This is a genomic window from Pseudomonas syringae KCTC 12500 (genome assembly GCF_000507185.2).
GTDB lineage: Bacteria > Pseudomonadota > Gammaproteobacteria > Pseudomonadales > Pseudomonadaceae > Aquipseudomonas > Aquipseudomonas syringae.
Genome location: NZ_AYTM02000002.1, coordinates 3,622,844 through 3,738,186, shown reverse-complemented (window position 1 = coordinate 3,738,186; position 115,343 = coordinate 3,622,844). Strand labels below are relative to the sequence as shown.

Genomic DNA, 115,343 nt, shown 5'->3' with positions numbered 1-115,343 from the left:
ATGGCCATAAGGTGGGCGAAACAGCGGCACGAAGTTGTCCGGCAACACCTGCTGAACCAGTGCCGCGCTGCGTCGCACCGAGTCCTGCCAGTCCAGCCACTGGCTGTGCGAGCGGTACTCCCAGCCCTGAATGCCCACACACTGCTGGCGATACAGCGCCTGCACACCTGCAACCGACGTGCTGTCGAGACGCTCCTGAAGACTCTTGCCCAGCACGAAGAAGGTGGCAGTCATTTTTTGCTGGCGCATGAAGTCGGCCAGCCAGTCGGTGCCACCGTCGGCAGGGCTCGGGCCACTTTCGAAGTTGAGCATGAACGTGCGATCCGGCATCTCGTCGCCGCTCATCTCATCGGAGTTGTAGCGCTCGATCTCGCTGCTGGTCTGCGGAAACAGGGCCGCCATGAACAGCAGCTCGTTCAAATAACGCTGGTGGAATGCGGCGCCGGGTCTGGCCCAGTTGGCATAGAACGAATCGTTCGATACCTGATATTCCTCGGCGCGCTGTCGCAACTGGTCCATGTCCTCGACCAGCACACAGAAATTGGCGTCCTGCTCGCAGCTCTTTTGCGCGTTCTGGTAGTTCTCCAGCAAGCGCAGCCACAGCCGATGACGAACCACATTCAACGACGGCACATTGACGAAGCGCAGGCCGAGGCGCTGCTTGAGGCCCTCTTCGTCGAGCTTTTCGCTCAGGTACAGCTCGTGGGCAAAGGCGAGGATCTCCGCACGCGACGCGACGTCGAACAACCCCGGCGTCTCGAGACGCTCAGGCCAGACGCTGCGGTCAATGGTGGCAATGACCGGCGCTGCCGCCTGCGCCTGAAGCCAGAACAGACCTGCACACACTGCTAAAACGATACGCAAACCCGATGCCCTCTCGATCAACCATTAACGTCATGACCAGCGCGCCACTATAGCTGATATGCGCCAGGCTTCTTATGTTGGCGCGCATACAAAGCCGCAGGCGCTACGACCATTACCAGCGAAGTGACCTCTATCGCCACCATAGCTGGAGTCGCAGGCTATCAGCCCCTAGAATCCCCGGACGATAAAAGGAGACGACTTCATGCTGATGGTGATTTCCCCGGCAAAAACCCTCGATTTCGAGACACCGCCTACGACCGGCCGCTTCACTCAGCCGCAGTACCTGGAGCATTCCCAGGAGCTGATCGACCAGTTGCGTGAACTGACGTCGGCGCAGATCAGCGAACTGATGCACCTGTCCGACAAGCTGGCCGGATTGAACGCGGCACGTTTTGGCAGTTGGAACCCGGACTTCACCCTCGACAACGCCAAGCAGGCACTGCTGGCCTTCAAGGGTGATGTTTACACGGGCCTGGAAGCGGAAACGCTGAGCGAAGCGCAGCTTGACTACGCACAGGGCCACTTGCGCATGCTGTCAGGTCTTTACGGCCTGCTGCGCCCACTGGACCTGATGCAACCCTACCGCCTGGAAATGGGCACCCGGCTGGCCAACGCTCGCGGCAAGGACCTCTACGCCTTCTGGGGCACGCGGATCAGCGAATGGCTCAATGAAGCGTTGGCAGATCAGGGCGACGACCTGCTGCTCAACCTTGCCTCGACCGAATACTTCTCTGCCGTCAAACGTTCGTCGCTCAAGGCGCGGATCATCGACACCGAGTTCAAGGACTTCAAGAACGGCCAGTACAAGATCATCAGCTTCTATGCAAAAAAGGCCCGCGGCATGATGAGCCGCTTCGTTATAGAAGAGCGCATCAACGATCCCCAGGCATTACAAGCGTTCGATGTACAGGGCTACCGTTACAACCGCGAACAGTCGACCCCCGACAAGTTAGTGTTTTTGCGCAACGTCGCCGAAGACTAGCTGCTGTAACCGTCGTGTAACGGCGCGCTGTTACACGACCTGTCCTACGATCCAACAACGAATGACAACTTCATGACGCCAGCCAAACGTCAACTTTCAGACGGTTGACTCACGTGCGTTTTTTTCTAAAAAAAAAATCCACTTTTTTAAGTAGTGGCGTTTCAGCTTTTTGCAGTAGTGGCACTTTAATTACAACCCCGCCAAACCCCTTATAATTCGAGGCTTTTAAGAAAAAAGCCATCACCTCGATATTGTCCCCGTGACAAACCGGATACATCAAAATCTGCAAATCAGGACGAGTGGCCAGGAACTAAATGGGAATTGGTGCGCTCCTACATCCCGTAACAATTCTGGGCTGGCCTGTAAGAGATCACTTACAGGTCGCCTTGAAGAACGGGAAGTTACCGACAAGGAAGCCAGGCCCACATGACCCTGGCGTCAGGTACCAGAAATAAACTCACATCACTAGTTGATGTTGTAGACAGGCGAAGCGCCAGCCCGGTGCGACGCGCAGGATTCGAACAGGACGGCCCTGGCTAGCGCCAGCGGCAGGCTTACCGAGGTCCGCCGTCAATCGTCGAACAAGGAGTGGTTTACTGCATCCAAGGAGAGCAGGGCCCTGACCTAAAGGACAGGTTACTTGCCGCTTGCACATAGTGTCATTTGAGTTCGCCTTACTTGTTTTGGGCACTCACTCATTAAATATGCCTGCGTTAGTTCTACGGCGTTGTTAGCCGTAAGGGATAGCGCGTGACATCTGCTGGCCAAAATTAATATCCAGCCAATCTATGGCGTGAAAAATCGAGGAGAATACGATGCGTATCAGCATATTTGGTTTGGGTTATGTCGGTGCAGTCTGTGCCGGTTGCCTGTCTGCCCGCGGTCACGAAGTAGTGGGTGTGGATATTTCCAGCACCAAGATCGACCTGATCAACAACGGCAAATCACCTATCGTTGAACCGGGTCTGGAAGAGCTGTTGCAGAAAGGTATCAGTACCGGAAAACTGCGCGGCACTACCGACTTCGCCGAAGCCATTCGCGCCACCGATCTGTCGATGATCTGCGTCGGTACGCCGAGCAAGAAGAACGGCGATCTGGAACTGGATTACATTGAATCGGTGTGCCGCGAAATTGGTTATGTCCTGCGTGACAAAGCCACCCGCCACACTATCGTGGTTCGCAGTACCGTCCTGCCGGGCACTGTTGCCAACGTCGTTATCCCGATTCTGGAAGACTGCTCCGGCAAGAAAGCCGGTGTTGACTTCGGTGTCGCCGTCAACCCTGAGTTCCTGCGCGAAAGTACTGCGATCAAGGACTACGACCTGCCGCCAATGACCGTCATCGGCGAGTTCGACACAGCGTCGGGCGACGTTCTGCAATCGCTGTACGAAGAACTCGATGCACCGATCATCCGCAAGGACATCGCCGTCGCCGAGATGATCAAGTACACCTGCAACGTGTGGCACGCCACCAAGGTTACTTTTGCCAACGAAATCGGCAACATTGCCAAGGCCGTCGGCGTCGATGGCCGTGAAGTGATGGACGTGGTCTGCCAAGACAAGGCGCTGAACCTGTCCCAGTACTACATGCGCCCTGGCTTCGCATTCGGCGGCTCCTGCCTGCCGAAAGACGTTCGCGCCCTGACTTACCGCGCCAGCAGCCTGGACGTTGAAGCGCCCCTGCTCAACTCGCTGATGCGCAGTAACACCTCGCAAGTGCAGAACGCTTTCGACATGGTTGCCAGCTACGACACCCGCAAGGTTGCACTGCTGGGTCTGAGCTTCAAGGCCGGTACTGACGATCTGCGTGAAAGCCCGCTGGTAGAGCTGGCCGAAATGCTGATCGGCAAGGGTTTCGACCTGAGCATCTTCGACAGCAACGTTGAATACGCACGCGTTCACGGTGCCAACAAGGACTACATCGAATCCAAGATTCCGCACGTTTCCTCGCTGCTGAACTCGGACTTCGACCAGGTCATCAATGACTCCGACGTCATCATCCTCGGCAACCGCGACGAGCGTTTCCGCGCCCTCGCCAACAAGACCCCTGAAGGCAAGCGCGTCATCGATCTGGTGGGCTTCATGGCCAACGCCACCAGCGAAGACGGTCGTGCCGAAGGTATCTGCTGGTAAATCAGCCGCAAGCCACAAGCGCCAGGCTCCAGGCCACAGGCTCAAGCAATGTGCTTGCAGCCTGGGGCTTGAGGCTCGCAACTGACTTAGGGATACGATTATGCAGAGGCTCAAGCACGGCCTGTTACAGGCCGCAGGTTGGCTGTTCTATTTAAGTTTACTCATGGGCCTTGCCGCGGCATTGCCTACCAGTATCTTCGACTCACAGTCGAAGAACTTTATATTCCTGATTGGCGCCGTTGGTATCTGGCGCTACTCGATGGGGATCACGCACTTCGTGCGCGGGATGATTTTCCTGTACATCGTCTACCCGCACTTGCGCCGCAAGGTTCGCAAGCTGGGCAGTGCAGCAGACCCGTCCCATGTGTTTCTGATGGTCACCAGCTTCCGTATCGACGCGCTGACCACCGCACAGGTCTACAACTCGGTTATCCGCGAAGCCATCGACTGCGGCCTGCCGACGACGATCGTCTGCTCGCTGGTGGAAATGTCCGATGAGCTGCTGGTCAAGAGCATGTGGGCCAAGTTCAATCCGCCAGAGCGCGTCAAGCTGGACTTCGTACGCATTCCGGGCACCGGCAAGCGCGATGGTCTGGCCTATGGCTTCCGCGCCATCTCGCGTCACTTGCCCGACAGCCGCGCCGTGGTTGCGGTGATCGACGGCGACACGGTGCTCAACGAAGGTGTGGTCGCCAAGACCGTGCCGTGGTTCCAGCTGTTCGACAACGTCGGCGGCCTGACCACCAACGAGTTCTGTGAAGTGCGTGGCGGCTACATCATGAGCGAGTGGCACAAGCTGCGTTTCGCTCAGCGTCACATCAACATGTGCTCGATGGCCCTGTCCAAACGCGTGTTGACCATGACCGGTCGCATGTCGGTGTTCCGCGCAACCGTGGTAACCGACCCCGAGTTCATTGCCGACGTGGAAAGCGACTCGCTCAATCACTGGCGTCTGGGCACCTTCCGCTTCCTGACCGGCGACGACAAGTCCAGCTGGTTCAGCCTGATGCGCCTGGGTTACGACACGTTCTACGTGCCGGACGCAGCGATCAATACCGTGGAACACCCGCCCGAGAAGAGCTTCCTGAAAGCCAGCCGCAAGCTGATGTATCGCTGGTACGGCAACAACCTGCGTCAGAACTCGCGTGCACTGGGTCTGGGCGTACGTCGCCTGGGGATCTTCACCAGCATCGTGCTGTTCGACCAGCGTGTGTCGATGTGGACCTCCATTCTCGGTCTGACCGTCGCACTGATCGCCAGCTTCAAGTATGGCGGCGCGTTCCTGTTGATGTATCTGCTGTGGATCGGCATGACCCGTCTGATCCTCACCCTGCTGCTGTCCCTGTCGGGACACAGGATCGGGCCTGCCTACCCGATCATTCTCTATTACAACCAGATCGTCGGCGCGCTGATGAAGATCTATGTCTTCTTCCGCCTGGACCGCCAGTCCTGGACTCGCCAGGACACCAAACTAAGCCGCGACATGGCCAGCTTTCAGGGCTGGTTCAACACGTGGTCGTCCCGAACCATGACTTTCTCGGCTGGCACCATCTTCGTCGCTGTGCTGTTGACGATGGTTTGACCGGGCCAACGGATTAATTGCTTAAGTAGGAAAAATAGCCATGAATACAGCCGTGAATGCGAACGTCGTACATGAATCCGAAGCCCAGCGCCAACACGCCCGGATCAAGATCCCTGCCAAGCTGCGCCTGCTGAATGATCAGCCTAACGCGCCACTGGTACGTGTCGAAGACCTGTCGGCCGGCGGCCTGAGCTTCGTTGCTCCGTCCGGGCAGAAATTCAGCGAAGGTCAGATCGTCAAGGGACGCCTGCAATTCATCATCGACAACCTTGGCCTGGCCATGGACGTCGACCTGCAAGTGCGCTCCATCGACAACGCCAGCAACCGCATCGGTTGCCAGTTCCAGAACCTGGAACCTCAGGACATTGCGACCCTGCGCCACCTGATCACCTCGCACCTGTCCGGCGAAGTCGTGACCCTGGGCGAAGTGCTGGCCACGCTGCAGCGCGACAACTTCACCAAGGCACGCAAGGTCAAGGGCAAGGACAGCGGCATGAGCGCGATGGGTCGCCTGCGCGCTGTGACCTTCAGCCTGGGCGTGTTCATTGTCGGTCTGGCCGCCTTCGGCTTTATCTTCAAGACGATCTACGGCCTGTACTTCGTCAGCCATGCATCGGCTGGTCTGGTCACCATTCCAAGCATGGACGTGACCATGCCACGTGAGGGTACCGTGCAAAGCCTGGTCGCCCAGAACGGCGAAGCCGCCAAAGGCGCACCACTGGCGTCCTTCAACACCAGCATGCTGGAAATGCTCAAGGGCAGCCTGACCGGTGAAGACCTGCAGCCAGACAAGATCGAAGAGCTGTACGGCAAGCAGATGAGCGGCACCATGACCAGCCCGTGCGATTGCGTCGTGGCCCGCCAGCTGGTTGCCGACGGTCAGTTCGCATCCAAGGGTCAGGTGATCTTCCAACTGGTGCCACGCAACGCGCCGGCTACCGTTGAAGCACGCTTCACTTATCGCCAGTTCAACGACGTCAAGCCAGGCACACGTGTCAGCTTCCAGATCGCTGGCGAAGACAAACTGCGTACCGGTCAGATCGTCAGCAGCACCAATCTGAGCGACGCCGACCTGTCCACCGACATCCGCGTGCAGATCAAGCCTGACGAAAGCCTGAGCAGCTCGCTTGCCGGTCGCCCTGTCGAAGTGGTCAGCGATCGCGGCCCGTCCGTGAACTGGCTGATCGATAAAGCCATGGCTGCGGGTCTGTAACCATGAACAGCCCACTACGACGCCTGTCGACCCCCACGCTATTGAGCCTCGCCGTCGCGCTCGGCCTGAGCGGCTGTGCCGGCCTGCCTGATCAACGCCTTGCCAATGAAGCCCTGAAAAACGGCGACACGGCATTGGCGGAGCAGAACTATCGGCAGCTGGCGGACCTGGGCTATAGCGACGCACAAGTCGGCCTGGCTGATATTCAGGTCGCGACTCGCGACCCGGCTCAGCTCAAGCAGGCCGAAGCGACCTACCGCGCTGCCGCGCAGACCTCCCCCCGGGCGCAGTCGCGTCTGGGCCGTCTGCTGGCTGCCAAGCCCGACGCTACCGAAGCCGAACACCGCGAAGCCGAAGGCCTGCTGAAAAAGGCCTTCGCCAATGGCGAATCCGGCACGCTGATCCCGCTGGCGATGCTTTATCTGCAATACCCGCACACCTTCCCTGAAGTGAATGCGCAGCAGAAGATCAGTGAGTGGCGCGCCGCCGGTTATCCGGAAGCAGGTCTGGCTCAAGTGCTGCTGTATCGCACCCAAGGCACTTATGCTCAACACCTCGATGAAGTCGAGAGCATCTGCAAACAGGCGCTGTCGGCCACCGATATCTGCTACGTCGAACTGGCCACTGTCTACCAGACACGCGGCCAGGCCGAGCAACGCACGGCCTTGATCGAAAAGCTCAAGAGCGAATACGCCGCTGGCCGCGTCAATGCACAACGAGTGGACAGCGTCGCGCGCGTACTGGGTGACTCCACCATCGGTACGCCGGACGAAAAGACCGCTCAGCAATTGCTGGAAAGCGTTGCGCCGGGCTACCCGGTCTCGTGGGTCACGCTGGCCAAACTGCTTTACGACTTCCCCGAACTGGGCGACGTCAACAAGATGATGGAATACCTGAACAACGGCCGCGCGGCGGACCAGCCTCGCGCCGAACTGCTGCTTGGCCGCCTGTACTACGAAGGCAAATGGGTCACGCCCGATGCCGTCAAGGCCGAGGAGCACCTGAAGAAAGCCACCGCAACGGAAATCTCTGCCCATTACTACCTGGGTCAGATCTACCGCCGCGGCTACCTGGGCCAGGTCTACTCGCAAAAAGCCGTGGACGAGCTGCTGACTGCAGCCCGTGGTGGCCAGAACAGCGCCGACTTCGCCCTTGCGCAACTGTTCTCGCAGGGCAAGGGCACTATGCCCGACCCGGTCAACGCCTGGGTGTTCGCGCAACTGGCGCTGGCCAGTCAGACCCCGCAAGCGACCGAGCTTGCCGAGGCCCTCAACACACAACTGCCGCCTGAAAAGCTCGCCACCGCCAAAGACCTGTTGGCACGCGAGCAAAAAGTCCGGGGCGCTAACGCCACTCAGAACGCGATGGCATTGCAGGCCCTGCAAGAAGAAAAAGACGGTGAGGAAGCATTATGAAGTTGAATCCCCTGATGGCCGCCGGCATGGGCCTTGGCTTCACCCTGTTGTGGGCCTGCCCGACGCTGGCAGCGCTGACCGAACAACCGCAAAATTTCGGTATCGAAATCAAAGCCACGGCGCAGGCCGAGGATGATCGCGATCTGGGCACCCGTTCGGGCGGCGACGTCAACGGTGTGGGCCTGGACCTGCGTCCCTGGGTCTATGGCGAACGCGGCGACTGGAGCGGTTACGCGATGGGCCAGGTGGTCACCGCCACCGACATCATTCAGACCGACCCGCTGGAGCAGAGCAACAGCGACGGCAGCGGCACGCAGACCTCGCGCGGCACCGCCAGCGAGCGCGAAACCGACAAGACCTACGCGGCACTGCGTGAATTCTGGATCGGCTACAGCGGTTTCACGCCCTACCCTGGCGAGATCCTGAAAATCGGTCGTCAGCGTCTGCGCAACGACGACGGTCAATGGCATGACACCAACATCGAGGCCATCAACTGGTCATTCGATACCACACTGTTGCGCGCTGAGCTGGGTGCTGCCCAGCGTTTCAGCGAGTACCGCACCGACCTGACCGAACTGGCACCTGACGACGAAGATCGCAAGCACCTGTTCGGCTCGGTCAGCTATCAGTGGACACCGGGCAACTGGGCCGGCATCCGCGCTCACCACAGTGCTGACGACGGTAAGCTCAAGTCGCAGGGCCAGGTGCTGGATGATCTGGACAAGACTTCCAATGGCGATCTGACTTGGGTCGGCCTGCAGGCTGACAGCGATGCCTACAACTATCGCAGCAACACCAATCAGCTCAACTACTGGGGCAGCCTGACCTGGCTGAACGGAACGCGCGACGAAATCGGCGTGACCTCCGCCGCCAACGACCAGTTCATCGCCGGCGAAAAAAACAGCCGTGACATGAACGGCTGGGCCACCGACCTGGGCCTGCGTCTGCGTCTGGACCCGCAATGGCAAGTCGGCGCCGCCTACTCGCGCGCCAGCAAAGACTACGTCCAGAACGGTCTGGAAAGTAACCGCTCCAACTGGACCGGCACGCGTTCGCGCATCCATCGCTTCGGTGAAGCCTTCCAGGGCGAAATGGCCAACGTGGAAACCGGCTCGCTGTTCGCCTCCTGGCAGATGAACGAGGAATACGACGCGTCGCTGATCTACCACAAGTTCCGTCGCGTGGACGGCAACACTGGTATCGGCGGCTCGGGCATCAATGCGGTGAACGACAATCAGGACGGTACCTTCAGCTCGCTGCCACTGGAAGACGGCAGCAAGGACCTGGGTCAGGAAATGGACCTGGTCGTGACCAAGTACTTCAAGCAAGGCCTGCTGCCCGCCTCGCTGAGCCAGTCGTTCGATGAACCTTCGGCACTGGTGCGTCTGCGCGCAGGTGTCTTCAAGCCAGGCGACGCGTATCAGAGCAACGTGGACAGCTACATGCACCGCGCTGTTGTCGACGTCATCTGGCGCTTCTGATGCGAACCGCCAAAGGAGTGCCAGAGATGAACAGTCATACAAGCAACGGGCGTAGCCGGCACTGGCCGCACGCCCTGCTCGAAAGCGCACTGCTGACCAGCGCCCTGCTGATGGCCAGCGGTGTGGCGCTGGCCAACGCACCTGTCGTACCCGACGCACAGAAGGCGCTGGTCAAGGAATTGCATCAGGCCAAGACCTACACCATCACCAGCCCGCCGACCGCGCCGCTGGAAATGGCCAAACCGGTGTTGCCCGACCTCAAGGGCTACACCGCCGAAGCCGCACTGAAAAAGATCGTGCGCAACAAGCCGGGCAAGGTCACTGTTTCACGGATGATGGAAGAAACCGGCCTGAAGGAATTCATCGGCGGTGACAACAAGATGGCCGAATGGGTGAACCGCCAGCGCGGTATCCCGCAGGCGATCATGATTTCCGACGGCTACGTGAACCTGCAGGACCTGGCCAAGAAGGTGCCCAAGCAGTTCCTCAACGAGGTCTCGCCAGGTGTCTACGTGGCGCGCTTGCCGATCCTGATCAAGGAAACCGGGACCTTCGAGATCGACAGCAAGACCAAGGAATTGCGTCTGTCTCAGGAAAAGGGCTCGTTCATCGTCAGTGAAGGCAAGATGCTGATCACTCACACTCAGGTCAATGGCTGGAGTGAAACCCGCAACAGCCTGGCGACCTATCGCAAGCCTGACGAGTTTCGCCCTTTCCTGCTGACTTGGGGTGGCTCGGAAACCTGGATCGCCAATACCAAAATGGCGAGCCTGGGTTACGACCAGAGCAAGTCCTACGGCATCAGTATTTCCCAGTACACGCCCAACACCGCGAAGGTGCTCAAGCGTCCCGAACCGACGGGCTGGATCATCGATTCAGAGTTCTCGGACATGTGGTACGGCTTCTACTGCTATGAAACCCGCGACTTCGTGGTCAAGGGCAACACCTACCGCGACAACATCATTTACGGCATTGACCCGCACGACCGCTCGCACGGTCTGATCATCGCCGAAAACGACGTTTACGGGACCAAAAAGAAGCACGGGATCATCATTTCCCGGGAAGTGGACAACAGCTTCATCTTCCGCAACAAGAGCCACAACAACAAATTGTCCGGCGTGGTTCTGGACCGTAACAGCGTCGGCAACATCGTCGCCTACAACGAGATTTACCAGAACCACACCGACGGCATCACCCTGTACGAAAGCGGCAACAACCTGCTGTGGGGCAATCGCGTGATCGCCAACCGCCGCCACGGTATCCGCGTACGTAACAGTGTGAACATCAAGCTGTACGAGAACGTCGCCATGGGCAACGGCCTGATGGGCGTCTACGGCCACATCAAGGACCTGAGCGACACCGACCGCGACATCGAGCTCGATCCGTTCGACGCTCAGGTCTCGCTGATCATGGTCGGCGGCGAACTGTCCAGCAATGGCTCCGGCCCGCTGTCCATCGACTCGCCACTGAGTGTCGAGCTGTATCGCGTCTCGATGCTGATGCCTACCAAAGAAGTCGGTATCAGCCTCAACGGCGTCCTCGGTGAGCGCCAGGACGAAATCCTCGACCTGCTGGTACGCCAGAAGAAAGCCGTATTGATCGACCCCGTCGAAAGCCAGACCGAGCTGCGGGAATGAGGAAGGGTATTGTTATGCACGCACATCTGATCAAGCTGTTGAGCCTGTCCAGCCTCACCGCCGCCTTGATGGCCGCCGCGGGTGTCGCTCGGGCAGACGACTCGCAAGCACCGACGTTCAAGGCCGAGCCCTGCTGCTCGCTGTGCCCGGCCGCGCATGACGCGAAAAACTACACCACGCGCTATCAGCAGAACTTCACCACGCTGGTCCAGGCCCAGGGCGACTGGCTGTTCCGGACTCAGGAAGACCTGCGCACCGAGTTCGACACCACGCCTGCCGGCTATCGCCGCATGAAAGAACTGCACGATGCGTTCAAGAGCAAAGGCGTCGAGCTGGTCGTGGTGTATCAGCCGACCCGTGGTCTGGTGGATCGCAACAAGCTGTTCCCCGCCGAACGTGACAAGTTCGACTACGACAAGGCGCTGAAAAACTATCAGGCCATGCTCGGCCGCTTCAGCAAGATGGGCTACTGGGTCCCTGACCTGTCGCCGTTGACCAACGAGCAGCAGGCGCACGACTTCTACTTCCGCGGTGACCAGCACTGGACGCCGTATGGCGCGCAGCGTACGGCGAAAATCGTTGCCGAAACCGTGAAGAAAGTTCCGGGCTACAGCGATATCCCCAAGCGTGAGTTCGAAAGCCATATTTCCGGACGCATGGGCAAGACGGGCACTTTGCACAATATGGCGGGTCAATTGTGCGGCACCAGCTACGCGATCCAGTACATGGACCAGTTCACCACCGAGCCCAAGGGTGAGGCGGGCGACGGCGACCTGTTCGGCGATTCCGGTAACCCGGAAATCACCCTGGTCGGTACCAGCCACAGCGGCAAGAACTACAACTTCGCTGGCTTCCTGCAGGAGTACATGGGCGCTGACGTGTTGAACGTAGCGTTCCCTGGTGGTGGCCTGGAAGGTTCGATGCTGCAGTACCTGGGCAGCGAAGACTTCCAGAAGCGTCCGCCGAAAATTCTCATCTGGGAATTCTCGCCGCTGTATCGCCTGGATCAGGAGACCATCTATCGCCAGATGATGTCGCTGCTGGACAACGGCTGTGAAGGCAAGCCTGCCGTCATGAGCGCCAGCACCACCCTCAAGCCGGGCACCAACGAAGTGTTGGTCAACGGCAAGAATGGCATCAAGGACATCCGCAACGGCAGCAATCAGATCGACATCAAGTTTGACGACACCTCGGTGAAAGTCCTTCAGGCCAGACTCTGGTACATGAACGGTCGCCACGAGGATCTGAAAATCGAGAAACCTGAAACGTCAGACACCGATGGACGCTTCGCCTTCGAATTGCGCGAGGATGAGGATTGGGCCAACCAGCAACTGCTGGCACTGGAAATCCAGGGACCGGAAGCAGGCACGGCACCACAAAAAGTCGAAGCCAAAGTATGCAAACGCAACGTGTTCCCGAGCGCTGCGACACACACCGCTCAAGCCGGACTATGAGGTGACTTATGCAGACTCCTAAACTGATACGCCCTACCCTGCTGTCGATGGCAATCCTGTCATCGATGGCCTGGGCCACGGGTGCGTCCGCCGCACTGGTTCCACCCAAGGGCTATGACGCCCCGATCGAAAAAATGAAGACTGGCGATCACAACTTCAGCTGTGAAGCCATTCCAAAGCCCTACACCGACAAGCTGGTGTTCCGCAGCAAGTACGAGGGTTCGGACAAGGCGCGCGCAACGCTCAACGCGGTATCCGAAGAAGCGTTCCGCGATGCGACCAAGGACATCACCACCCTTGAGCGTGGCGTCAGCAAAGTCGTGATGCAGTACATGCGCGACGGTCGTCCGGAACAGCTCGATTGCGCGCTGAACATGATGACCACCTGGGCCAAGGCCGATGCGCTGGAGTCGCGCGAGTTCAACCACACCGGCAAATCCATGCGCAAATGGGCACTGGGCAGCATGTCCTCCGCCTACCTGCGCCTGAAGTTCTCCGAGTCGCATCCGCTGGCCAACCGTCAGCAGGACGCAAAGATCATCGAGACCTGGTTCAGCAAGCTGGCCGATCAGGTGGTCAGCGACTGGAGCAATCTGCCGCTGGAAAAAATCAACAACCACTCGTACTGGGCTGCCTGGTCAGTGATGGCAACCGCTGTCGCCACCAATCGTCAGGACCTGTTCGACTGGGCCGTGAAGGAATACAAGGTCGCTGCCAATCAAGTGGACAAGGACGGTTTCCTGCCCAACGAGATGAAGCGTCGTCAGCGGGCACTGTCGTATCACAACTACGCATTGCCACCGCTCGCGATGATTGCCAGCTTCGCCCAGGCCAACGGCGTGGACCTGCGTCCGGAAAATAATGGTGCCCTGAAGCGTCTGGGTGACCGGGTTCTGGCCGGCGTCAAAGACCCTTCGATATTCGCTGACCACAACGGCGAGAAACAGGACATGACGGACCTGAAGAAAGATCCGAAATTCGCCTGGCTCGAACCGTACTGCTCGCTCTACACCTGCAGCCCGGATGTGCTGGAAGAGAAACACGAAAAGCAGCCGTTCAAGACGTTCCGCCTGGGCGGTGACCTGACCAAGGTCTTCGACCCGTCGCACGAAAAAGGCGACAAGGGCGACAACGTCAGCGAGTGATACGCCTTTGGTTGTAGGAGCGGACTTGTCCGCGAAGACCTATGTCCAGGCGATGCATCCATAAAACCGGATCTCGCCTGGCCAGCTTCGCGAACAAGCTGTGAAGTGATTTGCCCCTCCCTTTTTGCGGGGGGGTTTGGGGGGGCTGTGAGCCCTTGAATGTTGGACAAACGGAGAGATAAGGATGGTTTTCTCATCCAACGTGTTCCTGTTCCTGTTCATGCCGATCTTCCTCGGCTTGTACTATCTGAGCGGGCAACGCTATCGCAATCTGCTGCTGCTGATTGCCAGCTATGTCTTCTACGCCTGGTGGCGAGTGGACTTCCTGGCGCTGTTCGTCGGCGTGACCGTCTGGAACTACTGGATCGGTCTCAAGGTAGGCGCAGCAGGTGTGCGGACCAAGCCGGCACAGAAGTGGTTGCTGCTTGGCGTGATCGTGGACCTGTGTATTCTGGGCTACTTCAAATACGCCAACTTCGGCGTGGACAGCATCAACGCAGCCATGACCTCGATGGGTCTGGAACCGTTCATCCTGACTCACGTGCTCTTGCCGATCGGTATCTCGTTCTATGTCTTCGAGTCCATCAGCTACATCATCGACGTTTACCGCGGCGATACCCCGGCCACGCGCAACCTGATCGACTTCGCTGCATTCGTCGCGATCTTCCCGCACTTGATCGCCGGCCCCGTGCTGCGTTTCCGTGATCTGGCCGACCAGTTCAATAACCGTACACACACGCTGGACAAGTTCTCCGAAGGTGCCACGCGCTTCATGCAGGGCTTCATCAAGAAAGTGTTCATCGCCGACACCCTGGCCGTGGTCGCCGACCACTGCTTCGCTCTGCAGAACCCGACCACCGGCGATGCCTGGCTGGGTGCGCTGGCCTACACCGCGCAGCTGTACTTCGACTTCTCCGGTTACAGCGACATGGCCATAGGTCTGGGTCTGATGATGGGTTTCCGCTTCATGGAAAACTTCAAACAGCCCTATATCAGCCAGTCGATCACCGAGTTCTGGCGTCGCTGGCACATCAGCCTGTCCACCTGGCTGCGTGACTACCTGTACATCACGTTGGGCGGCAACCGAGGCGGCAAAGTCGCGACCTACCGCAACCTGTTCCTGACCATGCTGCTTGGCGGTCTGTGGCACGGAGCCAACGTCACCTACATCATCTGGGGTGCCTGGCACGGCATGTGGCTGGCGATCGAAAAAGCGGTCGGTATCAATACCAAACCCTACAGTTTCAACCCGATCCGCTGGGCACTGACCTTCCTGCTGGTGATCATCGGCTGGGTCATCTTCCGCGCTGAAAACCTGCATGTCGCCGGTCGTATGTACGGCGCCATGTTCAGCTTCGGCGAGTGGCAGCTTTCGGAACTCAACCGCGCCAGCCTGACCGGTCTGCAAGTGGCAACGCTGGTGGTGGCTTATCTGACGCTGGCGTTCTTCGGTCTGCGCGACTTCTACCAGAATCGCGAAAAAGACACCGGCAAGAGCACCAAGGCTGACGGTCCTGCAACCGCACAACCGGGCACCATCAAGGCCGTTCCTGGCGATGCACCCGGCAGCCTGCACATGCCTGGCTACACCGTGGGCAGCGAAGCTCAGGTGCAACCGGCCTATTGGGAAGCCGACTGGCCACGTTACGCCATGCGCGCACTGATCCTGCTGCTGTTCGTGGCTTCGATTCTCAAACTTTCGGCGCAAAGCTTCTCGCCGTTCCTTTACTTCCAGTTCTGAGGAGACTGACATGACCCGTTCATTACGAATCCTCTACATCGCCCTCTTCCTAGCCATTCTGCTGGTCCTGGGGATCTGGTCGCTGCGCAGTTTCAGCACCTTCTCGACGTCGGCCGAGACCACTGTGCTCAATGGCAAATGGACCAAGGCGGCGGAAACTCATTATGACGATGAGTTCCCCATCAAGCGTCTGGGCACCAACCTCTGGGCGGCGCTGGATTTCAAACTGTTCAACGAAGGTCGTCCGGGCGTCGTACTCGGCAAGGACCAGTGGTTGTATACCGACGAAGAGTTCGACGCGGTTGCCAACGGCGAGCAGAACGAAGCCGACAACCTGGCGATCATTCAGGGTGTGCGTGACGCACTGGAAAAACAGGGCACCAAACTGGTCCTGGCGATCGTTCCGGCGAAGACCCGTCTGTACCCGGAGCACATCGGTGACAGCAAGCCTGCCAGCCTGCACACCGACCTGTATCAGCAGTTCCACGCTCAGGTCGCCAAGGCCGGGATCTTTGCCCCGGACCTGCTGGCGCCGCTGCAAGCTGCCAAGCAACAGGGCCAGGTTTTCCTGCGCACCGATACTCACTGGACGCCAATGGGTGCCGAAGTCGCCGCGCAGCAACTGAGCGCCGCGATTGCCCAGAAAACGCCACTGGAAGGCGAACCTGAGCAGTTCGTCACACAAGCCAAGGGAACCGAAGCCTACAAAGGTGACCTGACTACATTCCTGCCGCTCGACCCGCTGTTCAGCAACATGCTGCCCAAGCCGGACGAGTTGCAGAAACGCAGCACTGATCCGGTAGCAGGCGAAGCGGCAGGCGGTGACGCGCTGTTCGCAGACAGCGACATCCCGGTGGGTCTGGTGGGCACCAGCTACAGCGCCAACCCTAACTGGAACTTCGTCGGCGCCTTGAAAGAAGCGCTGCGCAGTGATGTCGTCAACTACGCCGAAGACGGCCATGGTCCGATCCTGCCGATGCTCAAGTACCTGCAGACCGATGCCTTCAAGAACACCCCGCCGCAAGTGGTGATCTGGGAATTCCCGGAGCGCTACCTGCCGGCACACAACGACCTTGGCGAGTTCGATCCGAAGTGGATCGCCGAGCTGAAGAAATCGCGTGACACCCAAGAAAACGTGGCGCTCAACGCCAAACAATCCGAGTCGCCCAACCGGGCGCAAAACTGAGAGGACTGACTCATGACTTTTAACACTACTGCCAACCGTTCGGCCGCAAAACGCCTGTTCAAAACCTGCGCAATGGCCGCAGGTCTGGGCCTGATGTCCCTGCAAGCTTTCGCCGGTGACTCCGCCCTGTACGGCCCGACCGCACCAAAAGGCTCGACCTTCGTGCGTGTCTACAACGCCAGCAACGCCGAAATCAGCGCCACCGTCGGCAACACCAACCTCAACGAAGTGGCGCCACTGGGCAGCACTGCGTTCAGCTTCATGCCGCAGGGCGACTACACCGCCAAGTTGGGCAGCCAGAGCCTGCCAGTGAAACTGGCGGGTGATCACTACTACACCATCGTCAACAACGCCAGCGGCAAACCACAGCTGGTCGAAGAGCCACCGTTCAAGAACAAGCAGAAATCCCTGGTTCGTGTGCAAAACCTGAGCGACAAGTCCCTGACCCTGAAAACCGCTGATGGCAAGACCGACGTGGTCAAGGCTGTAGCGGCAAAAGGCACCGGCGAGCGTGAAATCAACCCGGTCAAGGTCAGCCTGGCGCTGTACGACGGCGACAAGAAAGTCACCGATGTGAAACCTGTGGCACTGGAGCGTGGCGAAGCCGCTGTGCTCTACATCACCGGCAGTGGCAGCAGCCTCTCGCCAGTGTGGGTCAAGCCACCGGTCGCTACCCGCTAAACGGATTATGCCGGTCGGTTCAGGGCGTCAGCACTGAACCGGCCAGCGCGGAACAAGAACAAGACAGAAACGACAGACACCTCGTACGGCCCTAATTGAATGCTTTTGGAGAAACAAAATGATTCCAGTTATCTTGTCAGGCGGTAGTGGTTCACGACTCTGGCCGCTTTCGCGTAAACAATTCCCTAAACAGTTCCTGGCGTTGACCGGCGAGCACACCCTGTTCCAGCAAACCCTGGAGCGTCTGGTGTTCGAGGGCATGCAGGAGCCTATCGTGGTCTGCAACAAGGACCACCGTTTCATCGTCAACGAGCAACTCGCGGCACTGAATCTGGAAACCCAGGCGATCCTCATGGAACCGTTCGGCCGCAACACGGCACCCGCCGTTGCACTGACCGCCATGAAGCTGGTCAACGAAGGCAATGACGGCCTGATGCTGGTGCTGCCAGCCGACCACGTCATCGAAGACCAGAAAGCCCTGCAACGCGCACTGGCTCTGGCAACCGTCGCCGCAGAACGCGGCGAAATGGTGCTGTTCGGTGTGCCGGCCAACAAGCCGGAAACCGGCTACGGCTACATCAAGTCCACCGCCGATGCCCTGCTGCCGGAAGGCGTCAGCCGCGTGTCGCAGTTCGTCGAAAAACCTGATGAAAAACGCGCCAAGGAATTCGTCGAAGCCGGTGGTTACTACTGGAACAGCGGCATGTTCCTGTTCCGCGCCAGCCGCTTCCTCGAAGAACTGAAAAAGCACGATCCGGACATCTACGACACCTGCCTGCTGACCCTCGAGCGCAGCGTACAGGACGGCGACGCTCTTGAAATCGACTCCTCGACCTTCGCCTGCTGCCCGGACAATTCCATCGACTACGCAGTCATGGAAAAAACCCAGCGCGCCTGCGTCGTACCGCTGTCGGCCGGCTGGAGCGATGTCGGCTGCTGGTCGTCGCTGTGGGAAGTCAACGCCAAGGACGCCAACGGCAACGTCACCAAGGGCGATGTCGTTATCCAGGACAGCCGCAACTGCATGATCCACGGCAACGGCAAACTGGTGTCGGTGATCGGTCTGGACAACATCGTGGTCGTCGAAACCAAGGACGCGATGATGATTGCCCACAAGGACAAGGTCCAGGGCGTCAAGCAGATGGTCGCTACCCTGAACGAACAGGGCCGCACCGAGACCCAGAACCACCTCGAAGTGTACCGTCCGTGGGGCTCCTACGATTCGGTGGACATGGGCGGTCGTTTCCAGGTCAAGCGTATCTCCGTCAAGCCGGGTGCCTGCCTGTCGCTGCAGATGCACCACCACCGCGCCGAACACTGGATCGTGGTATCCGGTACTGCGCAGGTCACCTGTGACGAGAACGTATTCCTGCTCACCGAGAACCAGTCCACTTACATCCCGATCGCCTCGGTCCATCGCTTGCGCAACCCGGGCAAGATCCCGTTGGAAATCATCGAAGTGCAATCGGGCAGCTACCTGGGCGAAGACGACATCGAGCGTTTCGAAGACATCTACGGTCGTTCGAACGCGCTTGAAGCGGGTGTGAAAACCCAGACTATCGCTCGCTAACAGACGCTTTTAGCTGCAAGTGAAACAGCCCCCGGTAATTCTTTGCGCAGTGTCATGCGCACATTATTGCCGGGGGCTTTTTACCTTGAGTCCCAACCATCATTGCCCTGTAACAGCTTGCTCTCATATTCAGGTCGCTCATACGGCCTCACCGGCGCTATTGCCATGAGTGGCTGCCTCCCATTTTTATGAAGTTCGAGAGTGGCATTCTTTTTTGGGCTTCTGCCTGATAACGCTTCGGGTTTTTTAATTTTTCACCTTTAACATGGTAATTGACCATTGTTGAAAACAGCTTTCTTAGCCCACGCCCCTCTTTAAGCAATACCTCTGTGAACACCTTGGGCCCCGTGACAGCAGAAACGATTCTCATCCTGTCGCTCACATCGGCGGTGCTACTGAGCACCTTGCCAAGGCCTGTCTCACGATAAACGCTGTACCGGTCGACTATCTCCTTTTCCAAAGTGCTCAGCACCGGATTGTTGGCAGGTGACGCGAACGAGTTATTGTTAATCACGATTTTATCCCGGTTCCAAGGTGTGTCCGTCGGGCGCATCGTGAAAATCCTCTTGGGCTTGGTAATGAAATCGGTATCCCTGACACCGCGCTTGAACATGTCATCCGTGTCCGAATAAATACCGCCATAATGGTTGATCAAGCTGTAGCGAAGCACGTCACTGGCTGCCGAGTAGTGTCGAGGGTCATCCCCATACAAATCCTTATAAATCTCGTATGACGGTGTTTTCTGGAATTTTCTGAAAAATTCCTCTTCCCTGAGGTCGGAAATATGGACGTTTCTTCGCCCGCGCAGCGCTGAGGCTATTTCCGTTTCATCACCTTTTCGCAGATCCAGATGCAGATGCAGCGTCAACTGATAGTCGGGATTCAGCACAGAAGTGTTTTTGATCCCTTCCAGGCGCTCCATCAGCGGTTCAGCAGCGCCCAACCAGATGTAGTGAATATGCTTGGGAATTTCAGCGACTCCTCCCACCGCGTCGATGAACGTGAGCGGGTTGTTTCTCAACATACCGTATAAATTAAGCCCGTCCTCAAGACCGGCCGGGTCCGGATTGATCCAGCGCTGCAACCACGGCGCGTAATACCGCAGCCCGTAGTAATAAAGCCCTGTCGCATCCCGCTCCTTACCCGAGTAACGCACGGTCTTGTAACTCGCCTCGATCGCATTACGCCCCGCCCACCATGACGTGCCGCCGAACGGGTAATAACGTTCGTGGCTGACACGCTGCGCCTGCCCATCCAGTTCCAGCGTGCCGGACCCCAGGTGGTCGTTCAGGGTGTAACGAGTCTGATCATTTTCAAGCGCGTCGGGCTTTCCAGACGCCCAATGCAGCACGCGCACGTTATTACGCCCGGCCTGGGCCACAACAACATGCAGGGTTTCACCAGTGGCCGTATCGGTACGGATTTCAAGACCGGGCAGGTAACGCACATCGGCCGTATGGGTAATGGTTTTGGCTTGCGTGGTACGCACCTTGCGCAGGCGCTGGCCGCTGGCGTCGTAGCTATAGCGTTCGCTGTCGTCCATACCATTTTCACGAATAACGGGGCGCACGTGCTGCAACTGGTTGCGTCGGTCCCAGCTCAGGTTTTGTCCGGCTTGCAGGGCGAGCAAATTGCCATTGGCGTCGAAGGCAGCAGCGATTTCTGCTTCATCGGGTATATGGTCATTGATCACCGGCAGACTGCGGTTGCTGTAACGCGCAGTCACCAGCGTTCGCGAATGGGACTGCGCGCCTGTGTGGGTAAGCTGTTGCAGGTTGCCGCCGGCATCGTAGCGATACGTCTGCGTGTAATCAGCCAGCGTCGAAGGATCGGCGGGACTCTGGAAACCAGGCAGCACCGGGCCGTGATTAACGACTGCCCATTCCCTGCCCGAGGCTTCGATCAGTTGATAAAGCGTGTCGTATCGATAGGTCGAAACCGAGTCGATGCGCTGACCTTTGGAGATGGCTGGCAGAGCACGATCATCGACACGGATTACATTACCGACCGGGTCATAGTCGTAACGCAAATCCTGCAACGACTGCCCATTACTACGCGTGGTATTCAATTCCCCCAGGCGACCGTCTTCAGTGGCATAGAGCGCCGTGCTGATCACACCATTGCCAGCCGTTTCCGACACCACCCGCCCCTGCGCGTCATACTGGATGGCACTGACCAGAACCTGTTCGGCCTGACCGTTGAGCTGTAAACGACTGTTTTTCAACTGCCCTGCAACGGTGTAACCCAGACACTGAACATTGCCCTGCGCATCGCGTTGCCAGGTGATCTCGCTCACCGGGTTGTATTGCCAGCACGTGGTTGCGCCGTCACCGGGCTCCAGCAAGGCATCACGCCCGGTCAGCGACTCGGGCCAGTCAGGCTCATCGGCAGAGTGCAGAAAGCGCCGCGTTTGCCTGATCACATTTCCCGAAAGACCATACGCATCGTCAAGCCGCGTGCCTGCCGGATCGTCATGACGAATCAACTGACCGCACTGGTTATACGTGATCGAATCAGGGCCGCCGTAAAGCAAGCGCTCAACGCAGTGCTCATCTTCAAAAACCTTGATGGGCCTTAGCAGCGCGTCATACCCCGTACGTCGCACAACGCCCCGAGCGTCCCAGGCCTCCAGCACCTGCCCGGCCTCACCCGCCAACAACACCTGCCAGCCCGCGTCCACACTGTCGCTGGCCAGAACCTGACCGCTGAGCGAATGAATGACGCTGAGATTGGCGGGTGCCCGATCAGCCCACAGGCGCGGGTCCCAACAGCTGACAGGTCGCCCCGCCATGTCGAATGACGCATGGCTGGTACGGATTTGCGGCTCGATATCGCTACTCGTACGGCATAGCGCAATTGACCCCACAGGCAAGCCGCGCGGGTCCACCAACTGTAATGCCGGCGTGTGCTGATGAAGGGCAATCGAGCGTTCAACCATGACTGGCACCTGCAGCAAGTCCGACGACGCTGGAAAATTCCGCGCTGCCCCACACTCTAGATAAGTGGCGCCGTAGCGCCTACTGACACTTATGCCAGTGGCACAACAAGGGCAGACTGCAGCGCTCTCCGCGCCGACGCCTTGCCCATTGGTCAACGCCTGCCCAATGTCTGTAGTATCTCTGACATTGCATCTTGCTGGAGACCCGCCGCATGTTGATCGGCATCCTGTTAATCCTCACCTGGCTGATCCTTCTGCTCCGTTATCCGGCGAAGGCCTTGCCTGTCTCGCTGGCTGCGGCGGTCGCGCTCGGGGCGGTGGCGGCTATCGTCATCTGGCAGGACAGTCGGGAAACGCGCCAGCTTGAGCATCTGGATATCCGCCTGAGTTACAACCCGCAAGGCTGCCCGGCAGATCGTCCGTTGCAGGTCAGCATCACCAACACCAATAAGGTGACCCTGCAGGAACTGCGTTGGCGAATCGCGGCCTATGCGCCTGGTGATTCAGTGAATCTGACCGACAACACCTACGCGTCCGCACGCTATCGCGGCCCCGGTGAACTTCAGGCCAAAGGCACGTGGCAGGATTGCGTGCCGGTGCCGGCACTGCGCAACGGTTACCGCCCGCAAACCCTGGAATTTCGCGCAGAACATCTACAAGGCAGTTTCTCGGACTGACCACAAGGATTCCACATGCCCATCGCTTTGATTACAGGCTGTTCCAGCGGAATCGGCCGTGCTCTGGCCGACGCGTTCAAGGCCACTGGCTATGAAGTCTGGGCCACCGCGCGCAAGGCCGACGATGTCGCGGCACTCAGTGCAGCGGGTTTCATCGCCGTACAACTGGACGTCAACGACAGCCTGGCGCTGGAGCAACTGGCCGCCGGTCTGGAGCACAGCGGCCTGGATGTGTTGATCAACAACGCTGGCTATGGCGCGATGGGTCCCCTGCTCGACGGCGGAGTGCAGGCCTTGCAGCGCCAGTTCGAAACCAATGTGTTTTCCGTCATCGGGGTGACCCGGGCGCTGTTTCCGGCACTGCGCCGCAACAAGGGACTGGTGGTGAACATCGGCAGCGTATCCGGTGTGCTGGTCACGCCGTTTGCGGGGGCTTACTGTGCGTCGAAGGCGGCGGTGCATGCGCTCAGTGATGCGCTGCGTCTGGAGCTGGCGCCGTTCGGCGTCCAGGTGATGGAGGTTCAGCCCGGCGCGATTGCGTCGAGCTTCGCGAAGAATGCCAGCCACGAAGCCGAGCAACTGATCAGCGAACAATCGCCCTGGTGGCCGATTCGCGAAGGCATTCGTGCACGCGCCAGGGCCTCTCTGGACAGCCCTACCCCCGTCACCGAATTCGCTCGCGACTTGCTCAAGGCCGTGCAACACACTCGTTCGCCACGCCTGCTGCGCCTGGGCAACGGCTCACGCCTACTGCCGCTGATGGCGTGGTTGCTGCCCAAAAGGCTACTGGATATGGCCCTGAGAAAACGCTTTGGGCTGAACGCTGATCTGTAGCCGAGCCTTGTCACTATCGTGCCAATGCTCCGCGTTGGCATGCCGTTCTGGACGCTCTGCGTCCTCAAGTATCAGCCATCTACCGGTCTGACGATCACCGTGCAAGTCATCCCCGCCGCCAGCAACACATCCTGCGGTACCTGATCCAGATGAATACGCACCGGCACGCGCTGGGCCAGACGCACCCAGTTGAAGGTCGGGTTCACGTCGGCGATCAATTCGCGGCTTTGCGGGTTGTCACGGTCGTAGATGCCGCGTGCGATGCTTTCGACATGCCCCTTGAGCACCTCGCCGCTCATCAGTTGCAGGTCCGCAGGATCACCCACTTTCAGGTGCGGCAACTTGGTTTCCTCGAAGAAGCCGTAGACCCAGAACGAGTTCATGTCGACCACGGCCATCTTCGCCTCACCAATGCGCGCATAGTCGCCGCGATGAACATTAAGGTTGGTGACGTAACCGTCCACCGCCGCCAGTACCCGCGTGCGTGACAGGTTGAGCTCGGCCGCCTCCAGTTGCGCCTGGGCCAACTGGTAATCGGCCAGGGCCGAGGTGGCTACGTTACTCGCGTCGTCACGATTTTCCGCCGAGATGACCAGTTCATCCATGTCGGCACGCCGCCTGGCATTCAGTTTGCGCATCTCCCAGGTCGCCTTGCGTGAAGCCAGCAATGCCTGCGCCTGCTTCACGGCGATCCGGTAATGCTCCGGGTCGATCTGCATCAGCAGATCGCCGCGCTTTACCCACTGGTTGTCACGCACCGGTACCTCGACCACGGTACCGGACACATCGGCCGCTACGTTGATGATATCGGCACGTACCCGGCCATCGCGGGTCCATGGGCTATCCATGTAGTCGACCCACAGCGTGCGACCGATCCAGAGCGCGATTGCCAGCACCAGCAACGTGGCAAACAGACTGAAGAACTTTTTCATCCAGAGATTTTTCCCGACTCAGGCGTCAACGATAAAGGGGCAGCGCCAACGCGCCGAAGATGCAGATAAACAGGCTCAGACGCAGCAAGGCCGGGTGCCAGAAATATCGATACAGGTCAAAACCGGCCAGCAGTCGATCCAGCGCCCATGCCAGAACCACGGCCAGCAGAAAGATCAGCGTGAGGGTCGGCATGTACAGGCCGTGGAAGGCTATTTCACGCGGCGGCATGGACGACTCCTGAAGCGGTTCGCGCAACGCCGTAAGCGGCCAGCGGCGATTGCGGGTCCAGCAGCGACGAGCGGATAAAGTGCAGGTAGCTTTTTACCCGGCGCAGCACCGACGTATCGAAATGCGAGGCGAAGGGTTCATCGGCCTCCTGCACCCGCTTGATGGCCTGATCGACTGCAGACAGGCAGCGCTGCAGATTGATCGCATCAGGCTGGATGAACAGCCGCACCAAGGCGCGCCCCATGACTCGCAGCGCGATGCGCCAGGGCTGGTACTCGGCGTAGGCAGGGTGAATCGGCAGAAGCGCCTGTTCATGGCGCAGCTCGATAATGGCGTGGCCGATTTCCAGCACCACGAACATCCAGCGCAACAACTCGCGCTGAACCAGCGGTTTGCCGATCGCCAGGCCATATGCCTGATGCATCAGGTCGCGGGTCTGGCTTTCGAAGCTTGAGCCCAGACGCTTGAGTGGTGCGCTGATCGCAAACACCACCTGATTGCGCAAGGCCTGCTCCAGGCGTTGCCACATCCAGCGGCTGTTGGGCGGCAGGATGATTGCCCCGGCAGCAGCGCAGATCAGCATGCCCACGACCATCGCGATGTAATCGTTGATGAAGGTGTAAGGGTTGTAAACCGTGAGGTTGTCCGGCACCGAGCCCAAGCTGAAAAAGATCAGCAGCCCCAGGCCGTAACCCGTCCACTGCGGACGTGAGCCCAAATACGCGCCGAGCACAAACACCGGGGCCAACAGCAGGCACAGCAACGGAAAACCGTCGATGTGCGGGAACAGGAAAAACGTTTCGATAAAACCTGACAGCGCACCGAGCAATGTACCGCCGGCCATCTGTAGCGACATGCGCCTGGGATTGTGGGTAGTCGACGACAGCGCAACGGTGGCCGCCGAGGCCAGGACCATGCTCGCGCCGCTGGGCCACGCCGTCAGCACCCAATACACACTCATCAGGCCGACCACACAGGTCGCCCGGGCACCGGCTGCCAGCGCGGTCATCCAGTGGGTACGCGGTACGAACGAGCCCCTCCACTGTTCACGCTCATGGCTGTGGTCGGCCAGCGATGCATGGGTTCGTGCGTAGTCGAGCAACTCGCTGAGCAGGCGGTACAGCAGCTCGAACGAGGTGTGAAAGTCCAATCGTTCGGCGTCGCTGGGCAGGGTACGCTCCAGCTCGGTGCGCAGGCTTCTGACCCGCTCTGGAAAGTACGCCTTGCACGACTCCAGGCGCGTGACCAGCAGCGCCGCGTCATCGTTGGTCAAGGCGCGGTCGGCGAACCCGTCGAGCAGTTGCGCAAGGTTTTCAAGGCCGGGATCGATATGCTTCAACACCTGATCGGCGTGTTCGAGACGCAGACGTTCGAGCAATTGGTGCAGGGCATTGAAGCGCGTGGTGACCGCCATGAATTCGCTGTTCAAACGGTTGAGTCGACCGTTGCGGCGACGCATGTGCGGGTCTTCGAATACCGTGACGCTGCGCAGCCCTTCAAGGCCGATGGCCTCGGCCACAAAGCGTACATTGCCGGTTTCAAATTCAGCGCGTGAAATATCGCCGCGCAGGCCGTTGACCACGAAGCGCGCGAACCCGCCGAAGCGCAGATACAGCGCGTTGCGCATCGCAGCGCTGGAACTCTGCGGCAGCACCGACGCGCTGATTGCAGTGGAACACAGGATGCCCAGGCTAATTTCCACTACCCGCCAGACCGCCGACATGAACGAACCTTCCGGATGCGCCAGCGCAGGCAGCCCGACCATGGCTGCCGTATACCCGGCCAGCACAAAGCCATACGCGCGAAAGTTGCGATAGCGCGCCGCGCCGGCCGAACACAGGCCGACCCAGAGCGCGAGACTGCCGAGAAACGGCAGCGGACTCTGCGCAAACAGGGCCATCAACAGCACCATCATCGCCGACCCGGCCAGCGTCCCCAGCAGGCGATAAAAACTCTTGGCGAACACCTGCCCGCTCTGTGGCTGCATGACGATGAACACGGTGATCATCGCCGTGTGCGGCTGCGGCAGTTCCAGGCGCAGCGCCAGCCAGTAGGTGAGAAATGCGGCGAGCAGCACCTTGAAGATGTAAACCCAGGTCACCCCGTCACTGCGCGCCCAACTGTGCAATTCGCGACGCCACGGCAGGTCGGTGATGCGCTGTAGCGAGGCGATCATTGCCCGCCCTCAGACTCGGCGACGGTGTGTGCGAAATGACCATTGCCATTGTTATTCCCGTCAGCGTAACCGCCCAGCGCTACCACCAGTCCGGCGTAGGCTTCCAGTCGCGCGGCCTCGACCTGTTGCTGAACCTGCTGCTGGCGAAACAACTGCGTGCGCGCATTGAGCACGTTCAGGTAATCGGTCAGGCCGCGCTGCCAGGCGATCAGGGCAATGTCGTAGGTCTTTTGTGCCGACGCCACCGACTCGGCGGCGAGTGCCTGCTGCTTGTCCATCGAGGCGCGCCGAATCAACTGGTCGGAGACATTTTTCAACGCCATGACCAGCGTCTGGTTGTAATGCGCCACAGCCTGATCATAAGCAGCGGACGCCCGCCCCAGCTCCGCACGCAAGCGTCCAGCGTCGAAAATCGGCAGGCTGATGGCCGGCCCGACCTTGTAACCCAGCTTGCTGCCGGTCAGAAACTCGAGCATGCCACCGCCCGTGGCCATGTAGCTCAGGCTGCCGACCAGATCGACATTGGGATAAAAGCCCGCATGTGCAACGTCGATACCACGTGCCTGCGCCGCCACCTGCCAGCGCGCAGCCACCACGTCAGGTCGCTGACCGAGCAGTTCGGCGGGCAGTGCCGAGGGCAATGTCAGTGCGGTGTGCAACGACAGCGCAGGCCGCTGCACCCCCGCGCCCTGCCCCGGTCCCTTGCCTGCCAGCGCGGCCAGTTGGTTGCGACTCAACGCGATGGCCTCTTGCAGCGCGTCGATCTGCCGATGTGCCTCAGGCAGCGGGGTTTGGGCCTGACTGACGTCGAAGCGCGTGCCGATCCCGCCCTTGAGGCGACGCTGCGCCAGGTCGAGTATCTGTTGCTGCTGGGCCAGTGCCGCCTCGGCGATATCCAGTCGGGCGTAGTCGAGGGACAGCCGGATGTAGGCGCGGACCACGTTTTCCTGCAATTCGAGCTGCGCCTGACGCTGCTCGGCAGCACTCACGTGCGCCAGATCAACGGCCTGCTCGCTGGCGTTGCGTTCACGTCCCCACAGGTCCAGTGCGTAGCTCAGGCCCAGCGACGCATTGTTGTCCCAGGTGCGAGTATCGGCCAGCGCTCCGGGGCCATAAAACTGATCCTCTGGCCAGTCGTGACGCATCAGGCTGGCGTTGCCTTGCACTTGCACAGACTCGGCGGACTCGGCCACCTGTGCCATCGCCTTTGCCTGGCGCACACGAGCAGCGGCAAGTGCCAGACTCGGGCTGCCCAGCGTCGCCATGTCGACCCAGCGGTCCAGTTGCGCGTCGCCGTAGGCACGCCACCATTGCGCTGCGGGCCAATGGGCGTCGAGGGAAGCGCTCTGAATCGCCTGATCGGTGGCCAGGCTGTCAGCGTGCAGAACACTGCCCTGCGGTGTGATTCCATGTGTTCCGATACAGCCGCTGAGGACCAGCGTAAAAGCCAGAAGACCTACGGGCCAGAGCCCTCTGATGATGCGACGCGGCACAGCTGCAAGTTCCCGAACGAAGGTGAAACACCTTGAATGGCGGCGATTCTAGGCGGCACTCGACGCGGCGATAAGCGGGGAGATTTGTGAATCTTTGTTACTGAAACGGCGATAATCCTTTGGTCTGGATACATGCATCCGTTACTTCATGTCACAATTTGCCATCTACTCAGAGAAGTACCCATGGACACCCTGCAAAACATGCGTGCCTTCAGCTGCGTGGCGCAAGCGGGCAGCTTCACTGCTGCCGCCGCCGTGCTGGATACCACCACCGCCAACGTCTCGCGTGCGGTCTCCAACCTTGAAGCACATTTACAAACGCGCCTGCTCAATCGCACCACCCGGCGCATTGCCCTCACTGAAGCAGGCAAGCGTTATCTGTTGCGCTGCGAACAGATTCTCGCCTCGGTAGAAGAAGCCGAGGCCGAAGCCAGCGACGCTCATGCCCGCCCGGCCGGGCAGCTCAAGGTGCATTCGATGCCCGGCGTCGGCCAGCATTATGTGATTGATGCGATTGCCCGTTACCGGCGCAACCACCCGGACGTCGCGTTCGACCTGACCATGACCCACCGCGTGCCGGACTTGCTGGAAGAAGGCTATGACGTGTCGATAGTGCTCGCCAGCGAACTGGCCGACTCGGGCTTTGTGTCCCAGCGCCTGGGCATTACTTACAGCATCGTGTGCGCGTCGCCCGAGTACGTGAAAACGTTCGGCATGGCCCACAAGCCTGCCGACCTGCTGAATCATGCATGTCTGCGTCTGGTGAGCCCGGTGTTCCCGCTGGACAAATGGCTGTTCGATGGTCCTGAAGGCCAGGAGATGGTCACCATCAACAGCTCGCCGCTGCTGGTCAACTCTGCGGATGCGATGAAGACCGCGATTTCCAGCGGCATGGGGATTGGCATCTTGCCGATCTACTCGGCGATCGAGGGGCTGCGCAACGGCACACTGGTGCGCGTGCTGTCCGATTACCGCTCGCAAGAGCTGAACCTGTACGCCATCTACCCGTCACGCCAGTATCTGGATGCGAAGATCAGAACCTGGGTTGAATACCTGCGCGGTTCCCTGCCGGAAATTCTCGCTGCCGATGAAGCGGATCTGCATGTGCAGGCCCTCAAGTCATCGTTCTGACATCGTACAACTGCAAAAAGCGGCTGCCAAAGAGCGGGGAGGAATGTTAGCGTGCTACTCATTCAACCGCTCAAGAGTGACTGCCCAATGAAAAAAACCGTACTCGCCTTCAGCCGTGTTTCTCCTGAAATGGCCGAGCGCCTGGCGCAAGACTTCAACGTGATCGTGCCCAACCCCAAGCAGGGTGATATCAACGCGCAGTTTGCAGAAGCCTTGCCTGAATCCCACGGGCTGATCGGCGCAGGCCGCAAGCTGGGTCGCGAACAGCTGCAGAACGCCACCAAACTGGAGGTGGTGTCCAGCATCTCGGTGGGCTACGACAACTACGACGTCGAGTACCTGAGCGAGCGCGGCATTCTGCTGACCAATACGCCGGATGTACTGACCGAAAGCACCGCTGATCTGGGCTTCTCGCTGATCATGAGCAGCGCCCGCCGAGTGGCTGAACTGGACGCCTATACCAAGGCCGGACAGTGGACGCGCAGCATCGAACCGCCGCACTTCGGCACCGATGTGCATGGCAAGACGCTGGGTATTGTTGGCATGGGCAACATCGGCGCAGCGATTGCCCGCCGTGGTCGTCTGGGCTTCAACATGCCGATTCTGTACAGCGGCAACAGCCGCAAGACCGAACTCGAACAGGAGCTGGGGGCACAATTTCGCAGCCTGGATCAGTTACTGGCCGAAGCGGATTTCGTCTGTCTGGTCGTACCGCTGAGCGAAAAGACCCAACACTTGATCGGCCGCCGCGAGTTGAGCCTGATGAAGCCCGGCGCCATCCTGGTGAACATCGCCCGCGGCCCGATCGTCGATGAACCTGCGCTGATCGAAGCGCTGCAGAACGGCACCATTCGCGGCGCCGGTCTGGACGTCTACGAAAAAGAGCCGCTGAGCGAATCGCCGCTGTTCCAGTTGAAGAACGCGGTAACCCTGCCGCACATCGGCTCAGCCACCACCGAAACCCGCCAGGCCATGGCTGATCGCGCCTACGGCAACCTGCGCAGCGCGCTGCTCGGTCAACGACCGCAGGATCTGGTCAACCCACAGGTGTGGAAAGGCTGAGGCCCCGCCTCTCTCGCAGTGCAGGGCTGCTGTGCAGGATAGACACGATCAACACCGACTCAGGCCAGTTTGCCGCCGACCACGACGGCAACCGGCCTGATCTTCCTGAACACCAGCACGTTGCCGACCATCACCAGTATCAGCCCCAGCAAGGCAGCCAGGGTCCACTGATAGCCCTCCACCCAGGCGGAGATATTCAGCGCCACGACCGGAAACAGCACCGTGCAATAAGCGGCGCGCTCCGGGCCCATGCGCCCGACCAGGGTCAGATAGGCAGTGAACGCAATCACCGAGCCGGGGATAACCAGAAACAGCAGTGAGCCTACATAGCGCGTGTTCCATTCGAAGCTGAACGGCGTGCCGCTCAGCAGGCAATACATGCCGAGTATCGTCGCCCCGTAGAACATGCCCCAGGCATTGGTGGTCAGTGGACGCAGACCGGCTTTCTGCTGCAGGCTCGACAGCATGTTGCCCGCCGAAAAGCACAGCGTGCCCAGCAAGGCCAGTCCCAGGCCGATGAGGGTTTGCCGGCTCGCGCCATGCCCGGACATTTCAGGCCAGAACATACACGCCAGACCGATCAAACCCATGGCGCCACCGGCCAGCACATTGCTGGCGATTTTCTGGCGAAAGAACACCCGTGCGTTCAGCGCATTCCACAGCGTCGAGGTCGAGAACACCACCGCGATCAGGCCGCTGGGTATCCACTGGCTGGCCGTGTAGAAGCACATGAAGTTGACGCAGAACAGGCACACGCCCTGCGCCAGGCAAATCAACTGGCCGCGACGATTGACCGGCTGCAGACGCTTGCTCAGCAACAGGAATGCAAACAGCACCAATGCTGCCAGGGCAAAGCGATAGACGATTGAGACTGGAATCGCGACATCGCCGAGTTGGAGTTTCAGGGCGATCCAGGTGGTGCCCCAGATCAGCACGGTCAGCAGATAAAGCGAGAGGTTCATGGTGCAGGCTCCTTGATGAACCATCAGTCTGCTGCGTGCCGGCCTGCCCGCGCTTGCACAATCTTGCGCATTTGCTTCAAGCGTTACTGGCAGCGACGTCGCCAGCGAGTAGGATACAAATCCTAGAGGAATCGTCATGCCCGCCATTGAATCCATCCAGGTCTTTCAGGCCCTGAACAGTTCACCCAATGCCAATCTGGAGCAGAGCGCGCCGCTGGGCGACGGACTAGTGGCGGCGTTGTGGAACAATCGGCATGACTCGCAGGAGTATCACGCACCGACCCATCATACGTTGTCGTGCTATATCGAGGACGGTACCGGGACCTTTCGCCGCGGCAGACCGGACCAGAAAGGCGCGCCGGGCAAGTTGTGCATCTTGCCTGCCGGCCATGAGTCCGCCTGGGTGGTGAACGGCGAGATCCGTCTGGCGCATCTGTATTTCAGCCCGGAACAGTTTGCGTTGGGCTGCGTGACCCTGCTGGATCGCGAGCCACGCGAGATGCAACTGCGGGAAAACACCTTTCTGGAAGACCCCGCACAAGCCGCACGCTTCCGGCAGCTGATTCGCCTGAACTGGGCAGAACCCGGCGAGCGCCTGCTGACCAGCAGCCTGGCGCACGAGATGGTCAGCCATGCGCTGCTCAATCAGGCAGGCCTGCGCGAAGGGCTGCGCCTGAAAGGCGGTCTGGCGCCGCACCTGCGCCGGCATCTGGTGGACTTCATCGAAATGCATCTCGCCGACCCGTTGAGCCTTGGTCAACTGGCCGGCCTGTGTGCGCTGTCGGAATATCACTTCGCACGCATGTTTCGCGAAAGCTTCGGTTTGCCGCCGCACCAGTATCTGTTGGCGCGGCGTACCGAGCAGGCGCGCCAGTTACTGCGCAGCACCGGCAAGCCATTGGGCGAAATCGCGCTGGCTTGTGGATTCGCCAGCGCCAGCCATTTCAGCAACCGTTTTCGTCAGGCCACGGGGGCGACACCGGGTGAGTACAGAACGGCGCTAGGCCAATAGCTGACTCAACGCTGCCAACGGGCTGAGCAGCGCGCCACACCCCGCCAGCGCCAGCACCCAACGCGGCCGGAACGACAGCAAAGCAACCAGTAACACCGCGCTGCCCATGAGTGCAGCGAACCAGTGCACCGTCCCCATCATCCAGCCATGGTCATCAACCGCCGCCCACGACGACAGCAACAGCGCGCTCCAGCCGGCCAGCTTGAGGGCGCGACGCCTCTGTTCAGTCAACGGGCCCTTGAGCAGTTCGCCGTAATGCCGGGCCATGGACAGGCACAGGCACGTAAACCCCACATAGCAGAGCAAGGCCACCAGCAGCATCAGGGCGCCTCCTGCGCAGCAACCGGCAACGAGACGCGGGCGTTTTTATCAGCAGGTACAACCTTGAACTTCAGCGCCGCCCAGCCCAGAAACAGCCCGGTGACCAGCGCCGTCAGGTCAAAGGCCGCCAGTACCCAGTTTCCTGACATTAACGAATCCAGCAGATAGCGACCGCAGATCAGCAGATCGAGCAACGGCAGCCCGGCGAACAGCAGCGCGCCCAGCCCCAGTTGCTCTCGCCATGCATTACGCCCCTTGCGCAGCGCAGCGTGCATGAATGACAAGGCCCAGAACGTGAAGAACACGCTGACCTCCCAATCGGCACGCCCGGCGAATCCGCCAGGCAGCAAGCGATTGGTCCAGAAGAAGCTGGCCACCGCAAGCATCAACCCGGACATGCTGGCAATGTTCAGCACCTCAACCACCCGCAATTCCAGTGGCAGCACACCGGTCTTTGCGTGTTTGAGCTGACGTTTGCCCAGCCACATCACCAACCCGGTGCCGATCATTGCAGTCCCGGCGACACCAAAAATGAAGTACAGCCAGCGCAGCAGCGGCGCGGCGAAATGGCCCACGTGCAGGCCGTACATCCCGCTGGAAATCAGCAACGCCAGCGGCCGCTCAGGCACTTCGTTCGACAGCTCGCCGCTGACACCGCTGAACGTCAGCGCCCCGCCCCGGTCCGGCACGATGCTGCCCTTGTCATCACGCGTCAGCAGAACCGAGGCGCTGCTGTCGCCCGGATTGTTGACGATGACCCGACCGACCTGGCCGATGTCCCATTTCGCGTTCGCAGCGTTGACCAACGGCGCAAGCGCTACCAGCGGCGTAGCGATGCCTTCGCGCTTGACCGTTTCCGGAAACGGATAGGCTTCGCTGTAGAAGGCCTGGACTGTGTCGTACTGGCTGAGGATGCTCGCGGGCATCACCATCGACATGAAGATCACCAGACTGCTGTAGGTGATCATCAGGTGGAACGGCAGCACCAGCACGCCCAGCGCGTTATGCCCGTCCAGCCAGGAACGCTGGCCCTTGCGCAGACGGAAGGTGAAGAACTCCTTGAAAACCTTCTTGTGAATGATGATGCCGGTAATCAGTGCGACCAGCATCACCATCGCGGCGCTGGTTGCCAGCCAGCGGCCCCAGGGATAAGGCATCTGCAGTTGATAGTGAAACCGGTAGAAGAAATCACCACCGCGTGTTTCACGCGCCTGCACCTCGCTGCCGGTCTGCGGATCGAGCAGCTTGCGCACGAAGTTATTGCGCTGGCCCTGCTTGCCCTCGGGCAGCCAGCCGACCACCAGGCCTGGCGTGCGCTGATCGGGCAGACTGATGAACCAGCGCGTGGCCCCGGTTGCATGGCTTTGCAGGTAATGCTGAGCCTGTTGCACGCTGGCGCCTGCATCGAGCGCGCGCACCGGAATCTCCGGCTGCATCCAGTGGGTGATCTCTTCCTTGAAATAGGAAAGCGTGCCGGTCAGAAAAATCGCGAACAGCAGCCAGCCAAACAGCAAGCCGACCCAGGTGTGCAGCCAGGCCATCGACTGGCGAAAACCCTCCTTCACAGTAACCACCGACCGCAGGTGTAGGCCGCCCCCAGCAAGGCACAGGGCGTCAGCACCCCGATCCACGCCTGCAGCGCCGTACGGCAGGCAAAACACCAGAGCACCGCGCCCAGATAGGCGAGAAACGAGAACATCATCCCCGTCACCACCGCTTCGGCGCGAGTAATCGGCAGCCATTGAGCGATGCAGGTGCTGACCAACGAGGCCAGCAGGTAACCGGCAAATACCGCAGCCAGTGCCCGCGAGGCAATGGCAAGGCGATAGGCCGCCGTCACGCCCCTGGCTCTGGCTTTTGCCGTGCGTTTTTGCGGCAGAGGGCGGCTTGCGCTGGTGACATCCATCAGAGGGTCTGCATTGATTCAGGAAACCTGGGAAGCCGTTCATGGGCGACCGGGAAGCGGTCGCAACAAAAGCCGGCGGTATGCGCCATTGATCCTGAACGGGACAAATGAACCGCAATATTAATGATAAATATTCTCATACGCAAAAGAGTCTGCCAGAATCCACGCCATCAATGAGTCCCCGTGGATTGTTCCCCGTGATACCCGTCGCCCACTCCGCTCTCAATCACACTGTCGAAGGCCTGTACAGGGCACACAACGCCTGGCTGACGACCTGGTTGCGACGCAGACTCGGCTGCCCGCACAGCGCGGCAGACCTGGCGCAGGACACGTTCATCAAGGTGCTGGGCGCACGCGATACAGCGCAAATCGTCGAGCCGCGTGCCTTTCTGACGACGATTGCCAAACGCGTACTGTGCAATCACTACCGGCGTCAGGACCTGGAGCACGCCTACCATCAGGCACTGGCCGAACTGCCGGAGCGCGTGGCGCCTTCGGAAGAAGAGCGGGCGATCATTCTCGAAACCCTGGTCGAACTCGATCAACTGCTGGACGGCCTGCCGCCCCTGGTCAAGCGGGCGTTTCTGTTGTCGCAGGTCGACGGTTTGAGCCATGGCCGGATCGCTGCCGAACTGGATATTTCCGTCGCGACGGTCAAGCGCCATCTGCACAAGGCTGCCCTGCGCTGCTATTTCGCCCTATGAATCCGAACAACGAGTCCCTGAATAAATCCGACATCTCGCCTGCCGTGGCACAGCAGGCCGTTGGCTGGCTGCTGGAAATGCAGGAAGGCACGCTGGATGCCCGTCGTCAGCACGCCTGGCAGCTGTGGCTCAATGGCAACGCCGAGCACCAACGGGCATGGGCGCACATGCAGCGGGTCAACCAGCGCTTGAGTGGGCTGTCCTCGCCGCTGGCGTATGCGGCACTCAATGCGCCGAAGTCCGCCAGCCGTCGGCATGCGTTGAAACTGCTGTTGCTGCTCGGCGCAGGCTCGGCAGCGGGCTGGGGCCTGCGCGAGCAGATTGCCCTGCAACCCTTGCTGGCCGACTACGACAGTGGCGTGGGCGAACAGCGCAAAGTGGCGTTGAGCGACGGCAGTCAGGTGCAGTTGAATACTGCCAGCGCGGTGGATGTGCGTTTCGATGCACAACAACGCCTGATCGAACTGCTGCAGGGCGAAATCCTCATGACGGCCTCGGCAGACACGCGTCCGCTGAACCTGTTAAGTGCCGAAGGCACGGTCAGGGCCTCGACCGGCGCCAGTCGTTTCAACCTGCGCCAACTGAATGGGCGCACGCAGTTGGCCGTGTTTGCCGGCGCCCTCGAAATATCCCCTGCCGGAAAGAGCGGCCCCGGTTTGATGCTGCAGGCCAGCCAACAGGTGACGTTCAGCCGTGATGCCTGGGACAAGGTTCGTCCGCTGGACGCAGGCAGTGGTGCCTGGGTGGACGGGATGCTGGTGGCGTCGCGCATGAGGCTGGCCGATTTTCTCGCAGAGTTGAGCCGCTACCGCCGCGGTCGTCTGAATTGCGATGCGAGGGTTGCAGGGTTGCTGATTTCCGGCAGCTACCCGCTGGCCGACAGCGAGCGCATCCTCGACATGCTCGAACTCGCCCTACCGGTGCGCGTGCAGCGCTTCACGCGGTATTGGGTGAACGTGCAGGCGCGGGTTTGATCGTGATTGCTCGTTCCCACTTTTCAGTGCTCATGTGGACATACGCGTCTTGGAGAGCCCGAAATACAGGGCTGACACTACGCTGACTATCGTTCCCACTCCGCGTGGTAGTGCCTTTCGTGACGCTCTGCGTCACACAGCGGTGTTTAGATGTCAGGTGGATTTGCGCTGGCCGGCTAAAATCTTTCAAAAAGCGTGAGCTGTTTTTCGATCCTCGCGTGACAGACAGGGAAAGCCTCTCTCAACCTTCCGGTCAAAGGACTCCCGCATGTCAGCCCGCCCTACTCAACTTTCACCGCTGGTGCGCACATTGCGCCATGTCATTTTCGGCGCGAGCCTTTCGGTCGGCAGTCTGTCGATGGTGCAGGCCGCCGAGGTCGCACCCAAGGTGTATCACATTGCGCCGAGCGAGCTTGAAGCGGCGCTGAACCAGTTCGGTCGTGAGTCCGGCATGCTGATTTCCTATGGTTCGCAGATGACCAGCGGCCTGAAAAGCCGTGGCCTGGAAGGTCAATACACACCCGAGCAGGGCCTGAATGCCTTGCTCGAAGGCACCGGCCTGCAGGCCATGGCCGATGGCAATAACGGCTTCACCCTGCAATCGGCAAATACGGCTGGCGCGCCGATCGAGCTGGGGGTTTCCACGGTGGTCGGTGACTGGCTGGGCGCTGCGCAGCAAACCAACGTTTTCGAACATCCCGGCGCACGTGACGTGATTCGCCGTGAGGAGTTCGAGCGGGTCGGCGCGACATCGGCGCGTGAAGTGCTCAATCGTATTCCGGGCGTCAATGCGCCGGACAACAACGGCACTGGCAGCCATGACATGGCGCTGAATTTCGGCATTCGCGGCCTCAATCCACGCCTGGCGTCGCGTTCTACCGTGTTGATGGACGGTATCCCGGTGCCATTCGCGCCCTACGGCCAGCCGCAACTGTCGTTTGCGCCGATCAGCATGGGCAACATGGACGCAGTCGATGTGGTGCGTGGCGGTGGCGCAGTCCGTTACGGTCCGCAGAACGTGGGTGGCATCGTCAACTTCGTGACCCGCGCGATCCCCGATGCCCCCACTCTCAAGGGCGGCATACAAACCGAGACCAGCCCGTCGTCCAGCCACGACGGTTTCAAGACCACCGGTAACCTGCTGGCAGGTGGCACCGCGGACAACGGCCTGGGCGGCGCGATTCTGTATTCCGGCGTGCGCGGCGGCGACTGGCGCGAGCACAGCGACACCGAAATCGACGACCTGATCCTCAAGGGTAAATACCAGATCGACGACGCCAACAGCCTTAACGCCATGGCGCAATACTACGATGGCGAAGCGCAGATGCCCGGTGGCCTCAGCGTCGCGGACTACAATGCCGATCCGTACCAGTCGACACGCCTGAAGGACAAGTTCTGGGGCCGTCGCACCATGTTCAACTTCGGCTATCGCTACGAACAGGACGCGCGCGTCTTCACCGCCAATACGTTCTTCACCAAGACCCTGCGCAGCGGCTATCTGGATCAGGGTAGCTTCGTTTCCCTGTCGCCCCGCGAATACTGGGTGCGTGGCCTGGAAACACGCTTCTCGCAAGGCTTTGCGCTGGGCGAAACCTGGCATGAAGTCGGCGTTGGCTACCGTTACGTCAACGAGGCCGGTCACGAACTGCGCTATCGCGAGCCGGTCACCGGCGAACTGCCGACCACCGCCAGCCGCAATGACCGCGACACACGCGGAGCGACCGAAGCGCATGCGTTCTACATCGACGACCGCATCGATATCGGCAAGTGGACCATCACGCCGGGCATTCGCTACGAGATGATCGACACCGCGCAGAACAACAACCTGACCAACGCCCGATACCAGGGCGACTACAGCACCGCGCTGCCCGCGTTGAATGTGCTTTACCACCTGACCGACACCTGGAACCTGTACGCCAACACCGAAGGCTCGTTCGGCAGTGTGCAGTACAGCCAGATGCCTAACCGCGTCACCGGCGATGAAGTCAAACCGGAAAAAGCCCGCACCTGGGAACTGGGCACACGCTACGACAATGGCAACCTGCGGGCCGAGATCGGCGCCTTCCTGATCAATTTCGACAACCAGTACGACAGCAACCAGACAAACGACACGGTGATCGCACGCGGCGAGACGCGTCATCAGGGCATCGAAACCAGCGTCAACTATGCGCTGGAGGGCCTTAGCCCGGTGCTGGCCGGCTACGATGTCTACGCGACCTACGCCTTCGTCGACGCCACGATCCGCGAAGACGGCCCGAACAAGGGCAACCGCGTGCCGTTCTCGTCAAAGCACAAGGGCACCATGGGTGTCAGCTACACCGAAGGGCCGTGGAAGCTCAATTTCGACAGCTCCTTCCAGAGCGACCAGTTTGCCGACAACGCCAATACCTCAGCTGAAAGCGCCGACGGCAGCACCGGCAAGATCCCTGGATACATGCTGTTCAGCACCCGCGCCAACTACGACTTCGGCCCGCAACTGTCTGACCTCAACGTCGCGGTCGGGATGAAGAACATCTTCAACCGCCAGTACTACACCCGCTCGTTCGACGACAACAACCGCGGCAAATACGTCGGCGAACCGCGCACGGTGTACGTACAGACGTCGGTCGCGTTCTAGTTTCGGACGCCAGAGCGCAAGAAAAGTGTTCTCCCGGACACTTCTCGTTCCTTACGCTTCGCATGGGAATGCCGTTCCGGACGCTCTGCGTCCGCTGCTGATTCGCAGCCTCGCGGCAAGGCATCCTTTTTTTGCTGCGAAATATTTCTTACACATTGGGGTTGAATTGTCAGGCCATTGCCGCCAACACTGTGAATGAGCGCAAACGAAAACGATTCCGACAGGAATCATGCAGTCCAGCCTCGCACGAGCAAGCCCTAATAAGGATTAACTATGCAAATCCAGGTCAATAGCGATAATCACATCGAAAGCAGTATCCGACTGGAGGAGTGGGTTCGTACCACCGTTGAAAGCACGCTCGAACACTACGATGAAAACCTGACCCGCGTGGAAGTCCACATCCGCGACGAAAACGGCGACAAGCCTGGCCCGCACGACATCAAGTGCCAGATGGAAGCTCGCCCTAAAGGACACCAACCCATTTCTGTTTCCCACAAGGCTGATACGGTAGATCAGGCTGTGGATGGCGCTGCTGTAAAACTCGATCACGCCCTCGAGCATCTGTTTGGCAAACTGCGCGGCAAACGAGGCGCCGCACCGATCATTGCCGAACAGGATGAAGATCCGGTCAGCCCGGACGCGCTGCTCGAAGAAGAATTTCTGGAAAAAGAGCAGGAGAAAGAAGCCGCTCGTCTGACCTGATGCTTCACTGACACGTTTTGCAAGAAAAGGGCGAACCGGCGACGGTTCGCCCTTTTTGTTTGCCACGGGCCGGCAAGCGCACCACAAACGGTCGCTGCACAGTTTTGGCCACCTTGACCCTTCCCTCACCTCGCAGCCATTTTGATCGCTGGGTGCCGTCCATCGAATTTAACAGCCAGCGCCGAGCAGCCCGAGCGCTGCACCTGACCGCCATCGGCGAGCAAAAATCATCCCGCGTCCCCTCGATGAGGGTGCGGGTCTGCCGTTCATACCGACAGGTGTTCAACACTCACCCAGCCACTCCGCAGCACAACGCTCAACGTCAGAAACTGGACAGTGGGCGATTACGGTTTCGACCCCGTCTTTACGAATCTCTGACGTCAAGATTCGGTTGTCGGAGTGTCAGACAATCACTCGAAAAAGTCATGAGCAAAACGCTTTCGCGAGAGGAGCAGGCCATGTACGGGAGCTGTTTTTCGCCCGCTTTGGAGAGCACTTTTTTCAACCCGACTGACCGGCTCGTCCTGCAGCAAAGCCAACCAGGAAGCGACTGCGCAGTGCTCCCGCTCGGCGGCTTCTAGCGCATCGCCCCTGCAATATGGCCCGAACCATGCAAAGCCCTGTAGTACGCGCCACGAGGCAGGCCATCAGGACGGCCACTTTCTGGCGCGGACTGAACGTCGTGAATGCGTCAAAGCTTCTCGAAAAGAAACCCTGTCATCAACGCGGAAGACGACAGCAACCCCGTCAGCACCCAGCGCAGGAGTAACGCAACCGCTGATCAGTCGTCGAGAACCAAAAGGACTACTACCCGGTCAACTTATGCAGACCATTGAGCAGGTGAATGATATGGACAATCCTTTTCAGATGATCACGGACACGTTTCACCCCGACTATCGGGTGAATCTGAGCATTCAAGGGCTGGACGGCAGCATCATGCTGACCTTGTCCAACGAATGCGGCGTCGTTGCCAAGCGTTTGATCAGCGCTGCCCAACGCAATGACCCACAACGCCTGCGCAAGCTGATAGAAAGCGTGCAATTCGGCATCGCTATCGAACGTGGCGACAGCGCGATCAAGATCCTTGCAGCGCTGACCGACGGCGCGACCCTGAAAAAGGCACCTGTCCCGGCCAATGGTCTGTGGCCGCAGAGTCAGGCAACGGCCAGTGCCGGGGTCTGATGCACCGGCCCCTCCCCTCTATGCAGTGCCGTTGTCGGCGCTGCATAGAGCAAAAACAGATTGATGCCGTTCAATACCCTCCAGCCTGCCTGATCGGGCTTTCCCCCCAGTAAAACCGGCCTTTCGCTACCATCCCCCCTCCCTCCTCTTCAGCAAAAGTACAGATACATCCTGCTACAACAATCCTTGCGCAGAAACATTCGAGCGACTGGGCACTGAGTTCAGCGCCACTGCACCTGCGGGTGATTCCGAGGAGGCAACATGTATTTACGTTATGGGGTATTGATCGCATCACTTGCGATAGCGTCAGGCTGTGTCGAAGAGCGTGTGGTCCATGAACGATCGCATGCCCATCATGAATACGTCGAAGAAGTGATCGCGCCGCAACCGCCACCGGAACGCGTTGTCGAGGTGGAACCGGCCCCTCGTCCCGGCTATATATGGGCACGCGGTTACTGGCACTGGAACGGCCAGCGATTCGTGCCGGTACATGGCCACTGGGAAACCGAACGACCCGGCTATCACTATGTGCATCCGCACTGGGAAAGCGCTGGTGACGGCTGGCACTGGCGTGCCGGGGTCTGGCTGAACTGATTGCCTTCTTCTATAAGCAGCGTGCTGGCGGCATCGTGCACAGATGCCGCCGCTGCCTCGATCAGATTTCGCCCTTTTCTTCCGTCACCGCGCCTTTGACGGTGCTGGACGAATCGGGAATCTTCGCCGACGGGTATTTGTACGACGCATAGCGCACTACCAGAATCGCAAACGCCAGCAACAGAATGCCGCCACACAGGTAGATGATGCCGATGTCCGGTGGGTTGTGATGGGACACGTCGGAAATCAGCAGGCGGGTCAGTGCAGTGATCGCAACATAGATCAGGAAGCGCACGGGCATGTGGTTGGTCTTGAAATAAATCCCGGTCATCGCCCCCAGCTCGAGATAGATGAACAGCAGCAGGATGTCATCGACCGTGACGTTGCCTTTCTCGACCATCCCCAGAAATGCAACCACTGACGCCCAGGCAGTGATCGCGCCGATCGCGAACAGCGCCAGAAAGTGGAAGCTCTCCACACACAGGTTGCCCAGTGACTCGGCCTGCGCATGCACGCGGTGTCTTATCTTTACTGCCCATTTGTTCCCCATGACGCTTACCTCTGAACCTTCGTTTATGCCGACCGGATGATGCCGGGTACTCGTGACACCCTTGTGGCCTGCTTTTTAAAGCAGGAACAGGGCCATAGGCTATGGTTGAGAGCGCGGCGGGTTGTCGCAAGGCACATTTGCAGCGCAAAAAAGATGCGTAAACGCCACTATTCAGGCAGGGCTTGATTGGCACATGGCTTTTACTGTATAAAAACACAGTAATCGAGAAATCGCTTTCGCTGTTGCGTCGCAGGCCAGCTTCCCTAAAGGTCTTCACGCAGTGCCCCGCTACACCTGACCGGCGCGCTGGTCATGCACGATCAATGCTTTGCATACCCGCTGGTCAGAGCACAAAGCGCTGAACGCCCGGGTCTAGCCCTTTCAACACTGGATAAGACGACGAGGCCAAAATGGCTGTTGAAACCCTTTACCGCAGTACCCGCGATCTGGAGACTACTTTCGTGGACCGTAAACTCGCCGATGCGCACGACCAAATGCTCGAGCTGGCCGAGCTTCTCACCGACGTCCTGATCAAGAACGTGCCGGGGATCTCGGAGAAGCATGCAGAGGATGCGAGCATTTACATGGCGAAGAATCGCGCCGTGTTCGCAGCGGCGTTCAAGAACAACGCGACCGCGCTCAGCGAGCTGTCGGAACCGGCCGAGGCGAAAGGCTGATTTCGCTGTGAGCTGCGACTCCCCTCATGCGAGGGGGTCGCCAATCATTCTCATTTAATGGCTGGGCAATCGTCCGTATTGCTGCTACAACTCAATACTGTATATGCCGTACAACTTGAACAGCATCTAAGCGAACTCCTAACCTCCCGCCCGCTCGTCAGCGTGTCAAACTCGACACCTAATCAAAGTTGCTAACCGTCATTATATTAGCGTCATTTTTGTGAACCCCTTCTCTCTTCCCGTCATTAAACAGGCGTCAGGATTCTGCTGTAGTGACGCCCGCCTCAGCGCCACTACTTTGTTGGAACTTTTTGCCATCACTCATAACTACGCGTGGCAAACAGGCATTCAAAACAGCTGGAAAAACGTTCCAACCCCCCCTCAAAAGCCCCGAATTCATTGACCAAAAGGCCCTTCCTAAAAAATTTAACCCTGTACTGACCGTGGTGAAATTCTAAAGTTCATACTCATTGTTACTTTGAAAAATACTTAATAAAACATTTTGCTTTATTATCCTGTTCTGTTAATAATCCCGACAACTCCGGGTAACAAGGCATATTGCTACATTCACACTGAAGTGAACATCGAGCCACAAACTCCGATCTTTCCGCCCGAGAAACTCATCAACTCGCTAGCTGACCAAGCTGTTCTCAGCCTGGTTCTTGCTGCTGTGCGACGCGCTAGGTGCGCGGGAGGAAATAATGGCTGGTCTGCACCCCAGAATGAAGGTCCTTTCCATTTTCGGTACTCGTCCGGAGGCCATCAAAATGGCTCCCCTGGTCAGAGCACTGGCTGCAGAGCCAGGTATCGACTCAAGAATCTGCATTACCGGGCAGCATCAAAGCATGCTGCAACAGGTGCTGGACATGTTCGAGCTCAAAGCCGACTACAGCCTCGATGTGATGCGCCCCGATCAGACACTGAACTCGCTGACCGCTGCGCTTTACGCGGCGATCGACCCGATTCTGGACGAGCTGAAGCCGGACAAAGTGCTGGTTCACGGCGACACCACATCAGCCATGGTGGCGGCCATGTCGGCCTTTCATCGCCGCATCCCCATCGGCCACGTCGAAGCCGGTCTGCGTACCGGAGACATCCGTCAGCCATGGCCTGAAGAGATGAACCGTCGTTGCATCGATCTGATTTCCGATCACCTGTTCGCTCCCACCGCCGAGTCGCGCCGCAACGTGCTGGGCGAGCGTTTGCAGGGCATTTCGTTCGTGACCGGCAATACCGTGATCGACGCCCTGCACCTGACCGCGCAACGAATCGACAGCAACCGTCAGCTGCGCCATGCCCTTGATCGTCAGTTTTCGTTCCTGGTGCCCGAGCGCAGGGTGTTGGTGGTGACCGGTCATCGTCGCGAGAATTTCGGCGACGGCTTCCTGAATATCTGCAAGGCGCTGGGCGAGCTTGCCAGACGCGACGACATACAGATCGTCTACCCGGTGCACCTGAACCCCAACGTACTGGGGCCGGTGACCGAACACCTGGGTGAGCTGCCCAACGTGCACCTGATCAAACCGCTGGACTACCTGTCGTTCGTGCGCCTGATGCAACGCGCTCACGTCATCCTCACCGACTCCGGTGGCGTGCAGGAAGAAGCGCCGTCGCTGGGCAAACCGGTATTGGTCATGCGCGATGTCACCGAGCGCCCGGAAGCGGTCGCGGCAGGCACCGTGCGCCTGGTGGGCACCGAAACGGACGCCATCATTCGTGGCGTGAACGCCCTGTTTGACGATGATGCCCTGTGGCACAACGCCTCCCGCTCGGCCAACCCTTATGGCGACGGCAAAGCCAGTTCACGGATCGTCGATGCGCTGATGGGCCGTCCGGTGGATGAGTTTGTCGCCGAGCTGCCGCGTCAGCGCCAGGACTCGATGGACAGGCACATGGATACACGAATCAAGCCGCAGCACGAACATGCGGAGTTGCGCTCGATGGCCAGCTAGCACAACGGTCGCGCAGATAGCGCAGACACACCCTAAAAAATCCGCAGGAAGCAGTCCGCAAACAATACGGGCACCCGGTTCAGACCGAGTGCCCGAAAAACGTTGTAGCAGACCGGCAGCCTGTATCAAGACCCAATGGCCTTGAGCCTTTACCGAGATCTGCACGATGAAATCTTCCGTTGCCGTAAACATGGGCGCGTTTGGCGTACTTGCCTGCGGGATGAGCCTGCTGGCTCTGATGCCTGCATTCGCCCTGGCTGCCGACAGCCCGCTGACCCAGGCGATCAACCGCATCACTGCCGACAATCGCCAGGAGCGCGTGGTCGAGCTGAGGGAGCTGGGTATTGATCGTCCGATCATCCTCAATGCCACCGACGCCCGCCGCGAGCTTTACCTGCCGGTGCCAGCCAATGTGCCGCTGACCGAGGCCACGCTGAATTTCGATGCCAGCTACCTGAACGGCGAGGCAGGCCGCAACACGCTGCTGCTGTCGCTGGACGGTTATCCGGTACGTGCGCTGGGCCTCAATGAAGAACAGGGCAACGCCAGTGCGACGCTGGGCGTCGACAAGGCAGCGCGCGAAAACGGCTCGGTGCGGCTGGGGATTGCCTGGTCGTCGGTGATCTCGAAAGTGCTCTGCGAAGACGAACGCGCGATCGGCAACGTGTTGCGCATCGATCCGCACACGCGCCTGACGTACAGCTATGACGCCAGCCAGTTGCAGGACGTCGGCGCGGTATGGAACGCACTGCCCGGCAAACCCGGCCTGCTGGTCGCACCCGGCACATTGTCGAACGCCAGCTACGATGCCGCCTGGCGTCTGGGCGTAGCGCTGGAACGCATCGGCAAGCAGGCACGCATTCTGCCGTTCCCTGCGGTGCAGGACAGCGTGGACCTGAGCGGCCTGACTATTCCGGCTGAACTCAAACAGATTCCGGCGTTTGCAGGGCTCGAAGGCAAGGGCCAGTACACCCTGCGCGACCCGGCGGAAATCGGTGCATTGCTGATGCTCGGCCAGACACCTGCGTTGCAGGCCGACCTGGCGATCAGCGATCCGCAGTTGCTCAAGGCAATCGACGACGCCATGGACGCTCTCCAGGCGCAGGTGCAGGGTCTGGATGCTTCGGCGGCCAGCGCACTGGGCCAATGGCGCGAACGCCACATCAAGAAGCCGCTCGCCAACAGCACCGGGGATGACGTGAGTCTGGCCCTGCTGGGCAATCGCGCACTGCTGATGATCAAGCCGGAGTCGGCCGACAAAGCTATCGGCCTGTTCAGTTCGGCGTGGAACAAACTGGCGCGCAATCGCCAGCTGACCATCGGCGAAGAGGCCGCCATGCCCCTGAGCGAAGACGGTCGCGTCGCACTGACCCGCCTGGGCGGCAAGCCCGGCACGGTGGATGTGCTGGCAAAAACCGACTGGAGCGCCTCGTTCCCGCTGGGCAGCGTTGCCTATGACGGTCGTGTACCGGTGACTGCGATGATCGATATCGCTGCCGCCCCCGGCGCATCGGGTACCCCGCCGGTTGCCACGCTGTTCCTCAACGATTACCTGATCGGCGCGATGCAACTGACGGCCGATGGCAAGAAAGAGCGCATCGAAGCTCGCATTCCGCAGTACGCACTGGCGGCGCAGAACGTACTGCGCGTGTCCTTCCAGCGTCAGCCGGTCAGCAACCAGTGCCTGGAGACGCCGCAGGCGTTCCCGATCTCGGTATTGCCAACCAGCCACATCGTGCTGGACAAGGTCACGCCTGACGAAAACTTCTCGGGCATGGCGGCACGCTTCGCCACCGACACGCAGATCATGGTGCCCAAGGGCTACCTTGAGCACCCGGCCAGCAGCCTGCCGCAAGTCATCCGTATCGCCAGCGCCTCCGGCGTCTCGCCATTGCGCGCACAGCTCAGCGTCAGCGATGACGCCAGCGTAGCCGTAACCCCGGCCAAGTCTTTCCTGGCCTTCGAACTGCCCATCAAGGACGGCGCCGAGTCGGTCAAGGCCAGCAACGACGGACACCTGCTGATCAACCACAAAGAGCAGACGCTGCTCGACCTCAAGTCGCTCAACCACCTGGCTTCGCTGCAAGTGATCGAAGCTGGCGGCCAGCACGGCATGATCTATCGCACGCTGGGCGGTCAGACCCCGGTTTTCGAACGTCCGGTACTGCTGGAACGTGGCAACGCCGCAGTGCTGGCTGACAGCGGCCCGATCGCTACCTTCGACGCCAAGGACCCGACCGGCAGCAAGATGATCGAGGAGGAGGAAAGCACTGGCATCGACGCCTGGCGCAAACCTTCGCTGCTGTGGCTGATCCCCGGCGGCATCGTACTTTTTCTCATTCTGTTGCTGGCTGGCCGTAGCGCCCGTCGCAATCGCTCGTAACAGGCCGCCACAATGACGTCGCTCTATTGGCCTTACTGGCTGGCCCATTACTACAGCGTGCTGGAAGTCGCGACGATCGTTGTCGGGCTGATCATCCTGGTATCGAGTATCGATGACCTGTTCATCGATATCTGGTACTGGTCGCGGCGGCTGTACCGCAAGTTCACCGCCGAACGCCGCTACCGGCCACTGACTGCAGAGCAGTTGATTGCCCGCGACGAGCAGCCGCTGGCGATCATGGTCCCGGCCTGGCTGGAATACGACGTCATCGCGCCGATGATCGAAAACATGGTGTCGACGCTCGACTATCAGAACTACGTGGTGTTCGTCGGCACTTACATCAACGACCAGCGCACCATCGATGAAGTGGAGCGCATGCGTCGCCGCTACAAGCAGTTGCACCGCGTGGAGGTGCCGCACGCCGGCCCGACCTGCAAGGCCGACTGCCTGAACTGGGTGATCCAGGCGATTTTTCTGTACGAGAAGACTCATTCCGTACAGTTCGCCGGGACCATCCTGCACGACAGCGAAGACGTGCTGCACCCGCTTGAACTGCGCCTGTTCAATTACCTGCTGCCACGCAAGGACATGATCCAGTTGCCGGTCGTGTCGCTGGAACGCAACTGGTACGAATGGGTGGCCGGCACCTACATGGACGAGTTCGCCGAATGGCACGGCAAGGACCTGGTGGTACGCGAAAGCATGACTGACACCGTGCCTTCGGCTGGCGTCGGCACTTGTTTCTCGCGACGTGCGCTGATGGTGCTGGCGGATGAAAACCAGAACCAGCCGTTCAATACCGAAAGCCTGACCGAGGACTACGACGTCGGCGCGCGATTGGCGAAATACGGCATGCAGGCGATCTTCGTACGTTTCCCGGTGCAATTTCGGGTGCTGCGCAAATCGTGGTTCCGCAAGCCTTATGAATCGACGCTGGAAATGCCGCTGTGCGTGCGCGAGTTCTTTCCGGACACCTTCCGCACCGCCTTTCGCCAGAAAGCGCGCTGGACGCTGGGTATCGGCTTGCAAGGCTGGGAGCAAATGGGCTGGACCGGCTCGCTGGCCAATCGATACCTGCTGTTTCGGGACCGCAAGGGTGTGGTCACGTCATTCGTCAGCATCCTTGCTTATGCCATCCTCATTCAGTTGCTGGCGCTGATTGTGCTGCGCTCCAGCGGAGTCTGGAACACCAGCTTTCCGACACCTTTTGAAACCACCGGGCTGATTCAGTATCTGCTGGTGGCCAACGGCATCGCATTGCTGTGGCGGATCCTGCATCGCTGCTACTTCACCACTGTGCTTTACGGCTGGCAGCACGGTTTGCTGTCGATACCGCGCATGGTGGTCGGCAACTTCGTCAACTTCATGGCTGCGGCGCGGGCCTGGCGGATGTTTCTGGTGGGCAAGGTGCTCAACCGCAAGCTGGTCTGGGACAAGACCATGCACGACTTTCCGTCTTCCGATCTGATTGCCGTCGCACCCCGCCGCCTGGGCAGCGTGCTGCTGTCCTGGCAAGCCATCAACGACGAAAAACTGCAGACCGCACTGGCTGAACAGCAAACCCGTCAGGTGCCACTGGGCAGGATTTTGCTTAGCCACGGCTGGCTCGACGATGAAACCCTTGCTGAGGCCATCGCTTTTCAGAACGACCTGCCGCGGGTGTTCGACATCGCCAGCAAGCGTGCCGACAGCCGTGTGCTGGCCGATGAGTTCTGCCTGCGCTGGCGTGTCGTGCCGTTGCAGATGAATGCGCTGGGTCGCCAGGAAATTGCAGTGGCCAGTCCGCTGCCGCCTGATGGCCTGCAGCAGATTACCCAACAGCTGGGTGCCGAGCCGGTGCAGTTGATTGCCCGTGAAAGCGACATCGTCGCGCAGTTGCGTCAGCTTCAGGTGGTCGAGGGTCAGCCGCTTCCAGCCAGAGCACCACTGCTGGGCGATCTGCTCATCGAGCAAGGCCTGCTGGACCGCGACGTGTTCCAGAAAGCCATGCTCGGCTACCGCCCGCATGTGCATGGCCGGATCGGCGATTACCTGGTCGACATCGGCGTGCTGCCCAGAGAAACCATCGAACAGGCTGTGGCACGTCAGCACAACCATTACCGATCTGACGATCAAACGGAGCAGCCACTATGAAGCGCCCCTTCATCCTGTCGCTGCTGGTGAGCGGCCTGGGTCTTGTTGCACCGCTCAGCCAGGCGGAGACACTGCCCCTGCCGTTGACCGGACCCGCCTATGCCATCGCCAACGAAGCCTACATGGCCTACAACCGCAAGGACTACGACCTGGCCATTGCCAAAGCCAACGAAGCGTTGCGTCAGCGCGGTGACGCTCAGCAGTTGCGTGACCTCATTACGTTGGCCGAACGCGACAAGTACCGCCGCGATCACCCGCAACGCGCTTACAAGACAAGGCCCAAGCCTGGCTACCTGGAAGGCAATCAGGCGCTACGCGCCTATGCCAGGCACGACTACGACGGCTCGGCGAGTCATGCGCGCAAGGCCATTGCCCAGGCACCGAAGAACCTTGATTACCGCATGATGCTGATCGAGGCGCTGCAACGTCAGCAGCGTCTGGATGAAGCACAAGCAGCCATCAACGACGCCGAGCAGGCACTGGGGCCGCAACAGGTCCTGACGCGTCGTCGGCAGGCGATTCAGGAGCAGGTAGCGGTCGACAAGGCAGCCACCGGCTATAAGGCACTGGCACGCGGCGATAACGACACCGCAGTCAGCGAGGCGCGGGAGGCTGTGCGCAGTTTTCCGAAACAGATGGCCTACCGGAAATTACTGGTCAGCGCCCTGATTGCCCAAGGGCAGTATGCCGAAGCGCGCTCTGCGGCCACCGAAGCGCTGGCGCTGAATGGCAACGACGCCACCCTGCTCGTCCAGCGCGGACAAATGCGTCAACGCCTGGGCGATCAGGACGGTGCACGTCAGGACTTCGGCCAGGCCATGGCGGTTGGCAACCTGCCCCTGCGTGAACAGGCCTCGTTGTATGCCGCCATGGGCCAGCCGAGTGAGGCGCTGCAACGTCTGCAGCAAGCTCGCGATGCAGGCCAACTGCAACCCGGCGATGAAGTGCAGATTGCCTATTTCCTCAGCCAGGCGGGCGATGATCAAGGTGCGCTGGATACCTTCAAGCGTGTTGACCGTCAGTCCGGTCTCAAGCCCCGCGAAGTACAGGATGCCGCCTACAGCGCGATGCGCACGTCGAACGATGCGCAGGCCATCGCCTACTTCAAGCGCGTGCTCGATTATCAGCAGACCGGCGATCTGCAGATGCCCGCGCAACAGGTGTTCGACACGCGACGCGCCGTCTCTGATCTGTCCCGTGAATGGGGCCTGACCAACACCACGACTTATCGGGGTGCCAGCACCAGCAGCGGCCTGAGCGGCGCACCCGGCGGCAGCAATGACAGCGTGCAGAACAGCACCGAAGTGTTCTGGCGCCCCTTCGGTTACCGTAACGCGCGCTTCGTCGAGCTTTACGGGCGTATCACCGACACGCTGTGGAGCAAGGAAGGCGACTCCGACACAGGCGCGGACGCCTTGCAGGGCGCGCTCGGTATCCGGGTCAAGCCGTTCAGCGCAGTCAACGTGATCGGCGCCTTCGAACGCACCTTTCCGCTGGGCAACTCAAACGCCGACGGCGACTGGCTGGTGCGCCTGGGCTACGGCTCGAGCATCGGCACCGACCTGCGCGTCGATGTACCGAGCTGGTGGACTTCGCAGCTGTACGCTGAAGGCGGGCGCTATCTGCAGGACAAGCGCAACTACTTCAACAGTGAGTGGCAGGTCGGGCGCAGCTTCCGTCTGGACAGCATCAGCCCGCGGCTGGTGGTGTTTCCCCACGTGGTCGCCGCAGTGGACTACGATTCAAAAATGCGCAGTGAGGTCGACAGTCTCGGCCGTAGCAGCACATCATCGGGTAATGCTGGCGGGCTTGGTGTCGGTACGGGCGTGCGTTACTGGTTCCGCGAGGATAAATACAAGGCGCCGCAGTCGTATGTCGACTTCTCCGTGCAGTATCGCGAGAAAGTGTTTGGCGATGACCGCGCAGAAGGCGTTTTCGCACGCATGACGTTCTCGTGGTGATCCACGCCCGTCATCCATCAGGGAGTAATGTTTGAAGGCTCTGGCCGCACTGCTGCGACAGGCGACACTGGTCAAGACCTCGCTGGCCGCCTTGCTGGTCGGGGCAATCGCCCTCGGCACCAGCGAGCTGTATGTGCTGATTCAGCCCAAGGGGCCGGGCGTGGTCGGCATCGTCTGGCAACCGGATAACGCAACGGTAGGCATAAGCGGTAACTGGGACAGGCTCGGCGCACGGCAATTGCTCGTGCAGTGGACGGCGGTCGATGATCAGTCGTTCATACCGGGCACCTCGATGGCCAGTGTGCCGGTGTTGCCGGACTGGACACGCATCGGCAAGGAGCCCTGGGCGCAGGAGGTGATCCTCGGGCTGGCCGGGTACTTCAGCGAAACCCGCTCACGGGACAATATCGAGCAACTGGCGGTGCTTTCGGCACAACTGGCCAAGGTGAAAACGCCGCTCAATGTCACCGGCTGGTACTTCCCCGCCGAAGTCGATCCCAGCTGGAGTCGTGCCAAGGAGTTACCCGCTCTGCTGGCGAAACTGCCCAGACCGTTGTGGATCAGCGTCTACGACGGCGCCAATATCGGGCCCGCCGCCACGGCGGACTGGCTGAAAACCTGGCTGCCGGACGATATCGGCGTGTTCTTTCAGGATGGCGTGGGTGTCTATGCACGCACCGCTCCGGTCGCCCGGACCTACGCCGACGCCCTGCGCCAGCGGCTGGGCAAGAATCGCGTGAGAATCATCGTCGAAGCCTTTCGCCCGCAGCTAGGCGGCGGCTTCCGCCCGGCAACGGCGGCCGAACTGAAACCGCAGATCGCCGCCTTCGATGGCTATCCGCTGTATCTGTTCGACGGTCCGCACTATGTGACACCCGACCTGATAGAAGCCCTGAACAAGTAGAAACAAGTGGCGCTGGACGAAATTCGCGCACAGGGCTACAAAGAGTCTTCGCACTGGATTTCGAGCCGCACGGAGTGGTCCATGACGCCACGTCAGCATTGCCTGGCCTGCCTGCAACAGACACCGCCCTCGGTGTTTGAAGCTGCGTTGTGGGTGTCGAGCGAACATGACGCGCACTTCGCGTGGCATGAGGTGATGAGCGAAATGGATCGGTTGCAGCGCCAGATAAACGCGGCGCTGCCTGTTCTGCCTGCGCCTGAACTCGCCCAGCCGCTGTTGCGCCAACTCAACGCCCTGGGTTTTCAGCAGGATGACTGGAACCCTCCCAAACCCGATTCGGCCCTTTTGCACAAGATCCTGGAGCAGCGTCGAGGCCAGCCACTGGGGCTGGCAATGATCGCGCTGGAGATCGCGCGGCGCCTGGACATCGCCATGGAAGGCGTTAACTTCCCGGGCCACTTCCTGTTGCGCGTGCCGGGTGCCGATCACCTGCTCGACCCCTGCAGCGGGCGCAGGCTCTATCCAGCCGACTGCCGCGAGCTGTTGATCAGGCAGTTCGGCCCGACCATGCAACTGCGCGCCGAGCATATGACACGTGCCAACCCGACCAGCATGATGCAACGGTTGTCGCGCAACCTGCGGCACCTGCACCAGATCAACGATAACGTTCTCGCGGCGCTCAAGGATGCAGACCTCATCGTCGAACTGGGCCAGGCCACCAGCAGCGATCACGTGGCTCGCGCCAGTCTGTACCAGTATCTCGAATGCCCACAGGCCGAACGCTTCGATCTGGAACGCGCGCTGCTGCTCAGTGAAGACCCACTGCAAAGACTCCAGCTCGCCGAGCGCCTGAGCCGCTTGCCGGCAAACCATCGCGTTCATTGAGCACCCTGCTCATTCGCTGCGAATTGTTACCTGCCGGGTAATGCTGCATATCCTGCGCGGGGATTTTTCAGACGCGTGATGGCGGTTAACCTGCGCGCGTTAAATCGACGTGGATTTGCAAGCTCCCTTGATCCTGCGTTTTGTTTGGCCGCCGTGCAGGTCTCTGTGCAGCGGCCTTTTTTATTGCCCACAGTTTTTAACGCGCTGCGCGTTTACGCCGTGCAACGTGCCTCAGCCCTTGGCATTCGGCGTTCTTTTGATCAGCCCCTTGCTTTCCATGTCCTTGATCTTGCGCATCTCGTAACTGTCACCCGACTCGGCAAACACCTGAAGATTCTGCAGGATATGGATGGTCTTGATGTAGTCAGGCAAGAGCACATTGGCGTATGGATCACCGCTCAGCGCTTTCTCTTTCATGTCGATGATCCGATTGGCAAAAAACTCCAGCGCGTTGATCTCCTTGCTGGGGTCGACCAGTTTGCCGTTCTTGTCGAACTCATCGCCTGCGCGACTCATCAGCTCGGCGGTGTGATTATCGATCATGCCGAACTTGTACAGGATCATCCCCGCTTTGTTGAGATCCTTGGGGGTTATCTGTTCGGGGTTGAAGCCCTTGAACAGCGGTTTCATCTTGCGCTTTTCCATCGCCAGGGAATTGAGCGCAATCGAGTTTTCGCCCACCTCCTGAAGCACTTGGGTTACCTGTGCCGCAGCCTTCTTGACCTTGACGCGTTCAGGAGGCGCCGCGATGTTTACCGGCGGAAAGTCGCCCCATATTGATTTGCCCATGTGTCACTCCAGATATGAATGTGTTCGAACTTCATATCGGGGCCAGCACGGCATGATTGATAGGCGTGAAAAAATCCATACCTACCTTACCGCGTCACAAGACAGCACTTACATAACTCGGTGAAACTTCTCACACATAATCAAGCCGTCAGCGTGAATAAGCGCGCACGCTCAACTGATAACCGCGGTCTTGCAGCAACGTCCAGAGGCTGTTTATTTAACGTACTTCTGCAGGTTGGCCATCATTTCCTGCAACGCCTCGCCAGTGTCGGCAGGGTGCGCAGCGTTGGCAAAATCACCAATCGCCTGCCACTGCGCCGCAACGTCTTCAGGGCTGAAACCTGTGTGCGGGTCGAAACAGGCTCCCTGACTGCGCTGCCAACGGACCTTGCCGATCCAGCCACCACCCACTTCGAACAACTCGCCACTGCTTTGGCATTGTTCGCTGCACAGGTACACCACCAACGGGCTGACCAGTTCGGGTTTGAGCAGCTCGAAAACATTGGCGGGGATCAGCCCCTCGGTCATGCGTGTACCGCCCGTCGGCGCTATGGCGTTGACGAAGATGCGGTGCTTGCGACCTTCCAGCGCGAGGGTGTGGGTCAGCCCGTAAAGCCCCAGCTTGGCCGTCGCGTAATTGGCTTGCCCGAAGTTGCCGTAGATACCGGACGTCGATGACGTGAAGATCACCCGCCCGTCATTCTGCTCGCGCAGATAAGGCCAGGCGGCATGGGTGACTTTGTAGGCTCCCTCGACATGGACGCGATAGACCAGGTCCCAGTCGGCGTCCTCCATGTTGGCGAAGGTCTTGTCACGCAGAATGCCAGCGTTGTTGACCAGCACATCGATGCGCCCGAATGCGTCCAGCGCATGCTGCACAATGCGGCCGCCCTCGGTCACCGAATCATGGTTGGCTATCGCAGTGCCGCCTGCCGCGCGAATCTCGGCCACCACGAGATCGGCGGCAGACGCGCTGGCCCCTTCGCCATGCGCCGAACCACCCAGGTCGTTGACCACCACTCGCGCGCCGTGTTTCGCAAACAGCAGCGCATGAGCCCAACCCAGCCCCCCCCCCTGCGCCGGTCACAATCACGACTTTATCGTCAAAACGCACTGACTCGCTCATCGCTGGCTCCATGCCTCAAGAATACGTTGCGATGAGTGTCGTCCACGCCCTGCACGGCCACAATCAACACCCGCAGTGCGGAATCATTCCCCATAAAGGAGCGCGATATTTTCAGCCCAGGTGCTTGATGAACGCTTCCAGCCACGGCTCGGCGTCGGTTTCCGGGGTGACGCTTTCACTTCCGTCCAGACGCAACATGTCCTGTACTTCGCTAACGCCCAACTCAACGAACAGTTCACGCATCTGCTCACCGCCGGCGCAAAAGGTGTCTCCGTAACTGGCATCGCCCAGTGCAATCACCCCGCCAGGCAATCCACGCAGTTGGCCTGGCAGATTGTCGCGCAGCGCTGCATAAAGAGGCATGAGGTTGTCGGGCAACTCGCCCATCCCGGTAGTCGACGTCACAGCAAGCAGCGCCTGAGGCTCGAAGGCCAGCAGCTCCGGCAACATGAGGCGCGGATTGACGAGGGTCTCATGGCCGGCGGCACGCAACAGTGCGGCGGCGTGTCTGGCAACTTCCTCGGCCGATCCGTAGACCGTTCCACACACGATGGCGACTTTCATGGTTATTCCTGCAGCAGCTTAAAAAAGTGAAACATTATGCCTTAGAATGCCGTCTGAATTTTCTACGGACCATTCTGCCTTCGGATCTGCCCGAAGAAGCACAGCAGAGTTGAAACACTTGAATGAAAAAATATGACGGATGGCCAGAACACTTTGCGGAATCAATGGTCTTTGTTCTCAATAACCGGTTAGACCGAGCCTCCGCCCATGCAACCTGATTCACTTCTCACCCAGGCTGAGCTGGATTTTATCCAGAGCATGCAGCGCAACCCCCAGTTGAACGTACGTGACAGTACGCGCAGTCTGCTGGTCAATGGCGGCATCCAGATCCAGGATCTGCTGACGAAGCTGGCCGCTCATGAGCAGGTCACGATCCATGCGCAGTTCGAGAATCAGCAGATGAACTTCCCTCTGCATCTGGTCGAGGACGAATTCCACGCGCTGCATCTGGAGCTCGGCGCACCGAGTATTTTCGAGGAAGGTCCGAAGATCCGCCCATGGCGGCTTGTGCTGGAAGAGCCGATCCCTCTGGAAACCGAAAAGGGCGCACTCACGGCGCTCTGGGTTCATGAGCTCTCGTTCAAGGGTGCGCTGCTCGAGTACCGCAAGGAAGGCAAGCTGCCGAGAAATTTTTCCGCCTGGTTCAACCCGCCAGGGCAAGCGCCCATTCCGATGCGCGGCAAGCTGGAGCGAATGATCGGGCAAAACGTCGGCGCCTATCATTTCAGCAAACATGGCAAGGACGATGCCGAACGCTTGCGCCAGTACATCCTGCAAGAGCATCGTCGCAAACATCCATCCTTACACAAGTAATCCGCCTGCCCGGCAACGCTCTACCGGTCTCTCAGCGTTTCAGGAATAATCCTTGCTTGCTGTTCACGTGAAGCTGTCGCGATCCACCATCCCGGATCGCGGCACGTGACCTCCCTACCCGGGAATTTCACGCCTCTACCGGAGATATACAATGTCTACCTCACCCGTCACCTTGATGGTTGCCCGCCGCGTGGCGCAGGGTCGCTACCATGAAATGATGGCCTGGCTGCACGAAGGCGAACAGTTGGCCACGGACTTTCCGGGGTATCTGGGTTCAGGGGTACTGGCTCCCCCGCCCGGCGATGACGAATTTCAGATCATTTTCCGCTTTACCGATGAGCACACCATGCACGCCTGGGAGCATTCCGCCTCTCGACGCTCCTGGCTGGTGCGCGGCAGCGGTCTTTTCGCACAACCCTCGGAGCATCGGGTCAGCGGCATCGACGGCTGGTTCGGCGCAATCGACCAGCGTCCGCCACGCTGGAAACAGGCTGTCGCAATCTGGCTGGCGTTTTTCCCCGTGTCGCTGATCTTCAATTTTCTACTCGGCCCCCTGCTCAACCATCTGGACCTGTTGCCGCGCATCATGATCAGCACGGCGGTGCTCACCCCACTAATGGTCTACCTGTTTATCCCGCTGTCCACGCGCCTGCTGGCACCCTGGCTGCAGAGCACGCCTGCACCAGCACGCCCGACGCAATCACCTTCCCCTCGTTAAGCTCATAAAGACCTGTACACCTTTACACCTCGGTACAGGTCTTGGTCGCTTCCCAGCCCCGCCCGTTTCCTAAACCTCCCTGTGCTCAGCGCCTGCGAGCACTGCGTCGGCGAGTTTCATGATGTCCAGGGTTGTACAAAAAAATTCTCTGGTATAACTTTGCCTGTAAACCGGAAGAAACAATCGACCGTACAATCCCCGTCCACTACGGATAACCGATACGCGAGCTGTCGATGGCAATGTCTTCTGCACCGATCCTGATCACCGGCGCCAGCCAGCGCGTGGGCCTGCATTGCGCCTTGCGTCTGCTGGAACACGGGCAGCGGGTGATCATCAGTTATCGCACCGAGCACGAAAGTGTGACGGAACTGCGCCAGGCGGGAGCAGTGGCCATCCACGGGGATTTTTCCTGTGAGGCCGGGATCATGGCGTTTGTCGAGCTGTTGAAAACCCAGACCTCGAGCCTGCGGGCCATCGTCCACAACGCTTCCGAGTGGCTGGCAGAAACACCGGGCGATGAAGCCGAAAACTTCACCCGCATGTTCAGCGTGCACATGCTCGCGCCCTACCTGATCAATCTGCATTGCGAGTCGTTGCTGACCGCCAGTGAGGTCGCTGACATCGTGCATATCAGCGATGACGTGACCCGCAAGGGCAGCAGCAAGCACATCGCCTACTGCGCAACCAAGGCCGGCCTGGAAAGCCTGACGCTGTCCTTCGCTGCCAGATTCGCCCCGCTTGTCAAAGTCAACGGCATAGCACCGGCGCTGTTGATGTTTCAACCCAAGGACGATGCGGCCTACCGCGCCAACGCCCTGGCCAAGTCGGCCCTGGGCATAGAGCCTGGTGCAGAGGTGATTTACCAGAGCCTGCGCTATCTTCTGGACAGCACCTATGTCACCGGCACAACACTGACCGTAAACGGCGGACGGCACGTCAAGTAAGCCGCCCCGAGGATCATTCTGATGAGTTCGTCCCTGCCACAGCACTATCGAGACATTCTGCTCGGCCTTGGTGAAGATCCAGACCGCGAAGGTCTGCTGGACACCCCGAAACGCGCTTCCAAAGCCATGCAGTACCTGTGTCACGGCTACACCCAGAGTGTCGAAGAAATCGTCAATGGCGCTTTGTTCGCCTCCGACAACGATGAAATGGTCATCGTCCAGAACATCGAGCTGTACTCGCTTTGCGAGCATCACCTGCTGCCGTTCATAGGCAAGGCGCATGTGGCGTACATTCCGACCGGCAAGGTGCTGGGCCTGTCGAAGATCGCACGCATCGTCGACATGTTTGCCCGACGTCTGCAGATTCAGGAAAATCTGACCAAGCAGATTGCCGATGCGATTCAGAAAGTCACCGGAGCCGCCGGTGTGGCCGTGGTCATTGAGGCGCAGCACATGTGCATGATGATGCGCGGCGTCGAAAAGCAGAACTCGACCATGAATACGTCAGTGATGCTGGGCGCCTTCCGTGACTCGAGCACCACGCGCATGGAGTTTCTGCAATTGATCGGACGGAGCAGACAATAATGGCAAGACTCGAACCTGGCACCGCGCGCATCCGGGTCAAGGACCTGCGTTTGCGCACGTTCATCGGCATCAACGAGGACGAAATCCTCAACAAACAGGACGTGCTGATCAACCTGACGATTCTCTATGCCGCTCAGGAAGCCGTTCGGGATAACGACATCGAGCATGCCCTCAACTATCGCACCATCACCAAGGCCATCATCCAGCATGTCGAGGGCAATCGCTTTGCCCTGCTGGAACGACTGACCCAGGAAGTGCTGGATCTGGTGATGAGCCACGAGGCGGTGACCTACGCTGAAGTGGAAGTCGACAAGCCGCATGCCCTGCGCTTTGCCGAATCGGTGTCGATCACGCTCGCCGGTCAACGCTGAAACTCTTATCATGACGCCAACCGTCTACTGAAAAGAGCCCGTCATGACCGAGCAAGAACGCCTCGAACTCGAAGCTGCAGCCTTCCGCCGACTGGTCGCGCATCTGGACAGCCGCAAGGATGTCCAGAACATCGACCTGATGAACCTGTCCGGCTTCTGCCGTAACTGCCTGTCCAAGTGGTACAAGGCCGCCGCTGACGAAAAGCAGATCGACCTCAGCCTCGATGATGCGCGTGAAGTGGTTTATGGCATGCCGTACAGCGAGTGGAAAGCCAGCTACCAGAAAGAAGCGAACGCCGAACAACAGGCGGCGTTCGTCAAGGAAACCAAACAACATGACTGATCTGAATTCCCTGCGCGCCAGCCTGCGCAGCGGCGAGCATGCGTTTGCCGATACCCTGGCGTTCATCGCCGAAGGCTACGACTACCAGCCTCAGGCCTTCAGAAACGGCGACGTCGACAATGCTGCGGGGCAAAACGAAGGGTCGTGCAAGACCCTGGGCCTGGCATTACTGGAAGGCCTGACTGACGAAGAGGCACTGCTGGCGTTCGGCGAGCATTACCGCTCGGTGCAAGCCACGCCTGAAGGCAGCGATCACGGCAATATCCGTGCACTGATCGCGAAGGGTCTGGCAGGTGTCAAGTTTGAAGGCGAGCCGCTCAAGCGCAAGGCTTGATCGAGAGCTTGAGTGCCGCTGCTCTTTGTCGCGCGGCGCAGATATATCCAGCAGAGCGTCACGAACTTCGTGCCAATGCAGAGCATTGGCACGATAGTGAATCGGACGGCAACGATCAGAACGATACGTCAGCCAGACCGTCCAGGTAGCGCTCGACGTCCAGTGCCGCCATGCAGCCTGCACCAGCCGAAGTAATGGCCTGGCGATACACGTGGTCAGCCACGTCACCGGCAGCGAATACGCCTTCGACGCTGGTCGCCGTAGCGTTGCCTTCGCGGCCACCCTGCACAACCATGTAACCGTCTTTCAAGGCCAGCTGGCCGTCGAACAACGAAGTGTTCGGCGTGTGACCGATCGCGATGAACACACCGTCGACTTTCAGCTCGCTGCTGCTGCCGTCGTTGTTTTTCAGACGCGCACCGGTCACGCCCATGTTGTCACCCAGGACTTCGTCCAGCGTGGCATTGAGCTTGAGCTCGATCTTGCCTTCGGCGACACGTGCGTGCAGCTTGTCGATCAGGATCTTCTCGGCGCGGAAGGTTTCACGACGGTGAACCAGGGTCACCTTGCTGGCGATGTTGGCCAGATACAGCGCCTCTTCAACCGCCGTGTTACCACCACCGACCACCGCGACTTCACGGTTGCGATAAAAGAAACCGTCGCATGTGGCGCAGGCAGAAACACCCTTGCCCATGAACGCTTCTTCCGAAGGCAGACCCAGGTAGCGGGCGCTGGCGCCGGTGGCAATGATCAGAGCGTCGCAGGTGTAGGTTGCGCTATCGCCCTGCAGACTGAACGGCTTGCCGGCCAGATCAACGGAATTGATGTGGTCAAAGACAATTTCAGTCTCAAAACGCTCGGCATGCTCACGCATGCGTTCCATCAGGGCAGGACCGGTCAGGCCGTGCGGGTCGCCTGGCCAGTTATCAACTTCTGTAGTCGTGGTCAATTGGCCGCCAGCCTGCATGCCGGTGATCAGCAGGGGCTTGAGGTTGGCGCGAGCGGCGTAAACCGCAGCGCTGTAACCGGCAGGGCCGGAACCGAGAATGATCACTCGGGAATGACGTACGTCTGACATGACACACTCCTATCGACCGACCGTTTACGCCGCGGTCGGGACGGCTGGATAAAAAGGACCACCGAAACGCTTGGGGAAGCGTCATTTGGTTCGGCAGGTCCTGAAAATTCTGACCTTAAGGACAGGTCTTAGATTGCCGAACAGCCTATCGGGGCCGCAGAGGTTAAGGAAATATCGTTTCACAATCCACCCTATAGGTCACTTCTATAGCGCAGGCGCCTGGAAGCGGCGCATGAGTGGCGAGCCAATCGGATAGTCTTCCTTCGTCAAGGATACGCCACAAGTCTGGCATGCTCAAAAACCGTCAGCGCTCCGCTCTTTCATGGCCATCACAAAGCCGGTAAGGTCACGCCTTTCAAGCACTCGGAGACTCCCATGCCCGCTCCCGCCCTTACTGGCCCGCAATACCTGAGAGAGGGCCTGAAACTGGTCCTCAGCCCTGGTTTGCGCTTGTTCGTTCTACTTCCATTGAGCATCAATGTGGTGTTGTTTTGCGGCCTGATCTATCTGGCGGTGCACCAGTTCGAGCTATGGGTCGACACCTTCATGCCGACCCTGCCTCACTGGCTGAGTTTTCTCAGTTACATCCTCTGGCCACTGTTCGTGGCGCTGGTGCTGCTGATGGTGTTTTTCACCTTCACCATGGTCGCCAACATCATCGCCGCACCGTTCAACGGGTTTCTGTCCGAAAAGGTCGAAGCCGTGATTCGCGGTGTAGACGAATCGCCCGATTTCAGCTGGGCCGAACTGGTCGCCATGGTGCCCCGCACCCTAGCCCGCGAAGCGCGCAAGCTGGGCTACATGCTGCCGCGCATGCTCGGCCTGTTCATCCTGTCGTTCATCCCGGTCGCCAACATCATCGCCGCCCCGCTATGGCTATTGTTCGGGGTGTGGATGATGGCGATCCAGTACATCGACTACCCCGCCGATAACCACAAACTGGGCTGGAACGAAATGCTCGGCTGGCTGAAGAGCAAACGCTGGCAGAGCCTGAGCTTTGGCGGCATCGTCTACGTTGCCTTGCTGATCCCGGTGGTCAATCTGCTGATGATGCCTGCTGCAGTGGCCGCTGCAACGCTGTTCTGGGTGCGCGAACGTGGCGCGGATGCGTTGCCGGTGACCCACGCACGCGGCTGAATGCCAACCTGCCGGACCGCGCCATGCGGTTCGGCACTCCCGAAGAAAAAAATCACACGCATATAAATATGCACCGCAACTCACCCTGCCAGCTGGGGCTAAATGGGGCCTCAATCAATCCGTTCATGTGAAGCCAGCTTCCATGAAACCCGGCGACACATGAACTTAACAAGGAAGTTAAATCATGAATGCTCAAGTAAATCCTGCTGCACTGGCCGCTGACAACGCAACCGTTCAGGAAAAGATCCGCGCCTTTCTGGTCAGTGAACTGGCCGAATGGTCGATCAAGCCGGACGAAGTTTACATCAACGGTGTGAACGACCCCGAAGAACGCATCGTCATCAGCTCAACGTCGCTGACTGCCGAAGCCGCGAACCGTGTTTTCGAAAAAGACGCCCCTGCTTATTCCACCCGCACCGCCGGCCTGTTCACCGTGGCGTATTCGTACGCCGATGAACATCGTCTGGCGGCACCGGATCTGGCCAAAGTGGGCGAAGTGATCGGCCAACTGGTTCGTGATCTGGGCTGAGTGCCCTGCTTGACTGGCTGAGTGACGACTCGGCCTGAGAGCGTGCCGAACAGATAACGAGTTATCTGTTCGGCACTTCAGCATTAAAATGGAAACTTCTTACAGCGATATATCAGCATTCTTACAAGCAGCTTATAGAACTCCATTCCGTGTAACGGCAACGACTTGCCACAACCAGACACTGCTTGCCGAGATATGAAAAAACATTACACGTAGGAATATTGTGTAGGACATATCTTCCCGACCTCTAATACAAGATCGCAACGATGTAGGAACAAGCAATATATTGAATATGGCATCATCCTTGCTCTCCTGCTTTAAAAAAACAGGAGTAATCGCTATGGAAATAAAAACAGAATCTGCCGCAGAACAACTCTTCTCCTACCGACCGGCATCCCTCGAAAGACTACCGGAAAACCGTTCAGGTCAGTTTGCAAGCCTGTTGAACGCAGCCATCACACATACGGAGAAAAAACCTCCAGTCGCATTACCCGCAACACTCGGCAGTTCGGCAATCCCCCGCTCAAATCGCTTCATGGATAGCATGACTATCGAACAACGCAGATTCATTGTGGAGGATAAAGACTTCGTGCCTATGCCTGCGGCAATGGAGCATGCGCGAGGGACTTTCAAATGACCCATACCGACAATGTTTCGCCATTTCCTAATGTCACCCCGTTGGGTTGTACAGCCTATGCGTTTACCTATTAACTATTCCGCGCAGTCTCACGCCAACTTGCTCACCTTACCGACGCCCTATCACCAATCCATCACATAACCGCCACATAACCGAAATGTAATCAGTCGACACTGCTCTCATGAGCCAAATTCTTAATGTCACCCTGATCACTGAAACCTTTACTCCCGAGATCAACGGCGTCGCCAATACCCTGGGGCGGCTGTGTGAAGGGTTGCGGTTGCGCGGGCATCGGGTCGAGCTGGTCCGGCCACGTCAGAACGACGAGATCGGCGCGGGCACGGCAGAGGATCTGCTGCTCTGCCGGGGCTGGCCGATACCGGGTTACCCGGGGTTGCAGTGGGGTCAGTCTTCGATGCACAAGCTGCTGCGGCGCTGGCAACGGCGTCGGCCGGATGTGCTGTACATAGCCACGGAAGGTCCGCTGGGGCTCTCGGCACTGCGCGCAGCGCGGCGGCTGGGGATTGCGGTGATCAGTGGCTTTCATACCAACTTCCCGCAGTACACGCAGCAGTACGGCATGGGTTTCATCACCCGCTTGCTGACGCACTACCTGCGCTGGTTCCACAATCGGTCGCGCATGACGCTGGTACCCAGCATCAGTCAGAAGGTCGAGCTGGAGCGACGTGGCTTTGAGAGGATCGAGCTGTTGTCGCGTGGCGTCGACAGTCAATTGTTCAGCCCGTCCAGACGCTCGCAGCTTCTGCGCGAGAACTGGGGTCTGCAAGCCGATGATGTTGCGGTCCTGCATGTTGGCCGGCTTGCCCCAGAAAAAAACCTGAGCCTGCTCAAAGCCTGCTTCGAGGCGCTCAAAGACAGTTACCCGCAACGTAATCTGAAACTGGTGGTGGTTGGCGACGGGCCTCAACGCCCGCAGCTGGAACAGCAAATCCCGGATGCGATTTTCTGCGGCACCCAGCGCGGCGAGGTGCTGGCGACGCACTATGCCTCGGCCGATATGTTTCTGTTCCCCAGCCTCACCGAAACCTTCGGCAACGTAGTTCTCGAAGCACTCGCCTCAGGCCTGGGCGTGGTCGCCTACGATGAAGCCGCAGCCGGGCAGCATATCCGCCACGGCCACAATGGTGCGTTGGCCATGCCGGGGGACGAGGCGGCGTTCATCGACTCGGCGCGCTGGTTGCTGGAGGACAGTGAGACATTGCGCCGCGTGCGCCTCAATGCCCGGCAACATGCCAGTCGCCAGGGCTGGACAGCAGTCATCGATCAGTTCGAGCGTCAATTGCGCGAGGCCTGCCCGAGCCATCACGCGGCAAGCGTCAAAGAGATCAGGCCGGTAGCCAGCAAGAAGATCAGGCCAGTGTCGCCAGTGCGTCTCGACTGAAGGGCAGGATGTCCTGCTCACGGCCCTCGCGCACTTTCAGTGCCCAATCCGGATCGACCAGCAGCGCACGCCCCACCGCCACCAGATCGAACTCGTCGTTGCCCAGCCGCTTCAGCAGATTTTCCAGGCTGGCAGGTTGAGCGACCTTGTCGGTGTCGACCATAAATTGCAGGAACTCACCGTCCAGTCCGACGCTGCCGACTGTGATGGTCGGTTTGCCAGTCAGCTTGCGCGTCCAGCCCGCCAGGTTCAGGTCGGAGCCTTCGAACTCAGGCTCCCAGAAACGCCGGGTAGAGCAATGAAAGATATCCACACCAGCATCAGCCAGAGGCTGCAGAAACTCGCCCAGCGCCTCAGGCGTTTGCACCAGGCGCGCGGTGTAATCCTGCTGTTTCCATTGTGAGAAACGGAAAATGATTGGGTAATCCGGGCCCACAGCGGCGCGCACGGCCTTGATCAGTTCGAGAGCAAAACGTGAGCGGTTGGCGAGGCTGCCGCCGTACTCGTCGCTGCGTTGATTGCTGCCCTCCCAGAAGAACTGATCGATCAGGTAACCGTGAGCGCCATGAATTTCGACACCGTCCATGCCCATCGCCTTGGCATCGACGGCAGCCTGGGCAAAGGCAGCCACTATTTCGTCGATGTCCTGCTTGCTCATGCCATGCACCAGCACCTGAGCGTCCTTGACCTTTTCCATCGGCCCATAGGCAGGCACGCTGCCGTCCGGCTCGGTGCCAGGACGGCGAACAGCGCCGACGTGCCAGAGTTGCGGGACGATCCTGCCGCCCTCCGCATGCACTGCCTCGACCACCTTGCGCCAGCCGGCCAGTGGCGCTTCACCGAAAAACTGCGGGACGTTCTGATAACCGTTGGAGGCCTTGTGATTGACCGTCGTACCTTCGGTGATAATCAGCCCGACACCTGCAGCAGCGCGCCGCCGGTAGTATTCGACGACCTTCGAGTTGGGCACGTGCCCTGGCGAGAACGAGCGGGTCATGGGAGCCATGACCACACGCGATGACAGCTCCAGGCTGCCCAGACGGAAAGGCGTGAACAAGGCTTCTGCCGACATGCGCAACTCCTGTGAAATGGTCGATTGCCATCAGGCGCGCAGAATATCGCCGGGCGTCAGCGGTGGCCCAGTACTATTGATCTGGCTGATCTGAGTTCAGAAGCGACGAGCGCGCAAGAAAGCCGGGCGAACGCAAAATGCTACCCCGGCCACATGATCAGCTTTGCGCCAGGGCCTTTTCAATGGCCTGGATCACGGCAGGATCATCCGGAGTGGTACGCGGAGAAAAACGTGCGCTTACACCACCGTTCTTGCCGACCAGAAACTTTTCGAAGTTCCAGGTGATATCCCCGGGAAACTCGGCACCCTCGCCCGCGAGCAAACGGTAAAGCGAGTGACGGTTAGGGCCGTTGACGTCGAGTTTTTCACCCAGCGTAAACGTCACGCCGTAGTTGAGTTGGCAAAACTCGGCGATCTCTTGCTCGGTACCCGGTTCCTGCCCGGCAAACTGGTTGCACGGCAGCCCCAGTATCTCAAGGCCCTTGTCCTTGTACTGCTGATAGAGGTTTTCAAGTGCTGCGTACTGCGGTGTGAGCCCGCATTTGGACGCGACGTTGACCACCAGAACCACTTTGTTCCTGAAATTCGCCAGCGGCAGTTCCTGGCCACCCAGCGCTTTCAATTTGATGTCGTGAAAAGCACTCATGAGAACCCCTTTTGAAACAAGTCGCCCCAGGCTATAACCCGAAAAAAGGCACCGTGACCGCACGCGTAACGAAAGTCGTCATCGCAGAACAGCCAGGGCGCCTTTTCAGTGCCTGAGCTTAGCAGCACAAATCAGTGTTGATGACCGCCTTCACCGTGAACATGGCCGTGAGCCATTTCTTCTTCACTGGCATCACGGATGGCCACAACCTTCACGTCGAAGTTCAGGCGCTGACCCGCGAGCGGATGGTTGCCGTCAACGGTAACATCGTCGCCTTCCAGATCACGGATGGTCACGATCTGCATGCCGCCATCCGGACCAGAAGCGTGAAACTGCATGCCGACTTCGAGCTTGTCGACGCCTTCGAACATGCTGCTGCTCAGGGTGCTGACCAGTTCGGCCGAGTACTCACCGTAGGCGTCTTCGGGCTCGACGGCAACGTTCAGCTGGTCGCCTACTTCCTTGCCTTCCAGTGCCTTTTCCAGGCCCGGGATGATGTTGCCTGCACCGTGCAGGTAAACCAGCGGCGCAGCACCGGCAGAACTGTCGATGACCTCACCAGCGTCGTTGGTCAGGGTATAGTCAATGGAGACAGCCTTATTGGCGGCGATCGGCATGGGGACAAGACCTTTTGCTTAAGATTGAAGAACGGGCAAGTTTAACCAAGCAATCGCCCGAAAGCGAACGCAACTCTGACGGACGGCCCGCTTTGAAAGGTTCAATCGTTATCGATTTGAGACAGGACGAGCACGGTCACTGGTTTGCGCTGCTGTCGTGCGGCCATACCCAGCACCTGCGTCATGACCCTCCGTGGCAGTCACGCCCCTGGGTGCTGGACCCGCTGCAACGCAGTCAGATGAGAGGTCAGGCCTTTTGTTGCGGCTGGTGTGCGAATGCCACAGATAACGATAGTCTTGCCGCAGAGAAATCGCGTTAGACGGTTTCCGGACTTTTTCGGTCGGCGGCGGTTCCCTATGTGCTGCGACCCCTTGCACTGCTCAATCGAGAAGCCAGTATGCAGACTTTTTTTATCGCCCCCACTGACTTTGGCGTGGGGTTGACCTCCATCAGCCTGGGACTGGTGCGCACGCTGGAGCGCGCCGGCTTGAAAGTAGGCTTTTTCAAACCGATCGCCCAGCCACACCCCGGCGATCTGGGCCCCGAGCGTTCGACCGAGCTGATGGCTCGCACCCACGGCCTCAAGCCGCCCAAGCCTTTGGGGCTGGCGCATGTCGAGCGCATGCTCGGTGATGGTCAACTGGATGAACTGCTCGAAGAGATCATCAATCTTTATCAGCAGGCAGCTGTCGGCAAGGACGTGCTGGTCGTCGAAGGCATGGTCCCGACCCGTAGCGCGAGCTATGCCGCGCGGGTCAATCTGCATTTGGCCAAGAGCCTGGATGCCGAAGTCATTCTGGTCTCTGCCCCGGAAAACGAAGTGCTCGCCGATCTGTCGGGCAGGGTCGAATTGCAGGCCCAGCTGTTTGGCGGCCCCAAGGACCCCAAGGTGCTGGGGGTGATACTCAACAAGGTGCGCACTGAAGAGAGCATGGAAGTCTTCGCCTCGCGCCTCAAAGAACACTCGCCGTTGCTGCGCAGTGGTGACTTTCGCCTGCTGGGCTGTATCCCGTATCGCGCAGAACTCAACGCGCCACGTACCCGCGATGTGGCCGAGCTGCTCGGCGCGCAGGTGCTGAACGCAGGCGACTACGATCAGCGCCGCATGACCAGAATCATCATTTGTGCGCGGACGGTGCTCAACACGGTACCACTGCTCAAGCCGGGTGTGCTGGTGGTGACGCCGGGCGACCGCGACGACATCATCCTGGCGGTGAGCCTCGCGGCAATAAACGGCGTACCGCTCGCCGGCCTCCTGCTGACCAGCGATACCGTGCCCGACCCACGCATCCTGGAGCTGTGCCGCGGCGCACTGCAGGCGGGGCTGCCGGTGCTGTCGGTCAGCAGCGGCTCGTATGACACGGCAAATCGCCTGAATCAGTTGAACAAGGAAATCCCCATCGATGACCGCGAGCGCGCGGAAAACATCACCGATTTCGTTGCCAGTCACCTGGACGCCAACTGGCTGCACCAGCGCTGCGGCACACCCCGCGAGCTGCGCCTGTCGCCCGCGGTGTTTCGATATCAGTTGATCCAGCGCGCGCAAGCGGCCAACAAGCGCATCGTGCTGCCTGAAGGTAACGAGCCGCTGACCATTCAGGCTGCCGCGATCTGCCAGGCACGCGGTATCGCGCGTTGCGTGTTGCTGGCCAGGCCCGAGGACGTGCACGCCGTTGCGCAGGCGCACGGCATCGAGCTGCCGCAGGGGCTGGAAATTCTTGACCCGGACCTGATTCGCGAACGCTACGTTGCGCCGATGGTGGAGCTGCGCAAAAGCAAAAGCCTGAACGCGCCCATGGCCGAGCAACAGCTCGAAGACCCGGTGGTGATCGGTACGGTGATGCTGGCGCTGGACGAGGTCGACGGGCTGGTGTCCGGCGTCATTCATTCCACCGCCAACACCATCCGACCGGCCCTGCAGCTGATCAAGACCGCGCCAGGCTGCACGCTGGTGTCTTCAGTATTCTTCATGCTCTTTCCCGAGCAGGTGCTGATGTACGGCGACTGCATCATGAACCCGCATCCGAGTGCCAGCGAGCTGTCCGAGATTGCCTTGCAGAGCGCCGACTCGGCCACTGCCTTCGGTATCTCGCCGCGTGTGGCGATGATCAGCTACTCCAGCGGCAATTCGGCCAGCGGCGAAGAAGTCGAGAAGGTCCGCGAAGCGACGCAGTTGGCACGCGAAACCCGCCGCGATCTATTGATCGACGGGCCGCTGCAGTATGATGCGGCCGCAAACGAACAGGTCGCCCGGCAGCTGGCTCCGGACAGCGCGGTCGCAGGACGCGCCAACGTGTTCGTGTTCCCGGACCTGAACACCGGCAATACCACATACAAAGCGGTGCAACGCAGTGCCGACTGTGTGAGCCTCGGCCCGATGCTACAAGGCCTGCGCAAACCGGTGAACGATCTGCCGCGCGGCGCGCAGGTCGACGACATTGTCTACACCATCGCGCTGACAGCCATACAGGCCGACACGCTGTCCTGATACCTGACCCGAGTGCCGCAGAGCAATCTGCGGCTTCCGATAACTTGCGGAGCCGTCTTCTTCATGGATTTTCTGCCTGCCCCGTTACGCGGCGTCATTGCCTCGCTGTTGCTGGCGCTGAACACCATCGTCTGCTGCACAGTGCTGTTCGCGGTCACGATCCTCAAGATCTGTCTGCCCTTCTCTGCGGCACAGCGTTTCACCGACTGGTTGATGAGCCACATCCATGAAACCTGGATTGGCAACAACAATGCCTGGATCAAACTGCTGTGCCACACCCGCTGGCACCTGAGCGGTCTGGAAGGGCTGGATTACAATCACTCGTACCTGGTCACCAGCAATCACCAGAGCTGGGTCGACATCATGGTCTTGCAGTACGTGCTCAACCGACGTATTCGCCCCTTGAAGTTCTTCCTCAAGCAGGAGTTGATCTGGGTTCCGGTGATCGGTCTGGCGTGGTGGGCGCTGGGCTTTCCGTTCATGAAGCGCTACTCCAAGGCATACCTTGCCAAACACCCGGAAAAGAAAGGCAAGGACCTGGAAACCACCCGCCGCACCTGCGCGAAGTTTCGCCATAACCCGGTGGGGATTTTCAACTTCGCCGAAGGCACGCGCTTCACCGCGGGCAAACACGCGCAACAGAACTCGCCGTTCCGCCACCTGCTCAAACCCAAGGCTGGCGGCATTGCCTTCGTGCTCGATGCGATGGGCGAACAGCTGGAATCGATCATCAACGTGACCATCCACTACCCTGGCGGACAACCCGGCTACTGGGACCTGCTGTGCGGGAATGTGAAGGAAGTGGTTGCGCACTTCGAAGAGATCAAAATCCCGCAGCAGTTTCTCGGCAAGAATTACGACCAGGACGGCGAATACCGTCTGGAATTCCAGCAGTGGATCAATACGCTATGGGAAGAGAAAGACCGGCTGCTGGACAGCCTGCATGAGCAGTATCCGGCGCAGCATTGATATTGACTGGCGAGAAGTGGGAGCGAGCTTGCTCGCGAAGAGGCCATCGCCTTCGCGAGCAAGCTCGCTCCCACTTTACCCGCATTCAACCCGTCTGCGAGCGGAGCGGCATCGATCAGTACTGCTGACCCGGAATCGGCTTGAGGTTAACCTCTACGCGACGGTTCTGGGCGCGGCCGTTGACGTCGGCGTTGCTGGCAATCGGTTGATCAGGGCCTGCACCGCGCACTGACAGGTGCGCTTGATCGACGCCTTGCGAGGTCAGGTAAGTCGCGACGCTCTGGGCGCGCTGTTGCGACAGGTCCATGTTGTGCTGGCGGCTGCCGGTGCTGTCGGTGTAACCGACGATTTCAATGTTGTTCTGATTGAACTGCTTGAGCGAGCTCGCCAGATTGTTAAGCGGCGAATAGAAGCTGCTGGCAATGGCCGAAGAGTCCGTCGCGAACGTGATGTTACCCGGCATGATCAGTTTGATCTGGTCACCCTCACGCTGCACCTCGACACCGGTGTTGGCCATGCTCTCGCGCAACGCAGCTTCCTGCTTGTCTGCATAGTAGCCATAGCCCGCCGATGCGGCACCCGCCACTGCAGCGCCGATCAGGGCGCCCTTGCCGCGATGATTGTGATCGATGGCCGCACCGGCTACCGCACCGGCCAATGCGCCCAGTCCGCCGTACTTGGCCGTTTTGCTCATACCACCGGAGCTTTGCGCCTGGCCTTGATTGTCATAGGGATTGGATGTTGCACAGCCGGAAAGCATGGCTACGGCGGTGGCGACAATGATCAAACGACGCGAGGTAAACATTCAGGAGCTCCTGGTTTTGACGAACGCTAATAACCGGATTAGAGCATACACGCTATCAAAAATTCCTTAACCCGTGCTGAACCGCCCGTATTGCGGGCTTCTGCGCGCACCGCTCAGCGGCGCTCCTCACGAATGTAAGGTTCGCCCAGCGCACCGGGCTGGCTGCTCGATTGACGCTTGCCGCTCGCCACCCAGACCATGACCAACAGGGTTACCGCGTAGGGTGTCATCAAGACGAAATACTGGGGCAGGCGCACGCCGGTTGCCGCCAATTGCGGAATCAGCGCCTCGATACCGCCGAACAGCAAAGCGCCGGCCAACGCGCGCCAGGGCGACCAGCGCGCAAAGATCACCAGCGAAACTGCAATCCAGCCGCGCCCGCCGGTCATGTCGGCGATCCATATCTTGGTGCTGAGCACGGCGATGAAACCGCCGGCCAGCCCCATCAACGCAGAACCGGCGACAATCGCCGCCAGGCGGTAACCGAGCACGGAAATACCTGCGGCATCGGCGGCCTGCGGGTTCTCACCCACCGCGCGTAGGCGCAGCCCGGTGCGCGTGCGATCGAGCAGCCAGACCACCGCGATGAAAATAACCACGGTCAGGTACACCAGCGGATTCTGCACAAATACCCGGCCTACCACGGGCAGCTCGGACAACGGCCACAGCTCGACCGCCTGCAAGCCGCTGACCGGGCGGTTGGTCCAGCCCAGCAGAGTGCCCAGCAGCCCGGTCAAGCCCTGACAAAAGAACACCAGCGCCAGCCCGGCGATCACCTGATTGATCCGCAGCACCAGCACCATCAGCGCAAACAGCAACGACGCCAGACCTGCCGCCGCCATCGACGCCAGCAGCGAAAGGCCAGGCGAGCCGAGGCTCAACTGCATACCGATGCCCGCCAGTGCGCCGACCAGCATCAGCCCTTCGACGCCCAACGCCAGTACACCGCTGCGCTCGATGAGGATCAGGCCCAACGCTGCCAGGGCGAACGGCACGGCAAAATCCGGTGCGCTGCCCAGCCAGTGGGAAATAAGCTCCATCAACGTTCTCCTGCCTGAATGCGCCGCAGGCGATGGCGGATGAAAAAGTCCGACGACGCGACGAAGATCACCAGAATCGCCTGGATCAGTTGCACCATCGAAAACGGAATCTGATAGAACACCTGCAGGTTACGTCCGGCCACGAACAACATGGCGATCAGCAGCGCGACCACGGTTGCGGCCACTGGATTGTTGCGGGCCAGAAAGGCGATCAGAATCCCGGAAAACCCGTAGCCTTGATAGAACGACTGAGTAAGGCGCCCTTCCTGCCCCGAAGTCACGACAAAACCTGCGAGCCCCGCCAGCGCGCCCGACAGCAGCACGGTGCCGATGATCATCTTGCGCACCGGCACGCCCACCGCGCCGGCGACTTTCGGGTTGGCATCGACGAAGCGCAGATACAACCCGGCCCGCGAAACACCGACGAACCACAGGGTCAGACCGGTGACCAGCAGCGCCAGAGGGATCGCCGCGTTATACCCGGCAAACAGATCGGGCAGCCGCTCGAAGCTCTGAAACGCGGGGGAATAGGGAAAGTTGTCTCGCGGGTCTTTCCAACTGCCGTACACCAGGTGCAGGAGGAAATTGGCAGCGATGTAATTGAGCATCAGCGTCGAGATGATCTCGTTGACCTGCCACTTGAGCTTCAGCAGCACCGGGCCCAGGCTCCACAATAATCCGCAGATAACGGCTGCCGTCATCATCAGCGGCAGACGCAACGCCTCCGGGCCCACCTGAAACAGCGAGATCGCCGTGGCGCCAATCGCCCCCCAGATCATCTGACCTTCCAGACCCAGGTTCCAGAAACGTGCCCGAAACGCCATGCACCCGGCGAGCCCGACCATAATCATCGGCGATGCCTGAAACAACACTGCCTTGAAGTTTTGTGCATCGAACACTGTCTGCACGACGAACTCGTTGAGCAGCTCGTCGGCAGGCACGCCGGCAAGAATCAGAATCACAGTGCAGATCGTCAGTCCGATCAGCAACGCCAGGGCAATGATCAGCGCCTGCAACAGCCAGCCGGTCTGCTGACGAAGCTCCAGGGTGTAGCGCCGCGCCAGCAAAGGTTGCCGTGCGGATTTCATTGGTTGCGCTGATTCAGTCATGGCTCACCATCGCTTTGCCGATGGCTTGCCGGTCGGCAGGGTGCGCGAACTCGGCAACAATGCGCCCGCCGTTCATCACGCCGACACGGTCAGCCAGGGCCAATACTTCGTCCAGATCCTCGCTGATCACCAGCACCGCAGCCCCCGCGTCCCGCGCCGCCCGCAAACGGGCATGCACCGCCTGTGTGGCACGTACATCCAGGCCCCGACTCGGGCTGTGCACCAGCACCAATTGCGGGTCGCGGCTGAATTCGCGGGCGATCACCAGCTTCTGGGCATTGCCTCCCGACAACAGCGCAGCTTTCTGATCGAGAGAGCGCACGCCCTGTACGTCGAAGTCCGCCACGGCGCGCTGCGCATCCTGTTTCAGACGCTTGTAGCCGAGACGCCAGAAAGAACCGTATTGCCCGCTGTGAATATTGCCGATGGCAAAGTTCTCGGCCACCGACAACGACCCGGCCAGCGCCGCGCCGTAGCGGTCGGCCGGGATCGAGGCAATGCGCAACTGCCGACGCTGGTCGGCCGACGCGCCGCGCAAATCGCCAAATCCGGCCATGTGGATTTCACCCTCAGTGGCTTGCGGCAGCCCCATCAGGGCGTTGGCCAGGTCGGCCTGACCGTTGCCGCCCACGCCTGCGATGCCGTAAATCTGCCCGGCGTGCAGGCTCAGGTTGACGCCGTTGAGCGTACTGCTGCCGACGCTGCGCAAGTCCTTGACCTGCAAACGCACCTCGCCTGGTGTCGCTGGTTGATGCTCGGCAACCGGCACCGATTCACCTACCGTGAGCTGCACCAGTTGCTCGACACTCACCTTCTGCGGGTCCAAGGTCTGCACGGTGCGCCCGCCACGCATCACGGTTACCCGGTCGGCATAGCGTTTGACGTCAGCCATCTTGTGCGTGACCAGAACCACCGCCGCGCCTTGCCGGGCGAATGCCTGAACAGTCAGCAGCAGACGCTCGGCCTCCTGATCGGTCAGCACTGCCGTGGGCTCGTCGAGGATCAGAATCCGCGCACCGGCGAGCAACACCTTGAGAATCTCGACGCGCTGCTGCTCGGCGACTGACAGACTGTCGACGGTGCGCGCCGGGTCAATCGCAAACCCCAGCGCCTCGGCCTTGCCGACGATCTCCTGTTCCAGCGCACGCAGCCGCTTGCGATAGCTGCCTTCGCCGGGTTGCTCGGGCAGTGCCAGGAGAATGTTCTGCGCCACTGTGAACGGCTTCACCAGCTTGAAGTGCTGGTGGACCATGCCGATCCGATAACGGCTGGCGTCCCTGGGCCCCTGAAGCTGAACCGGGTTATCGTCCAGCAGCAGAGTGCCGGTTTCCGGTGCGTACAGCCCGGCGGCGATATTCATCAGCGAGGACTTGCCTGCACCGTTCTCGCCCAGCAGGGCATGCACTTCACCCCAGCAGGCGGTGAAGTCGGCATCGATCAGCGCCTTGAAGCCATCGAACGACTTGCTGATGCCGGTGAGTTGCAGCGCATTGACCTGACTCATTGCTGAGTCTTCACGCCTTCGACGAACCAGTCCATTTTCCACAGGTCCGGGTCAGACAATTGCTGACCGGCCGCGACCCGCTCCTTGCCGTCACGATCGGCCAGCGGGCCGCTGTAGATGATTTTTCTGCCGGCCAGCAGCTCGGCGCGCTCGGCCTCGATCTTCTTGCGGTCCGCATCGGAAATGATCGCATCCGCAGTCAGCTTGATATCGGTGCCGCCCTGCTGCATCGAGAGCAGCGCGCCGTTGGCGGGCGGCGTCCAGTTGCCGGCAATGATTTTCTTCAGCTCCGGCCCCAGGAAGCGATCCCAGACCCACAGCGACGAGCAGACCGTCGCCTTGGGAGCGAACTCGCTCAGGTCGCGATGGTGGCCGGTGCCGTGAATGCCGCGCTCCTGTGCGACGATCTGCGGTGTCGGGCTGTCGACGTGCTGACCGACCACATCGGCACCGTTGTCGATCAGCGCCATGGTTGCTGCGCGTTCCTTGACCGGGTCGTTCCATGCACCGGTATAGACCACGTTGACGGTGGCCTTCGGATTGATCTGCCGGGCGCCCAGTTCATAGGCGTTGATGGTCCAGTTGACCTGGCCAAACGGGTTGGCGGCGACAAACCCTAGCTTGCCGGTCTTCGAGGCCGCGCCTGCGGCTATGCCGCACAGGTACTGGCTTTCGTAGGTACGCCCGTAAAACGATTCGAGGTTGGGTGCATTGGTGGTGCCCGAGCCGTTGAGGAACGCGACTTTCGGGTATTTCTTGGCCAGCGCAAGAAAGGTGTCGGAGTAGCCAAATGCAGTGCCGACGATGATGTTGGCACCGCGGGCGATGAGTCGGTCGACCACCGGCGTAATGGCCGCGGCGTTCTCGGGCACGCTCTCGACGTACTGGATCTTGGTATCCAGATCCTTTTCCAGCTTCACGCGTGCTTCGTCGAAGGCCTGAGTCCAGCCGCCGTCATTGCGCGGGCTGATATACACCATGGCGATTTTCGGCTTCCCTTCGAGGGTCAATCCTTCAGCCTGAGCAAGGCTGACCGCTCCCAACGCTACGGCCGCACACAATGTCCCGGGCAACAGTTTCTTGTACATAGACGTTTTCCTGAGGGTAATGGCCGATGAGGACCGCACAGGCAGGCATTAGCAGCATCCATGCCATTACAGGAAAAGCGCTATGGAACAACGACCTGACGCCATCGAGAGGAACAAAACAGATCAAATGGTCTGAATCGGAGCACTTGGTTTGTGCAGGACGCCCGCGCACTGCGCGAGCGGGGTGCGCGGGTCAGGTCAGACGAAGCCCGGTCACGCCTTGCGCGGCAGGATCCCGTCCAGAACCATGCTGCGCAGGCTCGCCAGCACCTCTTCGAAAAACGACGGATCATCCAGGGTCTTGCCAGTCACGGCCTCGACCTGAGTGCGGAAGTCGGCGTAATGCTGAGTGGTTGCCCACAGGGTGAAAATCAGATGGTGCGGGTTGACGGGGGCCAACTGGCCGCTGTCGATCCAGTGCTGAATCACCGCCACCTTGGCCTGCACCGTGTCACGCAACGGGTGCTGCAACTCGCCCTGAATCAGCGGTGCGCCCTGCATCACTTCCATGCAGAACAGCCGCGATTCGGCCGGGTGATCGCGGGACATTTCCAGCTTGGCCTTGATATAGGCGCTGATCGCCTGCACCGGGTCCTTGTCGGCGGTGAAGTGCAACAGCGGGCTCAGCCATACCGCAAGCAACTGACGCAGCACATTCAGGTACAGGTCGTCCTTGCTGCTGAAGTAATACAGCAGGTTGGTCTTGGAAACGTCCGCCAGGCTCGCGACCTGATCCAGGCTGCTGCCGTGCACGCCGTAGCGAGAGAATATCTCCAGCGCCGCATCGAGAATCAGCGTGCGCTTGCCCTCCATCAGGCGCATGCGCCGCTTCAAGGACGTCGCACTGGGTTCGCGGGTCGTCTTGACCACGGTCTCTGGCTTGGCCTTGCGTACGCGTTTCTTCGCCGGGTCAGCCAGGGGAGGTTTCTTGTTCACGCACATCCATCCAGTGATGCCGAAATGAGCGGGCATCTTAACGGGCGCAGCTGTTTTGTCGATACGGATTGCCTGCGCCGTCCGCCCTGCCCCATCTGCGTGCGCCCTGCACAAACCAAGTGCTCTGATTCGGACCAAATGGTCTGAAACAAACATTAAAAATCCACAAACCCTTGAATAAAAACGATAAATATTTCTGGCCCGCTTAATGCAAAAGATGATCGAGAGACGATTGAAAGACGATTCAAGTGCCGCCAGTCGCGCTTTGGCACGCATCGACCCACGCAGAGAGGCCTCATATGGACATTGGTATCTTCATCCCCATCGGCAATAACGGCTGGCTGATTTCCAGCAATGCTCCGCAGTACATGCCGACCTTCGAGCTGAACAAACAGATCGTGCAGCAGGCCGAGGGCTACGGCTTCGATTTTGCGCTGTCGATGATCAAACTGCGTGGCTTTGGCGGCAAGACGCAGTTCTGGGAACACAACCTGGAGTCGTTCACGCTGATGGCCGGCCTGGCCGCGGTCACCAGCCGGATCCAGCTGTTCGCCACCGTCGCCACCCTGACCATCCCGCCCGCCATTGCCGCGCGCATGGCCTCGACCATCGATTCGATCTCCAATGGCCGCTTCGGGATCAACCTCGTCACCGGCTGGCAGAAGCCGGAATACGAGCAGATGGGGCTGTGGCCGGGCGACGAGTTCTTCCACACCCGCTATGAATACCTGGCCGAATATGCTCAGGTTCTGCGTGACCTGTGGGCCACCGGCAGCAGCGACTTCAAGGGCGAACATTTCAGCATGCAGGACTGCCGCGTCAGCCCTCGCCCACAGGGCGACATGAAGCTGATCTGCGCCGGTCAAAGTGAAGCGGGCATGGCGTTCTCGGCACAATATGCCGACTACAACTTCTGCTTCGGCAAAGGCGTCAACACACCTACAGCGTTCGCGCCGACTGCACAGAAACTGCTCGAAGCCAACGAAAAGACCGGCCGCAACGTCACTTCCTGCGTGCTGTTCATGATCATCGCCGACGACACCGACGAAGCTGCACGGGCTCGCTGGGAGCACATCAAGGACGGTGCCGATGAAGAAGCCATCGCCTGGCTGAGCGAAAAAGGCTCGGCAGATAAAAGCGCCGGCTCCAACCTGCGGCAGATGGCCGACCCGACCTCAGCAGTCAACATCAACATGGGCACGCTGGTGGGGTCGTGGGCCACAGTGGCAAGAATGCTCGACGAGGTTGCCAGTGTGCCGGGGACTCAAGGTGTGATGCTGACGTTCGATGATTTCGTCAAAGGCGTCGAAGATTTCGGCGAGAAGATCCAGCCATTGATGACCAGCCGCAAGCACATCGCGCAACTCAAGGAGGTGGTCTGATGGCAACCCCGACAACCGTCGCAGGCGTTGACCTGCCGGACGTGCAACCCGCCCGCGAACTACCCGCCCGTCCTGAACCGCTGCGCATGAAACCCGGCGAAACCGCGCTGGTGGTGGTCGACATGCAGAACGCGTATGCGTCGCTCGGCGGGTATCTGGACCTCGCCGGGTTCGATGTGAGCAGCACCGGACCGGTCATCGCCAACATCAACAAGGCCTGCGCCGCAGCGCGTGCGGCGGGCATTCCGGTGATCTTTTTCCAGAATGGCTGGGACCCGGCCTACGTCGAGGCCGGTGGCCCCGGCTCACCGAACTGGCACAAGTCCAACGCCCTGAAAACCATGCGCAAGCGCCCGGAACTCGAAGGGCAACTGCTGGCCAAGGGTGGATGGGACTACCAGCTTGTCGACGAACTGACGCCTCAGCCTGGCGACATCGTGGTGCCGAAAATCCGCTACAGCGGCTTCTTCAATTCCAGCTTCGATAGCGTGCTGCGCAGCCGCGGCATTCGCAATCTGGTGTTCACCGGCATCGCCACCAATGTCTGTGTCGAATCGACCCTGCGCGACGGTTTTCACCTGGAATATTTCGGCGTGGTGCTGGCTGACGCAACCCATCAGGCAGGCCCCGAATTCGCTCAGCAAGCCGCGCTGTTCAACATCGAAACCTTCTTTGGCTGGGTATCCAGCGTCGATGACTTCTGCACCACTTTCAGCCCTGTCGGGCAACTTTCGTGAGGACACCAGCATGACCAAGAAAGCGATCATCCCTGCCGGCACCAGCAAGCCCATCGCGCCGTTCGTACCGGGCTCCATGGCCGACGGCGTGCTCTATGTCTCGGGCACACTGCCGTTCGACAAGGACAACAACGTGGTACACGTCGGCGACGCCACCGCACAGACCCGTCACGTGCTGGAAGCCATAAAAAGCGTGGTCGAGACCGCGGGCGGAACGATGGACGATGTCACGTTCAACATGATCATGATCCGGGACTGGGCCGACTACGCCAAGGTCAACGAAGTGTATGCCGAGTATTTCGCGGGCGAGAAGCCAGCCCGTTACTGCATCCAGTGCGGCCTGGTCAAACCCGAGGCGCTGATCGAAATCGCCAGCATCGCCCACATCGGCTGAATCGCGACCGTGGGCAGTTGACGCCCACCCGGAGAAAACCCATGTTCCATGAGTTTCATGCCTGCCAGCATGCCGATGCACCGACCCTGGTGCTCAGTTCCGGGCTGGGCGGGTCTGGCCGCTACTGGGCAGATGACCTGGCACTGCTGACCCGCGACTACCGCGTGCTCGTCTACGACCATGCCGGAACCGGACGCAGTCCTGCGGTGCTGCCAGGGGATTATTCGATCCGGCACATGGCTGTCGAATTGCTGGCCCTGCTTGATTCGCTCGACATCCAGCGCTGCCATTTCATGGGCCATGCGCTGGGCGGCCTGGTGGGTCTGGAACTGGCCCTGCTGCGCCCGGAACTGCTGCAAAGTCTGATACTGATCAATGCCTGGAGCAGTCCGAACCCGCACAGCGCGCGCTGCTTTTCAGTGCGCAAAAAACTGCTGTTGAACAGCGGACCGGAGGCCTACGTGCAGGCTCAGGCGCTGTTCCTCTACCCGGCAGACTGGATCGCCGCCAACGGCCCGCGGCTGGACGACGACGAAGCCCACGCTCTGGCGCACTTTCCCGACACCGACAACCTGCTGCGGCGCATCCATGCGCTGGAAACCTTCGACGTGGAGGCCGATCTCACGCGCATCCACACCCCGACCCTGCTGATTGCCAACCGCGACGACATGCTGGTGCCCTGGCAGCAATCCCGGCACTTGGCCAATGCGCTGCTGAATGCAACGCTGGTGGTGCTGGACTATGGCGGCCATGCCTCGAACATTACCGATCCACAACCCTTCCAACGCGCCCTGCTCGCTTTTCTCAGCACACAACCCTGAAAGGACTCATCCCATGCCTACCTCCTCTGCAGCTCCCGCCATTCTGCCCATCGCTGCTGTCAGCCAGCTCGCGTTTCGCGATGCGATGTCCGGCCTGGCCGCCGCCGTCAACGTGATCACCACCGGCGGCCCTGGCGGACGCGCCGGCTTTACCGCGACCGCCGTATGCAGCGTGACGGATCAACCGCCGACGCTGCTGGTGTGTATCAACCGCAGTGCATCGGTGTATGACGCCTTCATCGAAAACGGCAGGTTGTGCGTCAATACGCTAGGCCATGGTCAGCAGGATTTGTCCAACCTGTTCGGCGGCAAGAGCTCCCAGCAGGAGCGCTTTGCCTGCGGCCAGTGGGAGGCCGGAGTGACCGGCGCGCCGATCCTCGACAGCGCAAAGCTGGCGCTCGACTGCAAGGTGAGTCAGTCGGTCAGCGTCGGCACGCATGACATTCTGTTCTGCGAGGTGGTGGATATCAGGCATCAGAGCGGTGCAGATGCATTGGTCTACTTCGGCCGTCGCTATCATCACCTGCCGAGCGAAACGCCAGTGGCCTGAAGGCTTGAGAATGAACCCGCCAGAATGCACCAAATAGACATGATTTTTTGCGACAGCCCCGTATACTGGCATTGTGAGATTAGAACAATCCTTGCAGTCAACGGGGTGACGTCATGTCGATCAATAGCGCCTGCATTCTGCTGATACCCGCCAGCAGCCCTTCGTATGCTCGTTGCGCTTACCCGCTGCCTGGCATGCCTACGCACGCAGGTGGCTGAGCATGCTGAAAAAAATACCTGTGGCTGAGCTTGCCCTGGGCATGTACATCCACAAAATCTGCCGCCGCTGGACCAATGATCCGTTCTGGATAGGCCTGGTCGAAGTCATTCTCGATGACGTTGAAGTGCTCAAGCGTATTCAGCAATCGGGCACTAAAGAAGTCTGGATCGAAACCGGTAAAAGCCGTGTAGTGACACCCCAGACCTCACCCGCATCGCCATCGGCCAGCGAGGATACAACTCCGGCCAGTCTCGAAACGGAAGTTCTACGCGCCAGGCTGATCTGCGGACGGGCCAGAGACGCGGTCATGTCCATGTTTACCGAAGCACGCATGGGCCGGGCCATGGATGTCGGCAATGTGCAGTTGCTGGTGGAGGAAATCTCCAATTCGATCCTGCGCCATCCGCACGCGCTGATCAGCCTGTCCCGCCTGAAGACCTCCGACGAGTACACCTACATGCACTCGGTGGCGGTCTGCGCGTTGATGGTTGCGCTGGCCAAACGCATGGGCATGCCTGACGATCAGGTCCGTGAGGCCGGTGTGGCCGGACTGATGCACGATGTCGGCAAAATGATGATTGCCTCGGCGGTGCTCAACAAACCGGGCCGCCTGACCCGCGACGAATTCGAGATCATTAAGGCCCACCCCGAGCTGGGCGTGAAGATACTCATGGACACGCAGCCCGTGGCCGCGTCGGTGATCGATGTCTGCCTGCATCACCATGAGAAAGTCGACGGCTCGGGCTATCCGCACGGCCTGAAAGGCGACCAGATCAGTATCTTTGCGCGCATGGGCGCGGTGTGCGACGTGTATGACGCCGTCACCTCCGACCGCCCTTACAAAAAGGGCTGGGGCGTTGCCCATTCGATTCGCGAGATGGCGTCATGGAAGGGGCATTTTGACGATATGGTTTTTCAAAGCTTCGTCAAGACCGTGGGTATTTACCCGATCGGCACACTGGTACGCCTGGAAAGCGGGCGCCTCGGCGTGGTGGTCGAACAAGGTGAGGCGTCGCTGCTGAAACCGAAAGTGAAGGTTTTCATGTCGGCGCGCACCGGCAAGACGTTCGCCGCACAAGTCATCGACCTGGGCTGCCCTTCCGACCCGGACGGAATCCTCAGAATCGAAAAAACCACCGACTGGGGGCTGGAAGAAGTCGATACGCTGTGGGCGGGCAGTCCGGCCTGAGTGGCCCGGTAAACTCCATCGTCGTCAAGCCAGCAAGCCCAGCGTCTTGGCCCTCGCCACCGCTTGAGTGCGACGCTCGACCCCCAGCTTGCTGTTGATGTGGCTGGCGTGGGTCTTGACGGTGTGCAGGGAGATGAACAACTGCTCGCTGATCTCCTGATTGGAACAGCCCTGTGCAATCAGTTGCAGCACACCCAGTTCGCGCACGCTGAGGCAATCGCCGCCATGGGCCGGCTCGGGCGACGGCGTGCAACAGGCCGGGAGCTTTTCCAGCAATGCAGCTTGAACCCGACAGGGTGGCAGGTGCAGAAGTTGCTCATGCAGCCACCGGGGGTGCTCGCCAATCAGCGCCTTGAACGGTATCAGTGCGCCGCCGGACGCTGCGGGCAGGCTGCGCAGCAACAATGCCCGCGCCTCGTCGCATCGCGCCTGGCTCAGCAGCAGGCCGATCTGCTGGGTCATGGCGATCAGTCCAAGCAGTTTCGCCCCCACCTCCTGAGCGCGCCGTTCGAGCGCCTGCAAGCGCTGTTCGCAGGCAACGCCATCACCCTGCAATCGTTCGAGTACGGCACGCTGCAACTCGATGTGTTGTGGCAATTGTGGATGGCATTCCGGGGCAGCAGCGCCGAGGCCGCCGTTGTAGGTCTGCGTCAGGCGCAGCAGCCACGCTTCGGCAAGGTCCATGCGCCCCTGCAACAGCCACAGCTCGCATTTGACCAGGGTAATCATCGCCAGATAATAGATCGGCGGCACGTCCCAGATGTGCATCAGCCGTTCGGCTTCGGCGAGTTCAGCGAAGGCTTCGGCAAAGCGGCCGGCGCAGCCTTCCATGGTAGCGATCACGCAGTGACCGATCAGTACGCTGATGTCGCGACAGGCGCGCGCCTCGGCCAGGCCGGCCAGCAATAACACCCGCCCCTCGTCCACCTGCAGACGCAGGGTCAGCAAGTAGCCCTCATACAGCGTCAGACGCGCGCGGACCGCGTACAGCCGAATGGTGGACAAGCCTTTGAGGCGTTGCTGCCCCTGTCGTACTTCCTCGAGCGCGCGGAGAATTTCGCCCCGCGCCTGCAGGACTCGGGCGCGGTCGTAATGCGCCAGCGCCTCGAACAACGGATTGGCGACCCGCTGAGCCAGTTCCAGCGCATCACGATTCAACACGCGGGCGCGCCACAGATCACCGTTGGCGACCGCGAGGTTGGCCAGTGTCGACAGGCACACCAGCCGCTGCCCATAACGTCTTTCCGGCAGGCTCAGCAGGGCTTCGGTGCAGTAGCGCTGAGTCTTGTCACTGTCTCCGCGACCGCGGGCGATGATGCCGCTGAGTGCCAGCCATTGGGCGAGCATGGATTTCTGAGCGGTTGCCGAGGGCGCCGGCAGAAACCGGCTCAGCTGATTGGCCAGCTCTTCGGCGGCATCCAGCTGGCAGGCCAGCCCCAGCGCCCAGGCGTAGAGCACGATCAGGCGAGGCGTGCTGGTCAGCAGGTCATCCGGCAAATCCATCTTCCAGCGCAGCAGCATGCCGACGTTCTGTTCGGCCAGCAGTTGCTCTTCGGAGAGGTTCTGCACCAGATTGGCCGCCACATCCAGATGCCCGGCGCGCAACGCCTGCTCGACCGCTTCGTCCAGTTGGCCCTGAGCGCTGAACCAGCGGCAGGCATTGAGGTGCAGGCGGGTCGGCGGTGCGCCGGCCGCCTGACGAGCGCGCAACAGATCGGAAAACAGGTGGTGATAGCGAAACCAGTGGCCCTGCTCGTCCAGCGGCACCAGAAAAACCTGATGCGCCTGCAGATAACCCAGCATCTCGGCGCTGTCGTGACCATCCCGCGCGGCGTCGCACAGCTCGGCGCAAAAGCGTTCCAGGCAGGCGGTGTCGTAGAGAAACGCCTGAACATCGGCAGGCAGGCAGTCGATCACTTCTTCCAGCAGGTACTCGCGAATCAGCACCTCACTGCCGCGCAGCGCCTGGGACAAGGCGCTTTCATCACCGGCTTCGGACGCCGCCAGCAACCAGAAGCGCAGCCCGGCGACCCAGCCTTCGCTACGCTGAATCAGGCTTTGCAACGCCTCGCTATCGAGCGAGCCGCTGTGCTGGCCCAGCACTGCCATGGATTCGGCGTGCGTGAGGCGCAGGTCCTGTTCGTTGATTTCCAGCAGCTGCCGCGTCAGACGCAAGCGTGCCAGATGCCAGTCTGGGCGCTGTCGGCTGGTCACCATGACTACCAGCCCGGCCGGCAGGTGATTGAGAAGGAACTGCAGGCAGCGATCGAGTACCGGCCCCTGGGCCAGATGATAGTCATCGAGCACCAGCAACAACGGTTTGCTCAACATCAGGTGCATGGCCAGTTCGTCGAGCAGACTGTCGAGCCACTCCTCGAAGGCGAACGGCTGGTGGCGCTGGCGCATCTTCAGCAGGCCCATCGCCTGCGCGCCCAGTTGCGGGAAGAATTGTTGAAGGCTGGCCAGCAACCGCTCTAGAAAACGGCCCGGGTCGCTGTCCCGCGCGCTAAGACCCAGCCATACGTTTTGCCAGTTGTCCGGCAACCCCTGACAGAACTCGACAGCCAGCGAACTCTTGCCGAACCCGGCCGGGGCGCAGACCAGCAGCAGTCGGCCGCCAAGCCCTGCATCGAGACGCTGACACAGGCGCGAACGGGGAACATAACCCTCGGGCAGAGGTGGACGGAAAAATCGCCTTTCCAACGCAGGAATCGCGCCGTCTGCAAACCCTTGCATTCGGGACAGATCAGTCATGGCCGGCTCGTGTAGGAATCGTTGTTTCGGCATCGCGGTGTTCGGAGACTAGCGGGTAAATCGCTACTTTTGAAAGGCCATCACCGAAAAGACTGTAACAAAATTCCTACGACTTATAAGGCCACTTTCCACAACTGAAAAAGCCCCGTTCAAGGGGCTTTTCAGGAGCACGAGGCAGACGCTGGGCTACAGCGTGTATCGATCAGGTATCAACGAACCCCTTCCTGACGCAGCGCGTTGGGGGTGAAGTCGCTGGTGCCGGCCGTGAAGCCGAACTCGTAGGCTTTCTTCTCTTCGTTCTTCATGCCCAGCGCCACGTAGCGACCCGATTGCAGGTCGTACAGCGTTTCTACCGCGTACCACGGCACTTGCTTGTCGTAGTAGTTTTCCGAGTGCGCCTCGGCCACGCGCCACAGCTGACCACGTCCGTCGTAATGGTCGATGACCGCGGCCTGCCAGGTGTCTTCATCAATGAAGAAGTCACGCTTGGCATAGATATGACGCTGCCCTTCCTTGAGGGTGGCGGTCACGTGCCAGACGCGGCGCAGCTCGTAGCGGGTCAGGTCCTGGTTGATATGGCCGGCCTTGATGATGTCGGCGTACTTGAGCGTCGGATCGTCCAGCTTGTGGCTGTTGGAGGCGATGTACATTTCCTGCTTGCCGATCAGTTTCCAGTCATAGCGATCCGGCGCACCGTTGTACATGTCGAGGTTGTCTGACGTGCGCAGCCCGTCGGACGCAGTACCCGGCCCGTCATAGGACACCTGCGGCGCACGACGGACGCGGCGTTGACCGGCGTTGTAAAGCCATGCCGAGCGCGGCTCCTTCACTTGATCGAGGGTTTCATGCACCAGCAGCACGCCACCGGCCAGACGCGCCGGGGCGGTGACTTCCTGCTTGAAGTAGAACAGCACGTTGCCTGGATTTTTCGGGTCGAAATCCCTCATCTTGTCGCGAAACACGAACTGATCGGAGAAATACACCAGGCTGTAGGAGCCGTTGGGCTGTGGCGTGGCCTGGGTGACCAGACGCTTGACGCTGCCGCCCCGGTAGCGGGTGATGTGGTTCCAGATGACCTCGACACCGCTGGCCGGGATCGGGAACGGGATGGCCGTATCGAAGTTTTCCAGACCACTGCCGCCACCGACCAGCTTGGTGGTGGTGGCATTCTTTTTGATCGCGGCGAACACATCATCCGGCACGGTAGCACCGCGACGGGTCGGGTAGACCGGAATCCGGTAGCTGTCCGGGTAACGCTTGAACATCGCGTATTGGCCCGGCGCCAGCTTGTCCTTGTACTGCTCGACATTGGCCGCGGTGATGATGAACAGCGGTTTTTCACTGGCGTACGGGTTGGCAAGGAAACCCTTGCTGTCCACCGCCCCGGCGTTTTTCGGCATCGGGCTCCAGGCCGGAATGGTGTTGGCCGCATTACCGGCCTTTTCCGCGCCCATCGGCGTCAGTGAGGTGCCCAGCTTCGCCGCTTCGGACTCGGACACCGCAGCCATCACACCGGTCGCCAGCAGCGACATCCCCAGAACCCCGGCCTGCAACAGATTTTTTGTTATTTTCATGTTCGTCGTCATCCTGAAAACCATGTTCTTAGAAGTTCATGCCGAAGCTCAGCGCCACGAAGTCCCGGTCATCGACCGTGGTGTACTTGCCATCAAAGAAGTTGGTGTAGGAAAGGTTCGCGGTGTAGGTGTTCTGGTACTCGGCATCGAGCCCCAGGCTGACGGCCTTGCGCCCCTCTTCGAAGTTGCCACCTGGGCCGGGTGAATAGCCTTTGACGTCATGCGACCAGGCCACGCTCGGCTTGAGGTTGACCCCGGCGAACACGCTGTTGTAATCCCAGATGGCACGGGCGCGGTAGCCCCAGGAGTTGGCGGTGGTAAAGCCGTCGTCTTCGCAATAGCGGGTCAGGTTATTCTGCTCGGCACCGGTCAGCGTGCCGGCGTTCAACGTTGCGCATTGACCGCCAGGCAGCGGCCCCGGGCCGTACACCGGATCGCGTCCATAACGGATTTTGGAGGTGCTTTCGAGCCCGCCCACGTGAGTCCAGCCCACTTCACCGACCACCGTCAGACGCTCGGCGCCCATGACCTGATCGAAGAACTGAGTAAATGTGGTCTGCATCTGGGTGATTTCTTTGCGGCGATAACCGGCTTGATCCGTATTCGGCTGCCCGCTGAGTAGCGACACATTGGGGTTGAGCGGCGAAATACCCGAATAGAGGATGTCGGTGGTATTGACCTGAATCGGCGCGTTGGGGCGATAACTGATCTCGCCGCTCCACGCCGTGCCGGTGGGCAGCGTGGTCGAGAAGCTCAGGCCGTACAGACGAATGTCTTCGGGGTATTCGACGTAGTAACTGGAGTTGCCTGCCACCACCACCGGCAGCAGACTGGGGGCCAGCGCGGCGGCAGTGCTGGCAGGAATGCCATTGCGAACCAGCGAACCGACCAGCCCTTGCGGACTGAACGAAGCAGCAGAGCCGCCGCGCCCGCTGAAAATCGGTGCACGGCTGTGGTAATTCATCATGTACGCGCCGAACTCGGTGTCCAGCGGTTCGAAGTTGTAACGCAAGGCGAAACCGAACTGGCCGCTGTCACGCGCATCGCGGTCAGGGCCTCGGCGCACCACCGCGCCCTCATCCGGGTTGCCGAACACCACGCCCTGCTGCGACAGTGAATTGAACACCGCACCGCGCGCCCCGGCAGGCAGACCGGCCGCCGTCAGCGAGCTGTTCAGGCCGCTGCGGCTGCGCAAGACCGCGAGGTTGTTGTTGCAGCCATCGGCAATCACATCCGGTTGCGAGAAGAAGGTGCCGCAGTTGTCGACGACCGTCTGGTCCCATTCCAGCTGGTAGAAACCTTCGGCAGACAGGTTGTCGGTCAGGCTCTGCGACAGGTAGAACATGTTGACCGGAATCAGGCCTTCCTTGATTTCCGACCCGGGTCGCCGGAAGGCCGAGACATCGACCGGGTTGACGCTGTTGATGCCGCCCTGAATGAAGGTACTTTCCCCCCAACTGATGACCTGCTTGCCAAAGCGCACCGCGCCCGGCTGATCGGCAATCGAATAGTTGTGATAGACGAAGGCGTCGAGCAACTGGAACCCGGACGACTTGGCGCCCTCCTTGCGGCCCGAGTCGCTGATGTCCTTGAACTCGCGGTTTTCATCCTTGAGCTCGAAGTCGTACCAGTATTTGCCGCGCAGGAAAACACCGGTATCGCCGTACTTAAGTTCCAGATCATGAATGCCCTTGAATATCTTCGAAAACGTCTCCCCACGCTTGAAGTTCAAGTGACCGTCATCGGACGTTTGCGACAAACCACGCCCGCCGTTGTTGGCGCCGATCAGGTTCTTGTTGGGATTGGCCGTCGACCAGCTCGCGCCCACCGACAGCGACGAGTCGAAACTGCCTTCGATCTCGCCGACGTTGAAGGTCACGGCAAAAGCCGGGCCGGCGAGCGAAGAGGCAAGGCTGACAGCCAGAGGCAGCCTGGCCCGACGCCAGAAGGGGGATGTGCTTGTCATCGACGCTACTCCTTGTGTTTTATTGTTATGGCGGTGGGGAAATCCAGAAACGAATCAGTCATCGAATCAACACACGCGCCAGGTCCGTTCTTGCCATTCCCGGTGCAGACTATAGCCAGCACGCTCTGACGCTAGATCCCTCTAAAGTGTGATTTGCAGGACCAACGCCTCTGGACCGCCCGTTTCCGGGAAGCCGCCAAAAAACATGTGCGGGGAGGATGGCGTAATTTGCAAATTTGGCAAGTCACAGAGCAGGACCTGCAGCGCAGACACGTGCCGTCGCCGACCGATACGGCACGTCCGAGGTGTCAGAGGGTCGAGAGAAAGGCACTGTTGCTGCTTTGCCACTCCACGATGTCCCGGCGCATGCGTTTCTTGTCCAGCTTGCCGACGCTGGTCTTGGGAATTTCGGTAACAAGCGCGATCTGGCTGGGAATGGCCCACTTATTGATGTGACCTTGCTCGACAAACGGCTTGAGGTGCTCCTTCAAACCCTTGGCGTCGAGCTGGTGGCCATCGCGAATCACCAGCAAGGCAAACGGACGTTCGCCCCATTGCGGATCGGCGATGCCGACCACTGCCACTTCGCGCACTGCCGGATGGCGACTGCACAAGTCTTCGAGCTCCAGCGACGAAACCCATTCGCCACCGGTCTTGATCACGTCCTTGATGCGGTCGCGAATGTCGATAAAACCCATGCCGTCCAGCGTCGCCACATCGCCGGTATGCAACCAGCCCCCCGCCCACAACTCGGCGCCTTTTTCGGGCTCGCGAAAGTAGCTTCCGGTCAGCCAGGGCGCACGTAAGACCAGCTCGCCTTGGGTTTCTCCGTCGGCCGGGAGAGAGTTGCCCTGTTGATCGATGATGGCGGCCTCCACCAGCATCCCCGGCACGCCGGCCTTGATCCGGTAGGTGATGCGCTCGTCTTCACTGCCCGCTTTCAGTTCTTCGTTGATGTGCGCTACGGAAATGAGCGGTCCGGTTTCGGACATGCCGTAAGCGGCAGTGAGCTGGATGCCACGGCATTTGGCGGCCTGATACAGACTGCGAGTCAGGGAGCTGCCGCCAATGATGATCTTCCAGCCGCCGAAATCGACGTCCTGAGCAGACTTGGCGTTCAGGAGCATTTGCAGGATGGTCGGCACGCAATGGGAGAAGGTGACTTTCTCCCTGCGCCACAGCTCTACCAGCAACTCGGGATCGTAGCGGCCGGGGTACACCTGTTTCAGACCGAGCATGGTTGCCGCATAGGGAATGCCCCAGGCATGCACGTGAAACATCGGTGTGATCGGCATGTAGACGTCATCGGTGCCCAGCAGCCGGGTGCTGTCGATACAGCCCATGATGGTCGCCACGCCCATGGTGTGCAGCACCAGTTGGCGGTGGGTGAAATACACGCCCTTGGGGTTGCCGGTAGTGCCGGTGGTGTAAAACGTGGTGGCGACCGAGTTTTCGTCGAAATCCTCGAACACGTACTCGGGGCTGGCCGCAGCCAGCAGGGTCTCGTACTCGCCCACCAGGTTGGGCAGGTCGGCGCTCTTGTCTGGCAAGTCGGTCAGCAACAGGGTCTTTTCGACCGTGTTCAGGTGTCCGGACATGGCCTGATACAGCGCCATGAACTCGCTGTTCACCAGCACCAGACGGTCATCGGCGTGGTTGATGGTGTAGGCGATCTGCTCGGGAGAAAGCCGCACATTGACGGTGTGGATGACCGCGCCAATCATCGGGATGGCAAACATGCACTCCAGGTAGCGGTGGCTGTCCCAGTCCATCACCGCCACCGTGTCGCCGGCCTTCACGCCTGCCGCCGTCAGCACATTGGCCAGGCGGCAGATGCGTTCGTTGAGGGTCGCGTAGGTATAACGGACCGAATCACGGTAGATAATTTCGCGCGTCTTTTCATAACGACCGCCCGACAACAGCAGGCGCTTGATCAACAGAGGGCACTGATACGCGCCATCGGCGGGCGCAAGAACGCGAGTCTGTAACATATGAAGCCCTTTTCAAAGTCCATAGGTGTGCTGAAAATATGCACTCTAGGGCCTCGGGCTGCCAGTGAAATCAGTAAAAGGGATGATTTGCCGAGACGCCCCGCGCTGTCTGCAAGGGGCGTCCGGACTGCTGCATATGCAGGCCTGAATTCAGCGTTCAGTGGACCTCGGTCAGCGCCAGCTTGATGCCCAGCGCGATCAGCACGCCGCCCATGGCCCGGTCGAACCAGTGCCCCATGCGCGCGAATCCTGCGCGCACCCGGGCCTGGCTGAACAGTCGCGCCACCAGACAGAACCACGCCGCCGTCGCCACTGCGAGGTACACGCCGTAACCGCCCTGCACCAGCAATGGGGTGTGCGGATTGATCACCACGGTGAACAACGAGAGGAAGAACAGCGTCGCCTTGGGATTCAGGCCATTGGTGACAAAACCGCTGATGTAGGCACCGCGCGCCGTGCGCTCGCAGGGAGTAGCCTTGATGGCGACATCGGCCGTCGCGGCGGCTGGCTTGGCGCGCAACGCCTTGATGCCGATGTACAGCAGATAAGCAGCGGCTGCCCATTTCAGCGCGTTGAACAGCACGATGGACTGGGAAACGATAATCCCGATCCCCAGCAGCGAATAGCCCACATGCAGAAAGATCGCCGAGCCGACGCCCAACGCCGCCCAGGTCCCTGCCTTGCGCCCATGAGCGACGCTTTCACGCACCACCACCGCAAAATCCGGACCGGGACTGGCAACCGCCAGCAGGTGAATCAGCGCAACGGTAAGAAACTCTGCCAAGTACATGTGTGACCTCCTGGAGGATTGACGTCTGACCCGGCAGGTTACGCTGTCTGATGTCCTCGCAACAGATGTCGGCATTGATACGATGCAGAGCTTGCTCTAACTATGGTGCGACGCTGGGGCATGCGGAACGATCGCAACTATCGTGCGGCGCTCCGCGGCGCATGCCGTTCCGGACGCTCCGCGTCCTCTTGGCCCATATCCTGTTAGACTGCGCGCTTTTTCAGGAGCCATTCCATGGACCCGCGCAGTGAAGTGTTACTCCGTCAGGCTGAGCTGTTTCAGGGCTCGCTGTTGTTGGTCGGGCTGCCCGCCGATGACCTGCTCGGAAAACTGCCGGATGCCCGTGGATGGTGCTGGCACGCCGGTGATCAGGCGGCTCTGGACGCACGTTTTGAAGGGCGCGTGGATTTCGGTGTCGAAGCGCCACAGACTGACTTCGAAGCCGCTGTGCTGTTCCTGCCCAAGGCGCGTGACCTGACCGACTACCTGCTCAATGCACTGGCCTCGCGACTGGCCGGACGCGAGCTGTTTCTGGTCGGCGAGAAACGCGGCGGCATCGAAGCGGCTGCCAGGCAACTGAGCCCTTTCGGCCGCGCGCGCAAGCTGGACAGCGCTCGCCACTGCCAGCTGTGGCAGGTCACCGTCGAGCACGCACCGCAAGCCGTCAGCCTGGAAAGCCTCGCCAAGCCCTACCAGATCGAATTGCAGGACGGACCGCTCACCGTCGTCAGCCTGCCCGGCGTTTTCAGCCATGGCCGCCTCGACCGTGGCTCAGCCCTGTTGCTGGAAAACATCGACAAGCTGCCCAGCGGCAACCTGCTCGACTTCGGTTGCGGCGCCGGGGTGCTGGGCGCGGCGATCAAGCGTCGTTACCCGCACAACGAAGTCATCATGCTCGATGTCGATGCCTTCGCCACCGCCAGTTCACGCCTGACCCTGGCCGCCAATGGCCTGCAAGCCCAAGTGCTGACCGGTGACGGCATCGACGCAGCGCCGATGGGGTTGAACACGATTCTGAGCAATCCACCGTTCCATGTCGGCGTTCATACCGATTACATGGCAACGGAAAACTTGCTGAGAAAAGCACGCCAACATCTCAAATCAGGCGGCGAACTGCGCCTGGTGGCGAATAACTTCCTGCGTTATCAGCCGCTGATCGAAGAGCACGTCGGCCAGTGCGAAGTCAGGGCGCAGGGCAACGGTTTCAAAATCTACAGCGCCAAACGCCCCTGAAATAAGCACTTGCCGAAACGTTTTCGCGGAGGCAGAATCCGCTCCGTCCTAGGGGAGTAGTCTCCCACGAGCGCCATGCTCGTCCGGCACGTATCAACATACTTGGTCCTCAGACCATGGTACGTGCGACCCGGAATCCGCTCAGACGGATCGGTGGTTTGACAAGACCTATGACACGAACACCTTACCCGGGGCGGGGAGGTTGTACGTGTCATAGCCGTGTTGACCCGCCCCTTAGGAAACCTGATGCTGGAATCATTCTTAGTCCCTACCGCAGTGGTTGCGCTCGCCGAAATCGGTGACAAGACGCAGTTACTCGCGCTCGTTCTCGCCGCGCGCTTTCGCAAGCCATGGCCGATCATTGCCGGCATCGTTGCCGCAACCCTCGCCAACCATGCGGCAGCCGGCGCTGTAGGTGCCTGGTTCAGCAGTTATCTGTCAGACCCAGTGCTGCACTGGATCCTCGCCGCCAGCTTTACCGCCACGGCGCTGTGGACACTGGTTCCGGACAAGATGGACGACGACGAAGCCAGCACGGCACGCAAGTTTGGCCCGTTCATGACCACGCTGATCACGTTCTTCATCGCTGAAATCGGTGACAAGACGCAGATCGCCACGGTGATGCTGGCGGCGCAGTATTCCTATCTGTGGCTGGTCATTCTGGGCACCACGGTGGGCATGCTGCTGGCCAATGTGCCGGTGGTGCTGGCGGGCAATTTCGCCGCCGAGAAGCTGCCGCTGACCCTGATCCGCCGACTGGCTGCCTGCGCGTTCTTCGTGCTGGCGCTGGTGGCGGTTTACAAGGCAATGCAAGTCAGCGGCTGGGTGTGATGCTGGCCCGTAGCGTTGCGAAAACCCTCGCAACGCTACGGGCGACTCATCCACTCAGGATTTAGCGGCTTTCTGGTACAGCGGCATGACTTTCGGTATCGCAGCCTGCAACGAAGCGATGCGACTTTCCGAGGCCGGGTGAGTGCTCATGAACTCAGGCTGCGAACCACCGGAGTTCTGGGTCATCTTCTGCCACAGGGTGATCGCCGCATTCGGGTTGTAACCGGCGCGCGCGGCCAGTTCGAGACCGAGCAGATCGGCTTCGTTCTCGTTACTGCGGCTGTTGGGCAGCGTCAGGCTATAGTTGACCACGGTATCTGCCAACGCCAGGCTGTCCTGTCCCAATCCCAGCAAGGCACCTGCGCCCTGCTTGGCCATTGAAACACCGTATGCCTTGGACATCGCTTCACGCCCGTGCTCGCGCAGGGCATGGGCGATCTCGTGGCCCATGACCGCCGCGATTTCATCGTCGGTCAGTTTGAGGGTATCGATCAGGCCACTGTAGACAATGATCTTGCCACCAGGACCACAGTTGGCGTTCAGCTCGTCGCTCTTGATCAGGTTGACTTCCCACTGCCACTGCGCCGAATCAGGCCGTAATTTGGGCGCCTGGGCAATCAGTCGATCGGCGATTGCATGAACCCGCTTGGCATTGGCGCTGGTGGTGTCCAGCACCCCTTTGCTGGTCGCCTCGCCAACGGTCTGCTGGTAGGACTGGGCGTACATTTTGTTGACTTCATCCGTGGAGAGCATGCTGAACATGTACTGTTTGCGCTCCACACCGACCGAGTCGCCACTCGTGGTATTGACTGCCTGACACCCGCCGAGCAGCAACGCAGCGCTCAAGGCACAGAAGGCAAATGAAGGACGCATGGTGTATCTCCTTGTGTATGAAACGGTCAGTCCCGGGGCAGACCTCTGCGCCAGATACCGGCCAACTGGCATCTTGGTCTTTGACAGGGGTGGATGGTTCCCGCAGGTGTGTCCAGTTTGTATCAGATGTACTTCAACGCGGATATCGGATTTGTCCGATTCGGTGTTTTTTGCCTTGCCCTACTAACTTAGCGGCGTGAGGCACTCGGGGGCATTCAGCTTCGGATCATTAACCAGATTGGCCAAAGGCCGTTCGCGCAGCGCCGTCTGCGGGGCAGCCAGCAACGCTTGCAGGGTCGGCAGCGGCGTGTCGGCGGCCAGCCAGTCTTTCTGACCCTTGGCATCCAGAATCAACGGCCGACGCTGGGTCGCAGCCGCCTGGGTGACCACCGCGACGCTCAGGTAGGTATGCCCCTGCACCGGATAGGCTTCCCAGATCGCGGCGAAAAACAGTGCGGCGCCCTCCCCTGGCGTCAGCCAGAAAGGACGCTTGCGCACCGTGCCACGCCATTCGTAAAAGCCGTTGGCGGGGAGCAGACAGCGGCGATGGGTGAAGGCATCGCGAAACATCGGCTGCTCGGCCACGGTTTCGGCGCGGGCGTGGGCAGGCGTTTTCGACAGGTCGGTGAGCCAGGCCGGGGTCAGGCCCCAGCGCGCGCGCACCAGTTCGATACCGTCAGCATTTTCGGCGGCACGCATGATCAACACCCAGTCGGCTGGCGAAATATTCCATTGCGCCTGCTGATCGGCAGGAAAACCGGGCAAGGCGGCAAAGGCAGGGGTCCAGCGAAACAGGGCGTAGCGTCCACACATGGGGGCTAATCAGACTCGTTTGAAGGTGCTCAGCACACCAGTACATCGGGGAAGTCGTCCGGCTCATCGCCAGACAGGGGCGAAGCGCTATTGTACGCAGTGATCAACGCTCGTGCGCGGGCGACCTGCGCATCTTCGACCTTGAGTGCCAGAAGCCCCAGCCCCGGTAGCTCGCCCATCGCCCCGAGCAGATCGCGACCGGCCAGATGCGCGTTGATGCCTTCGCTGGCAAGCATTGCCAGCAGCAACTCGGCCTCCATCAGGTTCTCGGGCTCGTAGATCTTCTGCATCACTCGTTCTCGCTGCGAACGTCCAGATTCCAGTCTTCGCCGTCGGTCTGCAGGTCGAAAACGATCGGGCGGCAACAGACCGGACAGTCTTCAATGTACTGTTGATCGCCGCCGGAAAGGTCCAGTACGGCTTCGACAGGTTCGCCGCAATAAGGGCAGTCGTAACTCTGTAATTCCTGCATCACGGTCTCCGGGATCAGTTATGCGTATAATTGACCCATTCTTCAGAAGGCAGTTTTAACAAATCCGTCTTCTTTTTACCCTATTCGATTCAAACAAGAGAGCATGATGGGCGAATTTGATGCCATCCGACCTTACAACGATGCAGAAGTCCCCGCCGTCTTGGCACGTCTGCTGAGCGACAAAGCCTTTCTCGCCATTCTGACCCGATTCCGCTTTCCACGCCTGGCGGGCGCATTCGGCTGGCTGCTGCAGCCAACACTGGCGCGCAAGCTGCGCCGCGAGTTTGCAGGTATCGACTCGGTGGCCACGCTGCAGGACAAAGTCGAATATTACGTCGACCACACCATCGAACGCGCCACGGACGGGGTCACCTACACCGGCGTCGAACAGCTGAAGTCCGGTTGTGCCTACCTGTTTCTGGCCAACCATCGCGATATCGTCATGGACCCGGCGTTCGTCAACTACGCCGTGTACCACGCAGGCCTGCCTACTCCGCGCATCGCGATTGGCGACAACCTGCTGCAAAAGCCATTCGTCAGCGACCTGATGCGCCTGAACAAAAGCTTCATCGTGCACCGCTCGATCACCGGGCGGCGCGAGAAAATGGCGGCTTATCAATTGCTGTCGGCGTACATCAATCACTCGATCACCCAAGACTGCCAGTCGATCTGGATCGCTCAGGCCGAAGGCCGCGCCAAGGACGGTGACGACCGTACCGAGTCGGCGATCCTCAAGATGTTCCACATGAGCCGCAAGGATGAGCCATTTGGCGACGTGATTCGTTCGCTGAACCTGATCCCGGTGTCGATCAGCTATGAGTATGATCCGTGCGACAGCGCCAAGGCCCGCGAGCTGTACATTCGTGCGACAACCGGCGCCTACACCAAGACGCCGGGCGAAGACGACGTGAGCATTGCCCTGGGGATCACCGGCTATAAAGGCCGTGTGCATGTGAACTTCGCACCGCCGATCACCGAGCATTTCGAGGACACCAAGCAACTGGCCATCGAGATGGATCGGCAAATTCTCGGCGGCTATCGGCTGTTCCCGGTGCATTACCTGGCGTACGCGCAGTGGAGCGACGCCGATCCGGCGCTTGAAGTGCCGAAGGCTGAAGCGCTGTTTCCGGCCGATGAACTCGAGCGCGCCAGGGAAGAGTGGGAAAGCCGCCTGGCAGGCACGCCGATCGAGCACCGCCCTTACATGATTCAGCAATACGCGACTCCAGTGCGCAACCAGTACCGCGTCAAGGCAGGGCTGGCGCTTTAAGACCTGGAACGCCTATCGTGCCCATGCTACGCGTGGGTACGCACTTCTGGACGTTCTGTGTCCAGTCTGGAGCGCGTCAACGCGCCCTGACGCATAGCGTCACCCAAGGCATTTCCACGCTGGAGCGTGAGAAACGACAGGTATGCGGGCGAGCACGTATCATGCCCAGGCTACGCGTGGTCATGCCCCCCCGAAATATCCTGCACGACAATTCTCTGCCGCTGTCACCCCAGCGTCATACTTCACCTGCATTGTGTGGCTCCTCGAGAAACGGACTTCCCTCTCTTTGGAGCTTGTCATGCTGCATGCAAAAAATCAGGATCGCCTTTATCTCATTGCCCCAAGCGATGAGCAGCAGGAGTTGATCGATGGCCTGGCCTTCAATGTTCAGGACCGCCACTGGCTGGTCTACTGCGCACTGGGCGGGCATGTTCATCATGATCTGCCGGATCTGGATCAGGACACGGGTTTGAGTTTCCTCGACTTTTACCAACAGGCAGCCTGATACCAAACCCTGAACAGCAAAAAGCCCGGCCCCTTCAACAGGGGCCGGGCTTTTTTTATCGCATGCTTACTGCGACAGGGTCGAACCGATGGTCGGGTCCTGGAAGACGCGGGTCAGTGCATCGCTCAACACATCGCTCACCAGCTTGGTGTTGGTTTCCTGATTCGGCGCCATACCGAAACGCTGGTCCAACGATGCGGCGTAACGGCCACTGTAGGTGCGGCCGTTATTGCGCACGTCAGCGCGGAACGTCGAGCTGATGGTGGCTTCAGTCACGTACAGACCTTCCTTCGGCGACTGGTACTTCAGGTCTGCCAGGGTCACGGTCAACTGCGGAGCGCTGCCGCCCTGGGTCGGTGTAAAGCCCAGCAGGCGTACGGCGGCTTCAGCCTGAGCCTGAAGCTTGGGAACGATGTCGGCACCGGTGACGCTGATTGCGCTGGTTTCCGGGTACATGCCACCGCGCGTGCCCAGCGTCGGCCCAGGACGGCCGTCGACGACACGCACCACCACAGGCTGACCACGCCCTACCGCCGCCAACTGCGCATTGAGCTTGGGCGTAGGGCTGAGTTGTTGTGGGCTGTGGGCACAGCCCACCAGGGTCAAACTGCTTACAGCAAGCAAACCGAACAAAATGCGACGCAGCATGCTCATTTCTCCATGGGCCAGACACTGAATGTGCCGCAGTATAGCGGCCTGTCACAGCCGCTAACCAGAGGCCACTGACCGTTAAGCCTCGGACATTTGCCACGCATCGGGGTTCACGCCGCAACGCAGGGCAAGATTCATCCGGCACGGTGTAATCAGGGCGTCACATCCACACGGCAGACTCGCCTCCATCGCACAGACGCTCATTCACGTCACAGGAGCTGCGCCATGAATCTGTTCCGGTCTCTGTTCACTGCACGTCCCCAGCATCGCCACTACGCGCGTATCGATCAGGCGGGCGTCTGCCGTGCGTTCAAACACTGCGCACAACGTCCTACCGGTGTGGAATGGGTTGAAGTGACCGAGCAACGGCTCAGCTGGCTGAATCAGCCACTGCCCGCCAGCGCACGCATGACGCAGCGTAGCGAACGCTCAACGCGCGGCCAGTTGCTCATCGCCTGACCGGAGAGCGAATAAAAGTCATTTAAAGCGATCAATTCCTGCCATTTCATCGCTATAATCTCCCCCCGATTATAAGGACGTCTCCTGATCGGGCCTCGCAGCACTGCTAATCGCCGTATTAGCGCCTTCGTAATGCCCACAGAGAGCCGCCCACACAGGTCATTTGCGCACGAGTGTGCTCGATGAAAGGTGAAGAATGCTCGAATCGTATCGAACCTTTCTCGCCGGCCAGCGCCTCACTCTTTATGTGCCTGACCTGCCAGCGCTGTCATCGCAGCCATTTCGAGGTTTGGTTCGCGTTCCCAAAAGGACGTGAAAAACGGGTTTCACTACTTCACAAGAGTGTGGCGAGCAAATGAATAGGTACGCGTTTGTACATGCACCATCAGCGTCTGAACCGGCTCTCTTGAACAGGACTGACCGCGACTGCGCCTCCATGACCGGAGCCTGACGCCATCGACAGGCGCCCGTTGCACACGGGGCTCCCTGACGATGGTCGAATGGCCTCGCAGGCCTGGAAATGCGTTCATGAAGTATTGATGAACCATGACCGGGCCTGACCGGGACCTGCGCTTTGGATGCGAAAAATTGCGAAGAATCGGTGAGGCGATCCTGGCCAGGCAAACGAGGGTAGACATTTGATCCAGCCCACGAATACCTGGCAACCAGCCTCAGGATCGTATGCCGTCAATTTGGTGCTGCAGATTTTGGAGACGCGTTAATGGCGCATAACGAAGCAGTTGATGTAGTACTGGTCGGAGCGGGCATCATGAGTGCCACTCTGGCGGTATTGCTAAAAGAGCTCGACCCCGGCATCACGCTGGAAGTCGTTGAGCTGATGGATTCCGGTGCTGCGGAGAGTTCCAACCCGTGGAACAACGCCGGTACCGGCCACGCCGGTCTGTGCGAGCTGAACTACACGCCGCCTGCGGCTGATGGCTCAATCGACATCAAGAAAGCGGTGCACATCAACACCCAGTTCGAAGTCTCGAAACAGTTCTGGGCCTACCTGGCACGCAAGGGCACCTTTGGTTCAGCCCGATCATTCATCAACCCGGTTCCACACCTGAGCTTCGTGCAGGGCGAAAAAGGCGTCTCGTTCCTCAAGACCCGTTTTGAAGCCATGAGCAAGCATCACGCCTTCTCTTCGATGGAATACACCGAGGACAAGGCAACGCTGGCCGAGTGGATGCCATTGATGATGCCTGGTCGGCCTGCGGACGAAAAAATTGCTGCAACGCGGATGATGAACGGCACCGACGTCAACTTTGGCGCGCTGACCAACCAACTGCTCGGCCACCTGACCAGCGCTCCAGGGACGCAGATCAAGTACCGCAGCCGGGTGACCAACCTGACCCGCAACGGTGCTGGCTGGACCGTCAGCGTCAAGGACGTGAATGGCGGCGGCACGCGTGAGATAGATGCCAAGTTCGTGTTCCTCGGTGCCGGTGGCGCAGCGTTGCCGCTGCTGCAGTTGTCGGGCATTGAAGAAAGCAAGGGCTTTGGCGGCTTCCCGGTCAGCGGCCAGTGGCTGCGTTGCGACAACCCGGAAGTGGTCAAACACCACCAGGCCAAGGTCTACAGCCAGGCAGCCGTGGGCTCGCCGCCAATGTCCGTCCCGCATCTGGATACCCGCGTGGTCGATGGCAAGAAGTCCCTGCTGTTCGGACCTTATGCCGGTTTCACCACCAAGTTCCTGAAACACGGCTCGTACCTCGACCTGCCGCTGTCGGTCCGCGTAGCCAACATCAAACCGATGCTGGCGGTGGCGCGCGACAACATGGACCTGACCAAGTACCTGGTCAGCGAAGTGATGCAATCGATGGAGCAACGCCTGGAATCGCTGCGCCGCTTCTATCCGGAAGCGAAAGCCGAAGACTGGCGCCTCGAAATCGCCGGCCAGCGCGTGCAGATCATCAAGAAGGACGCGAAAAAAGGCGGCGTGCTGCAATTCGGCACCGAACTGGTGTCTGCACAGGATGGCTCGCTGGCCGCACTGCTCGGCGCTTCGCCCGGCGCTTCGGTGACTGTGTCGATCATGCTTGAACTGCTCGAGCGCTGCTTCCCGGAGAAAACCCGCACGGAATGGGCGACCAAGCTCGAAGAGATTTTCCCGGCCCGGGAGAAGATCCTCGAAACCGATGCGCCGCTCTATGAGCGCATCAGCGCGCAGAACGACGAGGCGCTGGAACTGGTCGAGAAAAGCAGCCAGGAACACAGCTTCGCCTGACCAAACTGCTGGTGTGCTGTAACAAAAAGCCCCGTGAGCCTTTAATAGCCACGGGGCTTTTTATTGCGTTTATTTCAGGCGCCGGTCAGAGGCTTCTGGACAGTACGGCAATGTGCTCCGGGCCAATCCCGCAGCAGCCACCGATGTGCGTGGCGCCGCGATTGACCCAATCTGCCGCCCACTGCTGATAGCCCTGCGGGTCAAGGTCTTCGCGCAGCTCGTCCAGGCCGTCGTTGGCGGTGGCGTCCTTGGGTTGCGGCGGGAAGGCGTTGGCGTACGCGCCGATGGCAATGTCGACGTTCAGCGACGTGAACACCTCATGCGCCGCATCGATTGCGCCACCGATCACCTCTGGCTGGCTGCAGTTAAACAGCAGCGTGGCGACGCCCATTGCTGCGGCAGCCCTGGCGGCGTCGGCGACCGGCTCGCCTGAGCGCAGACGCGGGACCTCGTCAGTGTCCTCATCCTGCAGAGTGAACGACAGCCAGAACGGTTTACCGTCATTGGGCAGCCCGGCGCGGATGGTCTGCGCTTCGAGAATGCAGCTCTGGGTTTCGGCCAGCCACAGGTCGACATACGGCGACAGCCCGGCAACCAGTGGTTTCAGAACGTCGGCAGCCAGTTGCGGCTGATACAGGTCAGGGCGATAGGAACCGAACAGTGGCGGAATGGAGCCGGCCACCAGGGCGCGTCCGCCAGACGCATCGGCCGACTCGCGCGCCAGTTGCCCGGCCAGTGCTGCCAATGCCTGACCTTCGCGGGCAAAACGCTCTTCGCCAATATGAAACGGCACGACGGCGTAGCTGTTACTGGTAATGACCTGAGCACCACTTTCGATATAAGCGGCGTGCACCGCACTCACCGCTTCGGGCGCTTCACTCAATGCCAGCGCCGACCATTCAGGCTGGCGAAACGGGGCTCCGCGACGCTGCAGCTCACGGCCCATGCCGCCATCGAGAATTACAGTTGTGCCTTGCTTCATATGTGATCTGCTTATATGTATATGAAAAAAACTCATTATGAGTCAGTCTTGTATAACGTATTTAATACGGCCCTTTCATCAAACTACAAACACTTTTTCAGGGGATATCTGTGAACTATCGCGCTCTGCTGGGCATCGGCCTGGTCACTCTGGCAGCCTCCACGCAAGTTCTGGCCGGCGCCACGCTGGATCGCGTGCAGAAAAACAAAGAGCTGGTCAACGTTCTGATGGAAAGTTACCCGCCCTTCTCTTTCCTGAATGACAAGAATGAACTGGACGGCTTCGATGTCGACGTCGCCAAGGCCGTGGCGCAAAAGCTGGGCGTCAAACTGCGCCTCGAGACGCCCTCCTGGGACGTGATCGCCGCGGGCCACTGGAGCGGCCGTTATGACATCTGCGTCTGCTCGATGACGCCGAGCAAGGCGCGTTCCGAAGTGTTCAACTTCCCGGTCGAGTATTACGCCTCGCCTGCGGTGATCGTGGTCAACGCCACGGATGATCGTATCCATTCGGCCAAGGACCTGAGCGGCAAAAAGGTCGGCCTGACCAGCGCCTCCAGCTACGAAAGCTACCTGAACAAGAATCTGGTTATCGATGGCGCCGAAGACAAGCCACTGCAGTACCCGTTCGAAGACGTGCAGATCGCTCCGTACGACAACGACAACGTGGCCTTTCAAGACCTCGGGCTGGGTGCCGGCAAGCGGCTGGACGCGATACTTACCAATCTGGTGACCGCAAAACCGCGCCTGGATCAGGACAAGCGCTTCAAACTGGCAGGTGAGCCGCTGTATGAAGAACCCAACTCCGTAGCCATCGAAAAAGACGATCCGGAATGGGACGCCAAGGTTCGCCAAGTCTTTGCCGAACTCAAGAGCGACGGCACCCTGAGCAAGCTGTCGCAAAAGTGGATCGGTGCTGACATCAGCAAATGACTTCCTTTCAGCCCCAGCGCCCACCCGAGCAGGCCGAACAGAGCCTGCTCAAGCGAGTTTTCGGCTTCCGTACACGGCTTTACCTGACCTGGCTGGTCATGTTCGTCCTGTTCGCCGGCTTCTTCCTGAGCTTCGACCTGAAGCTATCGATCATCCTCGACAAGCTGCCGAACCTGATCGGGCTGCATCTGGCCCCCAACGGCTTTCTGCAGGGCGCGGCGCTGACATTATTCGTGTCGGTGTGCTCGATCGTGGTTTCGGTCGCACTCGGCTTTGTCACGGCACTCGCGCGGCTTTCCAGCAGCGCGGTGGCGTTCGGCATCGCCAGCTTTTACGCCTCGTTCTTTCGCGGCACGCCATTGTTGATTCAGATCCTGCTGATCTATCTCGGTCTGCCACAACTCGGCATCGTGCCCGGAGCCATCACGGCGGGAGTGATCGCGCTGTCGCTCAACTACGGGGCGTACCTGAGCGAGATTTTCCGTGCAGGCATCATCGGCGTCTCTGCAGGACAACGTGAAGCCGCACTGGCCCTGGCATTGCGCCCGGCGCAGATCTTCTGGCGCGTCACCCTGCCCCAGGCCATGCGCACGATCATTCCGCCGACCACCAACCAGTTCATCTCCATGCTCAAGGATTCTTCACTGATTTCAGTGATGGGCGTCTGGGAAGTAATGTTTCTGGCCCAGTCTTACGGCCGCTCCAGCTATCGATACATCGAAATGCTGACCACCGCAGCGGTGCTGTACTGGATCATGTCGATCGGGCTGGAGCTGTTGCAGTCACGACTGGAGCGGCATTACGGCAAGGCGTATCAGGCGCGCAAATAACTGCAGCGTTCGTCCTCACGCTTTGCGCTCAGTGTTATACGCAAGTCTGTTTTTGATTCTGGCCGAAGGCCGTGGGAGCGAACTTGTTCGCGAAGGGGGTCGTATAATCGCCGGAAATGCATCGACTAAAACACCGTCTTCGCGAACAAGTTCGCTCCCACGCCCTCTGGGCAGAAGCTCGGAAGCCCGTTATTCCGGGCGCTCTAGGACGTGTGCATAACGACTGAGAGCTCCGCGTGGGAATGCCGTTCCGGACGCTCTGCGTCCAGCTCTGGCAATGCGGAGCATTGGCACGACAGTCAAACGGCAATTACGTACGGGCTTTCTCGATCAGTTCGATGTATTCATCAGCATTGCGCTGATCCTTGATCAGGGCGATGAAGTCGTTGCCATGCTCGTCCTTGCCATCAAAGTCATGGCCCGCTTCCTTGAAGAACACCAGAAAGCGTTCGAAATCGTTGATGCGCAGCCCACGGTAGGCCTTGATCAGCTTGTGCAGCGACGGCGAGGTAGCATCATACGGCTCGAAGTAGAGGAACAGTTTGATCTGCTCATCGCCGATCTCATCGCCAATCAACTGCTTCTTATCTTTACGCATTACAGGCTCCAACAGGTCGCAGACACTTTCACGGGCGGGCAGTTTACCCTCCGGCGAGCGCCGCGCTCAACGCGCACGTGCAGAGGTGGTGTGCAGATCAGCCCAGATGTGCCCGTTGGCATAACTGAGGAACTGGCAATAGACCTTCTCGTTGCGCAGCAAGTCCACCAGCACGCGGTACTGGGACAGCGGGTAATAAAGCGTCAACGTGCTCGACGGCTCATCATAGGTCGGCTTTTTAAGGCTTTTGCTATCACCGCCGTCGAAGTGCACGAGCACCTGGGAGATGGACGCACCCTTGTTCAGCGACTTGCCCTTTAGGCGCAGCGACAAGGGCGAGGTGACCGGAATCGGCTGCTGACTCGACTGCCGCTGGTTACCGGCAACGATGGTGTATTCGGTGACCCGCATCAACTGTTGCTGTTCAGGCACACCTTCGCGCAGGCTCAGATCGTCAGGCGGCAGGTATTGATCGTGCATGGGGCTGGCCGATACCGGCGCAGCAGGTGCGGCAACTGCCAGACCAGACAACAGCACCAACGCCACAGCGCCGGGAATCAGTAGCTTCATTGAGGGTTTCCATATAATTGCCAATCGACGACCGCCCCTGTTCGCAGAAGCGGTCGTCAGAATGCCTTACATCCCTTTGACCGCATAGATACCGGCAGCATTACGCCAGTAGCCTTTGTAGTCCATACCGAAACCGAAGATGTAACGGTCGATGCAAGGCAGACCGACGTAGTCGGCTTTCAGGTCCGGGCGAGCCTTGCGGTCGTGGTCCTTGTCGATCAGCACGGCAGTGTGCACCGCGCGGGCACCGGCGTGTTTGCAGAAGTCGATGATCGCGCCCAGGGTGTGACCTTCATCGAGGATGTCATCGATGATCAGCACGTCACGGTCCATGAACGAGACTTCCGGCTTGGCTTTCCAGAACAGATCACCGCCGGTGGTTTCGTTGCGATAGCGCGTTGCGTGCAGGTAGGACGCTTCCAGCGGGAAGTTCAGGTGGGTGAGCAGCTTGCCGGAGAAAATCAGGCCGCCATTCATTACGCAGAACACAACAGGATTGCGCTCGGCCAGTTCGGCATTGATCTGCGCGCCGACGCGGGCAATGGCCGCATCCACTTCGGACTCGGTGTACAGGCAGTCAGCTTCGCGCATGACTTGACGGATATGCTCGAGATCAGCGGACATGACGCTCTCCAGGTAAGGCAGTTTAAGAAAAGCGGGCAAAGGTACGCATCCGTTCAAGCCAGAGCAAGCGATTCTGGACTAACGTTGCGAGTGTCTTGCAAAAGCCGCGAACGTCGAAGCTTCGTAACGATACTGCACGTGCTTTAAGACAGTAACAGCTGAATAGATTAACCTAGACCGATTTTTGCCCCGCTGGAGCCTTTCCCCATGCCCATTCGTGAGATCCGTCACCCACTGATCCGCCACAAGCTCGGCCTTATGCGCCGCGCCGACATCAGCACCAAGAACTTCCGTGAACTGGCTCAGGAAGTCGGCGCGCTGCTGACCTATGAAGCCACGGCCGACCTGACCCTGGAAAGTTACGACATTCAAGGCTGGGCCGGTACGGTGTCAGTCGAGAAGATCGCGGGCAAGAAAATCACCGTCGTGCCGATTCTTCGCGCCGGTATCGGCATGCTGGACGGCGTGCTCAGTCTGATCCCGGGTGCCAAGGTCAGCGCAGTCGGCGTGGCCCGCAACGAAGAAACCCTGCAGGCGCACACCTACCTGGAAAAACTGGTCCCGGAAATCGACGAGCGTCTGGCGATGATCATCGACCCGATGCTGGCCACCGGCAGCTCGATGGTCGCCACCATCGATCTGCTGAAGAAGGCTGGCTGCAAGGAAATCCGCGCCATGGTTCTGGTCGCTGCGCCCGAAGGCATCGCTGCCGTAGAGCAAGCGCACCCGGACGTGATGATCTACACCGCTTCCATCGATGAGCGTCTGAACGAACACGGCTACATCATTCCGGGCCTGGGCGATGCCGGTGACAAGATTTTCGGCACCAAGCAGAAGGACGCGTAACCCGATGACGCAGCAGGAGTTCAACGATCCACTGTGGCGCACGATTCTATCCGGCGCGCAAATGCTCTTCGTGGCCTTTGGCGCGCTGGTCCTGATGCCGCTGATCACCGGGCTCGATCCGAACGTGGCACTGTTCACCGCAGGCCTGGGCACGCTGCTGTTCCAGATAGTCACCGGGCGTCAGGTGCCGGTCTTTCTGGCCTCGAGCTTTGCCTTCATCACCCCGATCATCCTCGCCAAGGGCCAGTTCGGTCTGGCCGCGACCATGGGCGGCGTCATGGCGGCAGGCTTCGTGTATACCTTTCTCGGCCTGGCCGTGAAGATCAAGGGCACCGGTTTCATCGACCGCCTGCTGCCTCCCGTGGTGATCGGGCCGGTCATCATCTCGATCGGTCTGGCCATGGCTCCGATTGCAGCCAACATGGCGATGGGCAAGTCTGGCGATGGCGCGCAGTTGATTCCTTATCAGACCGCCATGCTGATTTCGATGCCCGCCTTGCTGACCACGCTGATCGTGGCGGTGTTCGGCAAAGGCATTTTCCGTCTGGTGCCGATCATCTCCGGCGTGCTGGTGGGCTTTGCGCTGTCGTTCTACTTTGGTGTGGTCAATACCAAAAAAATCGCTGACGCCGCCTGGCTGGCCTTGCCGCACTTCACTGCACCGGAATTCAACTGGCAGGCGATTCTGTTCATTGTCCCGGTCGCTCTGGCCCCGGCCATCGAGCACATAGGCGGGGTGATTGCAGTCGGCAGCGTGACCGGACGCGACTACCTGAAAAAGCCGGGCCTGCATCGCACGCTGTTCGGCGACGGCATCGCCACCACTGCTGCCGGTCTGTTCGGCGGCCCGCCCAATACCACCTACGCCGAAGTGACGGGCGCGGTGATGCTGACCAAGAACTACAACCCGCAGATCATGATCTGGGCATCGTTTTTTGCCATCACGCTGGCGTTCATCGGCAAGTTCGGGGCGCTGCTGCAGAGCATTCCGGTGCCGGTAATGGGCGGCATTCTGTGCCTGCTGTTCGGTTCGATTGCAGCAGTGGGCATGAACACCCTGATCCGCCACAAGATCGACTTGGCCGAAGCGCGCAACCTGGTGATCGTCTCGGTCACTCTGGTATTCGGGATTGGCGGCGTATTGATCGGCACCGGCAACGGCCCGAACGATTTCGGCCTGAAAGGCATTGCCCTGTGCGCCGTGACCGCCATCGCCCTGAACCTGATCCTGCCGGGCAATGACAGCTGGAAGAACAAGCAACTGGATGATCAGTTGCCGTAAGACTTGAGCGTGGGGAACGAGAGACGTCTGCAGGACCACTATCGTGCCCATGCTCCGTGCTCATCGTTATACGCAGCCCTGAAAAGCCTGGAAAATGGCGGCGTTCAGGCCTCTGCCCGCACGGCGTAGGAGCGGACCGGGCGACGCTTCGCTTGTTCGCGAAGACGATGTTTTAGGCGCTGCATTTTTGGCGACTATACCGGCCATTTCGCGAACAAGTTCGCTCCTACGGCCTTCGGCCAGAATCAAAAGCGAACTTATATATAACGATGAGTACTCCGCGTGGGCATGCACTTCCGGACGCTCTGCGTCCGCCTTTGGTTTTCTGCTTGTCACAACATCAACGGCGCACGCTCGCACAGCCTGTTCAGCTCTTTCGCCCAGTTGGGATCGTCGTTCAGGCAAGGGATGAGGGTCAGTTCCTCTCCGCCCGCCTCCTTGAACTGCTCGGCACCGCGGTCGCCGATTTCTTCCAGCGTCTCGATGCAATCAGCCACGAACGCCGGGCACATGACCAGCAGCTTCCTGACGCCTTTCGCCGCCAGTTCGTCCAGGTGCGCTTCGGTGTAGGGTTCGATCCACTTGGCGCGCCCCAGACGTGACTGGAACGACACCGACCACTTGCCGTCAGGAATGCCCATACGCTTGGCGAATGCCGCCGCCGACTGTATGCACTGCGCGCGATAGCAAGTCGCGAGCACTTCGGCGGGTGCGGTCATGCAGCAGTCGTCCTTCAGGCAATGCTTGCCGGTCGGGTCGAGCTTGTGCAGGTGCCGCTCAGGCAGACCGTGGAAGCTCAGCAGCAAATGGTCGTAAGGTTGATCCAGATGCGGCCGCACGCTTTCCACCAGCGCACTCAGGTATTCGGGCTGATCGTAGAACGGCTGCAGAACCGAGAACTGCATCTTCAACGATTTGGCGCGCACCACCCGTTTGGCTTCTTCGATGACCGTGGTCACCGTGCTGTCGGCAAACTGCGGGTACAGCGGCGCCAGGGTGACTTTCTTGAAGCCCTGCTCTGCCAGCCGCGTCAGCACCGTTTCAATGGACGGCTCGCCATAACGCATGGCCAGCTCGACCGGTCCGTGCGACCACTCCTTTTTCATCGCCTGCTGCAGACGCTTGCTCAGCACCACCAGGGGCGAACCTTCATCCCACCAGATGGACGCATAGGCGTGTGCGGACTGCTCGGGCCGCTTGATCAGAATCAGCGAGACCAGCAGCCTGCGCACGGGCCATGGCAGGTCGATCACATAAGGATCCATCAGGAACTGGTTCAGATAGCTGCGCACGTCTGCCACTTGAGTAGAAGCAGGCGAACCCAGATTGACCAGCAACAAAGCGTGATCGGTCATGCAACATCCTATTCATTTCAACAGCGTTCAGTGGCGACCCAGCAAATCCTGCAGGGCAATGTCGAGTTCGGTGTACTTGAATGTAAAACCAGCTTCCTGCAAACGCTCCGGCCGCGCACGCTGACCACCGAGCAGCAATACCGACAGCTCACCCAGCAATACCTTCAGAGCCAGCGCAGGCATGGGCATGAATGCCGGTCTGTGCAGAATGCCGGCCAGGGACTTGGCAAACTGACGATTGCGCACCGGTGAAGGCGCACACACATTATAAGGACCCTTTGCTTCATTCAGATTCAACAGAAAATCAATTGCGGCGATTTGATCCTGGATGTGAACCCACGGCATCCACTGCCTGCCATTGCCGATCGGCCCGCCCATGCCGAATTTGAAAGGGGGTAACAGACGCTGCAGAAAACCGGCACGATCGGACAGCACCAGCCCTGTGCGTATCAGCACCACCCGCACACCCAGCGCCTCGGCGCGTTGCGCGGTTTCTTCCCAGGCGTTGCACAGCTGACTGGCAAAGTCTTCCTTGGCAGGCAGCGAGGTTTCGTCGATTTCGCGCTCGCCACTGTCGCCGTACCAGCCGACTGCGGAACCGGAAATCATCAGCGCAGGCTTTTGCTCGCGAGTGCCTAGCCATTTCAGCAGTTGCTCGGTCAGGCCGACGCGACTTTCCCACAGCAACAGACGGCGCTTGCGGGTCCAGGGACGATCCGCAATGGGCGCGCCTGCCAGATTGATGATTGCATCCACCGGCTGCGCACCCAGCTCATCAAGGCTGGCAATGCCACGTACCGAGGGGCCGCACAGCTCGGCGACGTCGGCGGGTTTTCGGCTCCATACCGTCAACTCATGGCCTTGAGCAGACCAGGAACGGCAGAGCGCTCGTCCTATCAAACCAGTACCACCGGTCAGCAATATGTGCATGGCAGATAACCTCGCGTGGCGTAGGTGACAATTGGGTAGTCTTATTTTTACCAGTAACGCTGTCCGTGACGTTGGTCCGGAAAACGAAACTGTTAGCTGAACCATAGGCCACAGCAGAATGAAACGCAGCCTCCGAGGCCTTTGCCCGAGTCGCTGAACGGTTCGACCTTGCCGGTGGCAATGTGACTCAATCGCTAAATGCCAAAACCACTGCAAGTTATACCAAACAAGAAGATTGTACAGGTTTTAACTACGGCGTAGTCTGTACAGACAAGGTAACGAGGCCCCTATGACTGTCCCTATCGCAATCATCGGTACCGGTATCGCCGGACTCTCAGCAGCCCAGGCGCTGACATCCGCCGGGCATCAGGTGCACCTTTTCGACAAGAGCCGCGGCAGCGGCGGTCGTATGTCCAGCAAGCGCAGCGACGCAGGTTCGCTGGACATGGGCGCACAGTATTTCACCGCCCGTGACCGGCGCTTTGCCACCGCAGTCAAGCAGTGGCAAACCCAGGGCCATGTCGCCGAGTGGACACCCTCACTCTACAACTTTCATGACGGCAGGCTCAGCCCTTCACCGGACGAGCAAGTACGCTGGGTCGGCACGCCAGGCATGAGCGCCATTACCCGGGCAATGCGCGGCGATCTGCCGGTGTCGTTCTCGTGCCGCATCACTGAAGTGTTTCGCGGCGAGCAACACTGGAACCTGCTGGATGCCGAAGGCGAAAGCCACGGCCCTTTCAGCCATGTGATCATCGCCACCCCGGCCCCTCAGGCCACTGCCCTGCTGGCTGCCGCGCCGAAACTGGCAAGCGTTGTGGCTGGTGTGAAGATGGACCCGACCTGGGCTGTGGCGCTGGCCTTCGAAACCCCGCTGCAGACGCCCATGCAGGGTTGCTTCGTGCAGGACAGCCCGCTGGACTGGCTGGCACGTAACCGCAGCAAACCCGGGCGCGACGCCACGCTCGATACCTGGGTACTGCACGCCACCAGCCAGTGGAGCCAGCAGAATATCGACGCCTCCAGAGAACAGGTCACCGAACAGTTGCACGGCGCATTCGCGGAGTTAATCGACTGCACCATGCCGGCGCCGGTGTTCAGCCTCGCCCATCGCTGGCTGTATGCACGACCTGCCGGCTCTCACGAATGGGGCGCCCTGTCGGACGCCGATCTGGGCATTTACGTGTGCGGCGACTGGTGCCTGTCCGGGCGTGTGGAAGGTGCCTGGCTGAGTGGCCAGGAAGCCGCGCGCCGACTGCTGGAGCATGTGCAATGAATCAGATCAACCCGCGCAAGCTGCTGCTGTCGAAATGGACAGCCGCCACCCCGCTCAACCGGGAGAAGCACTTCCTGGTGACCGAACTGTTCAAGGACGAAGAAGGCACCGTTCTGGAAGTCGAGCTGCAGGCCGTGCTGACCCAGCGCAGCGAGCGACTGCCGTGGCAAGTGCTGCAACAGGCGGATACGTGGCGGATGGGCTGGAAGTAGCTGGCATCAGCCCTTACCGCCCTCTACAAAGAATTTGACTTGTACAGTTACACCCCTATGATGAAGACAAGTTGTACAGCGCGAACTATCTGTACAAGTCTTCTGTAGAGGTGACTGATGGCGGCGTCCGTAATCGAAAAACCCAAACTCGGCATCAGTGCCTGCCTGATGGGTGCCGAGGTTCGCTTCAATGGCGGACACAAGGAATCTCATCTGTGTACACAGGCGCTGAGCAAGTATTTCGATTTCGTTCAGGCGTGTCCTGAAGTTGCTATCGGCATGGGCATCCCCCGCGAGCCGATCAGGCTGGTAGGCGACGCAGAAAACCCAAAGGCGCTCGGCACGGTCAATCGTGACCTGGACGTCACCGAGGCACTGGCAGATTACGGCATACAGATGGCCGCTGAGCTGGGTGATATCTGCGGCTACATCTTCATGCAGAAATCCCCGTCCTGCGGCCTGGAGCGCGTCAAGGTCTACCGCGAAAACGGCGCCCCGGTCGATGGCGGTGGTCGCGGAATCTATGCGCAGGCCTTCTGCGAACGTCATCCTGATCTGCCGGTCGAGGAAGACGGGCGGCTCAACGATGCCGTGCTGCGCGAAAACTTCGTCACCCGCGTGTTTGCCTACGCCGCCTGGAAACAGTTGCTGAAAGGAGGCGTCACCCGGCGCGCTCTGACCGAATTCCACTCGCGCTACAAATACCAACTGATGGCCAATGACCCGGTGCAATACAAGGCGCTGGGCAAGATGCTCGGCAGCATGGGCCGCACCGACCCGAATGAAATCGCGCCGCTGTATTTCAGCCAACTGATGGCTGCCTTGAAAAAGTGCGCCACGCGTAGTACTCACACCAACGTTCTGCAGCACCTGTGTGGTTATTTGAAACAAACCATTACCAGTGAGGACAAGCAGGAAATCCAGCAGGTCATCGCCCAGTATCATCAGGGCATCGTGCCGCTGATTGTGCCGCTGACGCTGCTCAAGCATCATTTTCGCCAACATCCGGACCCGTATGTGGCACTGCAGGTGTACATGCAGCCCCACCCGGAAAACCTCAGCCTGCGCAATGCGATTTGACTCATGAATGATACAGACACAGAGGTGCCGGGTGACTGGCTGCCGATCCGCGAGGTCGCACGGCAGACAGGCGTCAACGCCGTCACCCTGCGTGCCTGGGAGCGTCGTTACGGACTGATCGTCCCGCACCGCACCGCCAAAGGTCATCGGCTGTATTCGGACGAGCATGTGCAGCGCGTCATGAAGATTCTGACCTGGCTCAACCGTGGCGTGTCCGTCAGTCAGGTCAAGGGCCTGATCGATGACAATCGCCAGGACGCCCTGCCGCCGACCAACGACTGGGACGCCTTGCGTCAGACCTTGCTGGTCGCGATCGGCGAGCTGGCCGAACGCCGGGTCGATGATGTGTTCAATCAGGCGATGTCGCTGTACCCGCCGCGCACGCTGTGTGAACAGCTGCTGCTGCCGCTGCTGGCCGAACTCGAACAACGCTGGCAAGGCAAGTTCGGCGCACAACTGGAGCGCACGTTTTTCTACTCCTGGCTGCGCAGCAAGTTCGGCGCGCGCATCTATCACAATAACCGTCAGCTCAATGGCAGCCCGTTGCTGCTGGTCAATCAGTCCGATCTGCCGCTGGAGCCGCATCTGTGGCTCGCGGCCTGGCTGGTGAGCAGCGCCGACTGTCCGGTCGAGGTGTTCGACTGGCCGTTGCCGGTCGGCGAGCTGGCACTGGCAGCCGAATACCTCAAGCCACGCGGCATATTGCTGTATTCCAGCAAGTCGCTGAACGTGACCCATTTGCCCAGATTGCTGGCCAATATCACCTGCCCTGTCGTGCTGGGCGGACCAACGGTGCAGATCCATAATGCCGAGTTGCTCGTACAGGCCAAGGAGATATCTGGACTGACCCTTGCCCACGACGTACTCAGCGCTCAGATCGAGCTGGGCAAGCTCGGACTTATCTAAGGACTTCTCATGCAACTGATCTGGCTGCGCAGTGACCTGCGCGCTCAAGACAACACTGCCCTGACCGCCGCCATGGAGCGCGGTCCGACGCTGGCGGTCTACCTGCTCAGTCCCGCGCAGTGGCGCAGCCATGACGATGCCGACTGCAAGGTCGACTTCTGGCTGCGCAATCTGGTCGAGCTCGAGAAGGCGCTGGGCGCGTTGAATGTTCCCTTGCTGATCCGCGAGGCGGACAGCTGGGACCAGGCGCCTGAAGTGCTGGCAAAGCTGTGCACACAGTTCAAGGTCGAGGGCCTGCACCTCAATCAGGAATACGGCATCAACGAAACTCGCCGCGACCAGGCGGTGCACAAGGCGATACAAAAAGCCGGCGTGCACTTCAATAGCTACCTTGATCAGCTGTTATTCAAGCCCGGCAGCATCCTGACCAAGACCGGCAACTATTTTCAGGTATTCACCCAGTTCAAGAAGGTCTGCTATACCCGACTGCACGAGGCCATGCCGCACCCGGTGCGCACCCCGAAAGCGCAACCGGCACAGTCGATTAAAAGCGATGCGGTTCCCGATCAGGTCAAGGGCTTTGCCACGCCCTCGAAAGCCTTGCGTGACCTGTGGCCGGCCGGTGAAGCGGAAGCCAGACGGCGCATGGACGCCTTCGCCGACGAGCAGATCAGCTACTACAAGACCGAACGCGACTTTCCGGCCAAGCCCGGCACCAGCCAGCTGTCGGCCTATCTGGCGGCTGGGGTGATTTCGCCACGCCAGTGTCTGCACGCGGCCCTGGCCAGTAATCAGGGCGAGTTCGAGACTGGCGACGTGGGCACCGTGACCTGGATCAACGAGCTATTATGGCGAGAGTTCTATAAACACACGCTGGTCGGCTACCCGCGCGTCTCGCGTCATCGCGCCTTTCGCCCGGAAACCGAGGCGTTGAAGTGGCGCGATGCCCCTGAAGAACTGCGCGCCTGGCAAGAGGCACGGACCGGGCTGCCGATCATTGACGCAGCGATGCGCCAGTTGCTGGAAACCGGATGGATGCACAATCGGCTAAGGATGGTCGTTGCGATGTTTCTCACCAAAAACCTGCTGATCGACTGGCGTGAGGGCGAGCGCTTTTTCATGCGCCACCTGATCGACGGCGACCTGGCGTCGAACAATGGCGGCTGGCAGTGGAGTTCATCCACCGGCACCGACTCGGCGCCCTACTTCCGTATTTTCAATCCGCTGTCGCAGTCGGAACGCTTCGACCCCGAAGGCGTGTTCATCAAGCGCTGGCTGCCGGAACTGGCGGATATGAATAAAAAGCAGATTCACGACCCGTCATTAATCGGTGACCTGTTTGGCGCTGCCGACTACCCGAAACCCATCGTCGACCTGAGCAAGAGCCGCGCCCGCGCCCTGGCAGCGTTCAAGGCGCTCCCGGCTCGACAGCCGGCCGCAGGAGTCGAACATGGCTGATTTCCTGCATCGCTTCGCCGAAGGTTTTGCCGCGCTGAACAAGGACAACCTTGACCAGGTTGCCGAGCTGTACAGCGAAGACGTGTCGTTCAGCGATCCGATGCACGATATCCATGGCCTTGCCGCCATGCGCCGCTATTTCGGCGAGCTGTACGCCAACGTCCAGGACCTGCGTTTCGACTTCCACGCCTTCGACGAAGTGCGCCCCGGCGAGGGCTATCTGGTCTGGACCATGAGTTATTCGCATCCGCGTCTGGCCGCCGGCCGGACAATTCAAGTAGAAGGCTGTTCGCACCTGAAGTGGCGCGACAAGGTTTATCGACACCGGGACTACTTCGATGCCGGTGCATTGCTCTACGAACATCTGCCCATCATGGGTCGAGTCATCCATTGGTTGAAGAAGAGGTTGGGATGAGCACTCCTGTTGCACGACGCATCTGGTTGACCGGGGCAAGCAGCGGCATTGGCCTGGCGCTGGCCAAAGAACTGCTCAACGCCGGTCATCGGCTCGCGCTGACCGCCCGCACGCTTGAGCCATTGCAGAACCTTGCGAACGTTTATCCCACGCAGGTGCTGCTGGTGACCGGTGACATCACCGACCCCGAGCAAGTCAAGGCGATTACCGACGACATCGCCCAGCAATGGGGAGCCCTGGATACAGCCATCTTCAACGCCGGCACCTGCGAATACATCGATGCCCGGCAGTTTGAAGCGGCCATGGTCGAACGCGTGGTGCGTACCAACCTGCTGGCCAGCAGTTACTGCATCGAGCACGCGTTGCCGCTGCTGCGCAAAGGTCATCAGCCGCACCTGGTCGGTGTGGCCAGTGCGGTGACCTACCTGGCCCTGCCCCGCGCCGAAGCCTACGGCGCGTCGAAGGCCGGCCTGCGTTATCTGCTCGAAGCGCTGCGTCTGGACCTGGCCAGCGAAAACATCGACGTGACAGTGGTCAGCCCTGGGTTCGTCGACACACCGCTGACGCAGAAAAACGATTTCCCCATGCCGATGCGCTGGCCTGTCGAAAAGGCAGCCAAGCACATCGCCAGCAAACTCGGGCGCAACAAACGCCCACTGGATATCGCCTTTCCGGCGCTGTTCATCTTCAGCATGAGCTTACTGGCCCTGCTTCCGGCACGCGC

General features: G+C 59.9%; 107 protein-coding genes, 1 pseudogene and 1 riboswitch (2 of these 109 running past the window's edge). Of the genes and pseudogenes, 68 read left to right on the top strand and 40 right to left on the bottom strand.

Translation table 11 applies throughout. The features are described 5' to 3' along the window. Nucleotides 1-864: the 5' portion of a polysaccharide deacetylase family protein gene (locus V476_RS17005; protein ID WP_027903001.1), read on the bottom strand. Its footprint begins 315 nt before the window's first position; 864 of the gene's 1,179 nt are visible here — the first part of the coding sequence; it begins with the start codon at nt 862-864; its stop codon lies off the left edge, out of view. Between the two features lie 202 nt (nt 865-1,066). Between V476_RS17005 and yaaA the strand changes: the two genes are divergently transcribed. From yaaA to V476_RS16940, 13 genes are all read left to right on the top strand, one after another. Then, the gene (gene yaaA, locus V476_RS17000) at nt 1,067-1,846 is read left to right on the top strand and encodes a peroxide stress protein YaaA (protein WP_024959519.1); all 780 of its coding nucleotides are present in this window, start codon (nt 1,067-1,069) and stop codon (nt 1,844-1,846) included. An 815-nt stretch (nt 1,847-2,661) separates the two neighbouring features. After that, entirely contained in the window at nt 2,662-3,978 is a 1,317-nt protein-coding gene (locus V476_RS16995; RefSeq protein ID WP_003316933.1) for a nucleotide sugar dehydrogenase, read from the top strand. Nucleotides 3,979-4,078: 100 nt separating this feature from the next. Continuing rightward, nucleotides 4,079-5,560 carry a mannuronan synthase gene (gene alg8 / locus V476_RS16990; protein ID WP_002552255.1) on the top strand — a complete coding sequence of 494 codons (1,482 nt, stop codon included), beginning with the start codon at nt 4,079-4,081 and terminating at the stop codon, nt 5,558-5,560. Between the two features lie 40 nt (nt 5,561-5,600). Continuing rightward, nucleotides 5,601-6,773, top strand: a complete 1,173-nt coding sequence (locus V476_RS16985; protein WP_024959518.1) for an alginate biosynthesis protein Alg44 — start codon at nt 5,601-5,603, stop codon at nt 6,771-6,773. Between the two features lie 2 nt (nt 6,774-6,775). Further along, nucleotides 6,776-8,188, top strand: coding sequence for an alginate biosynthesis TPR repeat lipoprotein AlgK (gene algK / locus V476_RS16980; protein WP_004419028.1), 1,413 nt, complete (start codon nt 6,776-6,778; stop codon nt 8,186-8,188). After that, the gene (locus V476_RS16975; protein ID WP_003316937.1) at nt 8,185-9,669 is read left to right on the top strand and encodes an alginate export family protein; all 1,485 of its coding nucleotides are present in this window, start codon (nt 8,185-8,187) and stop codon (nt 9,667-9,669) included. The genes algK and V476_RS16975 overlap by 4 nt, the downstream gene beginning before the upstream one ends. A 26-nt stretch (nt 9,670-9,695) precedes the next feature. Next, on the top strand, nt 9,696-11,306 hold the full coding sequence (gene algG / locus V476_RS16970; protein WP_024649717.1) for a mannuronan 5-epimerase AlgG: 1,611 nt from the start codon (nt 9,696-9,698) through the stop codon (nt 11,304-11,306). Between the two features lie 14 nt (nt 11,307-11,320). After that, a complete protein-coding gene (locus V476_RS16965) occupies nt 11,321-12,760 on the top strand; it encodes an alginate O-acetyltransferase AlgX-related protein (RefSeq protein ID WP_003408874.1) in 1,440 nt (479 codons plus the stop codon). 8 nt (nt 12,761-12,768) lie between these two features. Beyond that, nucleotides 12,769-13,905: a mannuronate-specific alginate lyase gene (locus tag V476_RS16960; RefSeq protein WP_004402835.1), complete on the top strand. Its 1,137-nt coding sequence runs from the start codon at nt 12,769-12,771 to the stop codon at nt 13,903-13,905. Nucleotides 13,906-14,089: 184 nt separating this feature from the next. Then, nucleotides 14,090-15,646, top strand: a complete 1,557-nt coding sequence (locus tag V476_RS16955; protein ID WP_003316941.1) for an MBOAT family O-acyltransferase — start codon at nt 14,090-14,092, stop codon at nt 15,644-15,646. 10 nt (nt 15,647-15,656) lie between these two features. Continuing rightward, nucleotides 15,657-16,832 (top strand): alginate O-acetyltransferase, encoded by a 1,176-nt coding sequence (locus tag V476_RS16950; protein ID WP_003415203.1) that lies wholly within the window; start codon nt 15,657-15,659, stop codon nt 16,830-16,832. Nucleotides 16,833-16,844: 12 nt separating this feature from the next. Next, on the top strand, nt 16,845-17,513 hold the full coding sequence (locus V476_RS16945) for an alginate O-acetyltransferase AlgF (RefSeq protein ID WP_003316943.1): 669 nt from the start codon (nt 16,845-16,847) through the stop codon (nt 17,511-17,513). 118 nt (nt 17,514-17,631) lie between these two features. Further along, nucleotides 17,632-19,083 carry a mannose-1-phosphate guanylyltransferase/mannose-6-phosphate isomerase gene (locus V476_RS16940; RefSeq protein WP_003415201.1) on the top strand — a complete coding sequence of 484 codons (1,452 nt, stop codon included), beginning with the start codon at nt 17,632-17,634 and terminating at the stop codon, nt 19,081-19,083. 157 nt (nt 19,084-19,240) lie between these two features. Here V476_RS16940 and V476_RS16935 read toward each other — a convergent pair whose 3' ends face one another. Further along, the gene (locus V476_RS16935; RefSeq protein ID WP_024959517.1) at nt 19,241-22,021 is read right to left on the bottom strand and encodes an RHS repeat-associated core domain-containing protein; all 2,781 of its coding nucleotides are present in this window, start codon (nt 22,019-22,021) and stop codon (nt 19,241-19,243) included. Nucleotides 22,022-22,233: 212 nt separating this feature from the next. On the opposite strand from V476_RS16935, the gene V476_RS16930 reads away from it, so the two are divergent. Together V476_RS16930 and V476_RS16925 are read left to right on the top strand one after the other, a co-directional pair. Further along, nucleotides 22,234-22,698, top strand: coding sequence for a hypothetical protein (locus V476_RS16930; RefSeq protein WP_024959516.1), 465 nt, complete (start codon nt 22,234-22,236; stop codon nt 22,696-22,698). A gap of 15 nt (nt 22,699-22,713) precedes the next feature. Beyond that, entirely contained in the window at nt 22,714-23,532 is an 819-nt protein-coding gene (locus V476_RS16925) for an SDR family oxidoreductase (protein WP_024959515.1), read from the top strand. Between the two features lie 71 nt (nt 23,533-23,603). On the opposite strand, the gene V476_RS16920 is transcribed toward V476_RS16925, so the two are convergent. From V476_RS16920 to V476_RS16905, 4 genes are read right to left on the bottom strand one after another with little or no spacing between them, the layout of a single operon-like run. Beyond that, nucleotides 23,604-24,464: an efflux RND transporter periplasmic adaptor subunit gene (locus V476_RS16920; RefSeq protein ID WP_017277807.1), complete on the bottom strand. Its 861-nt coding sequence runs from the start codon at nt 24,462-24,464 to the stop codon at nt 23,604-23,606. Between the two features lie 25 nt (nt 24,465-24,489). Continuing rightward, complete coding sequence (locus V476_RS16915; RefSeq protein WP_003316949.1) at nt 24,490-24,693, bottom strand: DUF1656 domain-containing protein; 204 nt, start codon at nt 24,691-24,693, stop codon at nt 24,490-24,492. After that, the gene (locus V476_RS16910; RefSeq protein ID WP_024959514.1) at nt 24,680-26,869 is read right to left on the bottom strand and encodes an FUSC family protein; all 2,190 of its coding nucleotides are present in this window, start codon (nt 26,867-26,869) and stop codon (nt 24,680-24,682) included. Before V476_RS16910 ends, V476_RS16915 begins: the two co-directional genes overlap by 14 nt. After that, nucleotides 26,866-28,362, bottom strand: coding sequence for an efflux transporter outer membrane subunit (locus tag V476_RS16905; protein WP_024693845.1), 1,497 nt, complete (start codon nt 28,360-28,362; stop codon nt 26,866-26,868). The genes V476_RS16910 and V476_RS16905 overlap by 4 nt, the downstream gene beginning before the upstream one ends. Before the next feature lie 183 nt (nt 28,363-28,545). Between V476_RS16905 and V476_RS16900 the strand changes: the two genes are divergently transcribed. Both V476_RS16900 and V476_RS16895 read left to right on the top strand, forming a co-directional pair. Beyond that, nucleotides 28,546-29,493: a LysR family transcriptional regulator gene (locus V476_RS16900; RefSeq protein WP_002552240.1), complete on the top strand. Its 948-nt coding sequence runs from the start codon at nt 28,546-28,548 to the stop codon at nt 29,491-29,493. Between the two features lie 87 nt (nt 29,494-29,580). Further along, nucleotides 29,581-30,555: a 2-hydroxyacid dehydrogenase gene (locus tag V476_RS16895; protein ID WP_003316953.1), complete on the top strand. Its 975-nt coding sequence runs from the start codon at nt 29,581-29,583 to the stop codon at nt 30,553-30,555. 59 nt (nt 30,556-30,614) lie between these two features. Here the strand turns inward: V476_RS16895 and V476_RS16890 are convergent, their stop codons facing one another. Next, a complete protein-coding gene (locus V476_RS16890; RefSeq protein WP_024959513.1) occupies nt 30,615-31,517 on the bottom strand; it encodes a DMT family transporter in 903 nt (300 codons plus the stop codon). A gap of 136 nt (nt 31,518-31,653) precedes the next feature. Between V476_RS16890 and V476_RS16885 the strand changes: the two genes are divergently transcribed. Further along, a complete protein-coding gene (locus V476_RS16885; RefSeq protein ID WP_017277811.1) occupies nt 31,654-32,529 on the top strand; it encodes an AraC family transcriptional regulator in 876 nt (291 codons plus the stop codon). Here the strand turns inward: V476_RS16885 and V476_RS16880 are convergent. Genes V476_RS16880 through V476_RS16870 form a run of 3 tightly spaced genes read right to left on the bottom strand, consistent with a single transcriptional unit; the run spans nt 32,518 to nt 34,756 of the window. Next, nucleotides 32,518-32,850, bottom strand: coding sequence for a DUF3325 domain-containing protein (locus V476_RS16880; RefSeq protein ID WP_024959512.1), 333 nt, complete (start codon nt 32,848-32,850; stop codon nt 32,518-32,520). The two genes, V476_RS16885 and V476_RS16880, sit on opposite strands and share 12 nt — an antisense overlap. Then, the gene (locus V476_RS16875) at nt 32,850-34,391 is read right to left on the bottom strand and encodes a PepSY-associated TM helix domain-containing protein (RefSeq protein ID WP_024959511.1); all 1,542 of its coding nucleotides are present in this window, start codon (nt 34,389-34,391) and stop codon (nt 32,850-32,852) included. Before V476_RS16875 ends, V476_RS16880 begins: the two co-directional genes overlap by 1 nt. A 20-nt stretch (nt 34,392-34,411) precedes the next feature. Further along, the gene (locus V476_RS16870; protein WP_003316960.1) at nt 34,412-34,756 is read right to left on the bottom strand and encodes a DUF3649 domain-containing protein; all 345 of its coding nucleotides are present in this window, start codon (nt 34,754-34,756) and stop codon (nt 34,412-34,414) included. Between the two features lie 200 nt (nt 34,757-34,956). Here V476_RS16870 and V476_RS16865 point away from each other — a divergent pair, with 200 nt between their 5' ends. From V476_RS16865 to V476_RS16840, 6 genes are all read left to right on the top strand, one after another. Next, nucleotides 34,957-35,460: a sigma-70 family RNA polymerase sigma factor gene (locus V476_RS16865; RefSeq protein WP_024959510.1), complete on the top strand. Its 504-nt coding sequence runs from the start codon at nt 34,957-34,959 to the stop codon at nt 35,458-35,460. Further along, on the top strand, nt 35,457-36,434 hold the full coding sequence (locus V476_RS16860) for a FecR domain-containing protein (RefSeq protein ID WP_024959509.1): 978 nt from the start codon (nt 35,457-35,459) through the stop codon (nt 36,432-36,434). The genes V476_RS16865 and V476_RS16860 overlap by 4 nt, the downstream gene beginning before the upstream one ends. A 268-nt stretch (nt 36,435-36,702) precedes the next feature. Then, complete coding sequence (fecA, locus tag V476_RS16855) at nt 36,703-39,051, top strand: TonB-dependent Fe(3+) dicitrate receptor FecA (protein WP_024959508.1); 2,349 nt, start codon at nt 36,703-36,705, stop codon at nt 39,049-39,051. Nucleotides 39,052-39,324: 273 nt separating this feature from the next. Beyond that, nucleotides 39,325-39,753 (top strand): HPF/RaiA family ribosome-associated protein, encoded by a 429-nt coding sequence (locus V476_RS16850; RefSeq protein ID WP_002552231.1) that lies wholly within the window; start codon nt 39,325-39,327, stop codon nt 39,751-39,753. Nucleotides 39,754-40,602: 849 nt separating this feature from the next. After that, nucleotides 40,603-40,935: a DUF3509 domain-containing protein gene (locus tag V476_RS16845; RefSeq protein ID WP_024650108.1), complete on the top strand. Its 333-nt coding sequence runs from the start codon at nt 40,603-40,605 to the stop codon at nt 40,933-40,935. A 261-nt stretch (nt 40,936-41,196) separates the two neighbouring features. Further along, nucleotides 41,197-41,529 (top strand): YXWGXW repeat-containing protein, encoded by a 333-nt coding sequence (locus V476_RS16840; protein ID WP_003316963.1) that lies wholly within the window; start codon nt 41,197-41,199, stop codon nt 41,527-41,529. Nucleotides 41,530-41,590: 61 nt separating this feature from the next. Here the strand turns inward: V476_RS16840 and V476_RS16835 are convergent, their stop codons facing one another. Continuing rightward, nucleotides 41,591-42,079: a phosphate-starvation-inducible protein PsiE gene (locus V476_RS16835; RefSeq protein ID WP_003316964.1), complete on the bottom strand. Its 489-nt coding sequence runs from the start codon at nt 42,077-42,079 to the stop codon at nt 41,591-41,593. A 410-nt stretch (nt 42,080-42,489) separates the two neighbouring features. Between V476_RS16835 and V476_RS16830 the strand changes: the two genes are divergently transcribed. The 7 genes from V476_RS16830 (at nt 42,490) to V476_RS16800 (ending at nt 52,974) form a co-directional block, all read left to right on the top strand. After that, nucleotides 42,490-42,756, top strand: coding sequence for a YebG family protein (locus tag V476_RS16830; RefSeq protein WP_003341670.1), 267 nt, complete (start codon nt 42,490-42,492; stop codon nt 42,754-42,756). A 701-nt stretch (nt 42,757-43,457) separates the two neighbouring features. Continuing rightward, nucleotides 43,458-44,708 carry a non-hydrolyzing UDP-N-acetylglucosamine 2-epimerase gene (gene wecB / locus V476_RS16825; RefSeq protein WP_003421747.1) on the top strand — a complete coding sequence of 417 codons (1,251 nt, stop codon included), beginning with the start codon at nt 43,458-43,460 and terminating at the stop codon, nt 44,706-44,708. 166 nt (nt 44,709-44,874) lie between these two features. Further along, entirely contained in the window at nt 44,875-47,091 is a 2,217-nt protein-coding gene (locus V476_RS16820) for a cellulose biosynthesis cyclic di-GMP-binding regulatory protein BcsB (protein WP_024959507.1), read from the top strand. A gap of 12 nt (nt 47,092-47,103) precedes the next feature. Then, complete coding sequence (locus V476_RS16815) at nt 47,104-49,224, top strand: glycosyl transferase family protein (protein ID WP_024959506.1); 2,121 nt, start codon at nt 47,104-47,106, stop codon at nt 49,222-49,224. Next, nucleotides 49,221-51,185, top strand: coding sequence for an NfrA family protein (locus tag V476_RS16810; protein WP_024959505.1), 1,965 nt, complete (start codon nt 49,221-49,223; stop codon nt 51,183-51,185). The genes V476_RS16815 and V476_RS16810 overlap by 4 nt, the downstream gene beginning before the upstream one ends. Nucleotides 51,186-51,216: 31 nt before the next feature. Beyond that, on the top strand, nt 51,217-52,089 hold the full coding sequence (locus tag V476_RS16805) for an alpha-amylase family protein (protein ID WP_024959504.1): 873 nt from the start codon (nt 51,217-51,219) through the stop codon (nt 52,087-52,089). A gap of 81 nt (nt 52,090-52,170) precedes the next feature. Next, nucleotides 52,171-52,974: a SirB1 family protein gene (locus V476_RS16800; RefSeq protein WP_024959503.1), complete on the top strand. Its 804-nt coding sequence runs from the start codon at nt 52,171-52,173 to the stop codon at nt 52,972-52,974. Between the two features lie 231 nt (nt 52,975-53,205). Here the strand turns inward: V476_RS16800 and V476_RS16795 are convergent, their stop codons facing one another. The 3 genes and pseudogenes from V476_RS16795 to V476_RS16785 all read right to left on the bottom strand — a co-directional run bounded on the left by V476_RS16795 (nt 53,206) and on the right by V476_RS16785 (nt 55,453). Then, nucleotides 53,206-53,763, bottom strand: coding sequence for a hypothetical protein (locus V476_RS16795; RefSeq protein WP_004419067.1), 558 nt, complete (start codon nt 53,761-53,763; stop codon nt 53,206-53,208). Between the two features lie 213 nt (nt 53,764-53,976). Then, a pseudogene (locus V476_RS16790) lies at nt 53,977-54,889 on the bottom strand (SDR family oxidoreductase). Between the two features lie 111 nt (nt 54,890-55,000). Continuing rightward, nucleotides 55,001-55,453, bottom strand: a complete 453-nt coding sequence (locus V476_RS16785) for a flavodoxin (protein WP_024959502.1) — start codon at nt 55,451-55,453, stop codon at nt 55,001-55,003. Nucleotides 55,454-55,660: 207 nt separating this feature from the next. Here V476_RS16785 and V476_RS16780 point away from each other — a divergent pair, with 207 nt between their 5' ends. From V476_RS16780 to V476_RS16750, 7 genes are all read left to right on the top strand, one after another. Beyond that, nucleotides 55,661-56,266 (top strand): hypothetical protein, encoded by a 606-nt coding sequence (locus V476_RS16780; protein WP_003316979.1) that lies wholly within the window; start codon nt 55,661-55,663, stop codon nt 56,264-56,266. Nucleotides 56,267-56,417: 151 nt separating this feature from the next. Then, the gene (locus V476_RS16775; RefSeq protein WP_003346204.1) at nt 56,418-56,984 is read left to right on the top strand and encodes a putative antibiotic biosynthesis monooxygenase; all 567 of its coding nucleotides are present in this window, start codon (nt 56,418-56,420) and stop codon (nt 56,982-56,984) included. A gap of 233 nt (nt 56,985-57,217) precedes the next feature. Beyond that, a complete protein-coding gene (gene folM / locus V476_RS16770; RefSeq protein WP_003346202.1) occupies nt 57,218-57,928 on the top strand; it encodes a dihydromonapterin reductase in 711 nt (236 codons plus the stop codon). A 21-nt stretch (nt 57,929-57,949) separates the two neighbouring features. After that, nucleotides 57,950-58,513, top strand: a complete 564-nt coding sequence (gene folE / locus V476_RS16765) for a GTP cyclohydrolase I FolE (RefSeq protein WP_003346200.1) — start codon at nt 57,950-57,952, stop codon at nt 58,511-58,513. After that, on the top strand, nt 58,513-58,884 hold the full coding sequence (folX, locus tag V476_RS16760; RefSeq protein ID WP_003316983.1) for a dihydroneopterin triphosphate 2'-epimerase: 372 nt from the start codon (nt 58,513-58,515) through the stop codon (nt 58,882-58,884). The genes folE and folX overlap by 1 nt, the downstream gene beginning before the upstream one ends. Nucleotides 58,885-58,927: 43 nt before the next feature. Continuing rightward, complete coding sequence (locus V476_RS16755) at nt 58,928-59,227, top strand: DUF1244 domain-containing protein (RefSeq protein WP_024959501.1); 300 nt, start codon at nt 58,928-58,930, stop codon at nt 59,225-59,227. Next, nucleotides 59,220-59,561, top strand: coding sequence for a HopJ type III effector protein (locus tag V476_RS16750; RefSeq protein ID WP_024650093.1), 342 nt, complete (start codon nt 59,220-59,222; stop codon nt 59,559-59,561). The genes V476_RS16755 and V476_RS16750 overlap by 8 nt, the downstream gene beginning before the upstream one ends. Nucleotides 59,562-59,676: 115 nt before the next feature. On the opposite strand, the gene trxB is transcribed toward V476_RS16750, so the two are convergent. Next, nucleotides 59,677-60,639, bottom strand: a complete 963-nt coding sequence (gene trxB / locus V476_RS16745) for a thioredoxin-disulfide reductase (RefSeq protein WP_003316986.1) — start codon at nt 60,637-60,639, stop codon at nt 59,677-59,679. A 375-nt stretch (nt 60,640-61,014) separates the two neighbouring features. Here trxB and cysZ point away from each other — a divergent pair, with 375 nt between their 5' ends. The 4 genes from cysZ (at nt 61,015) to V476_RS16725 (ending at nt 64,344) form a co-directional block, all read left to right on the top strand. Further along, nucleotides 61,015-61,776 carry a sulfate transporter CysZ gene (gene cysZ / locus V476_RS16740; protein ID WP_010424709.1) on the top strand — a complete coding sequence of 254 codons (762 nt, stop codon included), beginning with the start codon at nt 61,015-61,017 and terminating at the stop codon, nt 61,774-61,776. A 184-nt stretch (nt 61,777-61,960) separates the two neighbouring features. Next, nucleotides 61,961-62,305 (top strand): hypothetical protein, encoded by a 345-nt coding sequence (locus tag V476_RS16735; RefSeq protein ID WP_024959500.1) that lies wholly within the window; start codon nt 61,961-61,963, stop codon nt 62,303-62,305. Nucleotides 62,306-62,645: 340 nt separating this feature from the next. Beyond that, a complete protein-coding gene (locus tag V476_RS16730; RefSeq protein ID WP_024959499.1) occupies nt 62,646-62,942 on the top strand; it encodes a hypothetical protein in 297 nt (98 codons plus the stop codon). A 181-nt stretch (nt 62,943-63,123) separates the two neighbouring features. After that, nucleotides 63,124-64,344, top strand: coding sequence for a glycosyltransferase family 4 protein (locus V476_RS16725; protein ID WP_024959498.1), 1,221 nt, complete (start codon nt 63,124-63,126; stop codon nt 64,342-64,344). On the opposite strand, the gene V476_RS16720 is transcribed toward V476_RS16725, so the two are convergent. The 3 genes from V476_RS16720 to V476_RS16710 all read right to left on the bottom strand — a co-directional run bounded on the left by V476_RS16720 (nt 64,313) and on the right by V476_RS16710 (nt 66,679). Then, a complete protein-coding gene (locus tag V476_RS16720; protein WP_024959497.1) occupies nt 64,313-65,416 on the bottom strand; it encodes an NADH:flavin oxidoreductase in 1,104 nt (367 codons plus the stop codon). The genes V476_RS16725 and V476_RS16720 overlap by 32 nt on opposite strands. 157 nt (nt 65,417-65,573) lie before the next feature. Continuing rightward, nucleotides 65,574-66,062 (bottom strand): glutathione peroxidase, encoded by a 489-nt coding sequence (locus V476_RS16715; protein WP_003316994.1) that lies wholly within the window; start codon nt 66,060-66,062, stop codon nt 65,574-65,576. Between the two features lie 131 nt (nt 66,063-66,193). Next, entirely contained in the window at nt 66,194-66,679 is a 486-nt protein-coding gene (locus tag V476_RS16710; RefSeq protein WP_024959496.1) for an FKBP-type peptidyl-prolyl cis-trans isomerase, read from the bottom strand. Between the two features lie 14 nt (nt 66,680-66,693). Here V476_RS16710 and V476_RS27395 point away from each other — a divergent pair, with 14 nt between their 5' ends. The 3 genes from V476_RS27395 (at nt 66,694) to V476_RS16700 (ending at nt 70,137) form a co-directional block, all read left to right on the top strand. Further along, the gene (locus V476_RS27395; RefSeq protein WP_003346184.1) at nt 66,694-66,999 is read left to right on the top strand and encodes a DUF3565 domain-containing protein; all 306 of its coding nucleotides are present in this window, start codon (nt 66,694-66,696) and stop codon (nt 66,997-66,999) included. 78 nt (nt 67,000-67,077) lie between these two features. Continuing rightward, nucleotides 67,078-69,168: a phosphate acetyltransferase gene (gene pta / locus V476_RS16705; RefSeq protein WP_024683339.1), complete on the top strand. Its 2,091-nt coding sequence runs from the start codon at nt 67,078-67,080 to the stop codon at nt 69,166-69,168. A 63-nt stretch (nt 69,169-69,231) separates the two neighbouring features. Next, complete coding sequence (locus tag V476_RS16700; RefSeq protein ID WP_003421724.1) at nt 69,232-70,137, top strand: 1-acylglycerol-3-phosphate O-acyltransferase, YihG family; 906 nt, start codon at nt 69,232-69,234, stop codon at nt 70,135-70,137. Nucleotides 70,138-70,252: 115 nt separating this feature from the next. Here V476_RS16700 and V476_RS16695 read toward each other — a convergent pair whose 3' ends face one another. From V476_RS16695 to rutR, 6 genes are all read right to left on the bottom strand, one after another. After that, nucleotides 70,253-70,942, bottom strand: coding sequence for a YiaD family glycine zipper/OmpA-like lipoprotein (locus V476_RS16695; RefSeq protein ID WP_024959495.1), 690 nt, complete (start codon nt 70,940-70,942; stop codon nt 70,253-70,255). A 113-nt stretch (nt 70,943-71,055) separates the two neighbouring features. Further along, on the bottom strand, nt 71,056-71,982 hold the full coding sequence (locus V476_RS16690; protein ID WP_024959494.1) for an ABC transporter permease: 927 nt from the start codon (nt 71,980-71,982) through the stop codon (nt 71,056-71,058). Continuing rightward, on the bottom strand, nt 71,982-73,091 hold the full coding sequence (locus V476_RS16685; protein WP_024959493.1) for an ABC transporter permease: 1,110 nt from the start codon (nt 73,089-73,091) through the stop codon (nt 71,982-71,984). The genes V476_RS16690 and V476_RS16685 overlap by 1 nt, the downstream gene beginning before the upstream one ends. After that, on the bottom strand, nt 73,084-74,595 hold the full coding sequence (locus V476_RS16680) for an ABC transporter ATP-binding protein (RefSeq protein ID WP_024959492.1): 1,512 nt from the start codon (nt 74,593-74,595) through the stop codon (nt 73,084-73,086). The genes V476_RS16685 and V476_RS16680 overlap by 8 nt, the downstream gene beginning before the upstream one ends. Next, on the bottom strand, nt 74,592-75,683 hold the full coding sequence (locus tag V476_RS16675; protein ID WP_024959491.1) for a BMP family ABC transporter substrate-binding protein: 1,092 nt from the start codon (nt 75,681-75,683) through the stop codon (nt 74,592-74,594). Before V476_RS16675 ends, V476_RS16680 begins: the two co-directional genes overlap by 4 nt. Nucleotides 75,684-75,896: 213 nt before the next feature. Beyond that, nucleotides 75,897-76,625 (bottom strand): pyrimidine utilization regulatory protein R, encoded by a 729-nt coding sequence (gene rutR / locus V476_RS16670; RefSeq protein WP_024959490.1) that lies wholly within the window; start codon nt 76,623-76,625, stop codon nt 75,897-75,899. 293 nt (nt 76,626-76,918) lie between these two features. Here rutR and rutA point away from each other — a divergent pair, with 293 nt between their 5' ends. From rutA to V476_RS16640, 6 genes are all read left to right on the top strand, one after another. Beyond that, on the top strand, nt 76,919-78,001 hold the full coding sequence (rutA, locus tag V476_RS16665; protein WP_024959489.1) for a pyrimidine utilization protein A: 1,083 nt from the start codon (nt 76,919-76,921) through the stop codon (nt 77,999-78,001). Further along, nucleotides 78,001-78,738 carry a pyrimidine utilization protein B gene (gene rutB / locus V476_RS16660; RefSeq protein WP_024959488.1) on the top strand — a complete coding sequence of 246 codons (738 nt, stop codon included), beginning with the start codon at nt 78,001-78,003 and terminating at the stop codon, nt 78,736-78,738. Before rutA ends, rutB begins: the two co-directional genes overlap by 1 nt. Before the next feature lie 10 nt (nt 78,739-78,748). Further along, nucleotides 78,749-79,132, top strand: coding sequence for a pyrimidine utilization protein C (gene rutC / locus V476_RS16655; protein ID WP_003317005.1), 384 nt, complete (start codon nt 78,749-78,751; stop codon nt 79,130-79,132). A gap of 41 nt (nt 79,133-79,173) precedes the next feature. Then, nucleotides 79,174-79,953 carry a pyrimidine utilization protein D gene (gene rutD, locus V476_RS16650; RefSeq protein WP_024959487.1) on the top strand — a complete coding sequence of 260 codons (780 nt, stop codon included), beginning with the start codon at nt 79,174-79,176 and terminating at the stop codon, nt 79,951-79,953. A 13-nt stretch (nt 79,954-79,966) separates the two neighbouring features. Continuing rightward, on the top strand, nt 79,967-80,503 hold the full coding sequence (rutF, locus tag V476_RS16645) for an NADH-dependent FMN reductase RutF (protein ID WP_024959486.1): 537 nt from the start codon (nt 79,967-79,969) through the stop codon (nt 80,501-80,503). 220 nt (nt 80,504-80,723) lie between these two features. Next, on the top strand, nt 80,724-81,911 hold the full coding sequence (locus V476_RS16640) for a cyclic di-GMP phosphodiesterase (RefSeq protein ID WP_024959485.1): 1,188 nt from the start codon (nt 80,724-80,726) through the stop codon (nt 81,909-81,911). Between the two features lie 24 nt (nt 81,912-81,935). On the opposite strand, the gene V476_RS16635 is transcribed toward V476_RS16640, so the two are convergent. The 5 genes from V476_RS16635 to V476_RS16615 all read right to left on the bottom strand — a co-directional run bounded on the left by V476_RS16635 (nt 81,936) and on the right by V476_RS16615 (nt 90,986). Beyond that, the gene (locus V476_RS16635) at nt 81,936-84,665 is read right to left on the bottom strand and encodes a winged helix-turn-helix domain-containing protein (RefSeq protein WP_024959484.1); all 2,730 of its coding nucleotides are present in this window, start codon (nt 84,663-84,665) and stop codon (nt 81,936-81,938) included. Between the two features lie 209 nt (nt 84,666-84,874). Further along, nucleotides 84,875-86,239 carry a DUF1329 domain-containing protein gene (locus tag V476_RS16630; RefSeq protein ID WP_024959483.1) on the bottom strand — a complete coding sequence of 455 codons (1,365 nt, stop codon included), beginning with the start codon at nt 86,237-86,239 and terminating at the stop codon, nt 84,875-84,877. Nucleotides 86,240-86,267: 28 nt separating this feature from the next. After that, nucleotides 86,268-88,205 (bottom strand): DUF1302 domain-containing protein, encoded by a 1,938-nt coding sequence (locus V476_RS16625; RefSeq protein ID WP_004406890.1) that lies wholly within the window; start codon nt 88,203-88,205, stop codon nt 86,268-86,270. 308 nt (nt 88,206-88,513) lie between these two features. Further along, nucleotides 88,514-90,196, bottom strand: a complete 1,683-nt coding sequence (locus tag V476_RS16620) for a fatty acid--CoA ligase (protein WP_024959482.1) — start codon at nt 90,194-90,196, stop codon at nt 88,514-88,516. Between the two features lie 157 nt (nt 90,197-90,353). Beyond that, nucleotides 90,354-90,986 carry a LysE family translocator gene (locus V476_RS16615; RefSeq protein ID WP_003421709.1) on the bottom strand — a complete coding sequence of 211 codons (633 nt, stop codon included), beginning with the start codon at nt 90,984-90,986 and terminating at the stop codon, nt 90,354-90,356. 234 nt (nt 90,987-91,220) lie between these two features. On the opposite strand from V476_RS16615, the gene V476_RS16610 reads away from it, so the two are divergent. Both V476_RS16610 and V476_RS16605 read left to right on the top strand, forming a co-directional pair. Beyond that, a complete protein-coding gene (locus V476_RS16610; protein WP_024959481.1) occupies nt 91,221-92,219 on the top strand; it encodes a methyltransferase in 999 nt (332 codons plus the stop codon). 38 nt (nt 92,220-92,257) lie between these two features. Continuing rightward, nucleotides 92,258-92,396, top strand: a riboswitch (yybP-ykoY riboswitch). A gap of 69 nt (nt 92,397-92,465) precedes the next feature. Then, on the top strand, nt 92,466-93,050 hold the full coding sequence (locus V476_RS16605) for a TMEM165/GDT1 family protein (protein ID WP_024959480.1): 585 nt from the start codon (nt 92,466-92,468) through the stop codon (nt 93,048-93,050). Between the two features lie 54 nt (nt 93,051-93,104). On the opposite strand, the gene V476_RS16600 is transcribed toward V476_RS16605, so the two are convergent. From V476_RS16600 to V476_RS16585, 4 genes are all read right to left on the bottom strand, one after another. Next, nucleotides 93,105-93,923, bottom strand: a complete 819-nt coding sequence (locus V476_RS16600) for a M48 family metallopeptidase (protein ID WP_003346150.1) — start codon at nt 93,921-93,923, stop codon at nt 93,105-93,107. Nucleotides 93,924-94,106: 183 nt separating this feature from the next. After that, nucleotides 94,107-94,736, bottom strand: a complete 630-nt coding sequence (locus V476_RS16595) for an SOS response-associated peptidase (protein WP_003365552.1) — start codon at nt 94,734-94,736, stop codon at nt 94,107-94,109. A 29-nt stretch (nt 94,737-94,765) separates the two neighbouring features. Beyond that, entirely contained in the window at nt 94,766-95,026 is a 261-nt protein-coding gene (locus V476_RS16590) for a putative signal transducing protein (protein ID WP_003318203.1), read from the bottom strand. Next, complete coding sequence (locus tag V476_RS16585; RefSeq protein ID WP_003318204.1) at nt 95,026-95,208, bottom strand: CPXCG motif-containing cysteine-rich protein; 183 nt, start codon at nt 95,206-95,208, stop codon at nt 95,026-95,028. Before V476_RS16585 ends, V476_RS16590 begins: the two co-directional genes overlap by 1 nt. A 103-nt stretch (nt 95,209-95,311) precedes the next feature. On the opposite strand from V476_RS16585, the gene V476_RS16580 reads away from it, so the two are divergent. Together V476_RS16580 and V476_RS16575 are read left to right on the top strand one after the other, a co-directional pair. Beyond that, complete coding sequence (locus tag V476_RS16580; RefSeq protein ID WP_003421706.1) at nt 95,312-96,478, top strand: 1-acyl-sn-glycerol-3-phosphate acyltransferase; 1,167 nt, start codon at nt 95,312-95,314, stop codon at nt 96,476-96,478. 298 nt (nt 96,479-96,776) lie between these two features. Continuing rightward, nucleotides 96,777-96,983, top strand: coding sequence for a hypothetical protein (locus V476_RS16575; protein WP_003346138.1), 207 nt, complete (start codon nt 96,777-96,779; stop codon nt 96,981-96,983). A gap of 66 nt (nt 96,984-97,049) precedes the next feature. On the opposite strand, the gene V476_RS16570 is transcribed toward V476_RS16575, so the two are convergent. Then, nucleotides 97,050-97,631 carry a YajG family lipoprotein gene (locus V476_RS16570; RefSeq protein ID WP_003346137.1) on the bottom strand — a complete coding sequence of 194 codons (582 nt, stop codon included), beginning with the start codon at nt 97,629-97,631 and terminating at the stop codon, nt 97,050-97,052. 228 nt (nt 97,632-97,859) lie between these two features. Between V476_RS16570 and V476_RS16565 the strand changes: the two genes are divergently transcribed. Both V476_RS16565 and mqo read left to right on the top strand, forming a co-directional pair. After that, the gene (locus tag V476_RS16565) at nt 97,860-98,093 is read left to right on the top strand and encodes a hypothetical protein (protein ID WP_024692284.1); all 234 of its coding nucleotides are present in this window, start codon (nt 97,860-97,862) and stop codon (nt 98,091-98,093) included. A 721-nt stretch (nt 98,094-98,814) separates the two neighbouring features. After that, entirely contained in the window at nt 98,815-100,323 is a 1,509-nt protein-coding gene (gene mqo, locus V476_RS16560) for a malate dehydrogenase (quinone) (RefSeq protein ID WP_003346135.1), read from the top strand. An 85-nt stretch (nt 100,324-100,408) separates the two neighbouring features. Here mqo and V476_RS16555 read toward each other — a convergent pair whose 3' ends face one another. Next, on the bottom strand, nt 100,409-101,305 hold the full coding sequence (locus tag V476_RS16555) for a homocysteine S-methyltransferase family protein (RefSeq protein ID WP_024959479.1): 897 nt from the start codon (nt 101,303-101,305) through the stop codon (nt 100,409-100,411). Nucleotides 101,306-101,415: 110 nt separating this feature from the next. Between V476_RS16555 and V476_RS16550 the strand changes: the two genes are divergently transcribed. Together V476_RS16550 and V476_RS16545 are read left to right on the top strand one after the other, a co-directional pair. Beyond that, a complete protein-coding gene (locus V476_RS16550) occupies nt 101,416-102,237 on the top strand; it encodes an ABC transporter substrate-binding protein (protein ID WP_003318210.1) in 822 nt (273 codons plus the stop codon). Continuing rightward, nucleotides 102,234-103,067, top strand: a complete 834-nt coding sequence (locus tag V476_RS16545; protein ID WP_003318211.1) for an amino acid ABC transporter permease — start codon at nt 102,234-102,236, stop codon at nt 103,065-103,067. Before V476_RS16550 ends, V476_RS16545 begins: the two co-directional genes overlap by 4 nt. A 310-nt stretch (nt 103,068-103,377) precedes the next feature. Here V476_RS16545 and V476_RS16540 read toward each other — a convergent pair whose 3' ends face one another. The 3 genes from V476_RS16540 to V476_RS16530 all read right to left on the bottom strand — a co-directional run bounded on the left by V476_RS16540 (nt 103,378) and on the right by V476_RS16530 (nt 104,859). Beyond that, nucleotides 103,378-103,665, bottom strand: coding sequence for a PA4642 family protein (locus tag V476_RS16540; RefSeq protein ID WP_024959478.1), 288 nt, complete (start codon nt 103,663-103,665; stop codon nt 103,378-103,380). A 66-nt stretch (nt 103,666-103,731) separates the two neighbouring features. After that, the gene (locus V476_RS16535) at nt 103,732-104,235 is read right to left on the bottom strand and encodes a hypothetical protein (RefSeq protein WP_003318213.1); all 504 of its coding nucleotides are present in this window, start codon (nt 104,233-104,235) and stop codon (nt 103,732-103,734) included. Between the two features lie 66 nt (nt 104,236-104,301). After that, a complete protein-coding gene (locus V476_RS16530; protein WP_003421702.1) occupies nt 104,302-104,859 on the bottom strand; it encodes a hypoxanthine-guanine phosphoribosyltransferase in 558 nt (185 codons plus the stop codon). 207 nt (nt 104,860-105,066) lie between these two features. Here V476_RS16530 and upp point away from each other — a divergent pair, with 207 nt between their 5' ends. After that, the gene (gene upp, locus V476_RS16525; protein ID WP_003346127.1) at nt 105,067-105,705 is read left to right on the top strand and encodes a uracil phosphoribosyltransferase; all 639 of its coding nucleotides are present in this window, start codon (nt 105,067-105,069) and stop codon (nt 105,703-105,705) included. Nucleotides 105,706-105,709: 4 nt separating this feature from the next. Further along, nucleotides 105,710-106,987 (top strand): uracil-xanthine permease family protein, encoded by a 1,278-nt coding sequence (locus V476_RS16520; protein WP_024959477.1) that lies wholly within the window; start codon nt 105,710-105,712, stop codon nt 106,985-106,987. A gap of 332 nt (nt 106,988-107,319) precedes the next feature. Here the strand turns inward: V476_RS16520 and hemH are convergent, their stop codons facing one another. Both hemH and V476_RS16510 read right to left on the bottom strand, forming a co-directional pair. Further along, nucleotides 107,320-108,342 carry a ferrochelatase gene (gene hemH, locus V476_RS16515; RefSeq protein ID WP_024959476.1) on the bottom strand — a complete coding sequence of 341 codons (1,023 nt, stop codon included), beginning with the start codon at nt 108,340-108,342 and terminating at the stop codon, nt 107,320-107,322. A gap of 27 nt (nt 108,343-108,369) precedes the next feature. Continuing rightward, complete coding sequence (locus V476_RS16510; protein WP_003318219.1) at nt 108,370-109,272, bottom strand: TIGR01777 family oxidoreductase; 903 nt, start codon at nt 109,270-109,272, stop codon at nt 108,370-108,372. A gap of 289 nt (nt 109,273-109,561) precedes the next feature. On the opposite strand from V476_RS16510, the gene V476_RS16505 reads away from it, so the two are divergent. The 7 genes from V476_RS16505 to V476_RS16475 form a co-directional block, all read left to right on the top strand. After that, a complete protein-coding gene (locus tag V476_RS16505) occupies nt 109,562-110,548 on the top strand; it encodes an NAD(P)/FAD-dependent oxidoreductase (RefSeq protein WP_024959475.1) in 987 nt (328 codons plus the stop codon). Then, nucleotides 110,545-110,760 (top strand): TIGR02450 family Trp-rich protein, encoded by a 216-nt coding sequence (locus V476_RS16500; RefSeq protein ID WP_003318221.1) that lies wholly within the window; start codon nt 110,545-110,547, stop codon nt 110,758-110,760. The genes V476_RS16505 and V476_RS16500 overlap by 4 nt, the downstream gene beginning before the upstream one ends. Nucleotides 110,761-110,877: 117 nt before the next feature. Then, nucleotides 110,878-111,840, top strand: a complete 963-nt coding sequence (locus V476_RS16495; protein ID WP_010424802.1) for a YbgA family protein — start codon at nt 110,878-110,880, stop codon at nt 111,838-111,840. A gap of 3 nt (nt 111,841-111,843) precedes the next feature. Next, complete coding sequence (locus tag V476_RS16490; protein ID WP_003421700.1) at nt 111,844-112,746, top strand: MerR family transcriptional regulator; 903 nt, start codon at nt 111,844-111,846, stop codon at nt 112,744-112,746. A gap of 9 nt (nt 112,747-112,755) precedes the next feature. Beyond that, the gene (phrB, locus tag V476_RS16485) at nt 112,756-114,204 is read left to right on the top strand and encodes a deoxyribodipyrimidine photo-lyase (protein WP_024959474.1); all 1,449 of its coding nucleotides are present in this window, start codon (nt 112,756-112,758) and stop codon (nt 114,202-114,204) included. After that, nucleotides 114,197-114,619, top strand: coding sequence for a nuclear transport factor 2 family protein (locus tag V476_RS16480; RefSeq protein WP_024959473.1), 423 nt, complete (start codon nt 114,197-114,199; stop codon nt 114,617-114,619). Before phrB ends, V476_RS16480 begins: the two co-directional genes overlap by 8 nt. Further along, nucleotides 114,616-115,343, top strand: the 5' portion of a protein-coding gene (locus V476_RS16475; protein ID WP_024959472.1) for an SDR family NAD(P)-dependent oxidoreductase. 61 nt of this gene lie beyond the right edge of the window; 728 of the gene's 789 nt are visible here — the first part of the coding sequence; its start codon is at nt 114,616-114,618; the stop codon falls past the right edge of the window. Before V476_RS16480 ends, V476_RS16475 begins: the two co-directional genes overlap by 4 nt.

Coding starts and splice junctions, on each gene's coding strand:
- yaaA (WP_024959519.1), top strand. CDS start 1,067: ATGCTGATGGTGATTTCCCCGGCAAAAACCCTCGATTTCGAGACACCG.
- V476_RS16995 (WP_003316933.1), top strand. CDS start 2,662: ATGCGTATCAGCATATTTGGTTTGGGTTATGTCGGTGCAGTCTGTGCC.
- alg8 (WP_002552255.1), top strand. CDS start 4,079: ATGCAGAGGCTCAAGCACGGCCTGTTACAGGCCGCAGGTTGGCTGTTC.
- V476_RS16985 (WP_024959518.1), top strand. CDS start 5,601: ATGAATACAGCCGTGAATGCGAACGTCGTACATGAATCCGAAGCCCAG.
- algK (WP_004419028.1), top strand. CDS start 6,776: ATGAACAGCCCACTACGACGCCTGTCGACCCCCACGCTATTGAGCCTC.
- V476_RS16975 (WP_003316937.1), top strand. CDS start 8,185: ATGAAGTTGAATCCCCTGATGGCCGCCGGCATGGGCCTTGGCTTCACC.
- algG (WP_024649717.1), top strand. CDS start 9,696: ATGAACAGTCATACAAGCAACGGGCGTAGCCGGCACTGGCCGCACGCC.
- V476_RS16965 (WP_003408874.1), top strand. CDS start 11,321: ATGCACGCACATCTGATCAAGCTGTTGAGCCTGTCCAGCCTCACCGCC.
- V476_RS16960 (WP_004402835.1), top strand. CDS start 12,769: ATGCAGACTCCTAAACTGATACGCCCTACCCTGCTGTCGATGGCAATC.
- V476_RS16955 (WP_003316941.1), top strand. CDS start 14,090: ATGGTTTTCTCATCCAACGTGTTCCTGTTCCTGTTCATGCCGATCTTC.
- V476_RS16950 (WP_003415203.1), top strand. CDS start 15,657: ATGACCCGTTCATTACGAATCCTCTACATCGCCCTCTTCCTAGCCATT.
- V476_RS16945 (WP_003316943.1), top strand. CDS start 16,845: ATGACTTTTAACACTACTGCCAACCGTTCGGCCGCAAAACGCCTGTTC.
- V476_RS16940 (WP_003415201.1), top strand. CDS start 17,632: ATGATTCCAGTTATCTTGTCAGGCGGTAGTGGTTCACGACTCTGGCCG.
- V476_RS16935 (WP_024959517.1), bottom strand. CDS start 22,021: ATGGTTGAACGCTCGATTGCCCTTCATCAGCACACGCCGGCATTACAG.
- V476_RS16930 (WP_024959516.1), top strand. CDS start 22,234: ATGTTGATCGGCATCCTGTTAATCCTCACCTGGCTGATCCTTCTGCTC.
- V476_RS16925 (WP_024959515.1), top strand. CDS start 22,714: ATGCCCATCGCTTTGATTACAGGCTGTTCCAGCGGAATCGGCCGTGCT.
- V476_RS16920 (WP_017277807.1), bottom strand. CDS start 24,464: ATGAAAAAGTTCTTCAGTCTGTTTGCCACGTTGCTGGTGCTGGCAATC.
- V476_RS16915 (WP_003316949.1), bottom strand. CDS start 24,693: ATGCCGCCGCGTGAAATAGCCTTCCACGGCCTGTACATGCCGACCCTC.
- V476_RS16910 (WP_024959514.1), bottom strand. CDS start 26,869: ATGATCGCCTCGCTACAGCGCATCACCGACCTGCCGTGGCGTCGCGAA.
- V476_RS16900 (WP_002552240.1), top strand. CDS start 28,546: ATGGACACCCTGCAAAACATGCGTGCCTTCAGCTGCGTGGCGCAAGCG.
- V476_RS16895 (WP_003316953.1), top strand. CDS start 29,581: ATGAAAAAAACCGTACTCGCCTTCAGCCGTGTTTCTCCTGAAATGGCC.
- V476_RS16890 (WP_024959513.1), bottom strand. CDS start 31,517: ATGAACCTCTCGCTTTATCTGCTGACCGTGCTGATCTGGGGCACCACC.
- V476_RS16885 (WP_017277811.1), top strand. CDS start 31,654: ATGCCCGCCATTGAATCCATCCAGGTCTTTCAGGCCCTGAACAGTTCA.
- V476_RS16880 (WP_024959512.1), bottom strand. CDS start 32,850: ATGCTGCTGGTGGCCTTGCTCTGCTATGTGGGGTTTACGTGCCTGTGC.
- V476_RS16875 (WP_024959511.1), bottom strand. CDS start 34,391: ATGGCCTGGCTGCACACCTGGGTCGGCTTGCTGTTTGGCTGGCTGCTG.
- V476_RS16870 (WP_003316960.1), bottom strand. CDS start 34,756: ATGGATGTCACCAGCGCAAGCCGCCCTCTGCCGCAAAAACGCACGGCA.
- V476_RS16860 (WP_024959509.1), top strand. CDS start 35,457: ATGAATCCGAACAACGAGTCCCTGAATAAATCCGACATCTCGCCTGCC.
- fecA (WP_024959508.1), top strand. CDS start 36,703: ATGTCAGCCCGCCCTACTCAACTTTCACCGCTGGTGCGCACATTGCGC.
- V476_RS16850 (WP_002552231.1), top strand. CDS start 39,325: ATGCAAATCCAGGTCAATAGCGATAATCACATCGAAAGCAGTATCCGA.
- V476_RS16845 (WP_024650108.1), top strand. CDS start 40,603: ATGGACAATCCTTTTCAGATGATCACGGACACGTTTCACCCCGACTAT.
- V476_RS16840 (WP_003316963.1), top strand. CDS start 41,197: ATGTATTTACGTTATGGGGTATTGATCGCATCACTTGCGATAGCGTCA.
- V476_RS16835 (WP_003316964.1), bottom strand. CDS start 42,079: ATGGGGAACAAATGGGCAGTAAAGATAAGACACCGCGTGCATGCGCAG.
- V476_RS16830 (WP_003341670.1), top strand. CDS start 42,490: ATGGCTGTTGAAACCCTTTACCGCAGTACCCGCGATCTGGAGACTACT.
- wecB (WP_003421747.1), top strand. CDS start 43,458: ATGGCTGGTCTGCACCCCAGAATGAAGGTCCTTTCCATTTTCGGTACT.
- V476_RS16820 (WP_024959507.1), top strand. CDS start 44,875: ATGAAATCTTCCGTTGCCGTAAACATGGGCGCGTTTGGCGTACTTGCC.
- V476_RS16815 (WP_024959506.1), top strand. CDS start 47,104: ATGACGTCGCTCTATTGGCCTTACTGGCTGGCCCATTACTACAGCGTG.
- V476_RS16810 (WP_024959505.1), top strand. CDS start 49,221: ATGAAGCGCCCCTTCATCCTGTCGCTGCTGGTGAGCGGCCTGGGTCTT.
- V476_RS16800 (WP_024959503.1), top strand. CDS start 52,171: ATGACGCCACGTCAGCATTGCCTGGCCTGCCTGCAACAGACACCGCCC.
- V476_RS16795 (WP_004419067.1), bottom strand. CDS start 53,763: ATGGGCAAATCAATATGGGGCGACTTTCCGCCGGTAAACATCGCGGCG.
- V476_RS16785 (WP_024959502.1), bottom strand. CDS start 55,453: ATGAAAGTCGCCATCGTGTGTGGAACGGTCTACGGATCGGCCGAGGAA.
- V476_RS16780 (WP_003316979.1), top strand. CDS start 55,661: ATGCAACCTGATTCACTTCTCACCCAGGCTGAGCTGGATTTTATCCAG.
- V476_RS16775 (WP_003346204.1), top strand. CDS start 56,418: ATGTCTACCTCACCCGTCACCTTGATGGTTGCCCGCCGCGTGGCGCAG.
- folM (WP_003346202.1), top strand. CDS start 57,218: ATGGCAATGTCTTCTGCACCGATCCTGATCACCGGCGCCAGCCAGCGC.
- folE (WP_003346200.1), top strand. CDS start 57,950: ATGAGTTCGTCCCTGCCACAGCACTATCGAGACATTCTGCTCGGCCTT.
- folX (WP_003316983.1), top strand. CDS start 58,513: ATGGCAAGACTCGAACCTGGCACCGCGCGCATCCGGGTCAAGGACCTG.
- V476_RS16755 (WP_024959501.1), top strand. CDS start 58,928: ATGACCGAGCAAGAACGCCTCGAACTCGAAGCTGCAGCCTTCCGCCGA.
- V476_RS16750 (WP_024650093.1), top strand. CDS start 59,220: ATGACTGATCTGAATTCCCTGCGCGCCAGCCTGCGCAGCGGCGAGCAT.
- trxB (WP_003316986.1), bottom strand. CDS start 60,639: ATGTCAGACGTACGTCATTCCCGAGTGATCATTCTCGGTTCCGGCCCT.
- cysZ (WP_010424709.1), top strand. CDS start 61,015: ATGCCCGCTCCCGCCCTTACTGGCCCGCAATACCTGAGAGAGGGCCTG.
- V476_RS16735 (WP_024959500.1), top strand. CDS start 61,961: ATGAATGCTCAAGTAAATCCTGCTGCACTGGCCGCTGACAACGCAACC.
- V476_RS16730 (WP_024959499.1), top strand. CDS start 62,646: ATGGAAATAAAAACAGAATCTGCCGCAGAACAACTCTTCTCCTACCGA.
- V476_RS16725 (WP_024959498.1), top strand. CDS start 63,124: ATGAGCCAAATTCTTAATGTCACCCTGATCACTGAAACCTTTACTCCC.
- V476_RS16720 (WP_024959497.1), bottom strand. CDS start 65,416: ATGTCGGCAGAAGCCTTGTTCACGCCTTTCCGTCTGGGCAGCCTGGAG.
- V476_RS16715 (WP_003316994.1), bottom strand. CDS start 66,062: ATGAGTGCTTTTCACGACATCAAATTGAAAGCGCTGGGTGGCCAGGAA.
- V476_RS16710 (WP_024959496.1), bottom strand. CDS start 66,679: ATGCCGATCGCCGCCAATAAGGCTGTCTCCATTGACTATACCCTGACC.
- pta (WP_024683339.1), top strand. CDS start 67,078: ATGCAGACTTTTTTTATCGCCCCCACTGACTTTGGCGTGGGGTTGACC.
- V476_RS16700 (WP_003421724.1), top strand. CDS start 69,232: ATGGATTTTCTGCCTGCCCCGTTACGCGGCGTCATTGCCTCGCTGTTG.
- V476_RS16695 (WP_024959495.1), bottom strand. CDS start 70,942: ATGTTTACCTCGCGTCGTTTGATCATTGTCGCCACCGCCGTAGCCATG.
- V476_RS16690 (WP_024959494.1), bottom strand. CDS start 71,982: ATGGAGCTTATTTCCCACTGGCTGGGCAGCGCACCGGATTTTGCCGTG.
- V476_RS16685 (WP_024959493.1), bottom strand. CDS start 73,091: ATGACTGAATCAGCGCAACCAATGAAATCCGCACGGCAACCTTTGCTG.
- V476_RS16680 (WP_024959492.1), bottom strand. CDS start 74,595: ATGAGTCAGGTCAATGCGCTGCAACTCACCGGCATCAGCAAGTCGTTC.
- V476_RS16675 (WP_024959491.1), bottom strand. CDS start 75,683: ATGTACAAGAAACTGTTGCCCGGGACATTGTGTGCGGCCGTAGCGTTG.
- rutR (WP_024959490.1), bottom strand. CDS start 76,625: ATGTGCGTGAACAAGAAACCTCCCCTGGCTGACCCGGCGAAGAAACGC.
- rutA (WP_024959489.1), top strand. CDS start 76,919: ATGGACATTGGTATCTTCATCCCCATCGGCAATAACGGCTGGCTGATT.
- rutB (WP_024959488.1), top strand. CDS start 78,001: ATGGCAACCCCGACAACCGTCGCAGGCGTTGACCTGCCGGACGTGCAA.
- rutC (WP_003317005.1), top strand. CDS start 78,749: ATGACCAAGAAAGCGATCATCCCTGCCGGCACCAGCAAGCCCATCGCG.
- rutD (WP_024959487.1), top strand. CDS start 79,174: ATGTTCCATGAGTTTCATGCCTGCCAGCATGCCGATGCACCGACCCTG.
- rutF (WP_024959486.1), top strand. CDS start 79,967: ATGCCTACCTCCTCTGCAGCTCCCGCCATTCTGCCCATCGCTGCTGTC.
- V476_RS16640 (WP_024959485.1), top strand. CDS start 80,724: ATGCTGAAAAAAATACCTGTGGCTGAGCTTGCCCTGGGCATGTACATC.
- V476_RS16635 (WP_024959484.1), bottom strand. CDS start 84,665: ATGACTGATCTGTCCCGAATGCAAGGGTTTGCAGACGGCGCGATTCCT.
- V476_RS16630 (WP_024959483.1), bottom strand. CDS start 86,239: ATGAAAATAACAAAAAATCTGTTGCAGGCCGGGGTTCTGGGGATGTCG.
- V476_RS16625 (WP_004406890.1), bottom strand. CDS start 88,205: ATGACAAGCACATCCCCCTTCTGGCGTCGGGCCAGGCTGCCTCTGGCT.
- V476_RS16620 (WP_024959482.1), bottom strand. CDS start 90,196: ATGTTACAGACTCGCGTTCTTGCGCCCGCCGATGGCGCGTATCAGTGC.
- V476_RS16615 (WP_003421709.1), bottom strand. CDS start 90,986: ATGTACTTGGCAGAGTTTCTTACCGTTGCGCTGATTCACCTGCTGGCG.
- V476_RS16610 (WP_024959481.1), top strand. CDS start 91,221: ATGGACCCGCGCAGTGAAGTGTTACTCCGTCAGGCTGAGCTGTTTCAG.
- V476_RS16605 (WP_024959480.1), top strand. CDS start 92,466: ATGCTGGAATCATTCTTAGTCCCTACCGCAGTGGTTGCGCTCGCCGAA.
- V476_RS16600 (WP_003346150.1), bottom strand. CDS start 93,923: ATGCGTCCTTCATTTGCCTTCTGTGCCTTGAGCGCTGCGTTGCTGCTC.
- V476_RS16595 (WP_003365552.1), bottom strand. CDS start 94,736: ATGTGTGGACGCTACGCCCTGTTTCGCTGGACCCCTGCCTTTGCCGCC.
- V476_RS16590 (WP_003318203.1), bottom strand. CDS start 95,026: ATGCAGAAGATCTACGAGCCCGAGAACCTGATGGAGGCCGAGTTGCTG.
- V476_RS16585 (WP_003318204.1), bottom strand. CDS start 95,208: ATGCAGGAATTACAGAGTTACGACTGCCCTTATTGCGGCGAACCTGTC.
- V476_RS16580 (WP_003421706.1), top strand. CDS start 95,312: ATGATGGGCGAATTTGATGCCATCCGACCTTACAACGATGCAGAAGTC.
- V476_RS16575 (WP_003346138.1), top strand. CDS start 96,777: ATGCTGCATGCAAAAAATCAGGATCGCCTTTATCTCATTGCCCCAAGC.
- V476_RS16570 (WP_003346137.1), bottom strand. CDS start 97,631: ATGCTGCGTCGCATTTTGTTCGGTTTGCTTGCTGTAAGCAGTTTGACC.
- V476_RS16565 (WP_024692284.1), top strand. CDS start 97,860: ATGAATCTGTTCCGGTCTCTGTTCACTGCACGTCCCCAGCATCGCCAC.
- mqo (WP_003346135.1), top strand. CDS start 98,815: ATGGCGCATAACGAAGCAGTTGATGTAGTACTGGTCGGAGCGGGCATC.
- V476_RS16555 (WP_024959479.1), bottom strand. CDS start 101,305: ATGAAGCAAGGCACAACTGTAATTCTCGATGGCGGCATGGGCCGTGAG.
- V476_RS16545 (WP_003318211.1), top strand. CDS start 102,234: ATGACTTCCTTTCAGCCCCAGCGCCCACCCGAGCAGGCCGAACAGAGC.
- V476_RS16540 (WP_024959478.1), bottom strand. CDS start 103,665: ATGCGTAAAGATAAGAAGCAGTTGATTGGCGATGAGATCGGCGATGAG.
- V476_RS16535 (WP_003318213.1), bottom strand. CDS start 104,235: ATGAAGCTACTGATTCCCGGCGCTGTGGCGTTGGTGCTGTTGTCTGGT.
- V476_RS16530 (WP_003421702.1), bottom strand. CDS start 104,859: ATGTCCGCTGATCTCGAGCATATCCGTCAAGTCATGCGCGAAGCTGAC.
- upp (WP_003346127.1), top strand. CDS start 105,067: ATGCCCATTCGTGAGATCCGTCACCCACTGATCCGCCACAAGCTCGGC.
- V476_RS16520 (WP_024959477.1), top strand. CDS start 105,710: ATGACGCAGCAGGAGTTCAACGATCCACTGTGGCGCACGATTCTATCC.
- hemH (WP_024959476.1), bottom strand. CDS start 108,342: ATGACCGATCACGCTTTGTTGCTGGTCAATCTGGGTTCGCCTGCTTCT.
- V476_RS16510 (WP_003318219.1), bottom strand. CDS start 109,272: ATGCACATATTGCTGACCGGTGGTACTGGTTTGATAGGACGAGCGCTC.
- V476_RS16505 (WP_024959475.1), top strand. CDS start 109,562: ATGACTGTCCCTATCGCAATCATCGGTACCGGTATCGCCGGACTCTCA.
- V476_RS16500 (WP_003318221.1), top strand. CDS start 110,545: ATGAATCAGATCAACCCGCGCAAGCTGCTGCTGTCGAAATGGACAGCC.
- V476_RS16495 (WP_010424802.1), top strand. CDS start 110,878: ATGGCGGCGTCCGTAATCGAAAAACCCAAACTCGGCATCAGTGCCTGC.
- V476_RS16490 (WP_003421700.1), top strand. CDS start 111,844: ATGAATGATACAGACACAGAGGTGCCGGGTGACTGGCTGCCGATCCGC.
- phrB (WP_024959474.1), top strand. CDS start 112,756: ATGCAACTGATCTGGCTGCGCAGTGACCTGCGCGCTCAAGACAACACT.
- V476_RS16480 (WP_024959473.1), top strand. CDS start 114,197: ATGGCTGATTTCCTGCATCGCTTCGCCGAAGGTTTTGCCGCGCTGAAC.